The sequence below is a fragment of the Pedobacter sp. BMA genome, assembly GCF_001027745.1.
Lineage (GTDB): Bacteria > Bacteroidota > Bacteroidia > Sphingobacteriales > Sphingobacteriaceae > Pedobacter.
The window spans coordinates 1-115,343 of sequence record NZ_LECU01000009.1; the positions used below are offsets into that span (position 1 = coordinate 1).

Here is a 115,343-nt window from a genome sequence, read left to right on the forward strand (position 1 = left end):
AAAAGACGACAGGGGCGGGCCAACGAGTTTGGATTTAAATGCCTTTTTACTGATTAAAGAATTTCTTTGGGTAGGTGGATCGTACCGTACGGGTGTAAAGCTGTACGACAAGAGCTATCTCCAGGCAGACCTGACGCCACGCAACTCTGCTGTTGCAGCGATACAGATCTTCCCGTCAGAGAAAATCAGGATTGGTTATGGTTATGATTTCTCTATTGGTCCATTACAGGGCTATAGCGGAGGTACACATGAGATCTCGATTGCCTATTCATTCATCAAACCAAACATCCGACTGGCAACACCAAGGGTGTTCTAAAAATTAAATCTGTTGCAGACCAACAGAGTAAGCAAATAGTAACATAACAAACAATATAAAACAAATAACTTTTACAACATTGTCAACTATCCCTAATCCATTAAAACCTAAGAACGCCGTATCGACGTTTACTATTCTTATCGCAGATGACCACGAGATCATCCGCAGAGGTTTAAAAAGTCTGATTTCAGATTTCTGGGCCGGTGTTCAACTGCTTCAGGCATCAACTTTAGAACAGGCATTAATTGAAACCGAAAAATCTCCCAACCTCATTATTATCGATGTAAACTTACCGGGAGGGAATAATCTGAAGGTAATCGACCAGCTAAAACTGGTTCAGCCAAATGCTAAGATTCTCGTATTTTCTTCATTGAACGAAAATATATATGCCGTACCTTATTTGAAATCCGGAGCATCAGGTTATCTGACTAAAAATGCTGAGGAATCGGAAATTGTTACAGCAATAACCACCATCCTTGCGGGTAGCAGGTACTCAAGTAGAAACGTAAAAGAAAATATGTTTAACAGCATATTGGGCAATGATGGCGATAACCCTTTTACAAAACTTTCATCCAGAGAACTAGAGGTAGCAGAATTACTGACAAAGGGAATCGGGGTTTTAGAAATTTCAAATCAGCTGAGCTTGCAAATGGGAACAGTGAGTACCTATAAACTTCGCTTGTTCCAAAAGTTAAAGATTAAGAGTATCATAGAACTCGCAGAAAAGATGAGTATTTATGAGCGATAAAAAGAGAAAATAGCGCTCTCTATCGCTTCTCTTTATTTTATTTTTATCCTGGTCGTCTTCAAATCCTAAGTGCTTTTCAATTATCCTGAACTTTAGTCAAACAGTTTCTGGTACCGTAATTTTACCCTAATTAATTCTTTTATTTGGGATATATGTTTTTGCGAACCATATTTGTAAACTTAGCTAGACTTTTATGCCGTACAACTGTGCCATCGTGGATGATGAGAAACATGCAATAGATATCCTGCATGATTATATCAATGATTGTGAATTTCTAAATTTATCAAAAACGTACAACAATCCGTTGAATGCGCTTGCCGATATTACTTCTGACGATCAGATTGACTTTCTCTTTCTCGACGTTGATATGGAGGGTATGAAAGGCACAGAACTATGGCAGCATTTAAAGTCACGTGTTAAAAATGTGATTTACGCGTCCTCCAATCTTGAACAGGACATCCGCAACATTGATGGTTCATTTGAATGTTACCTCGGAAAACCCATCTCTCCGAAACGTTTCACGCAAACAGTTGTTCGCCTCATTAAACACACCGAACAATCTGTAATGAATTAATTTTGTCTTACAAAACCCATTAGCTATGTGTTTAATGCAGTAATCCATCCTGGAAATGTCATGTTTTGATTAAACGTCTGATGTTTAAATATAACATCATACCTTTGTATCAATGAATGATATCAAAGAAAGACTTGGAGATAAGGTGAGCAGGCAGATTCGCCACGATATTACTTCCGGTCGATGGAAACAAAACGACAAAATACCTTCCGAAGGAGAATTAATGGAGATGTACAGCGTTGGTCGCTCTACCATCCGTGAAGCTGTTCGCTCGCTGGTTGAAATTGGTATATTAACGGTTCAGCAAGGATCAGGAACGTTTGTAAATGAAGTTAATCTTTCTGAAACCATAGATCAGCGTTTGCGGCGAGCCGATTTCGATGAACTCAATGCGGTCCGAAAGTTACTGGAGCTTGAAATTGTAAATCTCGCTGTCATCAACCGTTCAACCGAAAACTTAGAGCTGATAAGCGAACAGCTGAAGGCCCGAAAGGATGCAATTTTTGAAGAGAACCGTCAGGATTGTATCAATGCTGACATTGCTTTTCACGCAGCCATTGCGGATGCCTCAGCCAATAAAGTTCTTGCCGATCTGTATCGTAGCTTTACTACTTTAATCCGCGACTTCTTTCTCAAGCGGGAAAAACAGGGTTTGAGCCATTTCGCCATGAGCCACCATCTTCATGAGCAGCTTTACCTTGCCATTCAACAAGGTGATGCCGCTAAAGCCCGCCAGATTACAAATGAAATTCTTGAAAATAATTATTAATTACCAGTATGACTATTCTTACCTTTTCTATTATCCTTTTATTGGGCGCCTTTTTAGCTGGCCTTGTAGGTTCTCTTACGGGTCTCGGTGGCGGTGTAGTGGTTATTCCCCTGCTAACACTTGTTTTTCACGTAGATATCCGATATGCCATTGGTGCAGCATTACTGGCTTCCATTGCTAACTCATCAGGCGCTGCAAGCGCATACGTTAAGGAAGGCATTACCAATATTCGGTTAGGTATGTTTCTCGAAATAGCCACAACAGTTGGTGCTGTAATGGGGGCAGTAATTGCCGTATACACTCCAACCAATACCATCGCAATTCTATTTGGAAGCATTTTACTGTTTTCTGCGGCAATGACTATCAGAAAAAAGAACCAGGATGCGCTTCAGCATGGCAGTCTGCTGGCAGCAAAGTTAAAATTGAATGGAAGCTATCCAACTGCCGAAGGCATTGTAAAATATGAACTAAGGAATGTCGGTGCAGGCTTTTCTATTATGACCCTCGCGGGTGTCATTTCTGGTTTACTGGGAATCGGGTCAGGTGCCTTAAAGGTACTCGCCATGGATACAGCCATGCATATTCCCTTCAAAGTGAGTACGACCACCAGTAACTTTATGATTGGCGTAACCGCTGCGGCCAGTGCGGTGGTTTATTTGCAACGCGGATACATGGATCCGGCTATCGCGTTTCCGGTAGTACTGGGTGTTCTGGGTGGTGCTTTCTTAGGTTCCAGATTGCTCTCCCGGATAAACCCAACTGTATTGCGATATCTGTTTTGTGTAGCCATTGTCTTTGTGGCTATCGAAATGATCTATAACGGTTTCCAGCATAAATTCTAATACACCAAAAGATGAAAACAGAAAAAGTTAAAAAACATACGACTGATTATGATATTGAGCAGTTGGTTGGCCGTTTATTAAGAGTAGGGGTCATTACCGCCAGTTGTATCGTATTTATCGGAGGATTAATCTACCTGATCAAAATGGGGGCAGATCCCATGCCATCCTACGCGCAGTTCAAAGGGGAAAGTGCTGGATTTACCACATTTGAAGGTATTTTCAGCGGGTTGCTCAGCGGACATGCTAAAGGAATCGTTCAATTTGGAGTATTAGTGCTTATCGCTACACCAATAATGAGAATCATATTGTCGTTAATCGGTTTTACTTTGGAAAAGGACAAGCTTTACATAGTAATCACACTTATCGTGCTTTGTGTAATGCTGGTAAGTACGTTAGGTGGTTTTGCAGGCTAGTTTGCTAATAAGTATATGGGTTGACACAGGGTGTTTTTACCTTATTTTAAACACATTAGCTATAATGATTTGTAGATGATCATGCTAAGTCTTACTTTAGTGACTTAACTAATTAACATGTACGGTGTAGACAACCTGCAGGCGCTACGTGCGGGCTTGCTCAATAAAATAAAAAATGTAGAGATTAACCGTAAGGCTTGTGAGCAACTATCGGTTGCGATTTTCATCAGGCAGAACGATTACGTAAGCACTACAACATTGATGAGGCTTTTCAGTTTATTGCCCTTTGATAAACATACCCTGTCTCCGAAAGTACTGGGTATGCTACTTAAATTTGCCGGTTTGGCTGCGCAAAGCAACATGCATGTCTATTTTCAAAATGAAATGCCCGTGCAGGTTACAGAAATCCCAAATCAATGGGTAAGCTAAATTAAGGACGGTACTTAAAAGTAATCAAAAGCTTGCTTTTCTTGTACGTTGTGGTTATCCGGGCAGAAAAAACGGCTATACCTTTGAGTGCTAATTGTTTCACTTGTCAATTTTATCTGTGTGGCCACCAAACCATCCTGCTCTAGTGTTATTTCGAAACAAACGCAGTCTGCTGCGTTAATATGTCCTGTTGCTTCGTCTATTTTAAAGCAAATGTCCTGCATATTTTCATCCTCAATATAGCCCTTTTTCAAAATTGGGTCAATGTGTGTAACGGTGCCTGTGCGCATAATTAATTTATTCGGGAATAAACGACATTAGTTTGGTATTCGTAAAAGGTTTTAGCAAATGTCGTACTCATTATACTTAATCCACCTTTTTGTTACGTTAAATGTCAGAGTTATTTTGTTTATTAGTGTATAATTTATTGAATTATCCTGAAAATTAACGCCCGGAGCGGATTTTAGTAACGAAAATTATAAGTTTAAAAAGGTCTTCTTTATTCTGTAGCTACGTAGTCACTACCAGTTTCTTATCAACTGTATATATTTATATACGACTAATCGAACGCGCCAGAATGATTTGATTGTGCTTGTATCTACTGCGCCAGCCAAACGTTATAATGCTCCGGACCGAGTGTCCGGCACAGGAAAACTAACATAATAATCAGGATCAGGGCAAGCAAGTAGTGATGCTGCTTTTTCTTTTCAGTGTAATTGCGGTTCATTAGTTCAGGCGTTTTTTACCATAACAACATTTGTCATTTTTAGTTTTTTACTAAATAATTTAAATTTTCATTTGATAAGAAAAAACAATAACCCATCATCACTGGGGTTGGACAGTGGTGATCAATTTCCCTCGGTGTAAAACCATTTCTAAAATTTGATGTTGTGGTATGGATAATGCTCAAAAAGCAGCTTCACTACGGGCGGTTATCATCAGCAGATCAACTATATATGGCTACCACAACAGATTCTAACCAACAAAAAGCTGATCCGTCAGCGCGCCAGAAAGGTAAATGGATACTCATCACGGTACTGGCTTTATTGCTATGTACAGAGGGATATTTCGGTTACCAGTTGCATGTTTTATCAGGTAAGCAGGAGCAAATCAAACAAGATTATGCTCACATTAACAACATTACTTATGGCCTTTTTTCCGTCGAGCAATGGAGAGATCGTGTAGCTGGTATTGTGAATCATCAGGTTCGTCACTTCACGATGACCAAGCAGCAAAACAAAGCACTGCATCAGGAAGTTGAACAAATTTTGCTTGCCCTCATTGATAAGGCTGAGGCCCTGGTGAATAAAAAGAAAAAAACCATTAGCGGCAAAATCCAGAAGTTTGCTATTAAAAACTTTGTCGATACTGATAAGATTAAAGCACAGGTACCGGAATTTGCCAGTCAGATTATCGCAGAAGTAAACAACCCAAAAAACAAAAAAATGCTCAGCCGCAAGGCCATGAAAAAATTCAGTGAAATTGAGCAGAACGAAAAGATCGATAGTGCGCTTACCGCTTATAAGGCTGCAGTAGATACCGTTTTCAAAAGATATCAGGTTCAGGATGCCAGTCAGCTTAACAGCAATCTCGTAAATAGACTTAACAGAATCCGCACATTTACTTATGGTTATTCCTTTGGCATGTTGGGCTGTATTGCACTGGTGCTTTTCATTTGGTGGGTTTTGCGTAAGCGTACCGACTTGCATGCTACGCTTTTTATTATGTCGCTGCTTTTTGCCTTTATTTTACTTGCCGTTGGATTAACAGCTTCAATGATCGAAGTGGATGCCCGCATCAGCTCCCTTGATTTCGTACTACTTAAAGAACACGTTACCTTCAAAGATCAGGTGCTGTTTTTCCAAAGTAAAAGTATTATGGATGTAGTTCATGTACTCATCACCCAACCCGGTATCGATTCCATTCTGGTCGGTGCACTCATCCTGGTTTTCAGTATTTTGTTTCCTGTGGTAAAATTAAGCGCCACAGGTGTTCACCTGTTATCCGGAAAAAAGATTGCCGAAAACAGCGTGGTGAAATATTTCGCCTTTCAATCAGGTAAATGGAGCATGGCCGACGTAATAGTAATTGCCATACTGATGGCCTATATTGGTCTTAACGGATTGCTCGATCGTCAGTTAGGCGCGCTTAATCTGAAAAGTGAAACATTAACGGTAATCGCTACCAACAATACTGCGCTTCAGCCAGGATACATTATTTTCATCAGCTTCGTGCTTTACGGATTAATTTTATCTACGATCCTCAAATCCATTACCCCTCACAATACCCACTAATTCGGATCATATTCACCATCATATTTGATAAAAGAATGTCAGCACAAATTCAACAGGTTTCCCGCACAACAAAAAATATCAGCACTGCGGTACTGATCACATTCCTCCTGGCTTTGCTTGCCATTATGGTATATCTGGGTATGCAGCAACGTGTGCTTTCCCGGCAACAGGAAGAAATCAAGGAAGATTACAGCCTGATCAATAACATTACCTTCGGTATATTTTCTGTAGATGAATGGGGCGAAAAGATTGGCAATGTGGTGAACCATCAGGTGGGTAATTTCAATATGAATAACGATCAGAAAGAAGTTCTCCAGAAAGAAATCGAAGCCCAGCTTAATGGTTTGATCAATAAAACAACCCGCGAGATTACCAAACCTCAGAAATCACTTGGCGGGAAGCTGAAAAAACTCGCCTTCAATACTTTTGTTGATACAGATGAACTGCATGCACAGGTGCCTTCTTTTGCACGTACTATCATCCAGAAAATCAATAGCCCGGGTAGCATGAAGCGATTGAAAGGGATTGCCACAAGTAAAATGGACGAACTGGAGAAACAAACCTTCGACAGGTCAAGCTCTGCAACCACAAAAGTGACACGGTATATCCTTCAGAAATATAAAGTAAATAATGTCGCCGGTTTTGAAAAAAGTATCAAATCAAGAATTGCAGCTATTCAGGTGCAGTTAAAAAATTATTTCTATGCCATGGCCGGCTGTGCGCTGATTGCGCTGTTGCTATGGATTCCTTTACGAAAATACAGGTGGCTTCACCCTTCGCTTTTTGTACTTTCAGCATTGATCGCCCTCGTGCTGATCTGGGTAGGGGTAAGCACCACCATCATTGAGGTCGATGCACGGATCGAACGACTCGATTTTATGCTTCTCGGTGAAAAAATTACTTTTATGAATCAGGTGCTATTTTTTCAAAGCAAAAGTATTCTCGGAATTGTTGAAACCCTAATGGCACAACCGAAACCTGATGCAGTCATTGTTGGTGTATTGATATTGCTGTTTGTAGTGGTGCTGCCTGTTATCAGACTGGTTGGCAGGGCCATTTATGTATGGGGAAGAGACCGCTATGCCGACAATAAAGTGATACGTTATATAGCGCTCGAACTGGGTAAATGGGATATGGCTGACGTAATGGTCGTTGGAATCGCGATGACCTATATTGGCTTAAACGGAATATTGAAGAGTCAGCTTTCGGGATTAAATATGGATACGGACACACTAAAAACCATCACTGCGAACAAATCTTCCTTACAGCCGGGCTATTATGTTTTCGTTACCTATGTGGTGTTCGTGATCATCCTGTCATGGATACTCAAACGCATCGATCGCGATAATAAAAAGCTGGAAACGGTTAAAAATTAGAATACGAAAAGGCAGGTAGTAGCATAATGATGATGAAACCTCAGGTTTCATCATCAATTAAACGAGAAAAGTTTAGTAGACTTTAGTCGCCATTTCCTCAACCGGTATACGAACCTTCTTTTTGCCTGAAAGGTAGTCATTTTGCTCATCCCGGTAACCTAATGAGAGAATCACTGTACTGTGTAATCCTTTTTCCTTTAGGTGCAGCAATTCATCGAATACCTGTGGATTGAATCCTTCCATTGGGGTAGCATCAACCCTTGCAGTAGCTGCGGCAATAAGTGCGGTTCCCAAAGCAATATAGGTTTGTTTTTCAGCCCACACCCTATTTTGTTCATCGGTCTTTCTTTTGAAATAACCGTCAACAGTAGATGAAAATAAATCTAAACTTTCTGGCTCAACCTCCTGAGCTATTGCTGTGCGTTGTACAAGTGCATGTACATCTTCAGTAGAAACGCTGTTAAAAGCAGCGAAAACTAACAGGTGTGATGCTTGTGCAATTTGCTTATTGAAAGAATCTGCCCCAAGCTTCGCCTGAAGTTCAGCATTATTTACAACGAATACACGGTAGGGTTGCAGGCCACACGATGATGCTGAAAGGTTAATTGCATTGAGTATAAAGTCTATTTTCTCTTCGCTCACTTTTTGATCGTTATACACTTTAACAGCATAACGCCACGTTAAATCATCAATTAAATTCATATCTATAATCTTATTTATTGAGCAAAAATATCTGATAGAAATTACTTTTGGTATCTTTGTGACAAAAAGTAATAGTGACATTTTAGTAACCATCCTATTTATGAATCAGACAGAAGGGGTTTTAAATAATAATGATTTTTGTAATTCAAATATCCGGGCAATTCATGATACGATGTATGTGATTGGCGGTAAATGGAAGATATCCATTGTCGCCTGCCTTGGATACCGCCCGATGCGTTTTTCTGAATTGCTTCGTGAAGTTGAAGGGATTGCAGGAAAAGTGCTTAGCCGGGAATTGAAAGATATGGAGACCAATCAACTCATCGTTCGAAAAGTTTTAGATACTAAACCAATATCCGTATTGTACCATTTGACGGAATATGGCAAAACTTTGGAAGAGCTTACCCTCACTATAGCTGAGTGGGGTAAAACGCATCGTAAGCAGATTATCGGAAAGTAGTGCATCCTGCACATCCCCATGATTTGAAACAACGTGCCTGCTTATCGTGTAACAGGTTAAAACTTAAATATCGTTTTCAAATGTGATTCATACTCTGCTTTAAATTTAGCTACAAGCTCCGGCGACCCATTCTTTTCTACATCGTGAAAATGAAGGCTTGGTAAGGGTTCCAAACCACAAAAGGCATTCATCCTGTGAAATGGAAACAGCACACCATCATCAACACTTCTTCCCTTGAAAAATTCTTCGTCAAGCGTGAATGCAGTTTTAGGCGCATTCCAGGTGGTGGTAGTCAGGTATTTTCTGCCCTGTAACATTCCCCCGGTTCCGTAATTTCGTTCCGGGTTAGCTGCTTTACGTCCGTCGCTGTAGTACAGGCCTTTTCGGTGTCCGGCTGTAAATACCTCGTCAATGTATTTTTTAAGGGAGTTTGGCATATACATCCACCAGATGGGGAAGTGGTAAATGATTATATCGGCCCAAACGAATTTTTCTACTTCGGTTGCTGCATCATAATCCTCCAGGTGTGGTTGGGTGATCTGTATTTCAAAACCCTTATCTGCACTGAAAAACGATTTGTCCCAACTGGTAATCTCTTCATTCAGTTGCCCTCCGGAATGGGCAAATTGCTTACCTCCGTTAATCACTAATATCTTTTGCATATACTTTTTTTTACTTGCAGCAAAAGTAGATACCTTGTTATTGTAATAAAAATAATAGTATTTTTGCATTGGTATAATTAATATTATAGATGCAGGCAAATTTAGAATGGTTCAGAACTTTTAAATCGATCTACGAAACAGGTACCTTAAGCGGTGCAGCTAAACAGCTTTATGTTTCGCAGCCCGGAGTAGGCCTGCACCTCAATGCGCTCGAAACCTATACCGGCTATACACTTTTCGAACGTACCACCCGGAAAATGGTACCTACCGAAAGGGGCCATTTGCTTTATCAGCAATTGCAGCATTCATTACATATTTTGGAAGAAATTGAAGGCCGGTTCAGACGAAAATCAGGTGCCGATCGCCCCACGGTTAGTGTTGGCATGTGCGTAGAAAGTTTTCAGCATGCGCTCGAAAAACACATTCCTTCTCTTAACTTCAATCTCATTATGCAGTTTGGTGAAAATGAAAAACTTACCGAGTTGCTGGAGAACGGTGGGATAGACCTGGTGTTGGCCACTCAAACTAAGAACAGTCCCAATCTTGAATATGAACCATTCGCATCTGAGAAGCTGATGATTGTTTGCGGCAAAAACACCGATCTTTCTGGATGGGAATCATTAGATTTAGGAAATAAGCAGGTGCTTTTACATTGGTTCCAACAGCAGATGTGGTATAACACTGCTTCTGATGCCAAGCTGCTGAATCAGTTTTGGCAGGCAAATTTCGGTTTTTTACCAGAATTTGTCCCTAATTATATTGTTCCCAATAAGTTTTCGATTATCCGCTGCTTATCAGCTGGTGAAGGACTTGCGGTTTTGCCTGATTTTATCTGCCGGGAGGCACTGGCTTCCGGAGAGTTAAAGGTACTGTGGGAGGGATATGTTGCCGTAGAAAATACCATGTTCTTCGGAAAGAGAAGAAACAGTATTAATGAAGATCAGATTAAATTTCTTCAGGAAAAACTGCATCTGGCTTTTGCATCAGCAGAAACACAGCTTCAGGAGCATCATTCGCAGCTATAACTCAAACCGAACCCATATATCCTGGTTGGTATGCGCCACTTTACCGGTGAAATTCTGGTCGAGCTCCGGCGATGCAGTTAAAAGTTTTTTTGCAATGCCGGCATACTGCTCCAGGTTGGCTTCATCCTTCAGAATGTAGATCAGTTCTCCGTTTTCACTCCAGTAAGATTCAATCACCTGTTCGTTAAATTTATCATTTAATTGCTGATGGGCGGGACTAACGTTTAGTATCTCGTGATTTTTCATTTGTGTAAGCGGGTTAGTTACAGGTATCATTCTGGTCATGCTCCGGAAGTCCTGCCAATATTAAGTTAATTTCTTTACCAATTTCATTTACAGGCAATGGTAAAGCGGAATCTTTTTGATAGACGCCAACGGAGTTAAGCTCAAGGTCATCCGTATGCACAGAGCCAAGCGGAAGTTCCTCCCAGGCACCATGTTTTTCAACTATTGCACCTATAATCTTATCGTCCGACATGATTTCATAATAGGAATCTTTTGGCAATACAGTAAATAAGTGGCATGTTCCGCTGCGTTCTACTTTAACATTAAATGGTTGCATATCTATCAGATTTAAGGTGAACTGCAGTGATAACAGATTTTTACTATAAGAGTTTTGAGAATATGCTCATCTCATCTGATGTAAATTCATCAGGAGCAACCCGCAGTTAAGCCCCGACTGATTCGCCTGGCTTACCAGATTTTCGGGCTCCGACAGTATTTTTACGCGAAGAAATATAAGTTTTAAAATACCAAAGACTATTCCTACCTTTCTACTCTTAAATCCAGTACGGAATGTCGAGTTTAACACCTTAACCATCCTTTTTAAAAAAATGTCATTTAACACGCTGAAATTGTTACAAAAACAAAAAAAGAACATCCTTGAAATCTGGATGAAAAATCAACTCTCCGATGATGGCCTCAGAGAAGATCTGATCAGTAATGAAGACCTTCGTGGTCAGTCTGAAGAGTTAATCTCTGCGCTGGTTACCAATCTTGCCGGCGATGACTTGGTTGATTTCGATGCTGATCGCTGGGATCCGGTGATCGAAATATTAGGTGGTATTGCCATCACCCGTGCCCGTCAGGGTTTTTCTCCCAGAGAAACCGGGAGGTTTGTGCATAGTTTAAAAGATGCTTTACTGGAAGTTTTACAACGTGAAATTGAGGATTCTAAGCAGCTTTTCGAAGAAAGCATGAAGATTAATAAAGTGATGGACAACCTGAGTATTGTCACTTTCGAGACTTTTATCAAAGGACGAGAAGAAGTAATATTAAGGCAAACAGACGAAATTGCAGAGATTTCTACTCCAGTAATCCGCGTGTGGGATGGCATTCTGGCTTTGCCCATTATCGGTACGCTGGATAGCTCCAGGACGCAGATCGTAATGGAAAACCTTCTTCAGGAGATTGTGGAAACAGGTTCAAGCATTGCAATTCTTGATATTTCAGGCGTTCCTGCTGTCGACTCACTGGTTGCACAGCATTTAATTAAAACGGTAAGTGCAACACGTTTAATGGGTGCAGAATGTATCATCAGTGGTATTCGCCCGGAAATCGCTCAAACAGTAGTTCATTTGGGAATTGACCTTTCTAACATTATTACTAAAGCATCACTGGCCAGTGCATTATCTTATGCGTTTAAAGTACTCAGACTGGAAGTTCGTAAAAGTAGTTCAATAGCAAAACCTAATCTCTAATAAACATGGATAAAATTCCTATTCTGAGGATGGGAAGCTTTCTGCTGGTAACCATTCAGGTTGATCTTTACGACAGGCTTGCGCTTGATTTGGAGGCCGATCTGGTACAAATGGTGAATAAAACCGGCTCGAAAGGAGTACTGATTGATATTTCGGCGGTTTCGATAGTCGACTCATTTATGGGGCGCATTATTGGAAATATTGCCAGCATGTCGAAAATTCTGGATGCCGAAACAGTGGTAGTGGGCATGCAACCTGCAGTTGCCATTACTTTAATTGAACTTGGACTGCCATTAAAAGGAGTGCATACAGCCCTTGATGTAGAAAAGGGAATGAATTTACTTAAGTCGATGATTGGGGATGATCACGGGGACGAAGACGAAACCGATGATGATGATACTTTCGCTGAGTAAGGATAACATTCAGGTTCAAAAAGAACAAGATGTAGTTCTTTTGCGCAATCGCGTGCGGGAAGTTGCCGTAAAAATCAAAATGGGCCTGGTCAATCAAACCAAGCTGATTACGGCAGCCAGCGAATTACTGAGGAATATGTTGCGTTACGGGGGCGGCGGCAGTTGCCTGATCGAGGTGGTAACACGAGGTCGGGATAATGGCGTGCGCCTTACTTTCACTGATCATGGACCAGGTATTCCGGATATCGAAGCAGCAATGCGCGACGGCTTTTCTACAGGAAAAAGTCTGGGCCTTGGACTTCCAGGAGCAAAACGCCTCTGTAATGAATTTGACTTAAAAAGTAAGCCCGGTGAGGGAACGGTAGTGATGATATTAAAATGGGCAAATGGTTGATGCAACGCATATAAGCCTTCAGGCAAACGACAGAAGTTACTTTTCTTTACTTAAAAAAGAAATACACCAGCGCCTGCTCGATGCAGGCATGGAACACACCCGGATAGCAGAGGTCGACATCATTGTTGCCGAAATGACCAGCAACCTCTTTAAATACGCAGATAATGGTGAAATCCTTTTCGGCTCTTTTCAGGAGAATGGCGTGCCTTATATTGAGTTGATCAGTATAGACCGCGGTCCTGGTATGCAAAACCCGTCCAGAATGCTGCAAGATGGCATGTCAACCAGTAATACCCTGGGCGCGGGTTTGGGCAGTATTAAAAGGCTTTCCGATACTTTCGATATTTACTCACAGGTGGGTTGGGGGACCATTCTCCTGAGCAGGATTTACATGGGCAAAAAGCCAGCGGTTAAAAAGGGTTTGCTCATCAGGCCGATAGTGGTAAGTAAGCCCGGCGAAAAGGTAAGCGGAGATGGCTTTGTGTGCCGTATCAACGGTAATAGTTTTAAACTGATGCTAGGCGATGGATTGGGTCACGGACCGGAAGCGAACCTGGCCGTAAATGAAGCGGCAAAGGTATTTAAAGTTTTTCCTGAGCAAAGCCCTACAGCAACACTCCGTTTTATTCACGGAGCCACGCGCAAAACCCGTGGCATGGTAGCCAATATTACCCATTTCGACGCAGAAAAAGGCGAATGGCTATCGGCCGGAATAGGGAATATAGCTGCAAAGTGGATTGGCCCGGTTTCTTCAAAAAATCATATGTCATATAATGGCATTGTTGGGCACAACATTCCCACCACCATGAATGATCAGGTATACAGTTCAACAGAATACAACCAGCTGGTCCTTTGCTCAGATGGTATTAAAACCAGATGGGAAGTTTCAAAGTACCCCGGCATTTTAAAACACGATCTTGTTCTGCTGGCAGCCTGCATTTATAAAGATCATGCCCGTGGAACGGATGACATGTCAGTGATAGTACTTAAAGTTCGGTAGTATGAAAGAGGTATTAGATATTTCCCTTGAGAATGAAATGGATTTGGTTTTGGCTCACCGCAGATCCATGCAGGTGGGCGAGCAGCTGGGGCTTACTGTAGCCACACGCACCACTTTTGCTACTGCGGTTTCTGAAATCGCCAGAACTGCAATCGAATACACCGACAATGGCCGTTTAACTATCATTATCTCCGGAAAATATCCACGATATTCATTATACGCGAGGGTAGTTTTTGATTCCGACCAAACCTTCAGGGCTACAGATGAAGGCTTCTTCTATGCAAAAAAGCTGCTTCCCGATTTTTCGTTTAGTTCGTCAGGAAATGCTTATGTAATTGAAATGGGACTGGGTTTACCACGTTCGTTAAAACTTGATGAACCTAAGCTTGCGCTTCTGAAAGATTTTTTTGAGCAGGTAACTCCTTTAAATGCTTATGAAGAAATTAAAAAGAAAAATAATCACTTACACAGGCTAACCGGCGAGCAGGAAGAAGAAATCAGAATACGCCGTGAGCTCGATGAGAAGAAAAGCGAATTTATTTCTGTAGCCAGCCACGAGCTTAAAACACCTATTACGGTGGTGAAAGCCTATACGCAGATGCTGAAATTGTTGAAAGACCAATATACTGATAAGGTAGCTGGCGTAATTGATAAGCTTGATATGCAAACCACCAAGCTATCCCTTCTTGCACAGCAACTCATGGACGTTTCAAAGGTAGAAAACGGGAGCTTACAATACGACCTGGTCGATGTTGACCTTAATGAATTTGTAAATGAAACGGTAACCATCTTATCAAATGTTCATTCAGGTAATCAAATTAATATCAGTTTGGGCGAACCCTGCCAAATCAAAGCCGATCCACTTCGTTTAGAGCAGGTACTCACTAACTTACTGGGTAATGCTGTAAAATATTCTGCCAGAAATTCCACCATTGACATCGCAACAGAATTGTCTGAAAACAAAGATAATGTGATTGTAAAGGTGACTGACCGCGGGCTTGGCATGTCGCCTGACGGCATCGCCAAAATATTCGATAAATTTTATCGCCTCGATGAGGTAAGCACTTCACATCCCGGCTTAGGTATGGGACTTTATATTTCTTCTAAAATCATCTCTGATCATGGTGGAAAAATCTGGGTAAAAAGTGTTTTAAATGAAGGATCCACTTTCTTCTTTACCGTGCCGGTACAGGCAGTGTAATATTAAGCCGATAACTCATATAAGTGCTGGAAGGGTGGAAGGAATGTACAACTTATCCATCTAAATCATCAATATCCTGCAATTATCCTAAACCTTTAAACCCGTAAACGAGTTGTAGGGGAATGGACAGCATCAATACCACCGATACAAACCCGCATTCGGCACTTTATGATTACCAGATCAGGGACATCGACACATTATTTACCCAATTACAAAACCCTGAATGCGATGGTCATTGCAGGGTATTATATCAATTGCCGACAGGAGGGGGGAAAACGGTAATCTTTTCGCAGATTGTATCCCGTTATCTCAAATCGTTTAAAGGTAAAGCCATTGTTCTTACCCACAGAAAAGAACTCAGCACGCAAACGGCCAGCGTACTCAAATCTGCCGGTGTAAGATGCAGGATCATCAACAGCAGTGTAAAGCGTATTCCTAAAAAAGATATCTATCCATGCTATGTGGCGATGGTAGAAACGCTCAATAACCGAATTTCCGATAACCTGCTCGATACACAGGATATCGGACTGGTGATTGTGGATGAAGCACACCATAACTCGTTCAGAAAACTGCTCGACCAGTTTCCCGCTGCATCTATCATTGGTGTTACCGCAACGCCTTTCTCCTCCGATCCAGAGCTTCCATTGAACAGCGATTACAATATGCTGGTTTCTGGCCCTACGATAGATGAACTGATTAACAGAGGCTTCTTAGCCAAACCGCGTACTTTTGATTATGAAGTGGAACTTAATACCCTCACTACAGGTACCGGAGGCGATTTCTCAGTAAGTACGTCGGATGAGCTTTACAGCAGTAAACCCATGCTCGATCTTCTTGTTAAAGCATATGAATCACACGCAAAAGGTAAACGAACCCTCATCTTCAATAACGGTATTTTCACTTCCCGGAGCGTAACTGAAACATTTATGGCCCTGGGCTATCCCATCAGGCATCTCGACAATAAAACAGAAGCCGCCGAGCGTAAGGATATCCTGAAATGGTTTAAGAAAACCAAAGGGGCGATATTAAGCTCTGTTTCCATTCTCACCACCGGTTTCGATGAACCCTCCATACAAACCGTCATCCTGAACCGCGCCACCACTTCACTTACATTATACCATCAAATGGTTGGGAGGGGTGCACGTGCCATGAAAAACAAAAAACGATTCAGTATCATTGATCTTGGCAATAACGTAGAAAGGTTTGGCCATTGGGAAGAACCGGTAGACTGGAACGATGTGTTTCACTTTCCGGAGAAATACCACCACCAACTATCTAAATCAGTACAAGATATTCATCATATCCCTTCAGAGCTCCGGGCATCTTTTCCCAATAGCCTGGAAGTTTCTTTTGATGTACTCCAGCATTATCAACTGGCCATTCAGCAAGATGAAAAGGCCATGACCGTAATAAGCCAATCCATTGAGCAACATGTGCAGATGTGTGTGGATAATGCCCTTACGGTGCAGTCTGCTTTCGATTTGAGCCTGGTACTGGATAAAGAAATCGACTGGAGAATAAAAGAATTCTGTAAATGCCTCGGCAGTGTGACCAAAAATTATCGATTATGGCTAGGCGAAGACTACAGGAAAAAGCTCAGAAAGATGATTGAAAAGAAGATGTATGCACGTCCGGTTATGCGTGAGGCAGTTTAAACGGGTTGCCAGTAAAAGCCTGCACTCAGGTGATATTAATTGAAAAAAATAAAAAATAGTTATACCGATCATAATGGAACAAAATGCGAAGGGATTTAACGCAGACCTGATAGCCGGATCAAATATGGTGATGCTCGATTACCATTTTGTAGATAGTGGCCAAATCAGGGTTTACCAGCTGGTGAGATTTGCGCCCGGTGAAGGATGGAATGTGCTGTCGAATGGTTTTCTCTTAGGTTCCATCAAGAAAATTGATGAACAGTGGACTGCCGTCAACGGCGAAGAGCTGAGTGTTGAAAGGGTTTTAAATATCGGAATATTTATTGATCAGCAGCATTTCAACCGCTTACCCGAAAAAATCAGGCAGAAGTGGGAAGATTTCATAGAGCAGGTGATCATGCAAACCGACAGCGAATACATCATTGTTACTCGCGCCGGCATCAATTTTACCGCTTTCAAACGGTTCTTTACCGAATATATCGGGAATCTGGTAGAGGATGATTGGGCTGTTGAGTTTAAGGTTTATAATGCAGATTTTGATGATGATTTTGTGGTAAGGGTATTTTAGCTTCGGCAAAATGATGCAAATGTCCAAAATAAAAAAACCGCTTCGATAAAAATCAAAGCGGTTTTTTTGTGCGGAAGAAGGGACTCGAACCCCCACGCCGTGAAGCGCCAGATCCTAAGTCTGGTGCGGCTACCAATTACGCCACTTCCGCAGTTAGGATGTTTTAAGGACTGCAAAGATAGAAACCAGATTCACTAATCAAAGGATTTTTAAATAATAATTTTCTTCCGCTTTTCTAATGTGATGATTTAAAGGGGGAAAAGATATTCTCCTATACTTTCGGCTTTAAAATGTAATTCACAATCACAAAAATCAAAAAAAACCAAACAACCATGTACCCAGCAATACACAGAAAAAAACCAGGCGGATCGAAGAATGAAAAAAGCCAGGCTGGTAGAATAACCTAATCAACAGCAAAGTAAAACATTGCAGGGGTTGAGGTGTTGAATAAGCTGTACTTTAAACTTACTGTCAAATTATGACCTCATCAGATATTTTCGGGTATACGCCCAATCCCGAATACAATAAATCGGTTGCTTATTTTTCCATGGAATTTGCCATTGATCAGTCGCTCAAGATTTACAGTGGAGGGCTGGGTTTTCTCTCAGGCTCTCATCTCCGCAGTGCTTTTGAACTTAAGCAAAACCTCATTGGTATTGGTATGCTCTGGAAGTATGGATATTATGATCAGGTTCGCGACCGTGACAACAATATGGTTCCCGCTTTCATTGAGAAGGACTATTCTTTTCTGGAAGATACCGGCATCGTTTTTTCTGTTCCTGTACATAGTGCAATGGTGAAGGTAAAAGCCTATTTATTGAAGCCGGAGACTTTTGGAACTGCACCTTTATTTTTATTGAGTACCGACCTGGATGAAAATGATGAGGTGAGCAAAAGCATCACCCACCGGCTATACGATCCGAACGAAACCACCCGTATTGCCCAATCGATGATATTGGGTATCGGTGGCGGCATGCTTCTGGATCAGCTTAATATGCAGCCAGAAATTTATCACATGAATGAGGGACACGCCGTTCCGCTTAATTTCTACCTTTATTCGAAATTTAAGAACCTCGATGAATTAAAAAAGCACGTTGTATTTACAACGCATACACCCGAACTGGCCGGGAATGAGGAGCACGCCTTTACTTTGCTCAAAGAGATGTCCTTCTTTTATCATATGCAGGAACATGAAGCGAAATTCATCCTGGGACTAGAGGGTGATCAATTCAACTATACACTTGCCGCATTGAAATTTTCCGGCAAGGCCAATGGTGTTTCCAAACTTCACGGAGAAGTTGCCAGGGAAATGTGGGGGAACTACAAAGGAATATGTGAAATCACCTCCATTACCAATGCTCAAAACCAGAAATACTGGCAGGATGCTGAACTTGCAGAAAAGCTCACCGCAAACGATGCCCCTGGCCTGGCAGCGAGAAAAAAAGAAATGAAATCCCTGCTTTTTAAAGAGGTGGCCAATCAAACGGGAAAACTCTTCGATACAGAGGTACTCACTGTTGTTTGGGCCAGGCGATTTGCCGCTTATAAAAGAGCAGACCTGTTGATGCTTGACTGGGAACGTTTTATTGCGCTATTGGCAAAAACAGATCAGCCCATTCAACTGATCTGGGCTGGAAAGCCCTATCCTGAAGATGCCGGTGCAAATCAGATCTTCAACGACATTATTCGTAAAACGAAAAGTTTTGCCAATTGCGCCGTTCTAGTTGGCTACGAATTAGGCCTCTCCGCACTGCTTAAAAAGGGTGCTGACATTTGGCTAAATAATCCGAAAATGTATCGGGAAGCCTCAGGTACAAGCGGAATGACGGCGGTAATGAATGGCGCAGTCAATCTTTCCATTCCCGACGGATGGATTCCTGAATTTGCCATCGATGGAGAAAATTGCTTTCTCATCACTCCTTCACCGGAAGATATTTCAGAAGCTGAAAGGGACGTTAGGGAAAACGCCAGTCTGATGGATCAACTTGAAAATGCTGTAATACCTGCTTATTATGAAAAGAGCGATCGTTGGTTCAATATGATACAAAAGGGAGTTGAGGGAGTGCTACCAGAATTCGAATCTGCAAGAATGGCCAAAGCGTATTACGATAAGATGTACCGTTAAATCCCAAAATTTACATGCGCCAGTTCAAGTCAAAATATTAATCTTTTCCACAATTCATGGATTGCTAACAAAATTAGCTTTATGTTTGTTGTATAATTTTATTTTACTATTTAAATTAGTATTAAAATTATGCAATAATCATGGAGGCTAAAAAAGAAATCGTTCAAAAACTGCAGCAGGATATCCTGCTCTGGCAGGGCTTTAAGCCTAAATCTGCCGGCAAAGCTGAGCGTATCGGACTTGGCGAAATCGAAGATGCTTTCCCTGGTGGCATATTTCCCAAAAAAGCCATCCATGAATTTATCACCCTTTATCCCGAACATGCAGCTGCGAGTGACGGCTTTATTGCCGGGCTGCTTTCCGTACTCATGGAGAACGGTGCCGCCTGCGTTTGGGTAAGCACTTCCCGGAATTTATTCCCTGCTTCCTTAAGCCTTTTTAACGTTGAAACCGAACGGATCATCTTTATGGATGTGCAAACAGAAAAGGATGTGCTCTGGATAACGGAAGAAGCTTTAAAATGCGAGGGCCTCGCTGCGGTGGTGGCAGAAGTCAATAATGTATCGCTCATTGAATCCCGAAGGCTCCAGCTTGCTGTAGAAAACAGCGGGGTAACAGGATTTATCCTGCGTAAGGACGGCAATAAAAAAGCCAGTACGGTTGCCACTGCGAGGTGGAAAATCAGTCCTTTGCCTTCAGATACCGAAGACGGAATGCCCGGGCTTGGTTTCCCGCGCTGGCAGGTAGAATTGTTAAAAGTGCGGAACGGCAATCCCGGAACCTTTATACTGGAATGGGCAGGAGAAAGATTTGTAGAAGTGAAGGAAGTGCAAACACCAACTATGTGGTCTGATCTGGAGGACAGGCAAATTGGATAGCCACCATGCAAAAGCGTTTTGTTTCCATATGGTTCCGCCAGCTGCTGGCTGAGTGGCAGCTTATCCGCCGTCCGGAACTTGCTGAAGTACCTTTTGTTTTTTCTGCGCCCGATCATGGGCGAATGATGATCACCGCAGTAAGTCCGTTAGCCTTTAGCTTCGGGGTTGAAGTGGGTATGCGCGCAGCCGATGCAAAGGCCATTTGTCCGGGACTGGAAATTCTTGATGATAAACCTGGCCGGGCAAAAAAACTACTTAAAGGCCTGGGTGAATGGTGCGTTCGTTATTCGCCTGTTGTGGCCATTGATGAGTTTGGAATGGATGGACTGTTGCTGGATATTTCGGGCTGCGCACACCTTTGGGGCGGCGAGCGGGAATACCTGAAAGAAATTGTTTCCCGGTTAAAAAGCAAAGGATATACCGTCCGCTTAGCCATTGCCGATACGCCTGGTGCTGCCTGGGCAGTATCGCATTATGGCAAGCTTACCCCATTAATTCCCACCGGAGCACATGTTGATGCATTGCTTGCGCTTGAGCCTGACGCCCTGCGACTGGAGGCCTCAACCCTGACGAAACTGCGTAAACTGGGCTTTTATCAGATTAAAAGTTTTATCGGCATGCCCCGCTCTATTTTACGCAGGCGCTTTGGCGAAGATTTCCTGTTGCGGCTTGCCCAGGCCATCGGTACCGAAACTGAAGTACTTGTGCCACTACAAGTACCTGTTCCTTTCAGTGAAAGGCTGGCCTGCCTGGAGCCCATTAAAACTAAAGTGGGAATAGAAATTGCCGTTACCAAAATGCTGGAAAGCCTGTGTAAACGCATGCAGGCAGAAGGCCAGGGGCTGCGTACCGGAATACTGACTGGTTACCGGATTGATGGTAAAATCGTGCAGGTTTCCATCGGTACCAGCGCTGCCACCCATAGCATCAGCCATCTTTTCAAGCTTTTTGAGTTGAAGATCGATCAGATCCGGCCGGGATTGGGGATTGAGCTTTTCGTGCTCGATGCGCCCAAAGTAGATGATGTGCAAATCGCTCAGGAAGAGATGTGGACTTCCACACCCGGACTGGATGATCAGAGTGTGATCCGCCTTTTGGACCGTGTAGCAGGAAAGGTTGGTCCGCAGGCCATACAAAGATATTTACCGGCGACCAGGTTCTGGCCCGAGCGGTCAGTTTTCCGCGCGGCATCCATCACCGAAAAATCCGTATCCAGCTGGCGCGTGGATAAGCCGCGGCCTACGGAGTTACTGAAGAATCCTGCACCCATCGAAGTGATGGCGTTGATTCCCGATCACCCGCCCAAGTTTTTTATCTACAATGGTGTTCGCCATCTGATCACCAAAGCCGATGGCCCTGAGCGGATTGAGCGGGAGTGGTGGTTAGATCAGGGGGAGCACCGGGATTATTATCAGGTAGAAGATGAGCAGGGTAGCCGTTACTGGCTATTCCGTTCCGGGCACTACGGCGGTGATGAAAAGTATCAATGGTTTATTCATGGATTTTTTGCTTAAAGAAATGGGTTATGACATATAGCGAATTACAGATTACTTCAAATTTTAGCTTTCTGCGCGGGGCATCCCATGCCCATGAACTGGTGCAACAGGCCGAATCGTTTGGTTATCATAAGATCGCCATTACCGACCGGAATACCCTTGCCGGAATCGTGCGTGCCCATGCGGCCTGCAGGGAAACCAATGTTAAGCTGATTCCTGCCTGCAGACTGGATCTGTTAGATGGGCCAGCTTTGCTGGCTTACCCCACAGATAAAGAAGCTTATGGTCGGCTCTCGGCACTATTAACCCTGGGGAATATGCGGGCCGAAAAAGGTTCCTGCCATATCTCACGGGATGATGTGTATGCGCACAGCAAAGGCATCATTTTTATTGTAGTGATGCCGGGAGTGCTCAACCGCCGCTTTCAATATGAACCGGATTTCATCAACGCCGTGGCCGAATACAAGCAGGCATTTGGAAACCAGTTATACCTGAGCGCAACCCGCTCTTATATGGGTAATGATGATAAACTCATCTTTAGGACTTCACAGCTTTCAGAATTTTATAACATCCCGGTTGTAGCCACCGGTGATATCCATTATCATGATCCCTCACGCAGGGAATTGCAGGATGTGCTGACCTGTGTACGTGAAAAATGTACCATTCAGGAAGCTGGCTTCCGTTTGCATCAAAATGCCGAACGGTACATGAAAGAGGTAGCAGAGATGGAACGTCTGTTCAGAAGATACCCCAGCGCCATCCATAATACCATGGTAATTGCCGAAGCCTGTAATTTTTCACTTGATGAGCTTAGATACGTGTATCCCGAAGAGATTAACCAAAGCGGGCGAAGCCCCATGGAAGAACTTGAATACCTGACCTGGAAAGGTGCACACGGATACTATGGGGAGGAGATTCCGGAGAAGGTGGTTAATATGATTAACCGTGAAATGGAATATGTCAGGCAGATGGATTATGCCAACTATTTTCTTTTTGTAGAAGATATCGTGCGTGAGGCTAGGTCGCGGGGAATCCTGTGCCAGGGGAGGGGATCGGCCGCCAATTCAGCCATCTGCTTTGTACTGGGCATCACTTCGGTCAACCCCATGAAGTTCGATTTGCTGTTCGAACGTTTCATTTCACCGGCCAGAAATGAACCACCTGATATTGATGTCGATTTTGAACATGAGCGGAGAGAAGAGATCATACAGTATATCTACGATAAATACGGCCGCGACCGGGCAGCCATTGTGGCTACCGTAACCCAGCAACATCAAAAAGGGGCTATCCGGGATGTGGGTAAAGCCATGGGACTTTCCGTAGATACCATTAACCGTTTGTCCAGTTCCATCTGGGAATTTACCGATGAATGGTTCGAGGGTAAACGTGTAACGGAACAAGGTCTCAACCCGAATGATCCCCACCTGAAGAAGACCCTGGAACTCACCTCTCAAATGATGGGTTTCCCCCGCCAGCTCGGGCAGCATACTGGTGGGTTTGTGGTAACGCAGGGCAAGCTGACTGATCTCTGCCCGATCCTGAATGCCCGGATGGCCGACCGGACCAATATCGAATGGAATAAAGATGATATTGATGCGCTGGGTTTTTTAAAGGTAGATGTCCTGGCGCTGGGCATGCTCACCTGTATCCGTAAAGCATTTGATTTGTGCCGGGATCATTACGGCGCACAATATACGCTGGCCAATATTCCCGAAGATGATCCTGATGTTTATGATATGATCTGTGTAGCAGATACTTTAGGGGTATTCCAGATCGAGAGCCGCGCCCAGATGTCGATGCTGCCCAGATTAAAACCCAGAGAATTTTATGATCTGGTGATTGAGGTGGCCATTGTCAGGCCAGGCCCGATACAGGGCGATATGGTACACCCTTATCTGCGCAGGCGGAATAATGAAGAAGACCCGGTTTATCCTTCGGAAGAACTGGAGGCTATACTTCACAGAACTTTAGGCGTTCCACTATTCCAGGAACAAGCCATGAAAATCGCCATTGTAGCTGCTGGATTTACCCCTGCAGAAGCCGATGGACTGCGCAGGAGCATGGCTACTTTTAAACTAAAGGGAATGGTGAACCAATATGAGCAGAAGCTGATCGATGGGATGATAAATAAAGGCTATTCTGAAGAATTTGCCAAACGGATATTCCGGCAATTAGAAGGTTTCGGAAGCTACGGATTTCCTGAAAGTCACGCCGCTAGTTTTGCCCTTCTGGTATATGTATCCTGCTGGTTGAAACATTATTATCCTGATGTATTTGCTACTGCATTATTGAACAGTATGCCTATGGGCTTTTATCAGCCCGCCCAAATCGTAATCGATGCTCAGAAACATACGGTCCAGGTCCGCGAAGTAGATATCAACCATTCCACCTGGGATAACAGGCTTGAAGAAAAATCGGGTAAATATTTTGCCATCCGTTTAGGATTCCGGCAAATCAGTGGGGTGAGGGCAGAAGAAATGGAAACGCTTGTGAATGCGCGGGGCGAGGGTTACAAAAGCATTACCGCCCTGCGTGATGCAGGAATTTCAATTGCCAGCCTGGAGCGGCTAGCCGATGCAGATGCCTTTCGCTCACTGGGGATGGATCGCCGGAAAGCATTATGGGAAGTCTCCGCCTTACAGGATATGCCGGTTGAGCTTTTCAAAGGTCAGGCTTCCGAGAGTGTACTGGAAACACAGGTGGAATTACCATTGATGGGCAAAGGCGAGCACGTGGTACAGGATTATGCAACTGTTGGACTATCCCTCAAAGCACATCCGGTGAGCTTCGTACGTTCGCAACTGGATATGCTTAATATCCGTACCTGTCAACATATCAACCATGAATCTACCGATGGGCAATTGGTTAAAGTTGCCGGGCTGGTTCTCGTACGTCAGCGCCCGGGAACAGCCGGAGGGGTTTGTTTTATCACCATTGAAGATGAAACGGGCTATTCTAATCTGGTGGTGTTTGAAAAATTATTTGAAACTTACCGTAAAGAAATTCTGCATTCCCGCTTGCTGATGGTAGAGGGACGGTTGCAGCGCGAGGGCCAGGTGGTGCATGTTATTGTAAGCAAATGTTTTGATTTTACCAAAATGCTGGGTAAACTCGTGCAGCGGGAGGTGGATAATTTGCCGGTATTAACATTGGCCAGAGGCGATGAGAAAACGGCACCTTATCCCGCGCAAAACAAAAGATCGCAGGTAAGGGAAGAAGCAACAAAAGATGCCTTTCACGGGGGAAGGAATTTTAAATAATTTTATCTTATTCTCAATCATAAGTGCCTCAAAGTTGATGAGTACAAACCGGATATCTTCCTCTTATATTTCGGGCTGTCTTATCATGTTTATAGATAGGAACTAAAGTGCTCACTTTTTTCTGAAATTCAAATGTGTATATTAGGTTTTTAATACATGATAATGAGTCAGTTCAGTATAGATCAGCAAAGGGTATTTCTTGTCTCAATAAAAAACAGGTAACGCCGCTATAAATCTTATCGTTTCAAGATAAGCTTTAGCACGTTATTCAATACCGGATGATGATCATTGACTCTCCAGTTCAGGAACAAATCGGTTTGATACGGCAAAGCAATAAATCTAATGCCGGGCGTTTCATGCCACATGTAAGAGGTGGGTAACACCGCTATACCTAAACCCTTTTTTACCAATGAAATAATTGCCGAACCGAATTCTGAATGTAAATAAGCATTAGGGACAACGTTATAAGCACGGAACAACTGCTGGATAAGGTCGCTGTAGCTGCTTCCCTCGTCTTTTATGGGCAGAATAAATTTCTGGCTGTCAAGAGTTTCTTTGGTAAGATCCTCAACGCTTTGAAAAGGATGGCTATCGGGCACCACGATAGACAAATAATCGGTAGCAATCTGCTCAGAACTGATATCATCGGTTTTATTGATATCCCTCGTAATAACCAGGTCTACTTTATAGTTCCTTAAAAATTCCTGCTGATCTTCGTACCTTACCTGTACCAGCTCGATATTAAGTTTAGGATAGGCGGAAGCAATGCTACTCAGCATGTCGGGCATAAGGGAGGCAGATATTGAATCGGGGTGCGCTATAATGATGGTACCGCTTTCACCTAACTGTATCTGGCGGGCGTGCTCATGGAAAAACTCCAGCTCGTTTATTTGTACTTCCCACTTTTCTTTCAAAAACTGCCCTGCTGAGGTAAGTTTAACATTTCTCTTGTCACGCTCGAATAGCTGAACGCCTAGTTCCCTTTCCAATGCCTGAATCTGGCGACTAAGGGCAGATTGGGTGATATGTGTCCTTTCTGCTGTTTTCCAGAAGTGGAGTTCCTGCGCCAGGATTAGAAAATATTTGATCTGTTGAATATTCATTAATGTAATATAAACATTAGTTCATGCGAAAATAGCATTTTTAGGCATTACCATAACATGTAGTTTTGTTACTTCTACCAAAGTACTGGTGCTATAAGAAAAATCAGGTGATGTTTACGTTACCGCTATAAATCATAAAAAATGAACTGGATATTTTTAATCATTGGTGGCCTTTGCGAAGTTGCATTCGCCTTCTGTCTTGGTAAGGCTAAGGATACCGCCGGAAATGAAATGTATGGCTGGTATGCCGGGTTTCTGGTGATGCTCACTTTAAGTATGGCACTCCTGATCAAAGCTACACAAACCTTACCTATTGGAACGGCGTACGCGGTGTGGACGGGCATAGGTGCGGTGGGTACCGTCATGGTTGGCATACTTGTATTTAAAGAACCCGCAACATTTTTAAGGCTGCTCTTCCTTGTCACACTCATTGGCTCTATTATCGGATTAAAGGCTGTATCGCATTAGCAGAACATTACCATTATTTAATACAACATAAAATGGATCACGTAGAAATTAAGAAAGTAACCCTGAATGATATCGAAGCTTTGGCACAAACCGGCAGGCAAACCTTTGAAGAAACCTTTTCCGATACTAACAGTGCCGATAACATGGCGAAGTATCTGGAAGAAGGTTTTTCCATTGCTAAACTGACTGAAGAAGTCAGTAATATTGCCTCTCAGTTTTACTTTGCCACATTAAATCGGCAAGTGATTGGTTACCTGAAACTGAATACCGGGAATGCACAAACTGAAATACTGGAGCAGGGTGCCCTTGAGATTGAGCGTATATATGTCCTTGCTGCCTATCATGGGCAGAAAGTTGGCCAAATTCTTTATCATAAAGCCCTGCAGGTAGCCGAAGAATTAAAAGCACCTTTCATTTGGTTGGGCGTATGGGAAAACAACCTCAGGGCCATCCGCTTTTACGAGAAGAATGGATTTGTTGCGTTCGGCAAACATGTTTTTAAACTGGGTAATGACGAACAGACCGATATCATGATGAAAAAGATCCTGTAATGGCAAAAAAGAATGTCTTATTACTTTTACTCATATTGGGTACCGCCTTTTGGGGCATATCGTTTTCGGTAAGCAAATTGGCTATTGGAGAATATTCTCCATCAACTTTTTTGTTTTACCGGTTTCTTGCCGCAACGATTGTGCTGTCGCTAATCTTTGCGCGATATGTTAAAAAAACGGATTGGCATTCCGTTAAAACAGGTGTGGCTTTGGCCATTTCACTATCTTTCGGCATTTATTTGCAAACATTAGGCATCAAACATTCATCAGCTTCCCAATGTACTTTTGTGGCAGGAAGCTGCGTAATTATTATCCCTGTTCTCAAAGTAGTTTTTTATCGTGTAGCCGTTCGCCTAAAAATATGGATTGCAGCATTGGTAGCAGTGAGTGGCCTGTTCATCATATCTGTTAAGGATGATTTTACTATCGGGATCGGAGATCTGTACACACTTGCAGGCGCACTAGGCTTTGCATTTTACCTGCTGCAGGTGGAAAAGAATTCGAAACGGGCCAACCTGATTTACACGATCGTTCCGATGTTTGCCACCTGTACGGCAATAACCTTGCTAATTGCCGTATTAGATGCAAAGGCGGAATGGCATCCGCAAAGTCATCTTTACTGGCAGGGGGTTATTTTCTGCGCGCTTTTTTCCACCGCTTATATGTATACCATCTCCAACATCTCCCAGCGTTATATTAGTGCCGAACGGGTAGCCATCATTTATCTTTTTGAACCAATCTTCGGTGCCATCGTTGCATTTTATATTCTTGGAGAAGTGCTCACCTGGCGAATTTTATCCGGAGGATCACTTATTTTCATTGCTACCATCATCGCAGAGTTCAACTTTAGTTTTTTCAAATTCAAGGAGAGTTCAGGATCAGGTAATAGCTGATCAAGAACTACGAAACCAGATTTATTTCAAATAGTCTTCCTATATTATGATCAAAAAGTATTAAAAGCACAACTATGGACCTGCAACCTATTTTAGAGAACGATCAGTTCAAATTATCCCCGTTAAAGGAGAACGACTTTAGTGTGATATATGATGTAGCGGCTGATCCGGAGATCTGGGCACAGCATCCTAATCAGGACCGATGGCAGCGGGAGGTATTTCAGACCTTTTTTGAAGGAGCTTTGCAAAGCCGTGGAGCGTTTCGCATTGTTGATAAGTCTACCGGTACTACCATTGGTAGTACCCGTTTCTATGACCTGGATGAAGCTAAAAGCCAAATCTTCATAGGGTATACATTCTATGCCACCGCCTATTGGGGCACAGGTGTCAATCGGGTAATCAAGGGAATGATGCTGGATTACGCCTTTCAATTCGTTAATCATGTTCAGTTTCACATCGGCTCAGCCAATATACGATCACAGATTGCCATAGCCCGGCTGGGCGCAGTGAAGGTAGGCGAACAGGAGGTAACCTACTTTGGCGAAACGCCAAAGCTTAATTACGTTTACGAAATCAGCAAAACCGACTGGCAACACCGCCAGCAAGGTTAGTTAAGCGATTCATCTTTTCATTCTTAATACATGTTATTTTAATAAGATAAGGAGAGGCAGGGAACGCAGGTTGACGAAACGTTATTCCGTTAAATAATATACAACTAGGGTATAAGATTGTAATAAAGCTTTAACTAAACCGGCTTCATAACAATGATCAACAACAATAGGTAGTGCTAATATAAATACAGCCTCATATATCCTTAACCTAAAAATAAGTATGTATATTGAGACACTAAATTATTCTCATATATATGAAAAACATACTTATTGTATTTCTCTTAACTTTTTTCTCACAAGTAGTATTTGCTCAAAATAACGTCAATGTAGCGCTTTCGGTGCAACAGATTTTTGAACAGTCAGAAAAAAAATATGCCAGCCTGAAAAATTATCTTGATTCCGGAAAAGTGATAACCGAATTTTATAACAGGGAAGTACCAAGCAAATCATCAATTAAATTCAAGACTGCTTATTCCAAAACTGAAGGTTTCAATTTTGAGTACTACATCCCGAATAAATCCAATTCGCTTTACATCATTAATAAAACCGGTAATGTGGTTAAATCATGGTGGGGCATTAGAAATAAAGTGGAATCTCCAGTTTCATTATCCGCGGCACTTTCTGCAGCGGCAGGTGTTTCTTCTTCCACATCATACATAGTACCCGCAGTCTTGTTTCCTGAAGAATGGAAAGAAAAGAATATTTTTAAAAATGTGAAAGCTGTTGTTTCTGGAAGTGAAAATGTAAACGGAGAAGAGTGTTATGTGATTGAGGGTAAAAGATCTGAACATGAAGCTATCAAACTATGGATTAGCAAGACGGACTTTATGATCAGAAAGATAAATACTGATTCACAATTGGATGTAAAAGCCACCAGATTAAAATCAGACTCTTTATTAAACAATAATATTAATTCACTAAATCAAAGGATTGCTTTAGCAAAAGATTCAGGCACAAAGTCTGGTTTAATTAATCAAGTAAATGCTGCAAAAAAGGTCCGGAGCAGTTTACCTGTATTAGAACAAGGGCTTTTACCTTCTGTTCTTAAAGTTAGAAAGACTTACTATTATTACCCATATACGTTAAAGACTTTCAAAACTGACCTTTTTACTTTTCACCCTAATCGTGAAGTTGAATTGTAGCGCATTGCATGGTATTACGGGTTAACTCATTAAATAAAGCTTAGATGCGGATAGTTTATAGTTTGTGGCTTTTTAACATAAAGTTCGTTTTTCTCTCAGGGATAATTTCTACGGTGCTGCCTCTAATTTTTATTTCGTATGTCAATTTGAACGTTGGTGCAGGGATTGCATTTTTATTTCTGACCCCGACTTTTCATTATTTAGTTTATGAACTTCGAAACCCGGGCGAATACTATTTTTATTACAATTTAGGTTTAAGTAAATTTTATTTATGGTTAAATACTACCTTGATTAGTATTATCATAGGCGTACTACTAATTTCATTATGAGTGAATTAACTTCCGATAGCATTCGCAAGCACTTTAACAACCGGCAAATTTTAAATGACATATTTCTATCATGTAAACCGGGAGAAATTGTCGGTCTATTTGGTCGAAATGGATCGGGAAAATCAACCTTGCTGAAAATAATATTCGGCTCTATTAAAGCGGAGGGTAAATATGTCGCTATTGATAACGTGAAAGTGGATTCCTTGTATGAGCATCGAGAAATGATAAAATATCTCCCACAAGACAACTTTCTTCCAAACCACGTGAGTATTTCGCAAATTATTAGCTGTTTTTGTGCTAAAGAAAATATAGAAATGTTGAAAAAAGATCCGCTAGTTAAACCATTTCTAAATAAAAAAATTAAACAATTATCAGGTGGCGAAAAAAGAATTTTAGAAATATTGATTTTGATTCATTCGAAAGCAACGTATTTTCTTCTTGACGAACCTTTTAACGGTGTAGCGCCTTTAAACGTTGAGATCATCAAAAGTCTGATTAAAAAGCATTCAAAGAATAAAGGATTTATAATAACTGATCACGATTATATGAATGTTCTGGATATTTCCTCACGATTTGTTCTAATAGATGATGGTAATACAAGACAAATCGGAGGAATCGATGATTTAATCGAATATGGATATTTACCAACGTCGTCACGAAAAAACGACTAAACTATAATCTTAATTTTTGTTCCAAAAAATAAACTATTTTAGTGAACCTTTCGCAGACAAAAGTATGGAAGATGTTTGGGAAAAATGTCTAAGGTGTATTACTTATGCACTTCCAATTAACCAGAATAATAATACACCAGACTCCGAGTCAATATGACTGCGTGTCGATGCCAGATAAAGTTGCTTAGTTTATTTGATTCCTGATTTAATAACTTTAAATGATAAAATTATTACTTTTAATCAAATATGACACTTTCAAATCTCGATTATAAAACTCGGCTACTGCGGTTACTGGCTACAATATATACCGTATTGGTTGGAATAGGTTTAATTATTTTTATCTTATTTGCGTCGGAAAAATTTCACTATCCGCTGTGGTTGAAATGCATGTTGATTATTGCACCATTTTCTATAGCTTAATTAAAAAATATGAACTTAATTTCTAAAAATGTTTTATTGCTGATGGTTAGCGTTATTTACTCTATCAATGCCTACTCACAGAATTTGAAAGATTGTTCTTTTGAAAACCTTTCCAAAACTAAGTTTTATCCCGACTCAATGTTGCAATTTAATTCATATAACACTTTTAGATACGATATAATTGCAAATATTAAGAATAGCAAATACCCTATCGAGTTGCGATATTACTGTCCTAAAGGGAACTATTCCAAAACAACAAATGCCTATATATTGCGAGGCACAAAAGATAGTTTAATTGCAACTAAATTAGAGACATATGTGCTTATCGGGTCAGTGCCGGGCTTCACAGTGGTTGGGAAGGATCACAACGAGAGTATAAATTTAAAGAGGACGCAGATTTGTTTAAAGGGTAACTACTGTGATCTTTATGATGTTTTAAGTAAAAACAACTTCTTTACTATTCGCGGTAGTACTCAGTTGAAGGAATTTAATAAAAAGAAAAATGTGGAGCATTACAATGATTCCGGCTCTCAAGCTTATTTTGAAATCAAGCTGTGGGGTAAGGTGAGAAATTTTATTTACGATTATGATCCGGGATGGACTGATAGTGACATTAAAAGAGGAGAGAACATCCATCAAATTATTGAGTATCTAATAACCAACATTAAAGATAATGTAAAGTAAATTGCCATCATCTTTGAGGATTGTTCCTTGGAAAAACGCTTTACATCAGAATCCTCTTCAGTAGAAGCGGATGAAGTCTAATCCAGTAGTGGCCAAATGCCCTCATGTAGACTACCTTAATTAATTTTCTAAATTGCATGAGCATACTTTTACTTAGCTAAAAAAAAACGGGAAAATGGAACTTTCGCCAATTGTCACACATCATAAGAAAACAATTCGCTTCGTGAAGGATCACTTTGGATGTGAAAGCCTTAGATGAAGTAGAGAGAGTTTTTCATCCTATGGGCGCAATTAAATTCAATAAAGGGTTAAAAGATAAGGAAATAAAGTATACAATATTCGGAAAAGCAATTGATCTGCTTTTTGCTTTCTACGATGAGAAAGAAAGTGATAAGTACGCGATTTATATCATCCTGGGTATTCCAAGAAAAGAAATTAAAATGTTTTCGCAAATATGGGGGCATCCTGGCAATGTTCCGTCTGAAGATTTTGCATCCGGAGATTTTACTTCACAGATTTGGAATATAAATGGGGCTGATATAATTGTTGGAAGGTCTTTTGTTTATAAATTTAGCGCTCAAAGTCAGTTGATACAGATTAGCAATATCAAATTACAGATTTTGTATGGTATAGAATAGTATCATATAGAAACATGATAATAAATAGTTAGTAAAAGTCTAAACCCCCTCCCAAAGGAACAATTTGGATTGGAGTCAGATTAGACTAATCAAAAACTTTCCTCTAAATAACTTGACCCTACCCGGCATTAGGGCTTTGAATTTAGCTGAACGCTCTATTTGCTAATTATTGTTGCTTATATTTAAGGAATAATAAAAAATGAAAAATGATTGAGATTCCGGTAGAAAAAAACGAGGAGGAGGAACTTCCGATACCGCAAGTTTGGAGACCAATTTTTAAAAATATAGTTCGGGCATTTGTGGATAAGGACTACAAATTAAGTTTAGGAGTAGATAATGTAAATCCTATTTCTGACGAAACTGCGGAACAAATGCAAGAATACATCGAGGAGTATGGAGAGGAACTCATTGATTTGCCAGAAGAAACCTGGGACACTTCTGTTTACATTTATTATGGTGATTATTGGAACGTGCTCATTGACCTCTTTTCTAAAGATGAGGGTTTAAGTGACTTAGTACTTAACGCGGAAGTAAGGGAAAAAGACAATAATTATGTAGTAGACATCAAGTTGATTTACGTACCCTAAAGGATTGTTAGCAAGTATTATAATGCGACAATACCTCTACATCATAATTTTGGCGCAAGCAAATTTTTAAGTATGACTATGAAAATGCTACTAAACAACATCTTAATGCATTATTTAGCTATTGCTCTAGTTAGTGTTTTGATGGTTAGCGTATCTGGCTGCAGCAAAACAACGGATAAAGCTATGGAAGGCGAATTCTATTTTGTAAATAATACGGCACATCACATTAGTTTTAGTTCCGGTTTTGAAAAATATAACCTTGCACCGAACTCAATCAGCCCTGCATTTATCGTATCAGATATATCTGATAAATCCATTACAGAACCTTCTTTCTATGCTCCATTTTTAAAAGAAAATGCATATAAACTACCAGCAGAACCAATCATTATGAGGTTTGAAAATAGTAAATGTGTGGTGATACGCAACATGCTGGGAAACCGTAACCCTTTAAACATTAACAGTTATTCCAGCGAAAGGTTAACAGAACGAAAATTTAAGTTTACCTACACATTTACTGAATCAGATTATATCGAAGCGCCTGCATGTCAATAACATAAATTAAAATATTTTACCCTTAACCTTCGGCTAATATGCTAGAATTTGATGCATCGTACTGATCTAAAAAGATATCAAAATAGTTTAGAGAAAAAAAGTCCAACCCTTTCCATATGGAATAATTTGGACTGGAGGCAGATCAGACTGCTTAATTTTACGCATTGTTTATTTCAATACATATTAACATTCTTTATGTTGCCTTCTCATAGCGCTTTATCATGATTAGATTAGTTTTTATCGCATTATTGATTTTTATTTCTGGAAATTTATACTGCCAGAAAGCACCAGTATTGCCCGTGTTGAAATCTGTAAGTGATACTTTAGATATTCGATATGATGACTATTTGAATGAACAATCATTGGTTTTATCATCAAAGAAAAAGGTTGATCCCTTACGCATCGAAATTGAAAAGCATTCCATTAAAGCGGGTTAAACCTTGGGATGACTGCGAACAGAAATATAACATACTACGTGATTTTTTCTCCAAGCAGGGGATAAGCTATGGCGTTGATTCACGATTAACCATAGATACTCAGTAAAATCAACCAGGCAACGAAGCCAACCGGTGCCAGCACCCCTGCACTTATAAAAAATGATTTCATAAATTCTTTCCTGCCCAAAACCAGAAAAACAACTCCGGAAATCAGGTTTAGCACCACATGTAAAAAAATACACAAACCCATACCAATGGCTATGCTAAACCCTCTATCCGCAACGGCACTCGTACGGACAATAAATAAAGCATATACCGCAAATACCAATAAGTTTATACCTATAATTTTGAACATCACTTAAATTTATCGCCCATTAATACCTCAAGTTAACGTATTTAAGGCTAACCATCAAGCAATGAGAAATTTATTTCGCGAGTACCACCAGATTCATAGGCGCAATCGTTACCGACTTAACCGTTTTATTTGAAAAGACCTCTTTATACTGGCTACCTTGTAATTTTGCACCTTTATACTGTATAGGCTGATCAGAACGGTTTACAAGCACCAGTACTTCCTCGTTATTGTATTTCCGGCTGAAAACATAGAATCTTTGGGCATCATTCTTTTCAATTGTGGTAAAGTCTCCGAGTTGCAGCGATTTATATTTTTTGCGCAATCCCATAAACTTCTGGTACCATTCAAAAAGATCCCTATTAAAGGCTACGTTATCGGCCTCATGTTTGGTCTGGTCCGGGTTGTGGGTTTCGGGATCGTATTTTTTGCCCTCCCAAATCATCGGCTTGCGGCAGTCAGGGTCATTGCCACCCCAAATACCTGCCTCATCTCCATAAAAAATCATCGGCGAGCCTAAATAGAGCATCTGAAAAGCAGCAATCAGTTTTTGTTTCTGTATCTGACTGGCCGTAGGCTTACGGGCATTATAAGTCTTGTTATTGCTCTTCTGGCTCCAGTTAAAATAATTCCCCCAATCGCCAAATTTCAACCCGTCAGGATTAGCAACAGCACTTGCCAGGCGGGTGGCGTCGTGACTGTTCATCAGGTTCTGCATGTTTAGCGCCACATCATTTCCAAAGGCCTCACGCAGTTCTTTCAAACGGGCGTCGAATGCTGTTACCGAAGACCCGGTTTTGTCCTGGATGAAAAAATCGTGCATAATGAACGCAAAATTGTAATTCATCGTCGCATCAAACTCATCACCCTGCAGGTAAGGTTTTGTCTGATCTATAGGATAAACCAACTCTGCAGTCATGTAAGCGGTTGGGTTAATGCTGCGCACCCATTTTCTCCAGTCTTTCCAAAATGGATGACCCACATCATATGCCACATCCAGGCGCCAACCATCAATCCCATCTTTTGTGCCCTTATCCATAGGGTTCATCCAGCGTTTAGTGGCGTTAAAAATATATTGTTTCGGGCCATCCACAATACCATGCTCATCTTCCTTAAATTCTGGCAATGTCTTTACGCCAAACCATCCGTTATAATCAAAAGTGGTACCCTTGGAGGCGTCGTTCCAGCTCTTCACCATAAACCAATTTGAGTATGGAGAAGCCTGCTGGTTTTTCTCCACATCGCGGAAGGCAAAACTTTTCACACCCATGTGGTTAAATACACCGTCAAAAATGATGCGCATATTGCGGGCATGAACCTCTTTAATCAGCCTTAAGGCTAAAAGATCGGCCTTCGTCCATACCCAGGTTTTTACGTCCAGCGGATTTTCCGTTTCCATCAAAGCGATATCTCCATTAGGGTCGGGGCCAAAGGTGGGATCAACGTGGTGGTAACAAAGGGCGTCATATTTGTGAGAGGAGGGAGACCAGAAAATAGGCGTCATGTAAATGGCATCAACCCCTAAAGATTTAATGTAATCCAGTTTATCGATAACGCCCTTTAAATCACCACCATACCGGCGACGTTGCAGGTTGTAGTAAATGTCCTTGCCGTTTTGCTGCTCGTAAGGCTGCAATTCATACCAGTCGCTCGTCCATGGATGGATCTGAAAAGGTGAGGTGGTATTAAACGGGTAAGCCCCGTCCTGATCTTCTGCTTTTGGATCATTGGAAGGATCGCCATTGTTAAAACGTTCCGGAAAAATCTGGTACCATACAATCCCCTTGCTCCATTCAGGCGTAAAACTTTTTTGGGCGAAAGAAGTAACAGATATTAATATTAGTCCGCCCAATAAGGCTGATCTGAGTATATGTTTCATAAAAAATTGATGTATAGAATCATTTACCTGACCTCAGGTAATTTCATCTACGGCGCAATGATAAGCAAAAACATTTGTACAAGTTGTTCATGAACTATTATGGTTACACTAAAAAAAATAGCAGAATTGTGCTATGAGACTTATGAGCGGTAAAAATCAGCAAAGTGTTTTTGATAAAAAAACAGGCACGTTTACGATTTATCATCCTCCGGTCGAAACCATACTGCAGTCCATCTCCAATGGTTCTTGCTCGAAAATGTGGTCGTGATTATCAAGCATACCGAAATACAGGTTGTGCTGACAGAGTGTGATGTTAATCTTTTCGATCGCCGATTCGTCTAAACCCTGGATGTTGCGCAAGGTTTCCATGTTGCTGTTTAATAAATCGATAATGGTATCAATTCCTTCCATTTCCAAAGGTCTATAAATCCGCCGGGAGGGAAACAACACATACAGGTGCCAGGAGCAAATGGTGCGAACGATGTTTTTATCATCTGCAGATAAATCAGGTGCTATTTCCAATGCTGTATGCAGCTGCGTTAAACAATTGCGCAACAAGTACAAATGATTAAAAAGGTTCGTTACCGTTCGTGGAATGGTACTTATTTGATTATAGCTGGATCGAAAGCCGATGAGCTTGGCATTATATTCGGTATAACTTTGTTCTATTATCATATTCATCCTTTAGCATACAAAAACCATAGCCCCCTGTTAGCTCAAAAGCCCTAGGATAGCTATGGTGTTACGCACATATGGGATGTCTAAAAGGTGTAATCGGGATGAGAAGCTTAACGCTTACGTTTTAAACTTAGAAAATATTTTGATTATATCCAATTGAAAAATGTTTATACCTCCGGTATTTTTTCTGATCCTCAAACATTGTTCTCATCAATACGGGTACTTTGCCTTCTTTTTTATGCCGGGATAGATACGACACCGTAAACAATGTTACAATCAATTTAATGAGTGAAGCTGAATGTTTCCATGGTACTGAATATCTTAGAATTGAGATGCAATAATATATTGTATACTTTGTGTATATAAAATGTTTTGTATATATTTACTTTATAAGATATTACGGAATGAAAAAGAACATTGATATTGATGAAAGTCTTTTAACTAAATTAAAAATATTGTCTGTTTTTGAAGAGGTGAGCGTTAAATCAGTTATGGAAAAGGCTGTTTCTTTTTATGTAGAATATAAAGAAAAAGAGCGGTTGAAGACATTGTCTGAAGAAGATAAAGAGGATTTGGGTTTATTATTACTTATGCAACAAGCAGATAGAAGTGATGTAGTAAGCCGTGAGGAATTAATTAAGGCTTTGGACTAATGGACATTATTTTTTTACGAAGTTTTTTAAATGATATCCAGAAACTCAACGATAAAAAATTGAAATCTAAAATCAAAGAATTCATTTTAGAGATTGAAAATGCTGAAAGCTTAGAAGAACTTGCAAATATTAAAATAATGAGAGGTTTTTCTACAGCTTATCGCTGGAGGGTAGGGGATTATCGATTGGGATTCTATAAGAATGAAAACACTGTTGAGTTAGCCCGTTTTGTAAAAAGAAACGACATATACAAGATATTTCCCTAATTGCACCAGTGATAGCAACTGTAAAAATTGATGTATGCGATAAGCACAAAAGTAAATTGTAAATGATATCTACCGCCTTATTTGCTAGTCTTCAGCTTGATCAAATCAAAAGATAAAGCATCAATACTATCATTAACATCAAACACATTTGATAAGATAACGACTGCCCTTTTTTCTTTAACATTCATTACAAACGAAGATGAATATCCGCCTGTTCCGCCGTTGTGCCAACATAATTCGTCGCCATTTGTAGATTCCACTTTGTGCCAACCTAAACCAATTTTGGTATCGCCTTTAATTACAAAGGTTGTTGTTCTCGTCATTTCAAGTTCTTTATTGTCAGGATTGAATTGTGCCTTTGCAAACTTTGCTAAATCTTCTGTTGTAGATAATATCCCGCCGGCAGCAAACAATACGTCAAAATCCCAATTCGATACGATCTCACCATTCTTACTAAGTCCCTTCACCAATCTATTCCCCAAATTTTTCGAACTTGTAAATGAATTTGTCATTTTATATTTATCGAAAACTTTCTTTTGTAACAGGTTCTGGAAGCTTGTTTTCTGAGATAAGCCTAGCGTATAGCCCAGCAGCCCGGCGCCGACGTTTGAATATGAATAGCTCGTGGATGGTTTATTTTCAAGTTTCACTACACTTTTAAGATACGCTTCAATTTTATTTTTATCATAAGTCTTATATGGATTTTGATCATTTGATGAATCCAAATTCTCAGGCAATCGGGGTAATCCAGATGTATGATTAGCTAAGCTTTCAAAAGTCAATTTGATACTGTCTTTGAAAGGAAATGGATAATATGAATTAATTTCATCCGTTAATTTAAACTTCTTACTTTCAACAAGTGAGGCTAACACTGTTGAAGTAAAAACCTTTGTTATTGAGCCAATTTCAAACAAATTACTCTGATTTACGGCAGGCTTTATAGTGTCATTTATTTTGATGATTCCATAGTAACTGGTTATTCCATTCTGGATGATGGCAATAGAAAGTTGCGCCTTATTAGGTAAATCTTTGGATTTTGCAAGAACGATATCGCCAATTTCCTTCGGATAACTGCCCAATGAATTTATAGTCTTATTTTCACGTACCTGGAGGTTTTTGTAAGGTTTTATAAAAAAACCGTTAATTTGGTTTTGATCATTAAGCGAAATGTTTACCGCCATAACAGATTTTTCAAATTTAGTTTTATACAGTGCATAAGTTTCCTGTTGAAAGCTGACGAACTCCATACTATCTATATTACCTGCCTGGTTTTTCACGTTGATTAGAAACTCTTTTGTTTTCTCAAGAGGCAATGCTTTTTTCATTTCTTGTGAGAAATGATTGAAAATCTCATCGTATTTATTCGCATTGTAGTTCCGCTGAAAATCGTCACCCGCAGCCTTATAATTCCCGTTCTGACCGAAAGCAAGGCTGGTAATAAAAATCGCTATTAGGGTGGCAAGGAGTCTTCTCATGGATTTGTTGTATTATAATACCACTAACTTATGCATAAATCTTAAACAATTACATTTTACATCATATAGCCATGCTATTTATTTCTATACATTTGTTATGCTTAATAAGCTAGCTAACAACATCCCGGTACCATATGGCTTTACGCAGTGAATATAACCGGACTTGACCGTCTTGAGGAGGGCTCATTTTGCTCTTCATTGTAGCCTAGTTTATTTTTTTGAAGATGCCTGGCATTGTTTGCGTATCAACATCTGTCATATCAACCAGCTTTAAAGATTTTACCATTTTCATAGTGGTGGTTTTATATTGCTGAAAATGTGGAGTTTTTAAATGTGACTGGTAAGCTTCTTTGTTGGCATAGATTTCGACAATTCTAACCTGAACCGGATTTTCTTTTTGATACATCGCGAACAGCGCTATAACCCCTGGTTCAATTTTCACTGATACAGCTGATTCTTCTTTAAGGATCGATTTGTATTCTTCCAGAAAATCAGGTAGTACCTCAATTTCGGAAATGCGAACCATCATGTCGGCTGCTATAACCGGGAGTTCAGGTTTATTTATTAATTTATATAAAACGTTTGCCTGAGTTTTGCTTACTAATTTTGCGATCATGTTTGCAACCTCTACGAGTTGTTCATTCGTGATGCCGGTATTGATTCCCATTTTGATGTGGGCTTGAAGCTGTGGTTCAACACCCGGCATCGCAGCCAATGCTGATATTGTGACTAATTCTCTTTGCTGATAGGTAAGCACATCACTTTCAAAAATATCGCCGAACAAATGCTCCTTCAAAAATGCATCAACCCTGGGTGCGAACTCACCAAAACCTGGCGCAGGCTTAGCCTGTGGCGTTCCTGTTAGCTGTTCCAGGACTTTCCTGCCCTGTTCGTATTTATCAGCTGTGTCACTTCTATTAGTTGTTGCCGGGCCTTGTTTATCAATAATTCCTTTCAATTTTCTCTCCTCCAATACTCCCATAAAAGTATTGATTGCGTTAAGGCTCCGGGGGAAACCACAATACGCGTACAGCTGAACGAGGACTTCTTTCGTTTCATTGACCGTAAGGCCCTCATCCAGTGCGATATGAAGTTGAATGTTGAGATTTTCCAAATCTCCCTTTGCAGTAAGAGCGGAAATCGTTACCAGACTTCTCTGTCCTGGATTAAGATCCGAAGTTTTAGATATTGTTTGTGCGTTCATGATTGTCCTTCCAACTATGATTAAAATGAAACAAAGCATCCATTTGAAAAACTTGATTTTACTCATGGTTTTTGTAATTAATTATTTATTTACTGCGTCAAATTCTTCGTCGCTCACTGGTTTAAGCCAGGTAACATTCTCCTCTCCTTTGTAATTGCTTATGGCAATATGTACCATCCGGGTATTCGCCGTTGCTCCGTGCCAGTGCGTTATATTCTCTGGAATATTAACCACATCACCTTTTTTTATTGATTGAGCAGATTTACCTTTTTCCTGGTAAAAGCCTTCTCCCTCAGTCACAATCAGTACCTGACCCTTAGGATGCGTATGCCAATTGGTTCTTGCTCCCGGTTCAAAAGTTACACTCCCCAGTGCAAATTTGTTGTTCCTGTCTTTTGCGAGTAAAGGCTTTAAGAATGCATCACCTGAAAAATATCTGTTTTCCAATTTGTCGCCTTTTGGAAAAAGCGAGTTCTCTGTTTGTGTTTCCATAGTTTTATTTTTTATATTTTGATAACAAGCTGTGGTTAGCGTAATCATAACTAACAGCATTATTAAATTTTTGATGTTTATTTTCATTTTATTTTCCAGTTCTATTTTTACTGCGAAGGTACCACTGACTTTAAGTGCCTCAATTCCCCCTTGCGCCATGTATTTTCCTGCTAATTTCCTTGCTACTAGCATGTAACTGAAGGCGAACAATATATGTAGCATCTATGGCAATCTCGCATCTTTGTAGATTTGATTGTTAAATTTTCTTAATATATCTAGCAGGTACACCTCCGACAACGGTATTTGTTGCTACGTCTTTTGAAACAACGGCTCCGGCGGCAACTACAGCATTTTCTCCGACGGTAATCCCCGGAAGTATGGTTGCTCCTGCACCAATCCACGCATTTCGTTTGATCACAATTGGCTTTGTAAGCAAAGCGCTTCTATCTGCCGGATCCAATGGATGATTTTCGGTCACAAGGTTAACCCTCGGCCCGATCAGAACATCATCTTCGATGGTGATACCGCCCATATCGAGAAATGAGCATGCATGGTTGATGAAGACGTTCTTGCCTATAGTGATAAACTTTCCGAAGTTGGTATAAAAGGGAGCAAAAATTGTCGTGCTTTCATCAATTCTGGTACTAATGATCTCGCTAAGTAGATCACGTATGGAATTGATGTCAGTCGCATTATTCAGCTGCCCGGAAAGCTTGATGGTTCTTCCCACCACTTCATTTATTTGATAATATTCAGGGTCGTTTAAACGAATGAGTTCACCTGATCTTAACCTTTCTAAAATATTTACTTGTTCATCTGCTGCATTCATTATCATCGAATTTGATTTGAAATACTGCTCCTGGTGAGCTTGCCTTTCTAAAATTTGTAATGCAAATATCGGCAGCAGTGCTGGCTTCGGTGTTATACAGAATACTGTTTTGTTTACCACTTTTACGGATTCTCCATTACACGTGAACTACGAAGGTTCATTTTTGCTAAATTTGATCTATAAACCAATGATATGGCAGAGGTAAAAAGATTGGACACTGTCCGCCAGTATAATGATTATGTCGGGGTAGATACACTGCATCCCTTAGTTAGTGTGGTTAATTTCAATGAAATTCCAACCATTATCCACTATCGACATTACATGGGTATCTATGCCATATTTTTCAAGAATATCAAATGTGGCAACATGACTTATGGTTGCCAAACCTATGATTATGAGGATGGAACCATGGTGTTTGTTCAACCAGGACAGGTCTACGGAATAGACAGCAATGGCAAAGCAGTGATTCCGTCAGGATATGGATTGGTATTTCATCCTGATCTGCTAAAGGGTACGCATCTCGGGAAAACCATAGGGGAGTATACCTTCTTTTCATATGAAGTTAATGAGGCACTTCACCTCTCTAAAAAGGAGAAAGAGACGATAATGGATTCCCTGAAAAAGATTTCTGCAGAAATAGAGCAGAACATCGACAAGCACAGCAAGACGCTGATCGTTTCCAACATCGAACTCTTCCTGAACTATTGTATGCGCTTCTACGATCGCCAGTTTATCACCCGTAGCCATGCAAATAAGGATATCCTGGTCCGCTTTGAAACCCTTTTGATCGATTATTTCCAGTCTGGCAAGGCATCAGCGCTAGGTCTTCCAAGCGTGGCCTATTGTGCAGATCAGTTGCACCTCTCATCGAACTATTTTGGCGACCTGATCAAGAAGGAAACCGGCAGTACCGCACTGGATTACATCCAAACCAAAATGATAGACCAGGCAAAAACCTATATTTTTGATCGCTCAAAAACCGTCAATGAAATTGCAAGCAGTCTCGGCTTTAAATATCAGCAGCATTTTACCAGGATTTTTAAGCAAAAAACCGGCATGACGCCGAATGAGTACAGAAATCTAAATTGACGTGATACCAAAAACGATAATGCCAATTAACGAAAAGATATATAACATTATTAAATTTCTGGTAGCGCATTTCTAACAGGAAAACCGGGGATGGCGATGTCGATCCTCCTATGCAACATTATCTATAACGTGTATCCAATATTGCTTCAGCAATACAATAAAACTAGAATCAATCAACTATTACGAGGCGAATGAAAGCACTCTTCGATATTTTCCTTTAATTCATTAGTGGAGTATGGATACAAAACTATGGTTTAAGAACTATTTTTTACCAGCTCTGCCAATTGCCTCAAGTTCCGCCATAAAAGTATTTGCGTCTTTGCTATTCCGGATTACCTTGGTTAAATTATCAGCGTTATGCTGATTAACCGTTTTAATATGCACAGATTGACTTCTTGCCATTTCAGTATATAGTTGCAGTTTTTGTTCAATTTGCTGATTTATAAGCAAATATAATTATTTAATTATTAGGTTTCATTGCCAACTTCATAATCGCCCTGAAAGGATGTGAACTCTGCACAACTATCATACACTGTCTTCAATGCTATACCTGACCGTCTTTAATATTGATAAGTCAGTATCATCTTTTTAAAGCCTTAAACATCTTCCAATGGTCGCTGTCTTTGATCAGAACGTAATCATAGATCGAAAATTTCTGATATTGATGAAGACCTGTTGTAACGAATGCGGTATCTTTTTTGATTACAAACTTCCCGATAGCTACGCGATTTTTTTTATCATTGAATGAAACCGGGCTTAGGTCTATGTGATCTTCATCTTTGGTAGAAGCAATATATTCTATTTTGAAACCTGAAATTTGTGTAGGCCAACTATGATGTTCTTTTTGCGGTTGGATTATAAATATCGTGTCAGATACAACATTGAGTATTTCCTTAGTGGCGATTTCATTTAATACCTCAGACATTATTTGTGTGGTATCATTAGTCTGTGCTTCCCGAACGTTAGATTTACACGCTATGAATGACAAAGCTATTAGCATGAGGTTAAGTTTCTTCATTGACTCATTCATTAGGTAATTATTTTTGACTAATTTTTTTCGAAAGTGTATCCTTTTCGTCTTCTAGAATACAATATTTATAATAATTGGTTCTGTAGGTATTATGTAAGGGTCATTTTTATGTTCGGTTCTAATTGGTGCCAACAAGTAGCCGTCATTAGTAAAAATATGAAGTTAATCCACTGAGTAACCACATCGGTTTTATTTATGCATCACGATTTTGAACTGTGTTAAAAATTTAGCTCCGTGCAATTGACTTGTCATACTGATCTACCGCCAAATGTATGGTTATTGCAATGATGCAACTTTAAGAAATCGTTTTGATGATGTATGATATATTTTCCCAGTAAGGATAGCTCCAGATATTGAAAAAAGAGCCCACCAAACAAATATTGATCATAACAATCACCTCACATAACAAAATTTTTTTCAATACAGCAATGTGTCCTTTTAATATAAAATAGTTATACGGCAGTAAAATAAACAACAGAAAAAGTGGGGCGATCCCAAAAAATAAATAAGGTGCGTATGCTTTTTCGTATTCCAGAAATGTGCCACCAAACATTTTTGAGCCATATCTCTCCAATTTAATATAATCAAACAAGATTTTTATACCCGGAAGGGCTATAAAAGCCAGGGCTAGGTTGGTAAATATTCTACGTTTCATATTTTGCACCACTTTTTTTAAAACTCAATGAAATAATCAAGATAGTCATCAGATCCTAGTTGCGTTTCAAGTTTTTTTTCGATGTATAACCACTGTTCAAAACAACCAAGCGAAAAGTCGCGTTTTATTGTTAAACTGACGTGGAAGGGGAGGGTTATAGATTTAATCAACAATTGTATAGGTCAAAATATCAGTACCTCTACAACCATAAATTGAGTTCTTCACATCATTTTTAATGATTACATCTTTGCTGTTATAGTAACGGGAGTAGGCTATGTACTCTCCTGAAACTGTTTTCTTGTCAATCACATACATGTGCCAGAAATTATTTCCCGATGGCAAAGAGACAATTACCTTTCTACCGGCGGCCAATTCAGCATCTATCCTACTAAACAAGCGATCAAATGGGAATCCATCTCCTCTGGTTAAGTTGAACTGGTGCTTAAATTTTAGACATGATAAGGTCTTACCGTCGAAGTTTCCGAAAGTGCCATCAGCTTTGTTTTTCCAGTCGTTTTGAAGTTTATAGTAGTTAGCGGCAACACGATTGTTGTACTTCAATACCATTTCAACTGACATTGGGATACATGACATACCGTAGAGCTGTTTGTGCTTTGAAGCAATCGACGCAAGTGATTGTTTTTCCTTTTTATTTTTGGAAGGGTCATTTTGTACATTAAGCACCAGAGCACTTCCAAAAATAAGTATTGAAAGAGACGTTATTAGAAGTGTTTTCATTAATTATATAATTAATACACTAATCTAGTGATTATTTTGGTTTAGAAAAATGATAAAGCTGATGACAACAATCCAGCTCAATCCAGATTGTATACCTTCCAATGTCCGCAGTTTTTAACAAGAACGTCAAAAAGCTCACAAATGACAAATGTCAGTTTAGCATCTGGTGACAAAAAAGTGTTTTGCTTATAAAAAATGGAGTTAGTGGCTCATCGACATAGCAATTGCGAAGGTTGCATTATGATAAAAAATGGGTGCGGTTTTTTAAAAGGGTTTACCATCTTTTTCAGTTAAAAGACTGTCTGAATTCCTTTGGCGAAAGATTTGTTTTTACCTTAAAAAGTTTGCTAAATGACTGAATATGCTCAAATCCCAATGAGTAGGAGATTTCACTAATTGTCAATTGTGATGTAGATAATTTTTCCTTTGCTTTCTCAATCAGTTTATCATGTATAAGTTGCTGCGTAGTTTGTCCCGTTAGCATTTGAAATAAACTGGAAAGATATTTCGGGGAAACATTCAACTGTTGTGCAATGTGTTGAACGGTTGGCAAACCTACATCAATTAAATTTTCCCGGTTAAAATAATCGTTTATTAAAACCTCAAAATCTTTCAATATCTGATGGTTACTTTTTTCTCTGGTAATAAACTGACGGCTGTAAAACCTATCAGCGTAATTCAAAAGAGTTTCAATCTGAGAGATGATAATGTGTTTGGTGAATTTGTCAATGTTGGATTGGGTTTCCTTTTTAATATTTTGAATAATATGGTTGATGGTTTCCTCTTCTTTTTCAGAAAGAAAAAGCGCTTCGTTTAGCGTATAACCCCAAAAATCATAATTATTGATCGTTTTTGCCAAAGATGTATTCCAGATAAAATCAGGATGGATATAAATAGCCCATCCTGATTTTTTCACTTCTTTATCTTTGTTGTCAGCAGTCATGCTAAACACTTGTTTGGGCGACATAAAAGACATCACACCTTCATTAAAATCAAACGGTTGCTGTCCGTATTTTACTTTGACATTGTGCATTCTTTTCACAGCGATCGAATAAAAATCCAATATCAAATGTTCTGAATTGCCACCGTGCGAATCCGGATGTGCATCTGCAACATTTATGACGCTAATGAGCGGATGGTCTGGTTGTGGCAGATTCGTATATTCGTGGAATTCACTGATGGTTTTAATATGCTTCATTAGTCTGTTCTCTTACCTGCAATATTACTTTCCCGTTAACAGATTTACTTTCCATTAACTGGTGAGCTTCAACAGCATCACGCAGTGCGAAGATTTTACCTTGTGGAACTTTTACCTGTCCTGACTCTATAAGTTTTGCGATTTCTTCCAAAGATTCTTTTTTTGCCTGGTTCGCGGAAAGTTCACCCTTACAATTCTTTTTGTTAAGTGCATGAATTACTTCATCATTAAAGGCAAAATCGGTATTTACGCTCACAAAAATACCACTCTGCTTTAACACTTGTACAGATTTTATCCGTTCATTGTTATCGCGAACCGATGAAACTTCTAACACAATATCGACTTCCTGTACTAAATCTTCAAATTTTTGTGTTCTGTAGTCGATCAATTCATCTGCGCCGATTTGTTCAAGGTAATCAAAGTTATTTGCAGATGCAGTTCCTATAACATAAGCTCCTATTGATTTTGCAAACTGCACAGCAAAACCACCTACACTGCCTGATGCACCTTGAATTAAAATCCGTTGACCCATTTTTAATTTTCCAAATTCAAACATGGCAGTCCACGCTGTAAGTGCCGCCAATGGAATTCCTGCTGCATCATTAAAACAAATATTCTTTGGTTTAATTGCAAATTGTGATGCCTTTGCAACGACATATTCTGCATAACTCCCGTCGCCGGGGAAATTCGGCACCCCGTAAACGGCATCTCCTTTTTGAAATCCGGTTACTTCATCGCCCAATTCTTCTATAGTTCCTGCTGTGTCCCAACCAGGCGTCATCGGCAAGCTGAGAAGGGAGCTTAGTGCAGCATTACTGCCGGCACGTACCACAAGATCTACAGGATTTATGCCGCTTGCATATACTTTCACCAAAATTTCATCCGGTTTAGGTACAGGCCTGTCTATTTCTTTTAATTCCATTACTTTCGGTAGTCCGAATTCGCTAATTCTAATTGCTTTCATAAACCTTATTTTTCTCGTGAATAAATTGCTTATCAGGATTCTAATTGAGAGGAGTTTGTTCTTTTATATATTCTTCATCTGTTGTTTTTGTAATAACCACACAGCGTTTCTATTTTCCTACTTGTGAATAGCAGCGTAAGTAAGTGTTTGATTATTCGTTGTGCCATTTCTGGTGCTTCGATGGTAGGAGGGCTTCCTGCTTGGTTAATCTTAACTTTTTCAATTTTGCTAAATTTCATTTTCTTTGTGATACAAAGGTTAGAAATGATTGAAAGACGGAGTTAGCCAAAACACCTTTTGTTTAAGTCAAAAAACCAGTTAAAATTTGAATTTATTTGTAATGCTTTTTTTCGCTTTTTTCAGTATTATTACCAACTACTGCCCGAAATAGTAATAGGTCATCGTGATTTATCAAAATGCAAGTGTTTACAGATTTAATCAATAGCTAAATTCTGAAAGATGAAATACCTCACAACATTACTGCTCTTTTTCACTGTAACCCTCAGCTTTGCTCAACAGGAATACCAAGTTAATGTGAAAGAGGACAGTTTGATTAAGATTGCTGATGCTCAATATTCAGATCCTCAGTTAAGGGAAAAGGAAAGAAAGAAAGTCAGGCGTACCATTTTCTTAGCGGAAAAGGACAGCACATTAAACCTTATCAGGGAAAATATTGATTCGAAGGTATCACTTCAAAAATTTATTATTTATGCCATGGTTCCCTTCCGGCCTGTAGCGGAATTAAGAGATGTGTTCAGCGGATTTTCTAACGAGGTGAAGAGGAGTAAAAAAGGTCTATATGTCGATAGCCTGTTAAGTGTACAAGAAAATATGTCGAAAGATGGAATAGAGGTTGGCGAGCTTATGCCGGTTTTTTCTCTACCTAATACAAGAGGGACTTTGCTAAATAGTACGGATTTATTTAACAAATACACATTAATCGATTTCTGGGCCAGTTGGTGTACTCCCTGCAGGGCTGAAACTCCAAATCTTATTTCTGCATACAAAAAATTTCATAAAAAAGGTTTCAATATAGTGGCTGTTTCAATTGACAAGGAAAAAGACAAGGCCAAATGGCTGGCCGCGATCGAAAAAGATAAGGCCGATGTTTGGGAAAACCTGTTTAATCCTGTGGGAACGGATAACATAGCCAAAAAACTTGGTATAAACGCCATCCCGGCCAATTACCTAGTAGATACTAATGGAAAAATTATTGCTAAAAACCTGAGAGGTGGCGAGCTCGGGAAATTACTAGAAAAGCTATTGCCATAATACAAAGCAATTCTTTGAATTTTATCAATCTTCAATTGTTCAACAACCTTTTGGATAATTAGTTTTTTGTTGCCTGTAGCCATTCAGCCACGATGTCTGCTAATTCTACTTTTCCGTTTTCAATGTCAAGTAAACTTTTGAAAGTTATAACTGCCCGGTCATTTTCTTTCCAAACCAACATTTTGCTTTTATTTAATATTAATTTTTCTTTGGGCTGTATCTGCTTTTTAACTCCTCTGTGAAAAATAAGGGAGACTTGTTTTATTGGAGGTTGAATTTTCATCGTAATTCTGTCCTCATTATTAAAGGAATAATTTGGTCCGTTCCATTTTATATTTTCTTTCAAAGCTGCGTTTGAAGATAGTATACAGATCCTTAATTGTTCAATTTCATTTCTAAACGGATGGTTTTGCACATCCAGGAAGTCAGTTACTTCACCATTCATATTGCTTTCCTCTGCCATTTTTATTTTCTTATGTTTTTTGTTGGTTCAATCTATATAAATAACTCCTCTGTGCATGGGCAAGATCTTTCTGCCTAAAATTTTGTCCTATTTTCCTTTATTCCCTAATTGCTCTCTTGACTGGAACAACCAATGTATTTGACCCTGCATCGCCGAATTCATAAACGTAAGATATTTAACGAGTTGAACCAAATTTTAGTTCCCTCACTGCCTAATTCTTATTTAGCCTTTTCTATTTGATACACCAATTGTTTTTTGGAGATTCCTTTAACTTCAATATCCGCAATGGGTGAAAAGGCAAACTGATTTTTTTGCAGCGTATTTTGATATATACTTTCAGAAATAACCAGATCCGCATTATATTCCGTGCAAATCGTTTGCATCCTTGAACATAGATGAAGCACCCCACCGTGATAGGCAATTTCAGTGAATCAAATTGTTTCTAATGGACAGGATACCAACCCTATATTTTCATTTTGTTTATTAGCATTAGTAAGCGCTATAAATTGTTTATAAACTATTTTGTTTTTACTAAAAAAGTTAGCAAACTTTGTTTTATGAAAATTGTGAACGGTACAAATCAGCAAAGCGATTTTGATAAACAAGTAGGCGTGTTTACCAGTATGGCGATAGTGGGTGAAGCAAAAAGGGCTAACTGCTGGCTCTACAATAAATTAAACAATACCTGGTACACTCCTGAAGAATTTTACGAAAAGTATTCAAACCACAGGGATACCAACTTCAACCTCAGAACCTTACTCGAAAACATTTCAATCATCGATCCCAATAAAGGCATCAAAGCCTATCACAAAGCATTAGCCGATAAGTTAGCAAAGTTCGAGGCTGAAACAAAAGAGCTTCGTGAGCGGGGAGAGGTCTTTTCACAACGCGTTATCAATTACTACCAGGCAAAATCAAAAGATAAATACAAATAATGAATATTAAAGCAGCAACCGAAAAAAGAGAAATTAAAATAGGGTCCGACCTGATCAGTATTGAACCAGTAAAAGGCGATAAAACGCTTTTTAGAATCAGCATCCACCAAACGTTTAAAGGGTACATCATCAAGCAAGACGGTCAGTATTCAAAAACAGCCGGCAGTGATATTCACGATTTAATCTTTGCCAGAGTATGTCACATCTTATCTCAATAAAGTTTGTCGGACCTTTCCTGATGGAGATAAAGTTGTTGAAGGATCTGCACCGAACGGAGGTGGAGGTAGTTGTCATTTAACTCGTTTAAATCCCGGCTTATGGCATTTACATCATTTGATGACAGATCATATCTCATTATTTCTAATTAGTTTTGGATCATGAACTGGATCACCCGAGAAAGACCAAAGATTGACAGAATAGCCTGCCCCTGGCTGATCAGGAATTTTATTGATCCTGATGCTGTTTTTTATTACGTGCCTTTCGATACGGTTATAGAGAAAGCCAGTGAATTAAACGCTACCCCATTTGACGTACTGGGAGTGGAGCTGACACATAAAAACGGTCTTTGTACTTTTGATGTTCTGCTTCACAAATATAAGCTGGATGATGCTGCTTTGCAGGTCATGGCGCCCATCGTAAGGGGAGCAGATACCGATCAGCATGGTCTTGCAAGTCAGGCTTCCGGACTATGGGCAATTGCCGCGGGCATGGCATATAATATCAAGGATGACCAGGAATTGCTAAAAGCAGGCATGATCATTTATGATGCATTGTACACATGGGCCAAACACCTTCAGGATGTGAGGCACACCGAAAGCCCAGTGGAGCAACTTCTGGTGGATGTCTATCAAAAATTTTTAAAGCAGGGCAAGGGTAGCAAGATTCCCGCGTGGGCTAAAGAATTGAAAACCATTATACAGGATCAGATCGATACCAACCTGGCATTGACCCTGACCGGAATCTCCAGTGAGCTCAACATAAACCCGGCCTACGTATCAAGGGAATTTTCCAAATATTTTGATAATCTTTCCTTCGGTGAATACATCCGTAAAATACGAATTGAGAAAGCTATTAAGTACATCCAGACCTCAGATTATGCCTTATCTGAGATCGCCTATCTGACCGGATTTTCTGACCAGAGCCACTTTACACGTATTTTCAAGCTGGAAACCGGACGTACTCCTTCAGAATTTAAGAAAAACAGGAGCAAAAGGTAAGTTACATACCAAGAGTAAATCCTGTTCTATTTTAGCACCGGAGAATCCCATAATCTTGTGGTATGCAAACACAAGTAAACAAAATTCTTATCTGTTTAGTCCTGATTATGATAAACGCTTGCATCAGTTCAGGGCAAACAACGCAAACCTATCCCAAATTGGCCGGCTATATCGGGATCGTGCATCCTATCGTCACATTTAGTTCGCAAGGCACGCACAGCAACTTTAAAGATAGCTATACGGTAGGTATGCCCATTGGAATCAATATCTGGAAAAGTGCCAAAATCGGTTTCTCCACTGAAATTGTCCCAACAATAAAGGCCACAAATAGTAGCAGCAAAGTCAGTAATGTGCTTTTTCATCCGGGTATACTCGTGGCTCTGGGCAGTGGCTTTACTTTTGCAGGACGCGCCGCTTTTGAAACTTCAGGGCGTTATGGGCTAACCCCGGTTATCAATAAAACGGTGAAGAAGAATAAAGGCAGCAGCTATTTTGTCGCTGTTCCGCTTCCAGTAAGATTTGGAAATGATCAGCCTTCATCTTTTGGTATTGGCTTTCAATTTGGCATTGCTTTTTAGTTTATGGAAAAATTACCTGCACGATACAGCCTAATCGATCTGGTCCTGTATTTTCTAAAATTGGGTACATGGGGTTTTGGAGGTCCGGTTGCCCTTGTCGGATACATGTACAGGGATCTTCCTTTTTTGCACAGCGGTGCGGTAGATCAATATCACTGGTTGAATGAACAGGAGTTTGTCGATGCGGTAGCGGTAGCCATGATTACACCAGGCCCTGTTGTGATTACGGTTGCATTTATCGGCTATCTGGTGGCAGGCTTTCCGGGTGCATGTGTAGCAGCGTTTGCTACCTTTCTTCCTTGTTACCTGTTCACGGTGGCTTTAGCCCCGTCCTTTAAAAAGATCGCCAGGAACGCGAGCATTAAAGAGTTTGTGAATGGGATAACGGCAGTGGTAGTCGGCGCTTTGGTCGGTGCGGTGATCATTATTGCCAGTAGGGCAATTGTCGATATTCCAACTGTAATAATAGCTGTGGTTGCCGCCATAATATTGATCTTCAGCAAGAAAATCAAAGAACCGCACATCATATTGCTGGCTGCCATAACCGGCTTAATGATCAAGGGCCTCTGATTAATGAACCTGCACTTACCCGTTGGTGGTTTATCCAAATTTTTGTAGATTAGGGTTATGTGTTACAGAGCCACCCAAAAAAGCAAAACCTACATTCTTGTCGGGAAAGGAATTACCCTAATTGATTTTGATGATATGTAAGTGCAGCGAATGGCATAAGTCCCTGGTAAAGTTGTTGTTTTCGCTAACCTAACTCACAACACTCAAGTTTAATCCATAAGGAAGTTCTCAGGTATTTTTGTTCGTCTATACTATTTCCTAACCAGGAATTTCCTTTGTAAAAATGATTGAGTCGCGTTTGGAGTCTTGTCGTTTCCCATTTCAATTCGTCTAACGTTGATACCTTCGGCATGTATCTGATTACAAACATTAAATAACCTTTCCTTACATCAATGAGAATTTCAGAGGTATATTCATCGCGGTTTAACTGAGCCCTGGTCAGCATTTTTGATACCAGGCTTACATAAATTAAAGAAATAATTTTATATCTGTGAGGGTTTACTTTACATATGATTCTAATATTACTATTACCCTTGTTTAAGAATTCATAAAATCTGATCAGATTAGTTACCTGTTTGATTTCCAGTTCTAATAACACCACATTTTTATTGTGAATAAGGCTAGCATATCTGGTCATCGCATGAAAACTTTCTACCGCCTCTGCAAGTTCTTCATTTGATTCATCCTGCTCAACTTTGAAAAATTTAAGCGCGGCATAAATCAGGCTAAAATTCATATCCCTTCGAAGTCTTGTTTTCGCATCATCAGTAATTTTTTTCCTGAGCGCTCTATTTTCTGCCATTAACATTTCATCTGCCGTTTCCAACTCACGATTTTGATTCAGTCCTTGTTGCCATAGTTCGTGCTGCTGTTCTTGTTGCCGAATCCGGTCCTTCAGCATATCACATTCAACCTGCAGTTTCCCGATTTCGTTACTTAATTCCCCATTTTCAATACCTTCCTGCGCGGTATAGTAATCACTAATCATGTAAAAGAACGCAGTAGCCATTAATATATGAAATAAGCCTGCTAAAATCATATATCCTAAAGAAATGCTGCCGGGGGTGCCTGCTTTATATGCCCAGTTCGCCCCGGTGGTGTAAACTATTACCGAAAAGAATCCGAAATAAGACAACAGTTCAACCGTAACCATCAATAAACCTAAAATCAACGCCTCATTTCTGTTGCGTTTTATACAGCTCATTGTGGTCAGAAAGTGGTGATAGAAGAGCAGAATATTCGGAATGAGCAAGAGGTAGTAGGTGATGGACGGCTCCATGGAAAATACATAGCCACTTAGCCGATGAAAGCCAAAAATGATTAATAATAATAACGCCTGAGGCCCATATCGCTTTACAGCCATATCCGCAGGTGATTCCGGGTCTGGTGAATGTTGTTTGCTCATGATGAAGAAAGTTAATTAAACCGCCATCATGAAAATGAACAACAACAATAGGTAAGGCTAATATAAATATTCAGGGAATTTAAAACAACAATTTATTGGGGCGGATATCTTGCCAACATAGAATTCCTCTGGTACTCGCATTTCCGCCAAGAAAACAATTGAAGGAAAGCGCTCCATCATGCTTGTACCTCAAAGCGCTCCCGAACTGGAAAACCTATTTTAAAGCACCCATTTCACCAAGAATAATATTCGAAATTTCAATACGAGCATTATTGAAATCAGGATTCTTTTCTGTTGTTTGAATGCAATTTGAAAAATAAAAAACATTGTCTTTAGTAGTTACATAACCAACATACCACCCAATATATTTACCATCTTGCTTTCCAGATCCAGTTTTGGCACGCAAAACGTAGTTTGGGTTATTATCAACAACCATAATATCTTTTAAGATATCCATTGACGATTTAGAAAAAGGTAGTTTGCCACTTTGCAACTTTCTCAAAAAATCGATCTGTTGATTTGGTGTTACCCGGAGACTACCTGTTAACCAGAAAGCATCAATACCTCCGCTAATATCCTTGTTACCATAATGCGCCCGTTCTATTGATTCTTTCATTCTTGTTTCTCCGACTCTTCTTGCCATCTCCTGATAGAACCAGACAGTTGAATTTTTAAAAGCCTGTCTCATATTGGTGTCATGGTTCCAGGCCGGATTTTGACGTTCTTTACCATCCCATTTGATGATTGCATTTTCATCACTGATAACTTTGCTATCAAGTGAGATTAAAGTATTACAAATTTTAAAGGTCGATGCAGGAGTAAAGAATTGAGAAATTTGTTCCTTATTATAATAAGTGTATTCATCTTTATTTTGGTTATAAATCACAAAAGACCCCTGTACATTATATTTATCATAAAATTTCTTAAAATCGTCCCTAATTACCTCATTTGGCAGATTATTAAAGGAACTTGTTGCTATCAGAATTAATAGAAGTACAAAGATTGCTACAGGCTTTTGTTTCAAATTTAGTATCATAGGGAACATAGATAAATAGTAAAATCTAAAGTACAAATTTTAGTTTATGCTTAATGTAGTTACTTCACTTACAAGTATGGAAAAAAACACAATCTGGTATTGCTGGTTCACAAAATTGGCGATATGATCATGCATTGTGATTGGTAGAATTGTTTTTGGATATAGTTGTTGTTTGAATAATCGCAAAGGGGGGGGGGACATTAAGTAAATTTTAAAAAACATTTTCTTTAATAAATTAAATCGTAATATTGCAATATATAATTATGGGACTTACCAGAACAGAAATTTTCAGCACCGAACAAAACCAACTGGCTACTTTATTTAAAGCATTAGCCCACCCTGCCCGTATTGCTATTTTGCAAAGGATCCTTAGTTCTAATACATGCATTTGTGGTGATCTGGTAGATGAACTTGGTCTTGCCCAGGCAACAATTTCACAGCATCTAAAAGAACTCAAAAATGCTGAAATCATCCAGGGTACAATTGAAGGAGTGAGTGTTTGTTACTGTATTAATCCGGTAACGTGGAAATCAATAGAAACTCAAATGAGTGCATTTCTAGGTGCTTATAAACAAGAGGCTAGCTGCTGTTAGCTTTTTTTAATCAAATCAATCGTTAAATTGCAATATTAAAATATCGTTATGAAACTATCAGAAATTAAAGAAATCCTGGCTAAAAAAGAAAGTGTTAATTTTCAGTTAGAGAATGGTCAGGTTGTGCCTGAACACTTTCATATTACAGAAGTGGGCGTGATCACTAAAGACTTTATAGACTGCGGTGGTACTGTGCGTCATGAAAAAGTCGCAAATTTCCAGCTTTGGGATGCCAATGATTTTGAGCACCGTTTAAAAGCAGGGAAATTATTGAACATCATTTCCCTATCAGAGCGGGTAATTGGCATGGAAGACCTTGATATAGAAGTAGAATACCAATCTGAGACCATTGGAAAATATGACCTTGCGTTTGATGGGGATAACTTTATTTTAATCTCTAAAACGACTGCTTGCCTGGCAATTGACAAATGCGGCATTCCTGAAAAGAAAGAAAAACTTGAAATGGTAAACCTAACAGGTGCTGCAAATGCATGCACTCCAGGTGGTGGCTGTTGCTAAATAAATGATCATGGGGATTAGGATTTTAGTTTCTTCGGTCAAACTTTAATTTAAAGAAAATTGAAAAACATATTAGTCCTGTGTACAGGAAATAGCTGCAGAAGCCAGCTTGCTGAAGGTTACCTGCGTCATTATGCAGAAGGTAAAGCCAATATTTATAGTGCAGGAATAGAAACCCATGGCGTAAATCCAAAAGCGGTTCAGGTAATGGCAGAAGACCACATTGATATTTCATCTCATACTTCCAATCATGTGGATGATTACCTGTCTATTCCTTTTGATGCAGTGATTACCGTGTGTGACAATGCAAATCAGGCTTGTCCCTATTTTCCCGGAAAGGTAGAGCGCTTTCACCAGAACTTTCCGGATCCTGCAAAAGCAAAAGGAACGCCAGAAGAAATCATGGACGAATTCAGAAGGGTTAGAAACCTGATTAAAGTTTATTCTGCTGATTTTATAAGCAAATATATTACGGGGTAATTATATGAGTGCAAATAATTGTGCCCCGGTGTCCGAAAGAAAAAAGCTTGGTTTCCTTGACCGGTATCTGACATTATGGATATTTATCTCCATGGTTCTTGGAGTGAGCATTGGTTATTTTGTGCCTTCATCATCTGATTTTATCAATTCCTTTTCCAGCGGCACCACCAACATTCCTTTAGCTACCGGACTGATTCTGATGATGTACCCTCCGCTTGTAAAGGTGAATTATGAAAAAATGGGTGAAGTATTCAAAGACATTAAAGTATTAAGCGTCTCGCTGGTACTAAACTGGGTAGTTGGGCCATTGTTGATGTTTTTCCTAGCCATCATCTTTTTAAAGGATTATCCTGAATATATGGTTGGACTAATTCTGATTGGACTTGCCAGGTGTATTGCCATGGTAGTGGTCTGGAATGAACTTGCCGAAGGAAACAGGGAATATGCAGCAGGACTAATTGCCTTGAACAGCATTTTCCAGGTCTTGCTATACAGTGTATTTGCCTATATTTTTATTACGGTACTGCCCCCTTATTTTGGATTAAAAGGATTAGAAATAAACATTACAATTGGCGAGATCGCCAAAAGTGTTGCGATTTATTTAGGTCTGCCTTTTGCGCTTGGAATTCTATCAAGATATGCAATAATTAGTCTAAAGGGAAAAGAATGGTTTAATGATGTTTTTGTACCCATGATTTCGCCCATTACCCTTATTTCTTTACTTTTCACTATTGTCATCATGTTCAGTTTAAAAGGAGAATTAATCGTTCACATACCCATAGATGTGGTTAGAATTGCTATTCCATTGGTCATTTACTTTTCCATCATGTTTGTCATGAGCTTCTTTGCAGGACGTTATTTTGGCGCAGACTATTCCAAGAGTGCTTCTATTGCATTTACCGCAACTGGAAATAATTTTGAATTGGCGATTGCAGTAGCTATTGGCGTTTTTGGAATTAATTCAGGTCAGGCATTTGCCGGAGTGATCGGCCCTTTGGTGGAAGTTCCGGCATTAATTGCCCTGGTGAATCTTGCTTTTTACTTCCGAAAGAAATATTATCCTTCCAAAACCATAGAAACAATACAATAATTAAAAATGCGCTTTTTCCGGATGTACATGCCAACCTTTCAGCTTTTAAGGCTATGCTGGAAGATCTGTACTAGCAGACGCCCGATGCTGTATACTTTCTTGGCGATCTGGTTGGTTACAACGTGTGGCCAAATGAAGTCATAGCTGAAATTCGCAGGCGAGGTATTGGTACCCTTGCCGGAAACCATGATTTAAAAGTAGAAAACCTGATCACTACGCATCGATAAGCACTGTAGATTGTTCATAAACTATTTTGCTTTTACTAAAAAAGTTAGCATACTTTGTGCTGTTAATTTAAAAGTATGTCATATCTTATCTCAATAAAGTTTATCGGTGCTTTTCCTGATGGAGATAAAGTTGTTGAAATATCTGCACCGAACGGAGGTGGTGGTAATTATCATTTAATGATAAACAACTTTTACTATGGCAGCATCATTAAGTACACTACAGGCTGGAAGGTGGTTTTTCAAAATTACAATCCCGATTACTGTGCGGGCGACCTGCAACCCCTCATTGATATCATCACAGAGTACGATACACAAATTGAAAAAAGGATAGTTAAAATGAATAAATAGATAGCAGTTTTATTTAACCAGGGTAGGGGATGGAATCATCAGCCAATTATATTTTAATGGAGATCTATAACTTCGATACGATAGTTTAGAAATCGGCGTTACTGCCGAAAGAGAAAACGAATATCACGTTAGCATTGATGGAAAATATATCGGCATCATGTACACCAGCTTTTTAAACGATTCACCTTTTATTCAGTGGCATACCGGCGACCTCATTTGTGATGAGCTGGTTCACAAAATTGGAGATATGATCATGTATTGTGACCGGTAAACTTCTTTTTGGTTTGTACTTTATTGGTGATTCCTAAGAAGGCTGTGTTACGAAATTGCCTTTAGGCTATCAATACTACTTAGATCGAGGCTATTATCCAAATATCTTATTGAACAAATTCCACTTCTTCTTAGCCCGTATAAACATCGTTTTAGCACCTTCGAATTCCATGATTAATCTATTATGATTTTCAACTTTAAATTTGGACTTTTCTTCCTTCGGATGTGAAGGTTGGTCAGAAATGATAATATCATCTTCTATTTTATAGACTAAGTTCATCCTTTTCAATCTATTGGCATTGATGATATCATAAATCAGTTTCCCATTTCCGTAAATGTCATTTTTACGTTGCCAATGCTATTTTTTGTAGGTTCGTCACTTTAGTCGCTGTTCCATACAACGATAAGTTCGTTATTCATATCATTTGATTTTATTTTTGAATATAGATATTGTGTTAATGTTTGCGAAAGGGGGGCATTAATCTGGAAACCAAGTTGGCTAATATTTGATGACCACCCTCACTCCAAAAACTTTCTATAACTTCTCACTTATTTAGAGGTACAGATTATTATTAACATCAAGTAGGGCTTTGTAATAATAATGTATTTCTGCTACCGCTTAGGATTTTGAAATATATTGTGCGTTAAGCTTTTGGGTAAGGATTAGGCAAATCGTAAAAAGGTATAAACACTTCTATAAACGGTAAAACGAAATTTCCAACAATAAAATAATAAAAACATATTAATCAGATAGTTACCACATGAACGTAAAAAACGAAAATTCCGAAAAAAATATTTTAGTGCAATTAAAGTGCGGTGTTGAGTGGTTTAAGCAGATTTTAATAGCGGATAAGGATAATTGGGTGCACACATGGGCGCCCTGGATAGAAAGGATAAGGACCTCGTTTTTAAGTAATTATTAAAAATAAGTGGAAATTTGGTTTTGAATTACTGGAAATTTCGTTTTGCCGTTTATATATTCAATATTAATCCCAATAAACAGAACCTTAATCGACTGTCTTAACGTAGCTAGCCAATTTATAGAGTGTTTTGTACATGTTCTGGATCGTAAAAAAATGGTCGGTTTATGCGGAAGGATTGAGCGCACCTGGAAGAACCCCCAACTGGTATTGCCATTCCATAGATGCAAAACCAAAAAAATGAATGGAGGTCTAAAGTTATTTTGAAATTAATATTGTTTTAATCTTTATTGATTTTCTTTGAAAAAAAATGCTCCAATATGAAAATCTTAAAATGGGAATTCAAAAGAAATCCCAACCGAGGCGCTTATCTAAGCCTATGTCTAATCGTTTGTGTATTATCGTTAGTAATTTATTCCTGTAAAAAGCAATTTGGCGATGATCAATTGTCAGAAAATGTTGAATCCAGGAAATTGTTAGCAGTTGCAAAAAAGTTGTATGCAACCAGAGAGGCATCTGTAAGTCCAACAAGTAAATTCCATTTGGATTGGGAAAATTATTTTGTAGAAGGCGACAGTATTTTGGTCGTTCAATCAAGGGGAATCAATAGCCTTGATCCCGATAAAATTAACAAGGACCATGCAGCTATGATCTCCGGAACAGTTTTTAGGTTTCGGGATGAGAATGTGGTGAACGTTCGAGTTTTGGAATTTTATGGTGAGTCCTCACTTGTAAAAAACAAGGGGCTGCATATCCTGGCAGGTTATGGTTCAGAAAGGGCAGATCAGTCGGATGTAAATGGTACTGTTTTTCAATATAGCCCCCGTCATCACCGAAGCATGGGTGGATATGTTATAAAAAATGGCAATATAGATCTGAACAATCGGGTGTATCAAAGAAAGTTAATCTCAAAATCTCTTGAAGGCGAGCGTACGGTGTTAGCCAAAACCTCCTCTTCGTGCGACCCCGTATACTTGATTGTCTATATCAAGCAAACAGGACAGATCATCTCTCAAACTTTTCTGTATAATTCCTGTGATGAAGAAGGTGATTCAAAAGATTCTGATATTGTTGTGTCTGTCGATCAGGATAATTCGAATGCTTGTTCTGAAGTTGGAGATGTCCTCAAAACTGAAAATGCAGGGGAAGCGAATTCAATTACCATAGAAGCTGAGAGTCCTACTAAACGGAAAGTCATTTTAAATTGGACTGTGATCAGAAACCCGGTGGGGTTTTGGGAATTCACGAGTACTGAAATTGGCCATCATGTAAAGGTTAACGGTGAGTGGAAATGGGATCAGGATGCTGGGATAGAGCATCTAAAGACCGGTCTTCAAGGAGTTACACCGGGCGCTGACATAAGCTTTGAACAATTTGTAATTGTGCCTGTAATGGGAATTTACTACTCCGGCGTTCAGGCTTTTTTTAATTATAAATCCGTTATACTTTGCGACGATAAATTAAATCCAATAAAAGGAGTAAATATGCCTCTAAAAATAAATTCGCCAGCATGGCATGTAAATGATGGATACTAAAAAATTGTCCAGAATACTTCGATCATTATTGGTATTCCTCGTTTTTATGTCTGCTTGTACACTTGTTAAGACGCAAAAAATAGATCACTTAACTGTTGTATTGAATATCGATATGTTAGATGCTACTACAAGAAAAATGTTCTACATGCATGATGATACAAGTATGATTTGCCGAATAAATAATACTGTTGTTTACCGACAGTCTGTGGAATTTACCCAGTACAATCAGAATGCATTGAAAAACGGAAGGATGGAATTTTCTGATGATAAAAGTAGTATTGATGAAAGAACAAATATTCACCGTTTCTTTATTTATAAGCTCGGAAGTGAGTTTGGTTTAGTATTTGAACCTCAGTCTCCACAATCAAAAGGAACACGGTTTAAGGTGGACTCATTATTAAAAGAAAACCCCGTTTTTGCTGGTGGGACGACTGAGCAGGATGATCGCAATAAACTGCTTTCAAAAAAAGTTACTAAAAACGGAAAGGTTATTGAAAAGTATGTCAATCCGGGAGTAGCAGACATCAACTTTCCTGATACTACTACATTTGAATTTGATAAACACTGGAAAAGTGAAATCGATTATAGCCTTTCAAAAACTTTGGATAAAAGTAGCGGTCAAAAGCTAACAAGGGTTAACCTGAGCTTCAAACCTGTACTTCAACAAACATTAACTGGAGGGCCATCTTTACCCAAACGCTCAATTGACATGAGGATTTTAAATAAAGCGATAAGCAAATCTGACCTGGATGAAATAATGAGTGTATTATCAAGGTTTAAAAAAAATGAAGGAAGCTTAAATCAGTGATAATTTCTTGTTTCGAAAACATCAACAATGGCCACTTTCTGCAAGTGGCCATTTTGTTTAATATGAATCAGAACAAAATCAGTACACACTCACTTTGAAGGCCTCGTTGAAATCAGCACTGTGTACCTTGAGGGCTATCGGCTATTGTTCTTTGAGAAAATTACTCCTGAAATTTATAAACAGCTTATATATAAACTGCAAAATGAAATTTCCAACACTAAAATAATAAAAACATATTAATCAGATAGTTACCACATTAACGTAAAAAACGAAAAGTCCGAAAAATACATTTTAGTACCATTTAAAGTGCCGTCTTGAGTGGTTTAAGCAGATTTTAATAGTGGATAATGATAAATGGGTGTACACATGGGCGCCCTGAATAGAATGGATAAGAACCTCGTTTTTAATTAATTATTAAAGATAAGTGGAATTTCGTTTTGCCGTTTATACTTCATCTATCTTATTTATAATAAGATATTATTTCCTATGCTAAAGGTTGCATCTAACTTTATTAATTTTATCTTTAACCGCCACCTTCGCCAAGCTGCAAACCCTTGATCACAATTATTTGGAACGATATGAATATTGACGATTTTTCCTTTCACGATTCACAGATAATAGAAGTTAGAGAAACTTCGGGGCAGACAATTGATTTTTTAATTCACTTCTGTACCGAGTGGAAGAATAATGTTTTCGAAAAAAGAATTTTAAGATTTAAAGACGTTATTTATTACAATATTGATGAAATCCCAGTTAGTGGACAACCTACAATTTTGGAAATAGTTAATTTTGGCCAGCTAACAAAAATATTTGGAACTGGTACAAATCAAATTGAAGTAGTGAGAAATAAAGTTGAAATGCAAACCACTTCTGGTATTAGAACGATTGAGTATTCTGAATGCGACTTAGTAATACCGCCCAACAACCAGTAAAGAATAAATCATAGCGACGGATTAAAATATCCTAAATGAAGAACGAACTTGTTATCTATTCCTTTCTCATCTTTACTCAAACAGAAAAATAATAATTGTGCATCTGCGACTCCTTTATTTTTCTATTTTCAAAAAATCAATATATTTGAGTAGTCCTTATTGCCTGTAGGGCAATCACATCCTATGTTTTATTACGCGTGAATCGTGCTGGTATGAAATATCATTTCATGATGGAGATAAAGTTGGTGAAGTGTGTGCACCTAATGGAGGTGGAGGTAATTATCATTTAACGATAAATAACTTTTACTATGGCAGCATCATTAAGTACAATACAGGCTGGAAGGTGGTTTTTCAAAATTACAATCCCGATTATTCTGCGGGCGACCTTCAACCGCTCATTGATATCTTAACAGAGTTCGACCCAGTTGAAAAAAAAAGGCTTGACATAAACAAATAGGTAGCCATGCTTAATTACCGGGTAGGGGCTGAACTCATATGCCAATTATTGAATTAGCCACGTTCAATCGGCCAATGAATATGTACTCAAGTCAGTAACCCATTGCTGGTTTATCCAAATATTTGTAATTTAGGTTTATGTGTTACAGAGCCACCCAAAAAAGCAAAACCTACGAGTACGCCGATTACTATAAGGCGCCGGTAATTGATGAGAAAGATTTACAAGATCAAATCTATTACCATGCCAATGGATTTTCGCATCCAAACCTTGTCGCCATAGCGGCCAAAGACGGCGCACGGCAAACCGAACGTATGCAGTGGGGCCTAATGCCGAACTGGAAAAAGCCACTGCCTGATATGGTGAAACTTTCAAACAATACGCTGAATGCGAAGAGCGAAACCGTATTTGAACTGGCTTCGTTCAAAGGTTCCATCATGACTAAAAGGTGTATTGTGCCCGTTGATGGCTTCTTTGAGTACAAGGACGTTAATAAAGATAAATTACCATACTTTATCCATCCCAAGGCACACCCTTATTTCAACCTGGCCTGCATCTATGCTTTTTATCAGAACCCTGAAGATAAAGAATGGATTAAATCATTTTCGATCCTGACCGCACCAGCAAATGAATTTATGGCCGATATCCATAACATCAAGTTAAGGCAGCCTGTAATCATTTCAAATGAGCAGATAGATTCCTGGCTAAACCCAACAACCAGTAAAGAGGAAATTATCCATTTAATGCAGCCATGTGATGATTCGAATTTTGCCGCCTATAGGGTAGATGTAGATTTAATTAAAACCGGAAATAAGCCAGAAGCTTTAGATCATGTAGATAATACCCCGGGAAGTAAAAGGGCTCCTCTTTTATTCTAATTAATGGAGATCTATAATTTCGATATCGATGGGTTAGAAATCGGGGTTACTGCCGAAAAGGAAAACGAATATCACGTTAGCATTGATGGAAAATATATTGGCATCATGTATACCAGCTTTTTAAACGATCCGCCTTTTATTCAGTGGTATACCGGCGATCTTATTTGTGATGATCTGGTTTATAGAATTGGCGAGGAGATCATGTATTGTGACCGGTAAAATCCCTATCTTCATACATTATCCCGGGATCCATTGGCCGGAAGTCGTGTAAAAACAACTAAAATTAAATATCAGCATAGACAATGGGCCTCCTTGAGAAAATATTCGGACGGAAAATGAACTGTAACAATGAAGACGAAAGTTTGCCTGCATTTTGGGATGACGATTATTGTCAAATTGAAATTGTTCCAAGACAAAATGTTGAACACATTGAAAACTCAATAAAGCAAATTGACGAATTCACAGCGAGCACAAGAACCGAATATGGGTTTACAGACATGTTTGTGAGAGAAGGTTTGCCATTCCCGACCATAAATAAAGAATTACGAACTGATAACTTTGAAAAATTACTTACTGAAAAAGGTTTTGAAAAAGCTACGAAGATTCGTTACAACGGATATACGATAATCCACTGCACAAAAACTACGTCAAACGCATATAGTTTACCTTGCTTCAGTTTCTTTTATGACTGCGATGACGATTTTATAAATAATATTTGGATTTCAATTTCTCATATTACTTCAAATGACCATTTTAATAGAATATTAGGAGCACTTTACGAATTAGGCGAAAGTTGCGAATTTGTTTTAATAGATTGGAATAGTTCAGCACTAGTTGATTTAGCTAATAAAAATCAAATCAATGCATATTTGGTGAGTTAACGGAAATCATAGAATATGTGACAAGCAATCGAGACAAATAAATTAGTCTTAATCAAATGTCCATTTATGATTACATTCTTTGCATTTTCCAAATTGAACTTTTATGTAAAAATATTTAAATGCAAATGCTAACCAAGATATCAATGCCAAGATTCCGGTAAGCGCCCAAAGACCAACCAATTCCGTTGTGCTTGCTAATATAATTGAAGTAATGAATAATATACCTGATATAATTAAACCCTTATATCTATAATTTTGGGTATCTGAAACAGTATAATAACTTCTGCAATTAGGACATTGCTTTTCTGGTTGCATATTGAGGATAATTTAGAATTCAAATATAGTAACTTTTATTTCAGCTGGCTCAAAAAGAATAGTTGATTATAAATCAATCACCACTCTCACCTCGAAAAACCGACCATCAGTCCAGGTCTCCATACTCGCTGTATCTCCATAGGTATAGGCTAGCCTTTGTTTCAAATTATCTAGTCCGCTACCGAACCCAGTGCTTACTTTCAGCACCTCAATCAAATTGTGTGTGGAGATAATGATTTTGTAATTTTTTAGTTCAACCTTTATAATGCCAGGATAGGAGGCATTGGACAAGTCACCGTGCTTAAACATGTTTTCAGCCAATGTCAATATCGAGAAAGGAATAACAGTCAAGTCAGCCGATACATCCGGATAGCTAAACTTAACATTCAGGTTTCTTTCTTCAAGTTGATTTAAACCGATAAAGCGTTCTACCTGTTTAATTTCCATTTGTAACGATACATTGATGTTTCGAGATAAAGCACCAAAGCTGTACTGCAGTAATTTACTCAGCGACAATATACGTTGAGCCACTTTAGGGGCCACGAGGTAGGTATCACGGTGCATGGCAGCAAAATTGTTGAAGACAAAGTGTGGCGTAATCTGTGAAACTAAGTTCCGGTTTCTCTCCTTAAGCAACTCATTCTCCATTCTGAGCTGATCCACTTCCTGTTGTAAAACCCTTTCTTTCAGTGTACTGCTTATGCGCTCTTCAGTTAACACCTGTTTATGGTTAGCATATGTAAAGCCATAGATAAGAAATAAGATGCATCGGTAAGCATTCTTAAGAAGAAACTGCACGATGTCTTCTTGAGGATGCGATAAAAGTTTTACCCAAACACCATAGCTGATGATCAGATACAAACACAGTATTTGTACTCCGATCCTAATGCTAGTCAGGTGTCTTCCAATTGCGTTACCTCGAAACCCCCATCGCTTCAGTAATTTATAATACAGATAGAACGTGATCAGATTTTCCAGGTAGTAGAAAATCAACTGATTTATAGATGGTACTTCCGTTTTGGCACCTAACGCCAGTATCATTAGCTCATAGGCTATATATGCGCTCCAGTAAAAAACATGAGTACTAAATCTTTTTAAATATTTTTTAACCACGGAAAACACAGTGTTCACCACGTTCATAAGCAGAATAAATTTTAATTATTGAAGTTGGATGAATGAAAAATAAAACATCTCCAAAACTCCAAAAAAGAGTCATTTTTACGTTCAAAAGTAAGGTGACTAAAGGATCTGAAACATCAGATCCGACCAGTTCAACCATTTTAACCATAACCACATCAGTGGTAACCAGAATTTAGATTCTGGTGGTTCTGAATGTACAGCTATCAATCATATCCATAATCTCTGTTTGATAGCAATCGCCAATGAGCGCGGTAAATTGGCCCATTCTTAACGTGTGCCCCTGGATGGAGGTGATGGAGTTAGCATTTACGATATAAGATTTGTGTGTTTGAATGAATTGGGGAAAGCGGCTCAAGCAAATCATCATTTCTTTTAAAGTATAATACGCTTTGAACTTTAGCTTCGTCGTTTGTATTTCTACATTATTGTTAGCGCCTTTAATAGAAATAATATCTTTAATACTAACTCTGTACCTTTCCGGGACTTTGGAATCTGTAACTTTCAAATAGAGATATTCATCAGTTTCTGCCGTAACTGTTTTTGAAGCCAAGTTGGCCTTCGCCCTATCTAATGCTAATGAAATATCCTCTAATTCAATGGGTTTACACAGGTAATTGTTTGCATGAACACTAAAGGCCTCCAGTGCATATCTGGGATGTGCAGTAGTGAAAATAATATAGTGATTCCTATGTATTACTTTCTCTGCTACTTGCAATCCTGATAAACCGGACATTTCGATATCAAGCAAAACGATCTGTTTGTCCGGACCATGAAGCAAATAATTTAGTCCCATGATTGCATTTGTAAAGCAGTTGTCTGCTTGTATTCCCGGTATTTCATTACATCGGCTTTTTAAGTAACTGACTTCAGCTATATTATCATCGATAATGGTGAGGTTTAAATTCGTTTCCATAAGAAGTTAATTGATAAGCCCCACACTCGTTTTACCAGTTTCGTATACCTCTCTTAAAGCCTGTGTTAGTTTTCCGCCTGTAATCGGTTTGTTCAAAAAAGCAACTGCGCCAGCGTCTCTGGCGGCATCAACATGGCATCGCTCCGTCTCTCCGGTTAAAATCACCACTTTACTTTCCGGCCAACGCTTCATGAGCTCGGCAGTGGCATGAATGCCATCCAGTTTGGGCATACACAAATCAGTCAAATAGATATCAGGTCTTTTCGGGCATTGCTTTGCCACGCGGAGCAGTTGATCACCATCGCGGACAGCGAAATCAACAACAAATCCGTTTTCTTCAAGTATTTCAACGATACTTTTTAATTGCCAATACTCATCTTCTGCATAGCCGATGGTAATCGGATGCATAGATTCGGTAGAAGGTTCTTTACTCATGATTAATAGATTTAACAGTTACTAAAAGCTGCTTAAATCATGGGATGAACTACAACAAAGGAGATAATGCTAATTTAATAAATATAATAATTTCAATCAAAAAAACTTGGGTAAAATGGAGCAAGATATAGAAGGCAGGGGTATATTATTTTTGTCGATGATTTTAAACGTCTTTCTTATCATTGTCAATGATTTTTAGATCAGGCGATTTTGCTTTATAAATATTTACCTTCAGTCCTTTTATTATTTTAGTTCCTGCAACTTCGAAAAGGTCCTTGTTTCTAGCGATTCCTGTAGAGATATATTTACTTTGAAATGCCCATCCCTTTTCTAAGAATGCCTGTTTCATCTCACCTGTAGTTAGTCCAACTTTCTCAAAAACAGAATTTCCCGCTAAACCAAATCTAAGTGCATGCGTAATGGATGGCCTTAACTCTAGCACCGCGGCATAATTATAATTTTTGCTGTGAATCGAAGCTAGTATTTCACGATATTCACTTTCTATTTCTATTGGGCCTTCATTTAATTCATTTATGGTTACTAAGAAAAATGCAGCCGCTTTATTTATTTCGTCGATTCCGAATTCTGCCTTTCCGTTTCTGATTAATCTTAATTGCTTATCAGAAATTTCGATAATATAAACAAAGGCAAGATCGGTCAGGCCTGAGTGTTCCAATAAATCGAATATGTTAGCGGTGATTATTCTGAGATTTAGATTCTGCATCGCGCTAATCTCAAATCGCTATCGACCTCAAAAACGGTAATTAATTTCTTTTTTTGAAGTTTTGTTATTATATTCGTTTATTGTAACTAATTAACGGTTAGAATAGTAACAGGTAGAGCATAAATCATCCGCGCATCCCAGCGAACAACCTATTACTCATAAGTTCATCCCAAAAAATCGCCAGTGTAATTGGCATTTAAATGAATGTCATTTAAGTCACTTTATGCTTTCGTATGGAAGTTTAAAATGCTTGAAAGGCACTGTAGAAATATGCTGAATAGGACGGTTAATAGCCTTTCTTACAACAAACGCACTCGCGTGTAGGAACCTATTTAGTTTTAACGATTTGAAAAAAGAACTAAACCAAACTAACTATATTATGAGAATTCGTGTATTTTTCCATTTCAACAGGCTCTACGCAATGAAGCCCCGTCAGCCCGAATAACTGCATTGCAAGGCAGGCAGATCATGTTATGTAATTCTATCTTCGGGTCATACTGACCTGCCTTGTTTTTTCTTTTTCGATCCTAAACTTTTTTAAATACAACCAAATGCGAAAAAATATACTTTTCAGCGCAGTGGCATCGCTATGCCTAAATTTTTTGCTCATACATCAGCTTCACGCTCAGAGTCTTGAACATAATAAATCGGTCGAATCCTATCATGTAGGTGATAAATTGCCGGAATCCTTTTGGAAACAGCAGCATCAGTTCTACCAAAATGGGATAGCCACAACGGAAAAATTGGAAGCTTATAGAGGGAAATTCCTCTTGCTCGATTTCTGGGCTAGCTGGTGTTCTACCTGCCTGCAAAAATGGCCTGCTTTGGATAGCGCTCAAAGCGAATTTCCTGGCCAACTTCGAACTATACTGGTAAACGAAAAACGAAATGGTGATGATCTCAGCAAAGTGAAGTCAAAACTTGATGTATTTATGGTCGCCGGAAAGCCTAATTCCCTGATTACAATATACGCTGACAGTTTGTTAGGAGAACAGTTTCCTCACCGACTAATACCGCATTACATCTGGATTTCGGCAAATGGAGAGGTACTCGCTATTACAGGAACCGATTTTGCTAACAAACAGTTCATTCAGCAAATACTTCAGAGTCAAACAATTCGAACCAAAAAACAAAAGCATACAAAATGAAAAATATATTATTAGCGCTTTGCCTTTTTTTCATCATTCAATATTCGAACGCACAATTGGTAACAGGCCGAGTTGTAGATTCAATAGATAAGAAGCCATTGGGTGGGGTAAACATTCGGCTAGGTGATAGAAATACGGTTACCGATATTTTAGGTAATTTTTCACTAAAGGCTTCAAAAAGCATGAATGTTATCACGGCAAGCCTGCTGGGATACAAATTTTATAGTCAATCCATCAAAACATCCGGTACACCGCCAATAATCATCGAAATGGTTATCGATAGCAGGCAACTCGAAGAGGTTACGATCGTGAACACAGGATACCAACAGTTAAGCAAAGAAAAATTAACAGGCAGTTTTACAACAGTAGATAACCGAACATTTAACCTTCAAACCGGGCCGAATATCATTGAGCGGTTGGAAGGAGTAACATCATCATTAAGTGTGGATAGAACAACTAATGGGGCTAGTCTGCTGGTGAGGGGGCTTAGCAGTTTACAAAGTGACCGGAGCCCGCTAATTGTGCTTGATAATTTTCCTTACGAAGGAAGCCTAGAAAACCTGAATCCTGGTGATGTAGAAAATATCACTGTATTAAAAGATGCTGCGGCTACCTCAATTTGGGGTGCCAGGGCAGGGAATGGGGTAATTGTAATTACGACTAAAAAAGGGAAATATAACGATGCCCTGGCAGCTACTGTCCAGGTAAATTACAGCCTTTTTTCTAAACCCACACTTGCTTATAAGCGACTGATGGATAGCCGCGATTTCATTGCTGTCGAACGTATGCTTTTTACGCAGGGATACTACAGCAGCCAGGAATCATCTTCTGAAAAGCTTCCTTTTTCTGAAGCAGTAGAATTGCTTATTGCACAGCGTGATAATAAAATTACTTCAGCGGCGATGGAATCTGGCCTGAGCCGCCTTGGAAACCAATCTATGGCAGAAAATTACATCAACAGCTTTTATACGCAGGCGGTCAACCGGCAGTACAATTTTTCGCTTGCCAAAGGTAATCAGGAAAGCAGGTGGCAGGCCTTTGGCGGGTTTGATGATAATGTTGATGCACTTGGTGCTACAGGCAAAAGAATTAATATGAAAGTGGAAAATGGTTTGAAGATTGGTAAATCTCTTGAACTTACTTTAGGTATACAACTAACACACTCCATTGACAACAGCGGACGAACCGCTTTTAATAGCCTTATTTCTGGATCAGGTTATTTGCCACCTTACACACAATTTGCAGATGCACAGGGTAATGCTCTGGCTGTGATTCATGATTACCGGGCGTCGGCCATCAGCGCTTTGAACGCGCCTCTTCTGGATTGGAATTACTATCCGTTAACAGATGGCGACTATTCTTTTAGCCGCACAAAGCTGAATGACATTCTTGGTAATGCCAGATTAGTTTATCAGCTTCCTTTTGGGTTTAAACTTTCTGCAAGTTATCAGTATCAAAATCAGCACACTGGTTCTCAGGTCACTAATCAGCAGTCGAGCTATTTTATCAGGAATTTATTAAACCAAACCAGTTCGGTAAATAATGGGGTGGTAACTCAGAATTTGCCCAAAGGAGCCGTTATTGATGACCAGGATCAGGTTTTGGAAGTAAATAATCTGCGCAGCCAGATGGACTATAACAAGTATTTCGATAAGCTGTCGGTAACGGCAATTGCCGGATTTGAAATGAGACAGGCTGCAACACAGGGGCATAGCAATAGGGCATATGGAGTTAATGAAAGCAGTATGCTTACCACTGGTGTAGATTATAATACTTATTACACCAATCCTCTAACTGGTAATTTTATGACTATTCCTTACCTTAATGAGTTTACTGGTCTTAACAATCGTTACCTTTCCTTTTATGGAAATGGAGCACTAGGTTGGAATGAGCGCTATTACCTTACTGGAAGCCTGAGACGCGACGCCTCCAATCTTTTCGGGGTGAGTACCAATAATAAATGGAACCCGCTTTGGTCGATTGGGGGAGCATGGCTGATTACCCAGGAAGAATGGATGAAGAGCGATTTAATCAATTTTGCCAAATTGCGTTTAAGTTACGGAAAGACCGGAAATGCTAATGCCAGATTATCGGCTGTAACTACGATCGTTGCTAGCGGTATTAACCCGTATACCCAAACCACATACTCGGGTTTTTCGAACTATGCCAATCCGGATTTGCGTTGGGAAAAAGTAGCCACGTTGAATATGGGTGCAGATCTGAAATTGTTTAATAACAGGCTTGGTATAAACCTGGATTACTATATTAAAAAATCTACCGACCTGATCAGTTCCGAACTGATTGATTATTCGGCAGGAGTGGGCGCGAGAATTACGCGAAATACAGCAGCTATCAGTAGTAGGGGCCTGGACGTTGAGATCACGAGCACAAACGTTAATGGGAAATTGCAATGGCAAAGTTCGGCCTATCTGAACTACTACAGTGATCGGGTAGATAAATATTACCTCTCGAGTACTAATGCGTCAAATTATGTAAACGGAAATCTCTCCATCTCAGGGATTGTAGGGATGCCGGTTTATGCTATCTACGCGTATAAGTGGGCGGGATTAAATCCATCCAATGGTAATCCGGTTGGTTATTTGAACGGCCAGCTAAGTGAGAATTATGGTACGATTATGGGATCATCAGCTACGATCAATGATTTACAGTATGTCGGCCCTGCTTTCCCGGTATTTAATATGGCATTTGGCAACACTTTCAACTTTAAGCATGTTGAACTTGATTTCAGGATTACCGGCAAGTTTGGCTATTACACCCGCCGGCCTTCATTAAGTTATACCAATTTATATAGTGCAAGGGCAGGTGATTCAGAATACAACAATCGTTGGCAAAAGCCTGGCGATGAAGCACACACAGTTGTGCCATCACAGGTTTACCCTTCATCATCCGCGAGAGATGCGTTCTACGGCTCATCTGAAGCCACCGTAATCAGCGGCGATCATATCCGGTTGCAATACATTGCGTTGGGTTACCGCTTTGCCCGGCAAACAAGCTCGTGGCTGCCTTTTAAAGAAGCTAATGTTCGGCTGATTGCATCTAACATCGGTATTTTGTGGCGAGGTAATAGTTTCCGTGTCGACCCTGATTATCCTACTGAACCACCATTAAAAACTTATTCTGTAAATCTCAAACTCAACTTTTAAGATGAAAAACCATAGCTATTTATTAGGATTGCTATTGCTTTTGCAAGCAATGTCGTGTAAGAAATATTTAGAAGAAAAGCCAAGTATAAAACTTGGGGTGCCCACTAGCGTTGAAGATTACCAATCGCTACTTGATCAGTATAATGTAATGAGCGATCGTGATGCATCATCTGGTGAAGCCAGTGCGGGTGAATTTTACCTCACCGATGCTGATTATAATGCACGGGATGAAGAAGACCGTCGAATGTACACCTGGCAAAATAGCAGGGTTTACAAAGCAGGTGGAAATGAATGGGGGTATACATATTCTTCAATTTATAGTGCTAATTCAGTTATCGAGGCATGGGAAGCTCTACCAGATACAGATAAACAGAGTTTGAAATGGAGAGACGTAGCAGGACAGGCATTCCTCATCAGGGCGAAATGTTATTTAACATTAGCTACTATCTGGTGTAAAGCATACGATCCAAATACATCAGCAAATTTACCCGGCATCCCGCTTCGTTTAAACACTAATTTCAGCGAAGTTTCAATAAGAGCAAGCCTTGAGGCGAGTTACAGTCAGGTAATCACTGACTTGAAAAAGTCAGTCACTTTGCTGCCTATCACGCCACTGCATGTGGTGAGGGCCTCAAAACCTGCTGCATATGGTTTACTTGCGAGGACATACCTATGGATGCGACAATACGAAAATTGTAGGCTGTATGCAGACTCTTGCCTGATGCTGAAAAAGGATCTTATTAATTTTAATACCCTTACTGCGAGTGCAACATATCCGGTGAGTCAGTTCAATACTGAAGTGATTATGGCAAATAAGATGGGGGTTATAGTTCCCATATTGAGTCCTTCAAGAGCTAGGGTAAATCCAGAAGTTTATGCGCTTTATGACAATAATGACCTACGTAAAACTATTTTCTTCAAGATAGCTAGTGGCATAACCACATTCAAAGGCAGCTATGCGGGTTCGGGTGCGTTATTCTGTGGAGTAGCTACTGACGAAGTGTATCTCATGCGGGCAGAAAGCCGATGTCGGTCGGGTAATATTAATGGTGCCTTAGCAGATTTAAATTTACTGCTTTCCAATCGCTATAAAACCGGAACATTCACGATATACAATTCGACGGATCAAGCACAATTGCTTAACATAATTGTCAAAGAGAGGCGGAAGGAGTTATTTGGTAGGGGCTTGCGATGGCCGGATATGAAAAGATTAAATGAGGAGGGAGCAGGTATTTCACTGAGCCGAATAATTGCAGGAACAATTTACAGTCTCCCTGCAAAAAGTTCACGGTTTGCCATGCCGATACCAGAAGATATACTTCAGCTATCCGGTATTTTTCAAAACAGCTATTAAAACAAGCGGCCGTATCCTGGATACGGCCGCATGATGCAGGTTTACTGTTCTGCTTTGTGGCTAATCACTTTACCCGAATCATCCATGTCACTGGCTGTTGGGTTAGCGGTTAGATAAGCACTCAAGTTCGCATACTCACTACTATCAAACTGAAGTAAACAAGGAATGTCATCGCCGCCACAACCCGATGGGTTGCTCACGTTAGACACATCTGTCCAGTTTGATGGATTATTAATCCCGGTTTCTGTATTTAAGTTATACCGGAATTTAAGCGTAGTGAATTTTTCACTTGGAGTAAACGCATTCAAAGTAACCACCAGGCCGAATCCAATGAGGATTGCTAAGCCTGCTTTTAAATTGAAGCTTTTCATCGCTATAATAATTGATGTTAAACAATACCTGTAAGGTATACAGGCTATTATTTATGGTTCCTTGGCAACCAGCCATAAACAATATTACTTATCGCATTAAAGGTGAAAGTGGTTGTTGGCTTTCGTTTAATCGGGACTATGCCGAAACCTCCTTTCGCTTAAAGCTTAGCCAAGTTCTAAAGGAAGGAGGAACTGGGCAAGCCAGATAAAACAATAGATGGCTAGGCCATCCGATTGATTGCAATACACTCCTGCGTAAGCGGAGTTTTTTGGTGTGATCATGTAATGGGATAAATGAATGATATACAATGAATAACAATAGGATCAAAATAGAAGATAGCACGCCGAACTTCCTGCTGCTTCCGGATCTGAAAAAAGCAGCAGTAAAAAGTTCGACACCATAAAGCATAAAGTTAAGTAGTTCGGCCGCTCTCTTACCGAATACCTGTTTATGCATTTGGTTTTTAAATCCATGAAAATCTGACAGTTTCGATATGGCCATATCATCCCTGAGCCAAACCAGTACGGCGCTGATTAGCTGGGTTGATAGGTCATATGTTAATCTTTTTTTCATGATTTAGAACGATTGGTTATGATCGTTGATGTAAAGGTAGTATGAAATGGAAGGGCAATAAAGTTGCTGAAGGAGCAACCTTCAGCAACCGATGCCTTTAAAGACCCTGGAACATGGAAAATAATTCAAAAAAAAATTATGCAATTTTAAATTTGCCTATAAAGGAACTTGCGTTTAGCGAAAACTTTAAATTAAGATCGAAGTTAATGGGCTTCTTTTGCCTGAATGATATCTTGAGTTGTGATCTCAGGAAATTGCATGAGAGGGAGGATTATTCTGAACGCTTTTATTACGAATTCATCAGGTTTCTTACTGACAATGATTTAAGCCATGCATTACCAATGGGTGAGTAGTTAAGATTGCCCTGGATTTATTTTAACTTTTTATCTATAAAGCCCAGGATCTCTCTGAATATATCAGCCAGGCTCTCAAATACGTTATCAAATACTTCATAGAAACGGTTATGAACACTGTGTTCAGATATTTTTTTTCCATCACTCGTTCTGAAATTTTTTACAATAAATAAATGTACCGCCCGGGGACTTTCTGGGGTAATTATTTTCATGTCAATTAGAAGTTTAGCCAGTACTGCCAATTGCTGAACCGTCAGGATTGTTTTGAAAGCTCCAAAATCTAAACTGTTAAAATCGCCTTCAATAATGCCCGTGGTATCATTAATGTGTTGCACTTCGGCTTCTATCCAACGAAGTATTACGGAAAATAAATCTTCCATGGAAGGAAAGAAGGCCTTGTTATCATTTGCCTGGTGCTGCTGGATATCTCTTCGGAAGCTATAAAGTAAATAGAGCTGATCAACCCTGGAAGTTTCGGAATAAGTTTCACTCTTTATGAAGTCGCATATTAATTGATAAATGAAAGGGTGATTGAAGTTGATGCTGATCAGGTAGTTACGTATTTCAAACTCGTGGGGTTTTGTTCCCAGCTGCACGATACAATCAATTAAATTTCGGGTTTGCGATTCCAGAGCCTGCCCGCGCTGTAAACTAATTGGTTGGGGATAATCCATCATGTTTTCAATCGCTCTTTGATAAGCGTCGTAGAAATGATCGCTGTATCCCCGGTCTACTAAGGCCTGTTTCAGGGCATCCAAGGTTCCCTCACTAATTACGATTGAATTACTTTGGCCAAAGTCTGGCTCATCAGCATTGTTTTGTTGAGCAGATAACATATTAAGTTTTTTCACCAATTTAAATCAAACCAAACACTACTTCGCCACGCCCGTGATGAAACTGCTAAAATGCGTGGTGAAATTTCCGTTTGTTATTCGCTAGCTGCAGGACTGATTGTCTGAATAGCAGGGTTGCAACTACAGTAACCTTCAGCAACTTGATTTATGATTCGGCTAATGTTTTATTTGTATCGTCATCAGGCATGTATTGCCTCATGATATCCCTACTGCCTCTCAGGCGATTTTATTTAACATTTAAATTTTACGCTATGCAAAAAAGATTTTACTGGCGCCAGAGAGCGCCTTAGGTTTCCTAGTAGATTGGTAGTACCGTCGCACTTAACTTGCTTGGGTTTTCCTTGCACATTGTATGCATATTCCTTGCGTATTGTTTGGGTAAATGCAGCGAAAACGGGGTCAAAGTGCTCAAAAACCCCCTTTTTGCTTAGAAAATCCCCTTAAACCTACCACCAAGGCACTTTTTTTAATTCAAATTTCAATTAATCATTAACAAACTTTAATCATTACAATTATGGCAAAACTTAAAAAAGGAATCATGGGACCATTGTCTGGAAAAATTGGCCCTGTAGTAGGGTCAAGCTGGAGGGGTGTGGATTACATCCGGTCGGCTCCTATCATTAAAGATCCTATGTATGGCAAATCTGAAAAACAGATTGCACATCAACAGAAATTCAAGTTCATGACAAGGTTTCTCGAACCTTTTCATCCGTATGTGGCTATTGGTTTTTATAAACCTAACTTGCAAAACATTGAACTTAACGTTGCCTTCAGCTATAACTTTGAAGAGGCGCTTTTGGGCATCAATCCAGATTTCGAGATTGATTATAGTAAGTTTTCCATTAGCAGGGGCATTCAGTCGGGCTTAACTGATCTGGAATTTTCTTGGGTTTCAGCAAGTGAAGTTTTGTTGACATGGAAGAATGAGTCTGGTTACCATGCCCGGTACGATGATCAGGTGATGCTGGCAATTTATGCACCAGCAATTCACGCCGTTACCGGTTCTGTAATTGCCGCGCAGAGGCGGGACGGAAGGATTAGTTATACCTTACCCGATAAATTTGTGGACAAGGTATTGGAGGTATATGTGGGGGTGGTTACATCCATCCGTAAGAAAAGCAGTAACAGCCAGTATCTCGGCAGAAAGGAGTTTCTATGAGAGCAATTTTATCTAAATTAAAGGCTTTCGTGAAAGAGGTTCGTTCGGGCGCGGAGCCAGCAACCAGCAATTCGGAAACTATTTTTGATGGATTCACCATTCAGCTTCAGGCACATGAACTTGCATTTTATGACGAAGTGGATGGACTAATTTGCAGCAAGCAAAGGGGGGAGAGAGTTCAACGTAAAATGCTACAATATCAGCAGCATTGCACGATGTTTATGGATCAATTGTTTTATAAAATAAAGGATGATGGTCAAACAACTGAGCGCAATGATGTCATGAAAAGTTTGAGCAGGATGATTGATTATCTGAAAAACAATTATCCTCATTACTTCTCAATGGATGGGTTAGTTCCTTTGATCGAACTGGAGGATAGATTGATCAATCTTAAAAGTCAACATCAGGTTTTGTTTGCCGGCCTGCGCAAGCGAAAGGTAAATGAAGAAATTGAAAAGATATTCAGCACTTTTTATAACGGGCAGTTTTCAAGGAAAAAAGTGAGTTACCGTGAACTGGATTATCTGGAAAAGATGCAAGCTTCGCTGATCAAATTCCTTCATCAGGTAAGCAATTCGCCTTTGGAGCGTTTGCTGGTGGGGCACCTCATTTACCTCAATTTTAACCATCGCAGCTTCACTGCCTGTGTGGCCGAATTGATGCAGAATGAAGCCAGTCAAAAGCAGAACGAAAAAGAACAATACCGTTTCTGGTGTGCACTTGAACGTGATCTGAACAGCTTTGAAGATGTGAATTTGATGGGTTTCTACCCAGGCAGCCTAAGCGCGCGGATGCAGTTATTAAATTTTGTAAATGCCGAGATTGTTTACTTTCATCGAAAGGCGGATGCCACGCCTACAAAGGCAGCATTGCCTGGTGTTGTCGAAAGCAGTTTCCGTGTGAAAATTGCTTTATCTACGGCAGGGCTGGCTTACCTGATTAGGTTATTCATTGAAACAGCTGTTGTAGAAGCTAATCCGAGGTCAGCGCTATTGCGGTTTATTTGCAGGCATGTTGAAACAGCTGGGATAGGGGACGAGTTGATTTCTGCCAATAGTTTGGGCACGAAGTATAAGCAGGTGGTGCAGAGTACGGCGTTGGTGGTGTATCGGTTGCTGAAGCGGATGGTGCGGGCGGTTGAGGTGCAGTTTCCAGGGGTGGTGGGGTAGGGATTTTCCACCTAAGACCTGAGGTGGGTTGAGAGTTTTTTTTCGGGCGGCGAAGGCCGCCCGAAAAAAAAATTAACGTATCTATATTATGTGATTAGCTATTGGGATTTCTATAAGGTTCGAGCTCGTCAGTCACTCCTGATCGACAAAAGGATCGATAATTTTTATTCATTTTTCTCTGGAATTTTTATTTATCAAATTGTTAACCACTATATCAGTTGGACTGCCGCTATCTAGATCGCTCAGGGGGTCATTAACTTGAGTGAATGGGGAGAGCTTATTAATCAAAGGAGTAGTTTTTTGCAATAAGGATGTGTACATGCACTTCATCAACAGATTACTATTGCGTAATCGCAAGCCTGGCAGGCTGTAATGGGAAGTTAGATAGTGATGAGTTTTTTTTGCATCACTCAGATTTATCAAGCAATTTCCCTAAATTTACAATCCAAACGCCTCAACAATGAAATACAGCAATTTTTCATTCCAGTATCACGAAAAAGAAGTCAGCAAGTCAAGAAATATATTTTTTCTTCTAGTTATATTTTTTTTTATTTGCATCACTGGACCTTATCTTTATACAATCTTCGATCAATACGTCGTTACAAAAATAATCGGGAAAATATATCAGTCTCACCTCAACAGACTTCAGATCTGTCTTTCTGTGGGTATTTTTATTTCGGCCATAATTGCAATGATTTATTGCTGGGTATTCACCCGCTATGTGACAAAGGCCTCTTATATTTTTTTACTGTTTTTTCCTTCAGCACTTTATCTTTATGAACGGACCAGTAATTTGCACTACAATTTTACCAAACTATTCCGGCCAAGTCCAATATTCGATATCAATCTTCTTGACATCCCGTTAGTTCTTTACATTTTTGGCGCAGCAATCTTGCTTTGTAACCGCTATTGTAAGGAGATTGTGGCAAGTAAAGAGAATGACTTACTTTTCGATGTCCCACTGGAAGATGTTCGTCTAGATAGGTTCGAAAGGGAACAAGTTTACCAGACCTTGATTAATCAGATAAGTGCTATTCAGTCCAGCGTAGACAAAAGTTTCAATATTGGTATTGTCAATAAATGGGGAGAGGGTAAAACTTCATTTCTGCGTTTTCTGGAAAAACAACTCGATAATGATCGGGAGAATACGATCATTATCAAATTTAATGCATGGTCGACCCCCAGATCAGCCAACATGACAAGTGATTTCTTTAAAACTATGGATGAGGGGCTCTCCAAATATTTAAATACAGGATCTTTACTCCGTGAGTATGCGAACGGAATTAAAGAGGTAGATAGTGTGATGAATCCAATTAAGTATTTACCGAAAAAGTGGATTGAAGAACCTTCCACAATAGAATACTTTAACCAGATCGGAGCCCTTTTAGAAAAACTGAAAAAACGTGTATTCATCTTTATTGACGATATCGACAGGCTAGACACCGAAGAGGTATTTGAAGTGCTCCGTCTCATCCGCAACTCAGCGAATTTTCCTTACATTATTTTTGTGGTGCCCTTCGATAAGGAATATGTGCTGCACGCACTTACGCAAACACACATTTACACACCTAAAGAATACATTAAAAAGATTTTTGATCTGGAGATTTCGCTGACTCCAATATTTGACACTTATCTTCAGCCACTTTTCATCGAGATCATGGAAAATTTTATCGAAGAAAAACTAATCAGGGCGAATCGAGAAGATAGAAATCACTTAATCAATCAGATCAAATCTATTTTTCAGAATATTGGATTTTCTAATCAACGGGGTAGTAAATATAGTTCAATAAGGGAAAACCTATTTAAGATTCTGCGTAACAAACGGGATATCATCCGCTTTACCAATAGTGTAAAACTTTCACTTAAAGAAAACTTTAATAAGCTTTATCTTCCAGATTTATTAATCATAGAATTGATTAAATATGAGGATTTGCCTGTTTACCGCAAGCTTTTTGAAAGCAGGCGTTATTTTTATACCAAAAGTGATGGGACTAGGAAAGTCTTGGAACTCTATACGGGAGATAAAGAACAGGCTACGCCATTACTGAATTTTTTGGGGTTTGACAATGAAATGGAAATCCTAATTCGTGAAAATGACCCTGAAAATGATCTACAACGCGAGAAAAAAAAGGAAAAATTTACAGCTGAGCCCGTTATTGAGCCTACGCTTATCAGTCTGATCAAAGCGCTTTTCAGCCCACCGGAAAAAAGTGATTATCATGAAAATCTATCTATTTATTACGAAATCAATTTTTTAAATTACATCCAATTTGGTGATGGCAACATTGCTTATGAGGATCTCGAAAACTTACTCAATGGATAAGGAAACAGTTATACGCTACATTGAAAACGGATTAGAAACCGAGTTGCTCGACAAGCTCGACTCATTTGCCGTATCCGCCCTTGATAAACGCTTCTGGAATTTGGTAGGTATATTGGTGATCCTTCAGGAAAAGGCAAAGATCGACTGGTATCAGCCCAATCAGGCACTTGTTAAACTTGTGGTCAATGCGCTTCCAGAATTATTAGAGGATGATCAAGAAAAGCTGACCACACTATTTGATACGTTGAGGAAAAATGCAGTTACTCCATATGTGCACCTCAGTTACTTCTGTCGTCAGTTTATTATTGGTATCGGGGACAAAGATCCCCAAATCGTCAACAGTGATCTAACGGCAGAATCTTATCAAATTTTCATCACCAAATTACAGAGTCTAAATCTCAGTTTGTTGAAAAGCTCCATAGCAGACGCGGATTCCGAGCATAATGACATTACCGGAATATTTTACCATAATGTGGATCGGTTAGTTGAGCATCGCCGGACGATCATTACGGATGGGGCGCTGGAGGTTTATCGGGAGTATATTAGCCAAAATCCGTATGCCTACCTGGAAAATTACATTAGGCCATACTGGACCGGGACCTCTGTTGGTTACGTGGATCATTATTATCACGTTCCGGAACCTTTCCAGGCACAGATCTTTAACGATAAATTTCCTTGGGAAGATTTTACTGAACTGGCAAGAATCAAAGACGTTTCCGTCGATCTGATCGAGGATTTGATTGCATTTCAAAAAGCTTATAACGATAGGCCAGTTGATACCAATGAAAGGACTGTTATTCTATTCAGCAATGAGATGAGTAATCTCAGCTACGGCATGCCTAGATCAATGGTTAAATTGCAGTCTACAGAGCATAAAGCTGTCCGTAAAGAATGTTTGCCTCCAGAATACAGTTGCTAAGCGTTTGGTTTTTGGTGCTAACTTCATTAAGACGTACGAGAATTGTTTCAGGCATATTTTTTCCCGATCTTTAGAAATGGTGTCAGTGAACTTTAGCGTGAAATTTAAAATTGTTCTTATTTTCAGTTTTTGTTTCCGAATCACTAAATAACTTGGCGACAGTAATCCAAGATAAGCGATGCCATCTACTCAGAAATTTATATATTTAAAAAATATATCTAATATAAATTAATGGCTCAAACTTCAACTGCACAGGACGCAATCCGCCTTCTGTATATTTTCGTTCACGGAAGTGATCCTGTAGATAACGATTCACAAGATTTTGCAGGTTGTTTTGAAGGTAAAACAAAACTTCATGCACTGGACTTTTGGGTACGGTATCCCGACTATCTAGCTTACCAATTGCTTAATATTTACGAGGAAACCTTTGAGGAGGAGTACTTGAAAAGCGCCAAAGAAATCCTGCGAACTGATGAACCGGACATTCGCTCGATTCCAATGATTCGGTACCGGTTTGGTGCTTATGATGACATCAGCGAAGCACTTTCCATTTTATTGTCCAAAGGACTTGTGTTAACCGGTGGCGAAAAGGCAAATGGAAAAATTACCTCTTATGAGTTTTACGTAACCGAGCAGGCAAAAAAACTCGTCGAGTCAATTGCCATAGATTTCCCAATATTGAAGTGGTATGATGACCGGACTAAACTGGTCAAAAAGATATCTGGAAATTTAAGCGGAAACGCGCTAAAAGCAATGCAGTACCAACACATGTCCTATGCAAAAACCAATCTGGGAACACTGATCCCTTCAATCAAAGATGAAGTTCAGTCTCGTCTGACTAAAATTATATTTAACCATGACTAAGGAGATTAAAGCGAAACCACAACTCGGTTGGCTGGAGGCGATAGCCGAGCGAACCAAATACACTCGTAAAGATATACAGAACTTTGTTAAAAAATATAAGATTCCTCAAACCCCCTCTATAGGAAACCCGAAAAGAATCCACCTCACTGGCATCGTTTTTAGCGGTAAAAAAGAAGGTGTACATACTAATGATTTCGAATTTAAGTTTGAAAACCTTGGCCCTGGTATCTGGGGGATATTTTCAGACCGAAACGGCAAAGGCAAATCCACCATATTGGAGGTAATTAAGTGGTTATTTAAAGGCAGGCCAGCTGATGGACTTCAATCTGGTGTGAAAAGCTGGATTAGATATGCTGGATTAAGCTTTAAGGTCGACTCGATGGATTATCGGATTGAGGTTAATCAGAAAGGGGAGGAATTTACCGGCGGGTTGCTACGCGCGCCCGCAAACATGGAACTCCGTGAATTTAAGACATTTAATTCGGAAGAAGAGATGGCAACAGTCATGTCCGACTTTATGCTAGATCAGTTGGAACTGGGGCAGTTTTCATCCTATAAAAGAGGTGATCACGAATTTGATAGCGGGTCAGAAATCACACATGGATGGCCTGCTCTAGCCGCAGCGATGTTCATCGGGACCAGCTACAGCGCAATTTTTGGAGATACAGCGATGTCGGGACTACCCAACCGCATTCTAAATATGTACATGGGGTTACCTTGGATCCCAACGCAAGCAGCATTAAAAGCGCTAGAAGGTCAATTGAAAGGGGCGGCTACAGTGGAAAATTTTTATATTGACCGGACTAAGGAAGACCGAAGAAATCGTCTAAGTGGAATACGCGCTGAACTGGAGGCTAAGTCTAAGCAATTGGAAGCGCTTCCACAGCCACAAAAATCGAAACAGGATTACAACAAACAAATTGAAGAATTCAATAGGGCCTACGAGTTGACCAATGAAGCAAGAAGGCGGGTCATGGAGGCAAAAGTCGAATTTGACACGATTGACGCAAGTTACAAAGCCGACAAAATTTCCTTACAGCATTTCAAAGAAGACCGCGCGGCCAATAAAATATTCAAGCAGCTTAATCCAACTTGTTGCCCACACTGTGAGCAGAAAATTACACAAGCCCAAATTGAAAAGGAGAAAACAGATCATACCTGTGCGATCTGCGACCGGACCATGCTGGATGGAGAAGATTCCGAAGCAATTTTAACCGAATTAACTCATAAGGCAGAGGCGACCGCAAAAGCTCAGATGGCAGGCCGAGAACTTTGCAAACAGCGGCAAAAAGCTTTGGAAAACTCCGAACAATGGATGACTGAACTTCAGCAAACAGCACTAGCTTACAAATCGGAACTGGATGCCGAACAGAAAAGCAGTACTACTTTCAACGCCCTAAAAGAAGAAATAGCAAGATTAAAAATCCTTGAGCAGGAATATGCAGAGGATTTACCCGAGCCTCTTGTAAGTTTACCTCTTACCGGCAACGAATCTGCCAGCGAATCGGACATTGACGAGAACAAAATCCTTGCAGCGGCCATTAAGGAGACAGAATCTCGTTTCAAGGGACTTCAAGAAGATTTGCTTCAGGGCGTTAATGAAAAGATGATTGAATATTGCAGCAAAGTTGGACTAAGTCAGTATACCGAACTTAAACTGAATGGTCAGCCCTCCCTTAAGATTACCAAGGATGGTGGCGACACTACTTTTTCAAAAGTGTCAAAGGGCGAACAACTGCGATTGAAAGTTCTGGCAACAATAGCTTTAATTTCAGTAGCAGAAGAGCGGAAACTCGGTAGACACCCAGGGTTTTTAATCATTGACTCGCCAGCTGCTCAAGAGGTTAACCAAGAAGATTTGAATAATCTGATCGCCGGACTGGAGGATTTAAGAAGTTCATTGCCGTCCCTTCAGATTATAATTGCCTCCGTAGCAAATGAGACACTGCTTGATCATGTCGATGAACATCACCGCAAATACGCACACGATCACGAATTCCTTTGGTAAGATGACCATCAAACTACATCCCATTGAATCTTATTTCATCTCAAAAATCGAAGCAGGACTAACGCCAAACTTAGATGAGATCGGAGGCCTATCAGCCGTTTCCAAGCAGTGCGAAGCTATCGCTGGCTCACCAATCTTGGATGAAATTTTAAGTGCAGTTGTCCAGGTTGCGGTACACTCTGACAGCAGTAATAAACAATTAGCCATAGGAATCTTCAATCAAGCTTTTTTAACAAATAATGACCCTATTGTCATTAGAGAAGCATTACATTTACTCTCACAAAATGCCGATTTATTTGGGGACTGCTTCAAAACATTACTCAAACTTGCTGACGATGTTAATCGCCCTGGGATTTTAAGGCGCTATTATTTGGCGGGCGCATTCGAAATCGCTTTGAACAGTCCAGCTAAAAAGCATGCCCTAATTGGCTATCTGTTGGATACTGATGGAAGAGAAGACGTTAGCTATATTTCTCACCTTATAAAAATTATAGGTTTGTCCTTTACTTTTTTTGATGAAAAGGACCTCTTTAAAAAACTCGAAAGCCTTGTCGGCTGCGCAGACTACGAGCGTTTTTTCGAACTGGGGATGGGCTCGCTACATAAGGCGTTAAATACAGTCACACACGACGAAAGCAAAATGCTGTTCGATCACGCCTTGGAATATTTCAAACATGCCGAAGCGCTTGGTCGTGATGATGCTTTAAGTTATCGCATTGCACTGGAAATTCTGCATAATTTCAGCAACGGAGAAAAATTGGATGAAATTAAAATGCTTAAAAGCCGTTTGACAAATAATATTGCCGCAACCTTGGCGTGGAACCCTCAGGATATGTTTCTTAGCTGGTCAGGGCTACGCCACACCGAACTGATGCATTGGAATTTGCTTTCCGAGAAAGTAGGTCAGCTCATAGAACATTTGGAAGAACCTGGATGGTTTGAGCCCAGCCGAGTTATCGAAGACCATCTGCTAAAAATTTATTCTAGTAGCCGCGCAATTCTGAATAAAAATATCGGTAGTGGGACAGATCAGATTATTCAGCCATTTATAAAGCGTAGAATAGCTGACCAAAAAGTTCAGGTTTTCTTACTCGATCAGTGGCTGAAAAGCAATATCCAGCATGAATTGTGGCCAGTAGCGACCCAACTAAAGGAACAAATTGATAATTACAAGGCGCAGCAGTTACTGGAAAATGACCTGGGGACAGCAGCACTTTCGTCTGCTGTCCCCGCCTATTGGAAAATTCCGCTCAGAGAACAGAAACAATTCGAGCAATTTGCGTCCACATTTAGGGAGGTACATTCCAACTCAACGCCTACGGTCATCGTTTCCATATTTGAATCGCTTTGCGAGCAGCTCAAACCAGTGCCAACTTATGACAATCCAGCGATAAGATTTAGTTTTCAAACCATTTTATACCATTCTCTTTACTTTCTCAAGTTGAGAATGGATAATTCAAAATCGAATTATCCAACCATGCGCTATCTTTTTAAAAGTAGTAAAAAGCCTCTGGAAAGCCAGTTGCAGCAAGACTATTACAATTTTATGGTCACCCAACAATCTATTGGTGATGTTAGGATAGAGATTTCTGATGTGGCGAGCGGAAGGGCAGATGTTTTCTTCAACTTTCTTTCCTATCATATCTGCACCGAAGTGAAGCGCGAGTCTCAAGACTGTAGTTTCGAATACCTTTCGGCACAGTATCTGGGGCAGAGTATGGAGTACAGCAATACATCTGCTAAGCTGGGCATATTGTTGGTTCTTGATTTAACTGAGAAGCCGCATGGTATGGGATCGTTTGAAAGCAGAGTGAAACTTGAAATTGCTTCAACATCGGGAAATCAGGATAAACGCGGTATAATTATCATAACTGTTCCTGGCAATAGGATTACCCCAAGTAAAGTAAAGAAAAGTAAACAGCAGAATTGATACGTGTACGGGAAAATGCATCTTGCACACGACACAGCAGAGGATGCCTATTACCTTGTAGCGTACTGTAACCGCTTGATTTACGGGTATATGCAATATAGAAAGTAGCACCATCCAGATTACAAGAACGTGGTGTGCAGTAAGACTTTGTAGGGGAGTGGGCGGTTTGGCTGTGTTGGCTGACACAATGAATAGTCGAATTTAGTAGAAGCAATGCTATCATGCAATAGAAATGCTCACTGTGAATTTGAGTAGCTTAGCCGAACGCCACAGATGTACTAAACCGAAAAAACATCTAAGTAAAAGTAACCTCATCAATTATAAATCATAACAATAGTTTAACCCGCTATCAATCCCCATTCCGATACATCATCTAAGAATAATCAGCACCTTTGAGTTTAAACATGGTCCGTTACTCTATTGGTTGAATAATGCTTGATCTCTAAAGCTTATCAACCAATAGAGTTAGCTAAAACCTAAAGCGATATTCATAAAATTGAACAATTATTTCGAAAGCAGGACACCAGCCTCTACCAAGGCCCTCAAAATCAAATGTCTGGCCTCAGTTCTCGCAACAATCAGGTCTTTCATTCCATTCGCTTGCATCCAAATGGTAAACAGATTATATTGCGTTTTAGTCGCTTCAGGTGTGGCACATTTACTTAAAAATACCATCTGAATATTTAGGGTCCGCTCCCATACGTATATTCCGAAATCATCTTTCATCGCCACAATATCCGGATTGCCCAATAACTTTCTGACCTGTGATTCGGTCACCGAGCCATATACGCCAACGAAGTGTAACGGACCTTTGGTTAACGTGGAAAAACTCCCTTTTTGTATTGTTTCCTGATCCGTTAGAAACACACGTCCGGCAAAGCTCAATGCCTCTGGCGTGGACATGCTATCGGGCACAGCCATTACCGTAGTGATGATATCGGTGTAGTCATGGTCAACCATCGGCTTGAGCATTTTGATGATTTCTCGGTTCCTTACCTCATAGCTCATTGCTTTCCATTCCAACATCTTTTGGCCACCGCCATTTGCACGATATGCAATTCCGGCAAACTCAATTCGTTTTTCAATCGACTTACGGATGATATCTTTGATGTTCGCCAAGAGCTGTACTTTAAAGTTGCCCTCAGTCCAATCGCCTTTCAGTTTGAAGTCGTGATTGAACCTATTCCGCTCCATCACGTATTTCTCGAAGTTTTCATCCCGTTTTTTTTGTTTGGTATCAGGATCTGTGTAATTGATAAAGTCCTTTAAATTTAAAATGCTGAGCTGCTTTTGCGAAAGTTCAATTGCCCTAGCCATTTCTGCATGGCAAATACCGATATCCACTGCAGGTGGCGCCCATCCGGCACTTCCGCTCAGCAGTACAATGGTATGGTCTGCCTCTTCAATTTCTTTCAAACATTGGTTGTAACTGTCATTTGTTGCATCGGTTGCAAATTTTTCGTTGATTGAGATCTCCAAAAAATCCTTTCCAAAAAAAAATTCTTTCTCGAGTTCTTCTTTTAGATAGAGCCTCAAAGCTGTAAGGTTTGATTTGGGATCTGTGTCAAATTTAAGTGTATCGTTATTTCTGCTGGAAATAAATACTTTGTAAGTCATGCGAGTCTGCGTTTGTTTAGTCGCCAATATAGCAAATGTTTTCCTTGCAATCATCGCCCGTCAAAACATAAGGATCAAAATCACCCATGAACTTAATGCCTTTCAAAAACATTGGGTGAAAGAAATTGAAGATTGCTTTTCTATCTCTCTAGCGCATTGCTGGAAGCTGGCTCTGTACGGCAAATTATTCGTGTTAAGCCATATAAAAAATACTAATAAGTTTATTGAAACTGAGGTCAGCTCTAAGTCATACGTTCGATCTCCAATTTTGAAAACCAGCCAAATTCGAGTGCATTGTGCTCCAATGCACTTGGTTCGTGAGTGTAGGCGATAATCGCCAAGCTTTCTTTGGCTCGTGAACAGGCAACATAGAATAATCGTCTGGTCCTGTCCATTACCGTTTCCTTTTTCTCCTTGATGTTTTTTCGGTCCGTGTCACTCAATCCCGAGATGCCGAAAAGCGTGTCGTATTTAAACATGAAACCACGGGACTCCTCATCATCGATTATCACCATTACGTGGGAATACTCCAGCCCCTTCACGCCCTGATGGGTACCAAACTGCGACTTTTCACTCAAGTACCTGTCATAGTTGACGATTTGCGAAAAAGGAACAGACAATGCAGACGCCAGCGCTCTAACCTGTTCCGCCTCAGCGCCTTTCTCTATCTCCTCATCCACAAGTTCCCTTTCAGAAACTTCCATAAGTAAAGGGCGTAGCACATCTGGGACCGTAAATAGGCGAGAGGTCGACAAACTCTTTAATATGTCCAGTCCAGATGGTTCAGCCCCATCTTTCCAAAGCTTAATTAATGCCTCTACCGCCTTATCAGCCAATGCCAGCTGCGCTAATTGTTCGGTGGCGAGCGCAAGATTGTCCTTAGATATCAGCGGGGAATGTTGCTTCACCAAGCGACCTATCGCGAATTTGTCCCCAATAAGGTGTGCATGGTAAAGTGGGATGATCATCCTCGTGAAGATACCAATACTGGAAAGCGATCCTTCGAGCAGCCCTGTCTTGAGTCGATCGTTCTCGTATAGCGGTTGGAAGAAATCCAGAAATCCCATTCTCCGGGCGGCCATATGGTGCTCTAAAATGAGCGTCTTGACCTCCAGTCGATTTTCTCGCCACTTAGGATCACCCGTTAGTTCCGCCATGCGCTCAGAAACATAAGCCTCGGCTTTATCCTTGTCTGCCGATGAATCCGCAATAAAAAGACGGACGAGTCCACCCTGGTTTTCCGCTCTTGGCAGCTGCAGTTGTTTATCAACAGTACCCCTAATCGTGTTGACTAAGTCAATGATACGTTTTTGTGAACGGTGATTCATCTGTTTTACCGGCGTCAGCCAATCCTTTGGCAAGGCATTTCCCAAATTTTCCTTACCGTCCGAATAAATCCTCTGCATCGTGTCCCCAAGCAGACCAAGGGAAACTCTTTTTGGAAGCGTAGCCTGTAGGTGAAAAAATGCATCTATCAATTCTTTCTTTGTATCCTGGCTTTCATCTATAAGTATGATTGGGAATCTGTCTACAATGATTTCCTGCATAAGCGATTTCTCCCGCATAAAATATGCTGTCAAGGCAATTACCTCTGCATGATTAAGTGAATCCCTGGAAATGTTGTCCCCGTTTGGGTTATAGGTAAACTTGCTTATCCCATCAAGACTTTCCAGCCTTTTGGTTTTCGAAGTCATCCGTACAGCCCTCTCTAGAGATGATTTATTACCCAAATCCCTGCTCTTCGCCTGAGCTGCACTAAGATCGGACAGCTCACCTCTCAGGTTTATCTTTAGCCACTCTCTGATATCTGCGGTCAGTCCCTGAATCAAATCCCAGCAAAAGCTGTGGATTGTCGACACCTGGAAAAGGACATTCTGCTCCAGACGGTGCATGATCTCATCAGCCGCCGCATTGGTATAGGTAATGACCGCAATCCGCTGGTGGCGCAATAAAAAATGCCGCCCATGTTTTTCCCTAATCCTGCGTAATACCGTTACCAGTGTCTTAGTCTTACCTGATCCCGCCCCAGCGAAAAGAAAAAAGCTTTTTGGATCCTGGGGATTCAGTCCATCGAAGATTTCCTCATCTACATGAGCATCCGTATTGTTTATGTCTGTCGCTGCCATCTTATTTTCCTTTTGTAGGTTTCTTCAAGATCGATAATTTACCTTCCAACCACGAAAGACCACTGGCGATATAGGCCGGGATTTCCAGTGCCTTAGGATCTTCCATGAACAAAAGTTCCAGTGCGAATTCAGCTTTCTTTGCAGTTTCATCGGTAATCACTTCATAAAGTTCTTTGGCGCATAAAGCTGTATTTTTTTGCTTTGCGGCAGTACACATCTTCAAAAGAAGACCCTTGCCAGCATGCATTTCTGAAAAAAGTTTTTTGTTTGTCAATACAAGCGAATCCTCAAAGGTGTAAGGATAGGCCGGAACGTCTTTCTTTCCTTCCTTGAAGCTAATTTTCGTCTGATAAACGACCCTAATCTGCCCGTTCTTGGAAATCCAGTCAGCCTCTTTCATGGCCAAAAGCTTATCCAATGAATTTTCACCGGGAAGCCAAGTCTTAAGGGTACTGTTGCCACTGTTATATCCCTTGCCGAGATCAGGTTGTACCTTTGATCTTCCCTGAACAGCATCTAGGTCAGTAATGACCAAACACAAAATTCCTAAGTCCTCAATCAAGGGGCGCAAGGTATGTGCATGACTTCCGCCGATTTCCAGAATCGAGAGATAACAATTGCAAAGATCTTCATACCGCCTTACAAAACTGGGCACAAGCATTCGCTCCGCTGGACCTTCGACCATGATAACCGCATCTGCAAAAAAAAGATCGCAATGGGTCGTTTTAAGGTAACGCTTGGCAAATTTGGTAGTGGCGGTATCTTCGCCGAAAGTTTCGGAAAGATTGACCACAGTTGTCGTCTGGCTCATTCCCAGCTTAGGTTGGGACCGCTTAAAGTATCGCAATGCCGTGAAATCTGCTTCATGTGCGATGTGGCTGGAGTGTGTGCTGATTATCAACTGTGTTGTGAACAGCGAACCCTCTAATAAATCATCATGCTTCCGGAGCACTTGATAGGCTTTATTGATAAAAACCTGCTGAACTTGCGCATGCAGATGCGCCTCAGGCTCCTCTATGAGTACCAGGTGAAGAGGTTCAAAACCCACTACCTCCGTAGTTCCAGAACTATCGAAACCCTTACCTACCTGCATCCATTCATCACGGAATCGGATAAGCTTAAATATAATAGAAATCAGGTTTTGATAGCCAAGTCCATTGTATTTCTCAGGAAGGGACAGGCCCTCTTCAAGCGCATATTGCACCGCAGATTCATGTGTGAGGCTATCGAGCGAGTTAAATTTGCTTGATAGGGTAATTGAAGGGTTGCCAAAACCTGGATAGTTCAATATTTCCAACTCTTTCAATGAATCCTTGAAAGCTGTTTTGAGACTTTCATCAAATATTTCCTTCGCACTACTGATCGCCTTGAGGGCCGCAATGTCATCAGCCGTCGGATTCACTGACGGGTTGAGGTGCTTATCATAGTAGCTTCGCAACTGGCTGCCCAGGTTTTTTATATTTTCCGAGCGTTCCTGGCTCTCACTGTTCGAATCAGAAAAACCCCGCTGTGCATTGATGATATCAATTTTGATCAGACCGCTGAAAACATCACCCTCTAGGGCATCTGCGAGTGGATCCATTTCCTGTGGCTTGTCATGTAGAGCAGGGTCAAGCAAAAAGGTCTGTACTTTGAAAAAACGCGAAAGGTTGCCTTTCTCATCTAGAAACTCCCAAAGTGTGGAAGGCCACATTTTGAATTTCTTCCCTTTCTCGGGTTTTCCAGTCAACTCTGTTGCCTGTTTTTGAGCAGCCGTAAATTCCTGGTAGAACAATTCGATGTCTACTGGTTGAAGCCGTAATCTTACCCCCAACAGACCGCCTTTCCAGCTTAGCGTTGGAATAAGCCTATGTACATGTTGCAGTTCGGTGTGTTCCACTTTAAGCCAGACATCCAGTGTCGGTAAGAGGCCAGCCCATTTATCAATACTGAATTCCTCCGGGTCATATGCAGTTAAACTGCACCATTTTTCGCCAAGTTTATTGATGTCTTTCCAATTGGAAAGCGTAAAGTCCCGGGTAGTAAATTTGCTCTTCTGTTTCAAAAAAAGCATTAGGGCATCCATAGCAGTTGTCTTGCCGCTATTGTTGGCACCTACAAAAAGTGTTTGTTGCTGGGCAAATTCAATCCGACAGTCTTTCAGTTTCCTGAAATTCTGTAGGTGTACAAAATCGATTTTCATTTTTGAGCATCATTAATAAGATAGCTAAAACTAAAAAAAGATTTTCAACTTAGAGAAGTGTCTGCAAAGATTTATAAATAGATTTATCAACAGTCTTGTCCTGCCTGGAATAACTCAGATTTATTCTTGCAAAGCTTTTTTTGCACAATAACCTTCGAAGAGATAACCTCTATAAATTTATCACTTACGGGAAAACACAAACGAGCACATCGTCAAGTTGTGGGAGGAATTGTGGTTAAAGGCTTGGTGAATTAGCTTTAGCAGCTAAAGACAAATCAAATTACAATGCCCACCATACGCTGAAGCATTAGCTCTTAACCTTTTTTCCAAATAGTAACGGAATTAATGTTGGTAGCCTTTAAGAAGCTGGCGGACAAACGTTTAGAGCGGGATTTCGTTTATTTTTAATCCAATAAGAGGGCATTGTTGCTTAAAATCAAATAGAATTTTATACTTTAGCACAAACAACGTTTCTCAAAATGATTGACATTCTCGAACTCAATGAAGCGGTTTTTAGGGCTCTCGATCGTACGGATTTGACCTACACCTATCGCAAAAGTAACACTGCTAGCCGCTTAGAACAAGGCTATTGGTTTTACGGTAACGAAAACTATTTCGCCATCTCTTTCTGGTCAGGAATGGACTGGAAAAACCGAACGCCCAATATCATATTTGTCGTCACATACAATGGTTTTGTATATTTGGAAATCAACGTTTCGGATTCAGATCGTAAACGCGAATTTGTTATTACCCATCTACAAGACCAGCTTGGGCTTGAAATCGAAGGCCGCCGGTTCAAAAAATATTATGCCTCCGATTGTGATCTTCAATTGGCATTACACTTGTTAGACGATTTTATTCGTGAAGATAAAGCCCATATCGACCATATTCTTAAAAATCAGGCCGATAATTTTTTCGTTCCCGGAGAAGAAGGGTTCGGCTATATCGACCACAAGGAATTTCGCCAACGCCGAAACAACGTCTATAAATATCATGACCGAAAGGAGCGTGATAATGAGATTGTTGAACGTGACGATTCATTTAATACGGAAAAGCCTTCCAAGATCAGATCATTCTCTGTTCAGGATTCAGGTCCGATCCAATTTGCCGAGATGCAGGATATCCCTACACGGACCCAATGGATTTTTATCACCGGTGAAAATGGTTCGGGCAAGTCCAGTTTCTTAAAAGCTATAGGTACGGCCCTGGGACATCGCGCATTGAGCCGCAACGAGATGAATGCTAATCCGGGCTTCCGAATAGAGGCACAGTTGGGCAGCGAATTCCGAAGCAGTGCTCAAGACTTCCATCGTGAGAAAAATGAGGGCACCAAATTCAGAAGACCAAGGGTCATTGGCCTTTGCATGTACGGTCCGTTTAGGATTTACAATTCAAGAAAGCTATCGCAGGCCAAATTCTTGCAGCTCTATAACAAAAATGGGGGCTTTGCATCCTTGTTTTCCGACAATGCACCGCTATTAGATATCGATAAACAGCTCGACATTTGGAAAAAAGACCGCAAGGCACAAAGTATGCTTGAAAAGAGACAATACCACATTAAAAATGTGTTGACCAGTGTTGTACCAAATCTATATAACATTGAATTCCACCTTGGAGAGGATAGAAGACCAGTGGAATACTATACTCGAAAGGATAATTTCTCTGAGGTACTCCCAACACAATGGGAACACCTTTCCTCTGGTACAAAAAGCGTATTTTGTTTAATTGTGGATATTTTGCTCCGGCTTTATGACCAACAGCCTCAAATTGCAGATCCGGGTGAACTCAGGGGTATGGTCCTCATCGATGAAATTGATCTTCACTTGCATCCAAAAGGGCAAAAAGACCTCGTTTCCAACTTGACCTATGTATTTCCACACGTTCAATTTATCGTGACCACCCATAGCCCCATACCGCTATTAGGTGCACCTCGGGATTCTAGGATTTATGTAATGCGCAACAGAGATGGAGAAATCTCCATGGAACGCATGGACGACAAGGTCATGTTTTCTAAAATATTACCCAATGCAATTTTCTCTTCACCAATATTTGGTTTCGAAGATCTGATCTCCGATTCAAAAAGACGAGATGAAGTTCCGTTCTTTGAAGATGATTTTCGAGAGATCAAAAAAACCGAGCAACTCAATCAGGAAATCAATGATTTTCTCAGTAATGCGAAACAGAAAGAATTGTACGACCTCTTTAACTTGGGCGCCTGATGAGAAACGTAACCAGAAGCTACCAGCTCATTGACGCACCAGCAATTTTGCAAAAGGCAAGTACCATCACTGCCTGCACAACCATCGCAAGATCGGGAAGCGCATCAGGCATCAGTTCCACCATTTATAACAATGCCTATGATGCCGGCGACCAACAGGGAAGGGAATCGCGGGTGATCGAAAAATTAAATCAATGGTATCATGGAAAATGTGCCTATTGTGAGCGATATTACAAACTCGATGTCGAACATTATCGACCTAAAGGGGCCATAAGCGACGAATACAATAATTCCTTAAGAAAAATTGGCTATTATTGGCTTGGATATGAGTGGTCAAATTTACTTCCGTCATGCATCTCCTGTAACCGAGATGGTGGAAAGGGGATCAAGTTTCCCTACCTGAATGGAAGTATTCAGGTTACTGCACCAAAATTTGATCTAGCGAATAACCTCGACAGAACATTTTGCTTGATCGATCACCAAGATTTAGTGGCTGAGCGACCGGCTTTACTACATCCGGAAATGGACCTCAATATTGAACAGTATTTTGAATTCGAGATCGAGCCTCAGCTCCAAGGTATATCCATAAAAGGTATCGATGCAGATCGAAGGGGAGAAATAACGGCAATTATCTGTAAACTGAACCGTTCAGAAATTAGAATAGATCGGTTACAGCAGGTGGTCATGGAGCTGGTCAAAAATGTACATAATTCCGTAGCCAAACTTAACCGAATCGGAGACAATGTCGCTTTTACTAATGAACTTGAACTCTATTTCGAGAAAATACGAATGGATTGTAAGGATGAAAAAGTAGCCCACACCATGCTTCGAAAGTACATCATCGCCTCGGCTGAGAACTTTGATAAAATTGTCATTCCTTTTGTGGTGGTTAACTTTCAGGCAATCTTGTCGCATGCATTCAGGCAATACTTGATTAAATCAGCAGTAAAAGCTGCAGTGGCACCCATAAATAATTCCCAAGCCGTTGTAATCCCTTCTGTAGCTTAATATAAGAGAGGATCACTTTAATTCTGACCGACTCCCTATTTTCACGAACCTATATATGTTTTAGACAATAGGCTTAATGATGCTACATACCTAAAAACGCTCATGACCATCCTACCAAACATATTTAAAATTGATCTGGATAACTACAAGTTAACCGGACTTAGCAGTACGCTGTCGAAAATAAATGCAATCGTCCGCACCGCCAAAGAGAAATCCAGTTTACCTGGTACGAGTGAGGATTTTCATGTAAATAGCTTCACCAAGGATCAGATCAACTATTACATGTATCTTTTTGATGATGAAGATAAGACATCTGATTGGGCAGGTTTTTTGCCTAGAGAATTGTCTGAGGGAAAAAACTTCGTTCAGAAGAAAGTCTCCCTGATTTTATTCTTTGAGACGTACAACGAGCTTTTTGCCATCGTTGGAGGAAATGCCTATCCCGCAATAGTGGGTTTTATTGATCAATCTTTCGGACTGAATACCTATGATAAAATTGTTTCACGAGAAGATGATGAAATGACAGGTATCAAATATTGGGGCATAACCGGTCAAAAAATAAAAGTGAATGAACATTTCAGGGATGATTACCGGATCATCAATTATCTCAAATTCGGGAAGGTTCCAGAGGAGATGAGTGTTAAGCTGGCCCACAAGACTACTGACGAATACTTCGGTTTTTTGCTGGAAAAGCCTGCCGAAAGGCTTCAACTTACGGTAGGCAGATCACTTAAAATCAAAAAAGAAATCGATTTTGATACCCTACACAAAATTGCTTTGGAACTCAGCCATATCGTAGGTGTGGACTCCAAAAATTTTTTAAGTTCCTATATTGAAGTGAAGGACCAGGGTAGGATCACCCGATACAAAGACGCTTTAATCGACAAAATTTTTAACCATATCGCTTTTTTACAGGGCTACGATAAAAGTGAATCCAATAAATTCGAGTTTGATTTTTGTAACCCCAAAAAGGTCGAGGCCTTTTATGAAGCCAACAGATTCCAACTGAAAGAAAAAAGCGACGATGGTACTAACTTATTTGCTACTGTTACAGATCGTTCTTTAATCTATAGAACGGTACTGGATAGGGCATTACAAGTGAATGGCTATAGCCGCTTCGAGATTATGGTCTTTCTTCAGGGCGTCAGAATACTCAGTTTTCTGGATAATAAAAAAACAGCCGAATCGATGTTCCTTTATCACATAAGTGCTGAGCTGAGTGTTGATGGTGAATCTGTGTTTTATCTGGATAATAAATGGTATAACATAAAAGATTCATTCGTAGATGATTTAAAAAGCCAGACCGAAAGGATATTCAGAACCTTTAGACTCGATCCAAATGTTCTTAATGAGCCATGGCCAAAAAAAGAAGATTCCATTTTAATGCTGGATGAGAATGAATATAATATGAAGTATGACCTACAGAGCGGTTACATCGTTGGGGATGAGCTCATTACCGACGGTGTTGAAGTTTTCGATATTTTGCACTACACAGCAAAGGAATTTTATTTAATCCACGTCAAGCACGGATTCACGGCAAGAGTCAGGGAATTGACCAACCAAATCCTGATATCCGCCCGCAGGGTTAGTGAAGCAAAGTCATCGGGTAATAAGAGATTTTTTGGAAAACTCTATGATCAGTTACAGGCTGCAGGTAGGAGTGTTGATGGATTAACAAAAACAGAGTTTGTGGATTTATTTTTAAAACGTGAACCCATATATGTTTTCGCGACATGCTCGCAGCTGGACCATGATTTGCCGATTGAGGACAACATAAACCGATATCGGTCCAACATCGCAAGATTTTCTTTGGTTACCTGCTCGAGCGAAGTGCGCAACAGTTATTTCGAAATGCTGACTTACCAGATTCCTAAGGGATAATTGCAGCTAAATTGATGTTTGCTAAAAAATTACAGATGCTTGCCACCTAAAACGGATGATTTGCTTATCATGATTGTGTCTATGAACAGGAATTAATTTTTTTAATTCAAATAAACGTCTCTGAATCAACGGATAAAGAGTGAGGTAGAACTTGAGCAACTCCACCAAACCATTAAATAATTTTTTTTAGAATTTCAACCGTACTGATGAAACACAGGTCAGCTTTAGACTTATCGAGCATTTCTTTTAATTCTTTTCCAGGATGCACGAAATTTCGGTAAATTCTTGACAAATTACTCAAATGAATGACATCGGACCCAAACAATTTGTTTTGTTCAACATAACTTATTAGATCGATCAGCACACAATCATAAATCTTTTTCGTCTTTTGCTTGCCATTTACATCCTGGAAAGTAATTGAATTCAGTTTTTTCCTTTCGCAAAAATAGATTAACGCAAGTTCCACCAAAGATCCCGAGAGGATAACACTCGATTTAAAATGGCCAAGAAGATAATTGTGAATGAGTTCGTTGAAGTCGCGCTCAAAGAAAGTGCGGAACTTCTTCGTAACTTTTGCTATTCGTTCGGTCATGTCGAAATAGCCATTTTGTTCTAAAGAATCGATAGATATGCTTATAAAACCATCTATCCATTGCTGGGGTATTTTACGTTTTACAATCCGTTTCAACTCCTGTTCGATGAATGGATTTATCTGATAGACCGATACACTGAAAGCTGCCCTTTCCGTTGTTAGTTTCAGGTAGCCTTTGTCTATCCATTGATTTACCAACGATTCCGCACGCTGCTTATCAACGCCTGCAAATTTTTGAAACTTGTACTTTGGTACGGCGACCTTCCAGTTTTTAAAGCTTTCATCTTTTTTAATCTGCTCTAAAAACTGCGTTAGCTTTTCAATGACGTAATCATTTTCAAACGCTAAAGACTTTATTGCCGACCGATATTCGAGTTGTTGGCTTTTATCTTCAGCCTCCAGACGCTCGTTTTTCGCCTTCTCCTTAAGTGTATTTTCCAAATTTCGTTTCAGTGTCTCATCCTTCGGATTAACTACAAGTCCTCGTCTATAGAGCGCTATGGCATCATCATACTTTTTTTGGTTTTTAAATATGTTACCCAAATTATTTAATACAGCAGAATTATCACCTTCATGATCAAGATATTTTTGATAGATAATTTGGGCATTTTTTTCATCCTTCAGCTCTGCATACGAGTAGGCAAGCTCGAAAAGACTATCTTCTTCAGCTATTTGCTCGAGCGTGAAGTATCCGGACAGATCAATCACCTTTTGCCAGGCTTTCGCTTCAAAAAATAACTCGAATAACTTCTGGATATGATGGGCCAAGTGATTGCGGAGGGCATAGTCCTCCTCCAAGTCTGTCATCAGCATCTGATATGTCTTATCTAAATCACTTATCACCTCCTCATCCTCATAAAAATAATTCGTTAAAGTATCGGCAAAAAAACCTGTTATGAAATCATAGTGAAATCTATTAAGAAGCTGAGATGCATTTTTAATTGCTTTATATTGATCATTTATTTTTGACAACTCTTTAGCCAAAAAATACCGTAACAACCAAATTTTTCCATTAAAGATATCATCGTCTCTTTTATCAAGTTTTAGCTTTGTCAGATTGCGGTAAATGCTCAGCATATTATCCATCTGAATATCGTCGTCCACGTGGATGGCCAGCTTCAGGGGGCCGCCTGTTAGCCTTCCGCCATCCGCGATAAGATCTTTGTGGATATTTAAATTTAAAACCAATTCCTTTATGCTGGATTTATCGCCGATCGTTAGCAGTACGTTCAGTAGACCAAAAAAACCAAAAAGGGAATCATGCGTATTGATGGATTCCTCATAAGTGTTTTTAAAAGCTTGAATAGCCTTTTCAGTAGATCCGGATTCTTCGAATGATCTTCCCAGCATGTATCCTGGACCAAAATTATCTTTCGGAAACTCCTTGTTCTTAACTAATGTTTCCTGGAAATAGAGCTGGGCACTTGCAAAATCCTTTTTTGCATAAAAATGCTTCCCCAAATTATAGGACAGTGACGCTGAACTAAGCCCTTTGTCTAGAGCCGTTTTTAGACTGTTTAATTCTCTCTGCGCCATGCCATGGCTTTTGTAGTGTTGAGCGAGTAAAATATAGAATATAGTCTCGTCAGGAAACTTAGCGACGCCCTCCTCAAGAAGTTCAATTTTTTTCTGCCCTTTGAGCTTATATTTTTGACGCAGTAATGTTTGGATCGGGTAGGTTTTCGCTTTCCTTGCCTGGTTGTAATAATAGTCGGCCTTTTCAGGGTCGTTAATGTATGCAACACCTTCATTCCCAAAAAAAGATGAGGCGCTGTAGATCTCACCAAGCCAGTAATATGCCCAGCCACTGTTAATTCTTTCATTATCATTCGCATCTGAAATCAGTATTTCGTCCGCCGCTTCCTGATATTTTTTCTGAGAAAGATAGACGTGTCCCAGCAGGTAGTGAGGGTAGACCTTTTCGGGATATTCCAAGATTAATTTTTCACAAATTTCTTTCGCTGAATCCAAATTATCAGCATAAAAATCTTCCCAAGCTTTATCTATTGCAACTTTGTAATAGCTTTCTTCTGTTTCTTGTAATTGTTCCATGCTTCTAGAATTTGACCATTTTCATTTCTTTCGAATTCAGTTGATATTTCGTCTAATATATCAAATGTTTTAAAATCAAATTCCAAAGAAAACACCCAACCACGCAATGTATCTGCGTAGGTGTTGTTTTTTGATCTTTGAAAACGTCGCTGTCAAAATAAATACGCATAATCCTGAATGGCTTATTCAAAGATAACCTTCTGGAAAAAAAATCAATTTTTTGTTTCACGAATTGAGCGCAACTAAATTTTCAGCTTTACCCATAATAATCGTATTTTGCCCTTTTAACCTTAAGCATTTGCCAAGGCCTTATTTTCATCAACGCTCCACATGATTGAACTTGACCCCAATACCCCTAATGAACTAAAGGGGCCTATCAAACAACTCTACAAAACCCTCTTCGACCCGTCAAAACGCCTCGGTGCGCTCCCTGGCCTGAGAAAAATCCAGGACCAGGGCCTGCAACGCCCGGATAACTTCCGAAAGCTGGCACTACAATACAAAGACCAGACCCACAACCTGGAAATCTTCCATTACGTCCGCGAAAACGGCAACTGCCTGGCCATCTCCAACCCTGGAGCCGGCAACCTCATCCAGCTCGTTCTAGAAAGATTCTCAAGGGCAGACAGAGGCACCCTGGAACTCTTCCACGATGGCAGCATCACCGGAACCCAAGGATCCAACCGCCGAAAAAATCTTTCCGACATCCGGCAGGCCCAGAGCAGGCTCGACATCGCCGAGGACTGCAAAGAGATCAATCTGGGCACATTGCCCAAAACGTACACCTTCGAAGACGAGGCCTTTACCCGCTTCCTCTCCAACTTCATCATCTACGCCCTCGAGCGTAAAACCATCAAAAATATGCTCAACGACCAATACCCCGAAAAAACAGGAGACAAAACACTTTCCCCATTCAAAAACTTCATCGAAAGGCTTATCCCGCATGTCGAACAGTCCAGGCCACAACAATATTTCTTCAACCGTGAGGTCTACACCGACCACCACATCTGGGTATCGGACTACGGAAAATCACTCAACGAAGAACCCGCGCATTATGAAATCATCCTGCGCGATGTCGATGTTCCCTTAAAGGAAACAGACAGGCCGCAGATCTGCATCGACATCCATTTTGAAAAGCGCAAAAAAGACAGCAGGTCTCTGATCGAATCCCTTTCACCGCTACCGGAGAAAATAAAAGAAATACCTTGGCACCACGGCAATAGCCTGAGCTATACCGAATCATACGGCCTGGACGACCCGGATCTATTGGAGAAAGTCACCGCTGCCCTGGACTATTTCCGCCGGCACATCCAGCATCCCCTCATCGATGCGGTCAACATCCTTTACCAAAAATTCCTGGTCAACAAACTCCTGGTCAACCTCACCTGGAACAGCAACGACTGGAAATCACCGAGCGAGGATAAAAGCAACCATGACTGGGTAAAAAACGGCGGGACGCCCATGGAAAGCTGGAACTTCGACAAGCAGGCCGAATGGAACACACCCGCACTCATTTTTGGCAACGCCACTTTCACCAAACGCCCCAAGCTATCGGGACGGGCGGTTCTGGTCTTCCATTCCCAAAACAAAATCGTAGGCTTTTACGGCGATGCCGCGCTCATCGATAAAAAAATAGGCGAAAACGAAAAAAACCTGCAGGGCAGCAAAGCCCTGTCCTTTGTGCTGGAAAACAAAATCCCGGCGGCAAAAGAATCGGGATACCTGGAGGATAAACAGCGCATCGGCCAGATCGGCTTCAACTACATCCAGCACGACCAGACCCTTATCGACATATTGGACAAAGCGCTTGAACTCAACACCGCACAATCCGGCGAAATCCTGGATTTAAAAAACTGGTTCCAAAAAAACATCACACCTGCCAAGAGCGGGCCCACAATTATGAAACACCCCAAAAACCAGATCCTTTTCGGTCCTCCGGGAACCGGAAAGACTTACCGGACCATCAACAGATCGCTCAAGATCATCGGTGGCAAAGAAGTGCGGGAGCTAAACTGGAACGACCGGGCCGCGGTCAAAAAACTCTATGATGCCAAGGTGAAGTCCGGACAGATCGTCTTCACCACTTTCCACCAGAGCATGGGCTATGAGGATTTCATCGAAGGCATCAAACCCCAGGAACCGGCCAGTGAAGGCGGTCCGGTGACCTACTCCGTAGAACCCGGGATATTCAAGGCCATCTGCCAAAAAGCAGCAAAGCCGCTGGAGCTGCAAGGGGCCGGTCCGATCGACTTCCAAAAAGCCGCGTTCTTCAAGATGTCGCTCGGCGGCAAGGACCGCCCTGACATCCACGAGTACTGCCTGTCGCATGACCTTATCGCACTGGGCCATGGGAGTGATGAGGATTTTACGGCGCTCAGTAAGATAAAGGACTGGAAAACCTTCCGTGACGCTTTCAAAGAAAACCATGGCGGCCTGGCCGGAAAAAGCAAATACAACATCCAGGCCGTATTTATTTTCCAGCGCATGAAAATCGGCGACATCGTCATCATCAGCAAGGGCAACCATTTGATCGATGCGGTCGGCAGGATCACAGGGGAATATTTTTATGAGGAACAGAGCCAGATCGGCTACCACCAGTTCCGAAACGTGCAGTGGCTGGCCAAAAACATCAATCAGACGCCGGAAGATTTCTTTGGTAAAAAAATCAGCCAGCAGTCTATTTATGAACTCGAGGACGGAGAAGTCCGCCCCGGAATAAAAGCTTTTTTCGATCAGGAACCGCAAGAGCAGATGAATTACGTCATCATCATCGATGAGATCAATAGGGGCAACGTCTCGGCCATCTTCGGCGAACTCATCACCTGCATCGAGGACAGCAAACGCCTGGGCCAGACCGAAGCGCTAAAAGTTACGCTTCCCTACAGCAAAGAAGAGTTCGGCGTTCCGGGCAACGTCTACCTCATCGGTACCATGAACACCGCGGATAGGAGCGTGGAAGCACTCGATACCGCCTTGCGCAGGCGTTTCAGCTTCAGCGAAATGCTGCCTGTTGATGACCATGAACTGATCAACAGCGTAGCAGGCATCGATTTGAAAGCCATGCTCAGACGCATCAACCTGAGACTGGAAAAACTTGTTTCCCGCGACCACACCATCGGCCATGCATTCTTTTTAAACCTGGAAGGCCCGGAAGCGCTATATGCTACCTTCTACGATAAAGTCATCCCGTTATTGCAGGAATATTTCTTTGGGGATTACGGCAAGATCGGACTCGTGCTGGGTTCGGATTTCATCCAGGAGGAAAAAGCGGGCAGCGAAGGAGAAGCGCTTTTCGCAGCATTTGAGTACGAAGACAAAGACCTTTTGATGCAAAAAAAGGTCTACCGGATCAATAAGTTCGAAAAAGATATGGAAAACTTCCTAAACGCGGTGCGCAAGATCTAGATATGCCGAGCTTAAAAGTATTTGAATACCAGACCGTCCGCGCAGGCGATGAGCTGATGTTTTACCACAACGGTAAGGGCGAAAAAGGCATATTGGAAGAAAAATACATCACCGCCCTTTGGAAGATGTACGATGAACAGGCACGTCCCTTTTTTACCCCCACGCGCGGGGGCATCCGCTTCTGCGAATGGGTAGGAGTGATCAGGGTGCTGGACCTGACCCTGGAAATCCTGCCCAAAGCCGACAACAACGAGAATTACCTCGAGGAGGCCGAGCAGAGCAAATGGCAGAGCATCCTGATCGATATGCTGCGCATCTGCCGCGCGCTGGATACCCCGACCGCTTCGGATGCCCCGCTCAGGCTCAAGAGCAACAGCATCCTGGACCTATATATCGAGCGCTTCATCCAGGAAGTGAACTTCCTGCTGCATACCGGCCTGATCAAACGCTATAAAAAAATAGAGGGCAACAGCACCGCGCTAAAAGGAAAGCTTTTGCTGCAAAAGCATTTCACCAAGAACCTGGTTCACCAGGAAAGATTTTATGTGGAAAAGACCAGCTATGATCAAAACCACCTCATCCACCAGATCCTCTACAAGGCCATCAAAACCCTGCCCAGGATCTGCAACAACCAATACCTGGTTTCCCGGTGCTACCAGCTGCTGCTGAATTTTCCCGAGGTCAGCGAGATCAAGATAGACGCCACGCTGTTCGATAAACTGGGCCTGGACCGCAAGTCCGCCCATTACCGCTCGGCCGTGGCGATCGCCAAACTCATTCTGCTCAACCTGCGCCCGGACATCAGCAGCGGGGCCGGCAGCTCCATTGCCATCCTCTTTGATATGAACAAGCTTTGGGAAGAGTACATCTACCGCATGCTGCAGAAAGCCAACGATGGGACTCTGAAAATCTATGGCCAGCGCTCGACCGGCTTCTGGAAACACCTGCACACCAGCCGCTCCCTTAAACCTGACATCATCATCGAAAAAACCGGTCCGGACGGGTCAAAAGGATACACCGTGCTGGATACCAAATGGAAGAACCTCCATGGGCAGCTCAAAAACGTGGGTATGGATGACCTTCGCCAGATGTTCGCCTACCATCATTACTTTGATGCGGTGAAATGTTACCTCCTCTATCCAGGGGAAGACTATATCCAAGATGGAAACTTCCACCGCCAAAGCCATTTCGATAAGCGGGACCTGGGCAGCAAAAGCTGTGGGGTGATCATCTCCAAGGCCTGGAAGGCGGAAACAGCAAAAAGCTACCTCAATAAAGAGATCGGAAAACAGATCCTCAGTGCACTCAGGCTGGATGTATGCAGCCAAGCCGATACTGCTGTCCATCAAGACTCAGAGGCGCATCAAAATTTTCAAATATGACCATGCCAACCGCTAAACAAATGACCGACGACAACTTTTTCAAACTTATTGCCATTATCCCATTGGCTAAATGCGATACCCTATACACCAAAACCCTTCAGCCCGGAAAACCCTACCGCCTGCACAGCGAATATCATATTGCAATGAACGGTGAGGGTTCCATGGTCGAATTGGTAACGGTTGATCCAAAGAAAGCGGCACCGGAAAAGCTCTACCGGCTTTCCAACGGCATCGGACTGAGCTTTTCGGCGGTCGTGGGAAAGAACGGGACCGGAAAAAGTACGCTCATGGAACTGTTCTACCGGGCGATCTATTTCACGGGCGTCAAAAATAAATTCGGCACCAAATACCTGTTAAGTTCCAGCGTCGAAAAACTGGACGGCCACATCAGGTGGCTGAAAGGTGAACTGTACCATCTTTTGACCGCTGCAAGCTTATCTTACAGTGAATACCCCGTCCCACAAGAAGCGCTAAAGGACTTTATAGCCCCGAAAGACTTTTCTCTTTATTTACTGGATCTGGTTGTGCGCCATAGGCTCAGAATAGGACTCAAAGCGGAACAAACCTTCACCGATCTTCCCGAGTGGATCGCCAAAAAGCTGATGGAGCACATCGAAATAGGCCAAACCGAACTGGACGAGGAACAAAAACGTGAGGATCAAATGACTGAAGGCTTCCGTGTCTCGGTTTTATACCAGATCGGAACGCAGGTCCGGGAGCTGCTGTGCAATGATGGAAAGGTGTCCCAATCCCAGTTTCTCCCTGATGGCGAGCGCGATGCCGGCTGGAAAGAGGATTTCGATCTGGAGGCATTTTTCTACACCATCAGTTTGAATTATTCCCATCATGGCCTAAACGCAAAACATACGGGCCGGTGGATCAACAAACTCTTCCATAAAAACGATGCCTATATTACCCCCTTGGTCCTCAACCCCATGCGGGAAGACGGCAACGTCGACATCAACAAAGAACTGCAGCTTTCCAAGGAAAGGCTGGCCACGACGATCCTATATGAGCTTATCCACAAGGGCAAAAGCCTTCAGCTGGATAAATATAAAATTTCCGGTTTTCGCTTCGCCCGCAAAGCGAACGCCAAAGCAGATCCCGACCGAAAGGCGGCAAAAGTGCAGCATGGGGAACTGATCAAAGAAAAATATGGCGTAAAGGAAAGTATGGCAAACAATAGGCCTAACGGAGTGGCCGCTTTAGAATACCTATCGGCTAAAATCTCCAAAGTATCCTCCGGATATAACTTTTTGATCGACGAGCTGAAAGGGGAGAAAGACCTCTCGGGATTCTTGGAAAAAGACAAAAGCCACGTCACCCGAAAAATAAGACAGACGGCCAATTACCTTAAAGCGAAGCCCAAATTACTCAATACGATCTGGAAAACCGAAAGTAGCTATGATCCAGATTACCTGGAACTCAATACGGAGCAGGTTATGGAATATATGCGCGGTTTTATAAAAGATCTAAAGTCCATCGAGGCCTCGCAGCTTATCGAATATGCCTTTCCCGCCATTTTTGATGTCGATTTTGAGTTTACCTATCAAGGTAAGCCCATTATGCTCAGTGAGATGAGCTCCGGGGAACAGCAGCTGATCTTCAACAGCAATGCCATTCTATACCACCTTTACAACATCCAGTCCGTTGCCCATAGCGGGCAAAGCAAGAACAAGGCAGAACGCAAACGGCCAGAATATGGGTACGTGAATATCATACTCGATGAGATGGAACTCTACTACCATCCCGAGATGCAGCGGCGTTACGTGGATGATATGGTCCGGGACCTGAACAAGCTCCCGGCAATGTCGGCCATAAAGGGCCTGCACGTCTGTATCCTGACCCATTCTCCCTTTGTCCTTTCGGATATTCCTTCCAATTCCACCCTGCACCTGCTAGGGGGGGCGGACGAAGAAAGCCGTTATGGTCATAAAAGCTTTGGCGCCAACATCCACGAACTGCTGAGAAAAGACTTCTTTTTGAGCGATGGCTTTATGGGCGAACATGCCAAAAAACAGATCGGGATACTCATCGATTCCCTCAAGGCCCACCAGTATATCCCTCGGGAATTGATCAGCGGCGATACCCAGCCGGTTATCGATGAGCGGATCAGTTTTGCAGATAAACTCGGACTTCCCGAGGCCTTTTTAAAGGAGGGCATACTCACCCGGCCGCAGTGCGAGGCGCTCCTTGCGGTCATCGGCGAACCGGTACTCTACCAAAGCCTGATGGAGCTCTATAGCCTTGCGTTCCCTAAATCCTCACAAGGGTTTATCCAATCGCAGATCGACTTTTTGAACCGATTAAAAGCCCAATCATGATAGCAGTAAACATTAAAATGGTGCAGGCCGTACAGGACGCTTTTGCCGAGCAGATCGAGGAGCAATATAAACAGGCCCTGGAAAACTTAGAGACAATCGATCAAAATACGATCAAGTATGCCCCGCACAGAACTTATTTAAACAATTTGATCCAGGTATTTCAGGCAAATGAAAACATCATAGTTGCCGGGCCGACAGCGTTGGAAGAGTTGATGAAGGATTTTGGGAAGCTCCCATCTGTCACTAAAAAGGATCCCCAATCCGCAGTGGAAGCCCGTAAAGCTTTTCTCAACAAGATCCATACGGCCTTAAACTACAAGGGCCTGCGTACGACATTCTATCCAGCTTATTTTGCCAAGATCGGGATCAAGGCCTGCGTATACTGCAATTCCCAGCTGGCCATTGCCATGGAAAAAGAGCAGGGCGCCTACTCGGCAAGATTTGATGTGGACCACCATATCGGAAAAAACCAGTATCCCGGTCTTGCCATTTCACTGTTTAACCTTTATCCTTCCTGTGCACCTTGCAACAGGCGAAAAAGCGAGGGGTCTGTCCGCTTTAAATTATACAGCAACGATGAAGCAGACCTGTTGCGCTCATCCTTCGTATTCAAGCTCGATGCCCATGCCAAAGCCAAATACCTGTTGTCGCCCAAGACGGCGCAGCTCGGTATCAACCTGATCAACCGCAAGGATGCGAAAGATTCGGCGCATGAGAAATTTTTCGGCATCGATTCCATTTACCGCACCCAAGCGGATGTTGCGCAGGAACTGCTCATCAAAAGCCAGGCCTATGACCAGGCATATAAGCAGATCCTTTTTGAGAAATTCAGTGGCCTGGGGATAACCAGAATCGATATCGAACGCCTGTTGATCGGCAACTATTCAAGTGAACACGAGATCCACAAGCGGCCTTTGAGCAAATTCGTGCAGGACCTTGCGAGGGAACTGGGTATCCTCGAACTTTAATCTGCCCGGGCAGTTATGACTGGTCCGAAAGCATCACCGTCCCCAATGGGCACCTTATTGCGGCTGCAGATACTGTTATAGGCATGTTGGCAGCTATCCACCAAGCCCTCGACAGGTAAATGCCGGTTGCCGATTTCCAGGATAACCGGCAGGGATTTCAGGCTCCCATGGCAGGCCAGGAATTCTATGGCCCTGCGCAGCTGCGCATATTGCCCACCTTCATCAGATTCCAGCTGTCCCAAAATGCCAAGTAGCCAATCTTCATCCTCGGGCCGACCGATTTTGACCATTGCCCGCACCAGACGCTCCAAACGATGCAGCGGATACTTGTCCGATTGTCCGATCAAAAGCAAGATCCTTGCTGTAATCTCTTTGAGCTTTTCCCGCATCCAAAGCCCTCCGATCCCTTCGGCAGTTTCGACAAAAACTTCTAGTTCGTACGCATCTGCATGGATCTCATCCAGGTAGGTCCGGTAATAACAGCCAACCAGGGCTTCTGCCAGTTCAGGCTCAAAGAACTTTGCCTTTCTCATCAGATTGCTGTGCAGATGATCTTCTTTTTGAAGAAAAACATTTCCGTCAAAATACCAAGAGATGATTTCTCGTTGCCGGTCAGCAGATCCAAGTAGATAAAACGTTCCGGCAAGTTCAAATGCAAGAGGAGATTCATAGACATAGCGTTCCTCATCGGCCAGGGCCGTCTGTACTTTGACCAAAAGGGGAAGGGCTTCGATCAGGTGGAACTTTCGCACCCCTTTTAAAAGGGTATGGGCGGTCGGGGTATAAAATGGGCTGGGGAATTTTTTCTCCCGGATCAGTTCGATAAACTTCCCGTTGTTTACCAACAGCTCGAGCGCCCGCTGCTGCATCTGCGGCTGATCGGCATACAGGTGTCTATAGATTTCTTCACGCACCGATTCAAATGGATAGTTTCCCAGACGCTCCAAAGCGGAGGTAGCAATCGGGACATTTGTGCTCGAGGTCATCTCTAAATAAAACGCCTGGGGCAAAACAGCAGCACTTTCCCTCAATGCTTTTGCGAGGCAATCTGTCAGATAGCGATCGTTTCCTTCCCTTAACAGAACCGTCTTGATCTCCTCGGCGAGCCTGGGAGCGGTAGCGCTTTTCAAGATGGTCGACACACTCCTGAGTTTGGAAAACTCGATCTTGTTTTTCGAAGCATAATCCAGTACGCCAATGGCAAAATCTGCATCATCGACCATCGAGAGCACTTCTGCAATGGCCTCGACTTTCTCCCCATACTTGTGCCCTGCCGAAAGTTCCTTCATGTAAAGCGCCTGCAATTCCGTTTTTAAGGCTAAAGAGGCCTCATGTGCGGCAAAATAACGTAAAAAAAGCTTTTTGCAGGTGTAATTGAAGGGCGCGTGGCTGAACTTGCCCCAATTTCCAGCGATCTGCAGGTAGCCTTCCTCGCCATAGTAGGAGAGTGCCTCTGTCACATAAGACTGGCTGCTCCGCCATTGGAAGAAATCAGATTCGTCCCAATCTATATGGGCATCGATAATCTTTCGTGCCCGGAGCGGAGCCGTTCTGGCAATTGCCGGAAGCGCCATCATTGTTACGTCGTCATATCGTACAGTGTTAAAAAGCCCCAACAAGATTTCCGCACACTTGGGATCTGCGATGCTCTGTAGATAGCTTACCGCACGCTTACGGACCCCAGATACCGGTGAGCCGGTTTTTTCGGCCAATGCCGCGATCACCTGGTCTTTTAATCCCTGACTGCAGACAGGATTCTCGCTCAGACAATAGGCGGCCAACCAGAGCCTTTTCTTAAGCATCGCGATCACGGCACTGATCTCGGGGAGCGCGGAGCACATCGAAATGATCGGCACTTCCCAGCGTTCTTCCATCACCAGGTTTTCCAGGCTGCTGTTTTCCTTGCAGAACCTGGTGGTAAGGGCCAGACCCGCAAAATGGTTCAAGAACAACCGGTGCCAGAAGTAAAGGTGGTCATTATTGGCAATCAGCAGTCCGGTTTCTTCCAGGGCAATAAGCATGGTGTCTACCGTTGTGCCCACTGCCAACATCCGGCGCTGCTCTTGCTCAATGATAAAACCACTCAACAGCTCCGCTGCCCGCCCGTGGGACAGGGAAGATGAGTCTGTGGCGCAGATCTCATAGGCGATTTCGCCCAGGCACCCACTCAAGACCCTCCAGGATATGCTGTTTTTTTTGCCAAGCTTATCATCGTTCCATTTCGCGGCACGCGCGGTAATGGCCGAAATGATTTTGGAAACACTCTGCGGCATCCTACCGTTCTGCTTATAAAGGGCCAGCAAGAACAAAAGCAGCAAAATATTCCTAGATTCATTGATGAGCCCATTGACTTCGAGCTGGTGCTGGAAATCATAATATTGATCGGTGAGATAAAATTTTGAAATTTCTTCGACCTGGGCGTCCCTTAATGCTGATATATTGAAACGGGCACTTCCCCCGATCCTGGGGATGACATTGGGTCTGGTGGTCAGATAACATTCGTGGTGGACACATAAGTTGCTGATGGCCTGGCAGACTTCTATCCTGAACTGTTGGGCAAGCTCGTCGAAAGCATCAAAAAAAAACACAAACTGATGATCCTGGACAAGTGCTTCAAATGAATCGCCACGGTAGCCATATCGGCGTAAAGCGGCCATGATCAACTGCTCGAGGGTATAACCAAATCCGATTTCCTTTAAGGCAACATATACCGGGATCTTGGTGTCCAATAAGGCCGATGCGCACTCGGCCGATCGTAAAGCCAAAAATTTGAGCAAAGAAGTCTTACCGGTGCCGGTCTCGCCCACAATCACGCGCGCGCTGAGACCGCCCATGTTTTCGATTTGAGCGAACTTCAGCTCCGTTTCGCTGTCCAGCACCTCTTCGGTCTCGCTCTGGCTGCGAAAGCTCAACAGTGCAGTGGGATCGAAGCCCTTGATATCCAGGTTGTCGATTGCCCGAAAATGGACCGAGGGCAGGTGCCAATCCTGATAGGCCGAGCTGATGCCCTTGAAATAAGCCGCAAAATCGGAAAGCTGGATCCTGCGCCGCCTGATGAGGTCATCTATCTTGGTTTTCTCAGATATGCTGACCGATTTTTCCAGATCCAATGTCTGGAGGATCTCGATGGCAGACTTGGCATTTTGATTTTTTCGGCCAAGCAGCTTGATGAGCTCATCGAGCTTCAGCTGGAGATCTTCCATGTCCTTGCTGTGGAAGATCAGATTGTTCACGTCAAAAATCTGTAGCGCCTTGCCGTTGGTGATCATGATGAAATTACGGCCCACACTGTTCGCATATGACCGCAATTGTCCCAAGTGGCTATCGAGCGACTCAGCAGGACCTTTACTGTCGATAATGAAACGCGCATTTTGAAGATCCCCGTCCATACAGACCACAAAGTCCGGCCGGTGGTTCAATCCTTTTGAACCGCCCGCAGAAAAATTGACGCCAGAATACAGGTCCTTTGCCGGAAAGATCCGTTCAGGTATGATTTCCGCTAGGCGATAGCCCAAATAGCCTGTGAGCAAAGGCAGAATGAATTTCTGGCTCACTTCGGCTTCGTTAGAAAAAGTGCAATCTTTGAATTGATCGAATAATTGTCCCATCGAGGCTAAATATCCAAAAAAAATAAGGATTGTGGAAACGTGGCTCCCGGAGCTTCAGTACCCGGGTCAACCCATTGCCCCAAAAGATGGCCTTCATTTTATTGAAAAGAAAACGCAAAGCGCGGTCATCCTTGACCTCAACCCGCCAAGGCTTTTAAAAAAAAGCAATTTGCCATCGACACTGCTTTTGTTTTACTAAATTAGCCCTGGACTATCTTAATTTAGGCCCTTGAAAACGACTTCAGGTATTCCAATTGTCCTACCGGACAGGCGGAGCCGAAAGACCAAGAAAATATATGACGCACATCATCAATCCCGATAGCGCGCCAGGCGAGGACATCCTGGGCAGAAAGGCTTTTGCCGCCCAGATCGTAGAGGGCCTGGGCCTGTTTTTCGGCGACCGGAAAGAAAGCCTGGTGGTCGGCATCAGTGGCAAGTGGGGCTCAGGCAAGTCGACGCTACTGGACTACATCCAAGAAGACCTCGAGGACCGCTACAAAAGCTCAGAGCGTCCCTTTAAGGTCATCAAGTTCAACAGCTGGGGACATACCGCAGAGGCTGACCTGGAAAGAAGTTTTTTGGAAAAGGTACTCGAAACGGTCTCTAAGCTCAACTGGAAAGAAAAAACTTCGGCAGCCAACGACAAGTTCAAGAAATACCTGGGCTATCTGGACTATGTGAAATTTGCCGGGCACTTCCACCCGGTCATCAAAAACATGCTGGAGGGAGCTGAAGAATACCGGAAAAAAGTCAACGTAGTCTCGCTCGAAGAGATCAAAGAGACCGCCAATGGCAGGCTGGAGGAGAGCGGCACCAGGCTTTATATTTTGATCGATGACCTGGACCGCCTCGCGCCCGCAGAGATCACCGCACTCTTCCGGATCTTAAAAGTCAACCTCAATCTCTCCAACACCATATTTATCCTTGCCTATGACAAACAGGTCATCATCCAGGCACTGGAAAAGGAATATGGACTCGACGGCGAACAGTACCTGGAAAAAATCATCCAGGTCGATTTCCACATTCCCCAGATTTCCGAGGCGCAGATGGAACTGCTTTTCTTTGAACGCCTAGCCGACTTCCTCAAGAAAGTAAATGTCAAATTTGATGCAGGAGCTTTCCGTACCGTCTGGAGGATACACGGGCTCAACGAATACTTCAGGTCCATCCGGGACCTCAACCGGTATTTCAACAACCTGGTCTTCAGCTTGCCCCATGTAGCGGGAAAGGTCAACCTGTTCGATTTTTTGGTCCTGGATGCCATCAAGACCTTCGATGCGCAAACCTACCACCGGCTTTATGACCACATTACCGAAGTGTATCGCAAAGGCATCTGGCAGCGGATCGCCATCGATGAGCCCTTTATCGCCCGATACGAAAAAGAAACGACAAAAGCCCTACTCGGTTATCTGTTCGTCCGGCAGCACAGCGATGATGGCAACGGCAACCAAAAAAGGTTCAGGGACCGCGAGTATTTTGAGCGCTACTTTGCTTTGGGCGTACCCTCAAAAGTGAGCAGCTTTGATCTGTTGGAGAATTTTTTCCTGAAAGAAAGTTCTGCCCAGGTCGTGTTGGCCGCTGCCCTGGCATCCGGGAAATTGCCCGAACTGCTGGGGCGACTCGGTGAGGAAAGCCTTTCGGGATCACATAAACTGGAAAGCCTGAATGTCTTCAGCGACTTTATCGAATTCTTCAGTTCCAGGAGCGAACCTGCAGACCTTGAGGAAGCCATACTGCGCATGAAGGCCTATTTCAACCTCGTGCGGCTGTTCGACGATCAGCACCGGGCAACGCTCGCTGCCCTGGCGAAATTGAAGCTGGAAAAGGACCGGACGGACAGGACGGCATTTTTGTTCCTGCATGTACTGGTGCGGTATGTTGCCCTGCTCAACCTGCCAAAAGAAGTAGACAGCTATATCCGGCTCAATGCCGATAAATTAAACGAAAATTTGTTGGTCTACCTGCACGGGCACAGCATCCATCAATTCCATACCCTTTCCACCGGCTCCCCAAATTGGGTCGACAATTTATTTTTGATCGGCCTGATCGAAGACGATCCCGAGAAATACCTGGCAGAATTCACCGAACGGATGTCCCCGAAACTGATCTGGTTTATTGTCTTCCACAATCTTTTTGTTTTCAAAGAGGGAAAACCGGACGGGGTGATCAAATCCTATCTAGACCTGTTTTTTCCCACAGCGGTGTTGTCCATGGTCCTGCGGATGATCCGAGAAACCCAGGCAGGACAGATGCGGGAAGAGCAGCGTCAGGATTTGGGCTATTTCGAGAACTGTATCCGACAGCAGCGCTACAGCGAACCGGACCAGGATCAAAAAAAATAACAAACAGGTCCGTCTGCTGATCGAGAAGCTGTAGTCAATGAAAAGCAAGATAAGCCCTGTGGAAAAAAAGGATTTTGTATCTTCACCGGAGATTTTGCTAAGAATGATCAAATCATTTCGGAATTTAAGATCACCATATTTCAGAGTAAACTGACCACCTCAATAATATGACTACTAGTATGTTATATGTGTGCTGTTGATTTTCTTGGACTGGTCAATCCACTATAGAATGTCATGTCAGTAACTCCGAAATCTCCAGTCAATCAAATTGATTTATTCGAAATTGGATAATTCTCTATTGAAACATTAGGTCAATGAAGCTGTAATATGCTAAATGATATAAGTTTACAGTTTAATTCTTCGGAAATATTAATTATCCATTTTTTCGGTGTCACTTTCCTCGCTTTTCTTGATGCTCTAATTTTTCCTTTTTGTCAACGACGTTAGAGATTAACTTTTCACTTCCTTTACGTAATTTAATCAAACTACCAAGCTCATTGAATTTTGTCATTTTAATGTCTTCTTCTGCCATTCTCTTCAAATCATCAACAAGTTATTGCATATCCGAACCATCAACTACCCGCAACGTAACGAGGACTTTTCAATGATTTTCATCCCAGTT

109 protein-coding genes, 1 tRNA gene and 1 pseudogene are annotated in these 115,343 nt (G+C 41.0%); 74 read left to right on the forward strand and 37 right to left on the reverse strand.

Features of this window, described 5'->3' with window-relative positions; all coding sequences use genetic code 11:
* From AB669_RS19040 to AB669_RS19070, 7 genes are all read left to right on the forward strand, one after another.
* The coding region (locus AB669_RS19040) for a type IX secretion system membrane protein PorP/SprF (protein ID WP_047800955.1) at positions 1-316 on the forward strand (316 nt) is incomplete at its 5' end.
* A gap of 79 nt (positions 317-395) precedes the next feature.
* Positions 396-1,064, forward strand: a complete 669-nt coding sequence (locus AB669_RS19045) for a response regulator transcription factor (RefSeq protein WP_053058482.1) — start codon at positions 396-398, stop codon at positions 1,062-1,064.
* Positions 1,065-1,257: 193 nt separating this feature from the next.
* Positions 1,258-1,638 carry a LytTR family DNA-binding domain-containing protein gene (locus AB669_RS19050; protein ID WP_053058483.1) on the forward strand — a complete coding sequence of 127 codons (381 nt, stop codon included), beginning with the start codon at positions 1,258-1,260 and terminating at the stop codon, positions 1,636-1,638.
* Between the two features lie 112 nt (positions 1,639-1,750).
* Positions 1,751-2,407 carry a FadR/GntR family transcriptional regulator gene (locus AB669_RS19055; RefSeq protein WP_047800956.1) on the forward strand — a complete coding sequence of 219 codons (657 nt, stop codon included), beginning with the start codon at positions 1,751-1,753 and terminating at the stop codon, positions 2,405-2,407.
* A gap of 8 nt (positions 2,408-2,415) precedes the next feature.
* The gene (locus AB669_RS19060; RefSeq protein ID WP_047800957.1) at positions 2,416-3,249 is read left to right on the forward strand and encodes a sulfite exporter TauE/SafE family protein; all 834 of its coding nucleotides are present in this window, start codon (positions 2,416-2,418) and stop codon (positions 3,247-3,249) included.
* A gap of 11 nt (positions 3,250-3,260) precedes the next feature.
* A complete protein-coding gene (locus AB669_RS19065) occupies positions 3,261-3,662 on the forward strand; it encodes a DUF1634 domain-containing protein (RefSeq protein WP_047800958.1) in 402 nt (133 codons plus the stop codon).
* Between the two features lie 117 nt (positions 3,663-3,779).
* On the forward strand, positions 3,780-4,091 hold the full coding sequence (locus tag AB669_RS19070) for a hypothetical protein (RefSeq protein WP_047800959.1): 312 nt from the start codon (positions 3,780-3,782) through the stop codon (positions 4,089-4,091).
* A gap of 14 nt (positions 4,092-4,105) precedes the next feature.
* Here AB669_RS19070 and AB669_RS19075 read toward each other — a convergent pair whose 3' ends face one another.
* On the reverse strand, positions 4,106-4,381 hold the full coding sequence (locus AB669_RS19075; protein WP_047800960.1) for a hypothetical protein: 276 nt from the start codon (positions 4,379-4,381) through the stop codon (positions 4,106-4,108).
* Between the two features lie 308 nt (positions 4,382-4,689).
* The gene (locus AB669_RS22495; RefSeq protein ID WP_255352168.1) at positions 4,690-4,818 is read right to left on the reverse strand and encodes a hypothetical protein; all 129 of its coding nucleotides are present in this window, start codon (positions 4,816-4,818) and stop codon (positions 4,690-4,692) included.
* Positions 4,819-5,047: 229 nt separating this feature from the next.
* Here AB669_RS22495 and AB669_RS19080 point away from each other — a divergent pair, with 229 nt between their 5' ends.
* Positions 5,048-6,385, forward strand: coding sequence for a paraquat-inducible protein A (locus AB669_RS19080; protein ID WP_053058500.1), 1,338 nt, complete (start codon positions 5,048-5,050; stop codon positions 6,383-6,385).
* A gap of 35 nt (positions 6,386-6,420) precedes the next feature.
* Positions 6,421-7,761, forward strand: coding sequence for a paraquat-inducible protein A (locus AB669_RS19085; protein WP_047800961.1), 1,341 nt, complete (start codon positions 6,421-6,423; stop codon positions 7,759-7,761).
* A 72-nt stretch (positions 7,762-7,833) separates the two neighbouring features.
* Here AB669_RS19085 and AB669_RS19090 read toward each other — a convergent pair whose 3' ends face one another.
* Positions 7,834-8,463 (reverse strand): NAD(P)H-dependent oxidoreductase, encoded by a 630-nt coding sequence (locus tag AB669_RS19090; protein WP_047800962.1) that lies wholly within the window; start codon positions 8,461-8,463, stop codon positions 7,834-7,836.
* 100 nt (positions 8,464-8,563) lie between these two features.
* On the opposite strand from AB669_RS19090, the gene AB669_RS19095 reads away from it, so the two are divergent.
* On the forward strand, positions 8,564-8,923 hold the full coding sequence (locus AB669_RS19095; protein WP_047800963.1) for a helix-turn-helix domain-containing protein: 360 nt from the start codon (positions 8,564-8,566) through the stop codon (positions 8,921-8,923).
* A 56-nt stretch (positions 8,924-8,979) separates the two neighbouring features.
* Here the strand turns inward: AB669_RS19095 and AB669_RS19100 are convergent, their stop codons facing one another.
* On the reverse strand, positions 8,980-9,585 hold the full coding sequence (locus tag AB669_RS19100) for an NAD(P)H-dependent oxidoreductase (RefSeq protein ID WP_047801102.1): 606 nt from the start codon (positions 9,583-9,585) through the stop codon (positions 8,980-8,982).
* 89 nt (positions 9,586-9,674) lie between these two features.
* Between AB669_RS19100 and AB669_RS19105 the strand changes: the two genes are divergently transcribed.
* Complete coding sequence (locus AB669_RS19105) at positions 9,675-10,610, forward strand: LysR family transcriptional regulator (protein ID WP_047800964.1); 936 nt, start codon at positions 9,675-9,677, stop codon at positions 10,608-10,610.
* Here the strand turns inward: AB669_RS19105 and AB669_RS19110 are convergent.
* Complete coding sequence (locus AB669_RS19110; RefSeq protein ID WP_156166794.1) at positions 10,605-10,856, reverse strand: hypothetical protein; 252 nt, start codon at positions 10,854-10,856, stop codon at positions 10,605-10,607. The genes AB669_RS19105 and AB669_RS19110 overlap by 6 nt on opposite strands.
* Positions 10,857-10,869: 13 nt before the next feature.
* The gene (locus AB669_RS19115; RefSeq protein WP_047800966.1) at positions 10,870-11,172 is read right to left on the reverse strand and encodes a hypothetical protein; all 303 of its coding nucleotides are present in this window, start codon (positions 11,170-11,172) and stop codon (positions 10,870-10,872) included.
* 271 nt (positions 11,173-11,443) lie between these two features.
* On the opposite strand from AB669_RS19115, the gene AB669_RS19125 reads away from it, so the two are divergent.
* From AB669_RS19125 to AB669_RS19155, 7 genes are all read left to right on the forward strand, one after another.
* Positions 11,444-12,310 carry an STAS domain-containing protein gene (locus tag AB669_RS19125; RefSeq protein WP_047800968.1) on the forward strand — a complete coding sequence of 289 codons (867 nt, stop codon included), beginning with the start codon at positions 11,444-11,446 and terminating at the stop codon, positions 12,308-12,310.
* Positions 12,311-12,315: 5 nt separating this feature from the next.
* Entirely contained in the window at positions 12,316-12,723 is a 408-nt protein-coding gene (locus tag AB669_RS19130) for an STAS domain-containing protein (protein ID WP_047800969.1), read from the forward strand.
* A complete protein-coding gene (locus AB669_RS19135) occupies positions 12,698-13,117 on the forward strand; it encodes an anti-sigma regulatory factor (protein ID WP_231582718.1) in 420 nt (139 codons plus the stop codon). The genes AB669_RS19130 and AB669_RS19135 overlap by 26 nt, the downstream gene beginning before the upstream one ends.
* A complete protein-coding gene (locus tag AB669_RS19140) occupies positions 13,110-14,117 on the forward strand; it encodes a serine/threonine protein kinase (protein WP_047800970.1) in 1,008 nt (335 codons plus the stop codon). The genes AB669_RS19135 and AB669_RS19140 overlap by 8 nt, the downstream gene beginning before the upstream one ends.
* A 1-nt stretch (position 14,118) precedes the next feature.
* Positions 14,119-15,318, forward strand: a complete 1,200-nt coding sequence (locus AB669_RS19145; RefSeq protein WP_047800971.1) for a sensor histidine kinase — start codon at positions 14,119-14,121, stop codon at positions 15,316-15,318.
* A gap of 122 nt (positions 15,319-15,440) precedes the next feature.
* The gene (locus AB669_RS19150; protein ID WP_047800972.1) at positions 15,441-16,973 is read left to right on the forward strand and encodes a DEAD/DEAH box helicase; all 1,533 of its coding nucleotides are present in this window, start codon (positions 15,441-15,443) and stop codon (positions 16,971-16,973) included.
* Between the two features lie 73 nt (positions 16,974-17,046).
* Positions 17,047-17,541: a hypothetical protein gene (locus AB669_RS19155; protein ID WP_047800973.1), complete on the forward strand. Its 495-nt coding sequence runs from the start codon at positions 17,047-17,049 to the stop codon at positions 17,539-17,541.
* A gap of 69 nt (positions 17,542-17,610) precedes the next feature.
* Here AB669_RS19155 and AB669_RS19160 read toward each other — a convergent pair.
* Positions 17,611-17,692: transfer RNA gene (locus AB669_RS19160), tRNA-Leu, on the reverse strand.
* A 327-nt stretch (positions 17,693-18,019) separates the two neighbouring features.
* Between AB669_RS19160 and glgP the strand changes: the two genes are divergently transcribed.
* The 4 genes from glgP to AB669_RS19180 all read left to right on the forward strand — a co-directional run bounded on the left by glgP (position 18,020) and on the right by AB669_RS19180 (position 25,300).
* Positions 18,020-19,666, forward strand: coding sequence for an alpha-glucan family phosphorylase (glgP, locus tag AB669_RS19165; protein WP_047800974.1), 1,647 nt, complete (start codon positions 18,020-18,022; stop codon positions 19,664-19,666).
* A 140-nt stretch (positions 19,667-19,806) separates the two neighbouring features.
* Positions 19,807-20,544 carry an ImuA family protein gene (locus tag AB669_RS19170; protein WP_047800975.1) on the forward strand — a complete coding sequence of 246 codons (738 nt, stop codon included), beginning with the start codon at positions 19,807-19,809 and terminating at the stop codon, positions 20,542-20,544.
* Between the two features lie 5 nt (positions 20,545-20,549).
* The gene (locus tag AB669_RS19175) at positions 20,550-22,058 is read left to right on the forward strand and encodes a DNA polymerase Y family protein (protein WP_047800976.1); all 1,509 of its coding nucleotides are present in this window, start codon (positions 20,550-20,552) and stop codon (positions 22,056-22,058) included.
* A gap of 11 nt (positions 22,059-22,069) precedes the next feature.
* Positions 22,070-25,300, forward strand: a complete 3,231-nt coding sequence (locus tag AB669_RS19180) for an error-prone DNA polymerase (RefSeq protein ID WP_047800977.1) — start codon at positions 22,070-22,072, stop codon at positions 25,298-25,300.
* Between the two features lie 236 nt (positions 25,301-25,536).
* On the opposite strand, the gene AB669_RS19185 is transcribed toward AB669_RS19180, so the two are convergent.
* A complete protein-coding gene (locus AB669_RS19185) occupies positions 25,537-26,403 on the reverse strand; it encodes a LysR family transcriptional regulator (RefSeq protein ID WP_047800978.1) in 867 nt (288 codons plus the stop codon).
* Positions 26,404-26,544: 141 nt separating this feature from the next.
* Between AB669_RS19185 and AB669_RS19190 the strand changes: the two genes are divergently transcribed.
* From AB669_RS19190 to AB669_RS19240, 11 genes are all read left to right on the forward strand, one after another.
* A complete protein-coding gene (locus AB669_RS19190; RefSeq protein ID WP_047800979.1) occupies positions 26,545-26,871 on the forward strand; it encodes a multidrug efflux SMR transporter in 327 nt (108 codons plus the stop codon).
* A 32-nt stretch (positions 26,872-26,903) separates the two neighbouring features.
* Complete coding sequence (locus AB669_RS19195; RefSeq protein ID WP_047800980.1) at positions 26,904-27,422, forward strand: GNAT family N-acetyltransferase; 519 nt, start codon at positions 26,904-26,906, stop codon at positions 27,420-27,422.
* Positions 27,422-28,315, forward strand: coding sequence for a DMT family transporter (locus AB669_RS19200; RefSeq protein WP_047800981.1), 894 nt, complete (start codon positions 27,422-27,424; stop codon positions 28,313-28,315). Before AB669_RS19195 ends, AB669_RS19200 begins: the two co-directional genes overlap by 1 nt.
* A 74-nt stretch (positions 28,316-28,389) precedes the next feature.
* Positions 28,390-28,926 carry a GNAT family N-acetyltransferase gene (locus AB669_RS19205; protein WP_047800982.1) on the forward strand — a complete coding sequence of 179 codons (537 nt, stop codon included), beginning with the start codon at positions 28,390-28,392 and terminating at the stop codon, positions 28,924-28,926.
* Positions 28,927-29,180: 254 nt separating this feature from the next.
* A complete protein-coding gene (locus AB669_RS19210) occupies positions 29,181-30,068 on the forward strand; it encodes a hypothetical protein (protein ID WP_047800983.1) in 888 nt (295 codons plus the stop codon).
* Positions 30,069-30,393: 325 nt separating this feature from the next.
* Positions 30,394-31,068 carry an ATP-binding cassette domain-containing protein gene (locus tag AB669_RS19215; protein WP_053058484.1) on the forward strand — a complete coding sequence of 225 codons (675 nt, stop codon included), beginning with the start codon at positions 30,394-30,396 and terminating at the stop codon, positions 31,066-31,068.
* 429 nt (positions 31,069-31,497) lie between these two features.
* Positions 31,498-32,172 (forward strand): hypothetical protein, encoded by a 675-nt coding sequence (locus AB669_RS19220; protein WP_047800985.1) that lies wholly within the window; start codon positions 31,498-31,500, stop codon positions 32,170-32,172.
* Positions 32,173-32,414: 242 nt separating this feature from the next.
* Positions 32,415-32,810, forward strand: coding sequence for a hypothetical protein (locus AB669_RS19225; protein ID WP_156166795.1), 396 nt, complete (start codon positions 32,415-32,417; stop codon positions 32,808-32,810).
* Between the two features lie 299 nt (positions 32,811-33,109).
* On the forward strand, positions 33,110-33,397 hold the full coding sequence (locus AB669_RS19230; protein WP_197082443.1) for a hypothetical protein: 288 nt from the start codon (positions 33,110-33,112) through the stop codon (positions 33,395-33,397).
* Between the two features lie 78 nt (positions 33,398-33,475).
* Positions 33,476-33,949: a hypothetical protein gene (locus AB669_RS19235; protein WP_156166796.1), complete on the forward strand. Its 474-nt coding sequence runs from the start codon at positions 33,476-33,478 to the stop codon at positions 33,947-33,949.
* A 221-nt stretch (positions 33,950-34,170) separates the two neighbouring features.
* Positions 34,171-34,386 carry a hypothetical protein gene (locus tag AB669_RS19240; RefSeq protein ID WP_047800989.1) on the forward strand — a complete coding sequence of 72 codons (216 nt, stop codon included), beginning with the start codon at positions 34,171-34,173 and terminating at the stop codon, positions 34,384-34,386.
* 85 nt (positions 34,387-34,471) lie between these two features.
* Here AB669_RS19240 and AB669_RS19245 read toward each other — a convergent pair whose 3' ends face one another.
* The 3 genes from AB669_RS19245 to AB669_RS19255 all read right to left on the reverse strand — a co-directional run bounded on the left by AB669_RS19245 (position 34,472) and on the right by AB669_RS19255 (position 37,292).
* Complete coding sequence (locus tag AB669_RS19245; protein WP_047800990.1) at positions 34,472-34,741, reverse strand: hypothetical protein; 270 nt, start codon at positions 34,739-34,741, stop codon at positions 34,472-34,474.
* Positions 34,742-34,811: 70 nt separating this feature from the next.
* Positions 34,812-36,617, reverse strand: a complete 1,806-nt coding sequence (locus AB669_RS19250; protein WP_047800991.1) for a glycoside hydrolase family 13 protein — start codon at positions 36,615-36,617, stop codon at positions 34,812-34,814.
* A gap of 201 nt (positions 36,618-36,818) precedes the next feature.
* Complete coding sequence (locus tag AB669_RS19255; RefSeq protein WP_156166797.1) at positions 36,819-37,292, reverse strand: hypothetical protein; 474 nt, start codon at positions 37,290-37,292, stop codon at positions 36,819-36,821.
* A 407-nt stretch (positions 37,293-37,699) separates the two neighbouring features.
* Between AB669_RS19255 and AB669_RS19260 the strand changes: the two genes are divergently transcribed.
* The gene (locus tag AB669_RS19260) at positions 37,700-37,948 is read left to right on the forward strand and encodes a hypothetical protein (protein WP_047800993.1); all 249 of its coding nucleotides are present in this window, start codon (positions 37,700-37,702) and stop codon (positions 37,946-37,948) included.
* Positions 37,948-38,214 carry a type II toxin-antitoxin system RelE/ParE family toxin gene (locus tag AB669_RS19265; RefSeq protein ID WP_047800994.1) on the forward strand — a complete coding sequence of 89 codons (267 nt, stop codon included), beginning with the start codon at positions 37,948-37,950 and terminating at the stop codon, positions 38,212-38,214. Before AB669_RS19260 ends, AB669_RS19265 begins: the two co-directional genes overlap by 1 nt.
* Before the next feature lie 77 nt (positions 38,215-38,291).
* Here the strand turns inward: AB669_RS19265 and AB669_RS19270 are convergent, their stop codons facing one another.
* From AB669_RS19270 to AB669_RS19285, 4 genes are all read right to left on the reverse strand, one after another.
* Positions 38,292-39,689, reverse strand: a complete 1,398-nt coding sequence (locus AB669_RS19270) for a serine hydrolase (RefSeq protein WP_053058485.1) — start codon at positions 39,687-39,689, stop codon at positions 38,292-38,294.
* Positions 39,690-39,894: 205 nt separating this feature from the next.
* Positions 39,895-40,959: a carboxymuconolactone decarboxylase family protein gene (locus tag AB669_RS21660; protein ID WP_053058486.1), complete on the reverse strand. Its 1,065-nt coding sequence runs from the start codon at positions 40,957-40,959 to the stop codon at positions 39,895-39,897.
* A gap of 15 nt (positions 40,960-40,974) precedes the next feature.
* Positions 40,975-41,385, reverse strand: a complete 411-nt coding sequence (locus AB669_RS19280; RefSeq protein ID WP_047801106.1) for a cupin domain-containing protein — start codon at positions 41,383-41,385, stop codon at positions 40,975-40,977.
* 256 nt (positions 41,386-41,641) lie between these two features.
* Positions 41,642-42,214 (reverse strand): DapH/DapD/GlmU-related protein, encoded by a 573-nt coding sequence (locus AB669_RS19285; protein ID WP_047801107.1) that lies wholly within the window; start codon positions 42,212-42,214, stop codon positions 41,642-41,644.
* A 192-nt stretch (positions 42,215-42,406) separates the two neighbouring features.
* On the opposite strand from AB669_RS19285, the gene AB669_RS19290 reads away from it, so the two are divergent.
* Together AB669_RS19290 and AB669_RS22600 are read left to right on the forward strand one after the other, a co-directional pair.
* The gene (locus tag AB669_RS19290) at positions 42,407-43,303 is read left to right on the forward strand and encodes an AraC family transcriptional regulator (RefSeq protein ID WP_047800995.1); all 897 of its coding nucleotides are present in this window, start codon (positions 42,407-42,409) and stop codon (positions 43,301-43,303) included.
* Positions 43,304-43,357: 54 nt separating this feature from the next.
* A complete protein-coding gene (locus AB669_RS22600) occupies positions 43,358-43,498 on the forward strand; it encodes a hypothetical protein (protein ID WP_369799789.1) in 141 nt (46 codons plus the stop codon).
* Between the two features lie 66 nt (positions 43,499-43,564).
* Here AB669_RS22600 and AB669_RS19295 read toward each other — a convergent pair whose 3' ends face one another.
* The 6 genes from AB669_RS19295 to AB669_RS19320 form a co-directional block, all read right to left on the reverse strand.
* Entirely contained in the window at positions 43,565-43,705 is a 141-nt protein-coding gene (locus AB669_RS19295) for a hypothetical protein (protein ID WP_156166798.1), read from the reverse strand.
* A gap of 178 nt (positions 43,706-43,883) precedes the next feature.
* Positions 43,884-44,321 (reverse strand): hypothetical protein, encoded by a 438-nt coding sequence (locus tag AB669_RS19300; RefSeq protein ID WP_156166799.1) that lies wholly within the window; start codon positions 44,319-44,321, stop codon positions 43,884-43,886.
* A 307-nt stretch (positions 44,322-44,628) separates the two neighbouring features.
* Positions 44,629-44,988, reverse strand: a complete 360-nt coding sequence (locus AB669_RS19305; protein ID WP_047800998.1) for a hypothetical protein — start codon at positions 44,986-44,988, stop codon at positions 44,629-44,631.
* 162 nt (positions 44,989-45,150) lie between these two features.
* Positions 45,151-45,726, reverse strand: a complete 576-nt coding sequence (locus AB669_RS19310; protein ID WP_047800999.1) for a hypothetical protein — start codon at positions 45,724-45,726, stop codon at positions 45,151-45,153.
* A 286-nt stretch (positions 45,727-46,012) separates the two neighbouring features.
* On the reverse strand, positions 46,013-46,924 hold the full coding sequence (locus AB669_RS19315) for an AraC family transcriptional regulator (RefSeq protein ID WP_047801000.1): 912 nt from the start codon (positions 46,922-46,924) through the stop codon (positions 46,013-46,015).
* Positions 46,911-47,888, reverse strand: coding sequence for an NADP-dependent oxidoreductase (locus AB669_RS19320; protein WP_047801001.1), 978 nt, complete (start codon positions 47,886-47,888; stop codon positions 46,911-46,913). The genes AB669_RS19315 and AB669_RS19320 overlap by 14 nt, the downstream gene beginning before the upstream one ends.
* A 459-nt stretch (positions 47,889-48,347) precedes the next feature.
* Between AB669_RS19320 and AB669_RS19325 the strand changes: the two genes are divergently transcribed.
* On the forward strand, positions 48,348-49,160 hold the full coding sequence (locus tag AB669_RS19325; protein WP_053058487.1) for a TlpA disulfide reductase family protein: 813 nt from the start codon (positions 48,348-48,350) through the stop codon (positions 49,158-49,160).
* 58 nt (positions 49,161-49,218) lie between these two features.
* Here the strand turns inward: AB669_RS19325 and AB669_RS19330 are convergent, their stop codons facing one another.
* Positions 49,219-49,623, reverse strand: coding sequence for a DUF1801 domain-containing protein (locus tag AB669_RS19330; RefSeq protein ID WP_047801002.1), 405 nt, complete (start codon positions 49,621-49,623; stop codon positions 49,219-49,221).
* 557 nt (positions 49,624-50,180) lie between these two features.
* Between AB669_RS19330 and AB669_RS19335 the strand changes: the two genes are divergently transcribed.
* The 5 genes from AB669_RS19335 to AB669_RS19355 all read left to right on the forward strand — a co-directional run bounded on the left by AB669_RS19335 (position 50,181) and on the right by AB669_RS19355 (position 52,923).
* On the forward strand, positions 50,181-50,558 hold the full coding sequence (locus AB669_RS19335) for a hypothetical protein (RefSeq protein WP_047801003.1): 378 nt from the start codon (positions 50,181-50,183) through the stop codon (positions 50,556-50,558).
* On the forward strand, positions 50,558-50,776 hold the full coding sequence (locus tag AB669_RS19340) for a hypothetical protein (protein ID WP_047801004.1): 219 nt from the start codon (positions 50,558-50,560) through the stop codon (positions 50,774-50,776). Before AB669_RS19335 ends, AB669_RS19340 begins: the two co-directional genes overlap by 1 nt.
* Before the next feature lie 159 nt (positions 50,777-50,935).
* Entirely contained in the window at positions 50,936-51,775 is an 840-nt protein-coding gene (locus AB669_RS19345; protein WP_047801005.1) for a chromate resistance protein ChrB domain-containing protein, read from the forward strand.
* A 107-nt stretch (positions 51,776-51,882) separates the two neighbouring features.
* On the forward strand, positions 51,883-52,353 hold the full coding sequence (locus tag AB669_RS19350) for a hypothetical protein (protein WP_156166801.1): 471 nt from the start codon (positions 51,883-51,885) through the stop codon (positions 52,351-52,353).
* A 3-nt stretch (positions 52,354-52,356) separates the two neighbouring features.
* A complete protein-coding gene (locus AB669_RS19355; RefSeq protein WP_053058488.1) occupies positions 52,357-52,923 on the forward strand; it encodes a chromate transporter in 567 nt (188 codons plus the stop codon).
* Between the two features lie 184 nt (positions 52,924-53,107).
* Here AB669_RS19355 and AB669_RS19360 read toward each other — a convergent pair whose 3' ends face one another.
* Positions 53,108-54,328, reverse strand: coding sequence for a hypothetical protein (locus AB669_RS19360; RefSeq protein ID WP_047801007.1), 1,221 nt, complete (start codon positions 54,326-54,328; stop codon positions 53,108-53,110).
* Positions 54,329-54,542: 214 nt separating this feature from the next.
* On the reverse strand, positions 54,543-55,352 hold the full coding sequence (gene blaOXA / locus AB669_RS19365) for a class D beta-lactamase (RefSeq protein ID WP_197082444.1): 810 nt from the start codon (positions 55,350-55,352) through the stop codon (positions 54,543-54,545).
* A 275-nt stretch (positions 55,353-55,627) separates the two neighbouring features.
* Here blaOXA and AB669_RS19370 point away from each other — a divergent pair, with 275 nt between their 5' ends.
* From AB669_RS19370 to AB669_RS19430, 12 genes and pseudogenes are all read left to right on the forward strand, one after another.
* Positions 55,628-55,957, forward strand: coding sequence for a helix-turn-helix transcriptional regulator (locus AB669_RS19370; RefSeq protein WP_047801009.1), 330 nt, complete (start codon positions 55,628-55,630; stop codon positions 55,955-55,957).
* Positions 55,958-56,005: 48 nt separating this feature from the next.
* Entirely contained in the window at positions 56,006-56,476 is a 471-nt protein-coding gene (locus AB669_RS19375) for a DUF6428 family protein (protein ID WP_047801010.1), read from the forward strand.
* A gap of 60 nt (positions 56,477-56,536) precedes the next feature.
* A complete protein-coding gene (locus tag AB669_RS19380; RefSeq protein WP_047801011.1) occupies positions 56,537-56,956 on the forward strand; it encodes an arsenate reductase ArsC in 420 nt (139 codons plus the stop codon).
* A 4-nt stretch (positions 56,957-56,960) separates the two neighbouring features.
* On the forward strand, positions 56,961-58,046 hold the full coding sequence (gene arsB, locus AB669_RS19385) for an ACR3 family arsenite efflux transporter (RefSeq protein ID WP_047801012.1): 1,086 nt from the start codon (positions 56,961-56,963) through the stop codon (positions 58,044-58,046).
* 89 nt (positions 58,047-58,135) lie between these two features.
* Positions 58,136-58,273, forward strand: a pseudogene (locus AB669_RS22605) (YfcE family phosphodiesterase); the annotation flags it as partial.
* A gap of 75 nt (positions 58,274-58,348) precedes the next feature.
* Entirely contained in the window at positions 58,349-58,621 is a 273-nt protein-coding gene (locus AB669_RS19390; RefSeq protein ID WP_047801013.1) for a hypothetical protein, read from the forward strand.
* 1,510 nt (positions 58,622-60,131) lie between these two features.
* Entirely contained in the window at positions 60,132-61,346 is a 1,215-nt protein-coding gene (locus AB669_RS19400; RefSeq protein WP_047801015.1) for a hypothetical protein, read from the forward strand.
* 46 nt (positions 61,347-61,392) lie between these two features.
* Entirely contained in the window at positions 61,393-62,154 is a 762-nt protein-coding gene (locus AB669_RS19405; protein WP_047801016.1) for a hypothetical protein, read from the forward strand.
* A 578-nt stretch (positions 62,155-62,732) separates the two neighbouring features.
* Positions 62,733-63,086 carry a hypothetical protein gene (locus AB669_RS19410; protein WP_047801017.1) on the forward strand — a complete coding sequence of 118 codons (354 nt, stop codon included), beginning with the start codon at positions 62,733-62,735 and terminating at the stop codon, positions 63,084-63,086.
* 594 nt (positions 63,087-63,680) lie between these two features.
* Complete coding sequence (locus AB669_RS19420; protein ID WP_047801019.1) at positions 63,681-64,418, forward strand: SOS response-associated peptidase; 738 nt, start codon at positions 63,681-63,683, stop codon at positions 64,416-64,418.
* Positions 64,419-64,421: 3 nt separating this feature from the next.
* Positions 64,422-64,637 (forward strand): hypothetical protein, encoded by a 216-nt coding sequence (locus AB669_RS19425; protein ID WP_047801020.1) that lies wholly within the window; start codon positions 64,422-64,424, stop codon positions 64,635-64,637.
* A gap of 116 nt (positions 64,638-64,753) precedes the next feature.
* Positions 64,754-65,299 (forward strand): hypothetical protein, encoded by a 546-nt coding sequence (locus AB669_RS19430; RefSeq protein WP_053058502.1) that lies wholly within the window; start codon positions 64,754-64,756, stop codon positions 65,297-65,299.
* A 381-nt stretch (positions 65,300-65,680) separates the two neighbouring features.
* Here the strand turns inward: AB669_RS19430 and AB669_RS19440 are convergent, their stop codons facing one another.
* The 4 genes from AB669_RS19440 to AB669_RS19455 form a co-directional block, all read right to left on the reverse strand.
* Positions 65,681-66,655 carry a histidine kinase gene (locus tag AB669_RS19440; protein ID WP_197082445.1) on the reverse strand — a complete coding sequence of 325 codons (975 nt, stop codon included), beginning with the start codon at positions 66,653-66,655 and terminating at the stop codon, positions 65,681-65,683.
* A gap of 271 nt (positions 66,656-66,926) precedes the next feature.
* A complete protein-coding gene (locus tag AB669_RS19445) occupies positions 66,927-67,667 on the reverse strand; it encodes a LytTR family DNA-binding domain-containing protein (RefSeq protein ID WP_047801024.1) in 741 nt (246 codons plus the stop codon).
* Between the two features lie 6 nt (positions 67,668-67,673).
* On the reverse strand, positions 67,674-68,102 hold the full coding sequence (locus tag AB669_RS19450; protein ID WP_053058489.1) for a response regulator: 429 nt from the start codon (positions 68,100-68,102) through the stop codon (positions 67,674-67,676).
* Between the two features lie 163 nt (positions 68,103-68,265).
* Entirely contained in the window at positions 68,266-68,826 is a 561-nt protein-coding gene (locus AB669_RS19455) for a hypothetical protein (protein ID WP_047801025.1), read from the reverse strand.
* 551 nt (positions 68,827-69,377) lie between these two features.
* Between AB669_RS19455 and AB669_RS19460 the strand changes: the two genes are divergently transcribed.
* The 3 genes from AB669_RS19460 to AB669_RS19470 are packed head-to-tail and all read left to right on the forward strand — an operon-like array spanning position 69,378 to position 74,492.
* Entirely contained in the window at positions 69,378-69,974 is a 597-nt protein-coding gene (locus tag AB669_RS19460) for a TlpA disulfide reductase family protein (protein WP_047801026.1), read from the forward strand.
* Entirely contained in the window at positions 69,971-73,138 is a 3,168-nt protein-coding gene (locus AB669_RS19465) for a SusC/RagA family TonB-linked outer membrane protein (protein WP_047801027.1), read from the forward strand. Before AB669_RS19460 ends, AB669_RS19465 begins: the two co-directional genes overlap by 4 nt.
* A 1-nt stretch (position 73,139) precedes the next feature.
* On the forward strand, positions 73,140-74,492 hold the full coding sequence (locus AB669_RS19470) for a RagB/SusD family nutrient uptake outer membrane protein (RefSeq protein WP_047801028.1): 1,353 nt from the start codon (positions 73,140-73,142) through the stop codon (positions 74,490-74,492).
* A 41-nt stretch (positions 74,493-74,533) separates the two neighbouring features.
* Here the strand turns inward: AB669_RS19470 and AB669_RS19475 are convergent, their stop codons facing one another.
* Both AB669_RS19475 and AB669_RS19480 read right to left on the reverse strand, forming a co-directional pair.
* Positions 74,534-74,863, reverse strand: coding sequence for a hypothetical protein (locus AB669_RS19475; protein WP_047801029.1), 330 nt, complete (start codon positions 74,861-74,863; stop codon positions 74,534-74,536).
* A gap of 136 nt (positions 74,864-74,999) precedes the next feature.
* Positions 75,000-75,437: a MauE/DoxX family redox-associated membrane protein gene (locus AB669_RS19480; protein ID WP_047801030.1), complete on the reverse strand. Its 438-nt coding sequence runs from the start codon at positions 75,435-75,437 to the stop codon at positions 75,000-75,002.
* Positions 75,438-75,550: 113 nt separating this feature from the next.
* On the opposite strand from AB669_RS19480, the gene AB669_RS19485 reads away from it, so the two are divergent.
* Positions 75,551-75,790, forward strand: a complete 240-nt coding sequence (locus tag AB669_RS19485; RefSeq protein ID WP_047801031.1) for a hypothetical protein — start codon at positions 75,551-75,553, stop codon at positions 75,788-75,790.
* Positions 75,791-75,807: 17 nt separating this feature from the next.
* Here the strand turns inward: AB669_RS19485 and AB669_RS19490 are convergent, their stop codons facing one another.
* Positions 75,808-76,641: a hypothetical protein gene (locus tag AB669_RS19490; protein ID WP_156166802.1), complete on the reverse strand. Its 834-nt coding sequence runs from the start codon at positions 76,639-76,641 to the stop codon at positions 75,808-75,810.
* A gap of 517 nt (positions 76,642-77,158) precedes the next feature.
* Between AB669_RS19490 and AB669_RS19495 the strand changes: the two genes are divergently transcribed.
* The 7 genes from AB669_RS19495 (at position 77,159) to AB669_RS19525 (ending at position 87,016) form a co-directional block, all read left to right on the forward strand.
* Positions 77,159-77,803 (forward strand): DUF6266 family protein, encoded by a 645-nt coding sequence (locus tag AB669_RS19495; RefSeq protein WP_047801033.1) that lies wholly within the window; start codon positions 77,159-77,161, stop codon positions 77,801-77,803.
* Entirely contained in the window at positions 77,800-78,972 is a 1,173-nt protein-coding gene (locus AB669_RS19500) for a hypothetical protein (RefSeq protein WP_047801034.1), read from the forward strand. The genes AB669_RS19495 and AB669_RS19500 overlap by 4 nt, the downstream gene beginning before the upstream one ends.
* Before the next feature lie 691 nt (positions 78,973-79,663).
* A complete protein-coding gene (locus AB669_RS19505) occupies positions 79,664-81,295 on the forward strand; it encodes a P-loop NTPase fold protein (RefSeq protein WP_197082446.1) in 1,632 nt (543 codons plus the stop codon).
* Positions 81,264-82,214 (forward strand): hypothetical protein, encoded by a 951-nt coding sequence (locus tag AB669_RS19510; protein WP_197082447.1) that lies wholly within the window; start codon positions 81,264-81,266, stop codon positions 82,212-82,214. Before AB669_RS19505 ends, AB669_RS19510 begins: the two co-directional genes overlap by 32 nt.
* A gap of 231 nt (positions 82,215-82,445) precedes the next feature.
* Positions 82,446-83,078 (forward strand): hypothetical protein, encoded by a 633-nt coding sequence (locus tag AB669_RS19515; protein WP_047801037.1) that lies wholly within the window; start codon positions 82,446-82,448, stop codon positions 83,076-83,078.
* Positions 83,071-85,086, forward strand: coding sequence for a hypothetical protein (locus tag AB669_RS19520; protein WP_047801038.1), 2,016 nt, complete (start codon positions 83,071-83,073; stop codon positions 85,084-85,086). The genes AB669_RS19515 and AB669_RS19520 overlap by 8 nt, the downstream gene beginning before the upstream one ends.
* Position 85,087: 1 nt before the next feature.
* Positions 85,088-87,016 carry a hypothetical protein gene (locus AB669_RS19525; RefSeq protein WP_047801039.1) on the forward strand — a complete coding sequence of 643 codons (1,929 nt, stop codon included), beginning with the start codon at positions 85,088-85,090 and terminating at the stop codon, positions 87,014-87,016.
* Between the two features lie 504 nt (positions 87,017-87,520).
* Here the strand turns inward: AB669_RS19525 and AB669_RS19530 are convergent.
* The 3 genes from AB669_RS19530 to AB669_RS19540 all read right to left on the reverse strand — a co-directional run bounded on the left by AB669_RS19530 (position 87,521) and on the right by AB669_RS19540 (position 92,941).
* A complete protein-coding gene (locus tag AB669_RS19530; protein WP_047801040.1) occupies positions 87,521-88,633 on the reverse strand; it encodes a hypothetical protein in 1,113 nt (370 codons plus the stop codon).
* A gap of 242 nt (positions 88,634-88,875) precedes the next feature.
* The gene (locus tag AB669_RS19535; protein ID WP_047801041.1) at positions 88,876-90,759 is read right to left on the reverse strand and encodes a UvrD-helicase domain-containing protein; all 1,884 of its coding nucleotides are present in this window, start codon (positions 90,757-90,759) and stop codon (positions 88,876-88,878) included.
* Position 90,760: 1 nt separating this feature from the next.
* Positions 90,761-92,941 (reverse strand): ATP-dependent endonuclease, encoded by a 2,181-nt coding sequence (locus tag AB669_RS19540; RefSeq protein ID WP_047801042.1) that lies wholly within the window; start codon positions 92,939-92,941, stop codon positions 90,761-90,763.
* A 479-nt stretch (positions 92,942-93,420) separates the two neighbouring features.
* Here AB669_RS19540 and AB669_RS19545 point away from each other — a divergent pair, with 479 nt between their 5' ends.
* From AB669_RS19545 to AB669_RS19555, 3 genes are all read left to right on the forward strand, one after another.
* Entirely contained in the window at positions 93,421-95,160 is a 1,740-nt protein-coding gene (locus AB669_RS19545) for an AAA family ATPase (RefSeq protein ID WP_047801043.1), read from the forward strand.
* Positions 95,160-96,167, forward strand: a complete 1,008-nt coding sequence (locus AB669_RS19550; protein WP_053058490.1) for a hypothetical protein — start codon at positions 95,160-95,162, stop codon at positions 96,165-96,167. The genes AB669_RS19545 and AB669_RS19550 overlap by 1 nt, the downstream gene beginning before the upstream one ends.
* A 102-nt stretch (positions 96,168-96,269) precedes the next feature.
* Positions 96,270-98,048: a DUF6119 family protein gene (locus AB669_RS19555; protein ID WP_047801044.1), complete on the forward strand. Its 1,779-nt coding sequence runs from the start codon at positions 96,270-96,272 to the stop codon at positions 98,046-98,048.
* Positions 98,049-98,220: 172 nt separating this feature from the next.
* Here the strand turns inward: AB669_RS19555 and AB669_RS19560 are convergent, their stop codons facing one another.
* Positions 98,221-100,692 carry a lipopolysaccharide assembly protein LapB gene (locus tag AB669_RS19560; protein ID WP_047801045.1) on the reverse strand — a complete coding sequence of 824 codons (2,472 nt, stop codon included), beginning with the start codon at positions 100,690-100,692 and terminating at the stop codon, positions 98,221-98,223.
* Between the two features lie 330 nt (positions 100,693-101,022).
* Between AB669_RS19560 and AB669_RS22375 the strand changes: the two genes are divergently transcribed.
* Genes AB669_RS22375 through AB669_RS19580 form a run of 4 tightly spaced genes read left to right on the forward strand, consistent with a single transcriptional unit; the run spans position 101,023 to position 108,771 of the window.
* Positions 101,023-104,097, forward strand: a complete 3,075-nt coding sequence (locus AB669_RS22375; RefSeq protein ID WP_053058491.1) for an AAA family ATPase — start codon at positions 101,023-101,025, stop codon at positions 104,095-104,097.
* Positions 104,098-104,099: 2 nt separating this feature from the next.
* Entirely contained in the window at positions 104,100-105,479 is a 1,380-nt protein-coding gene (locus AB669_RS19570) for an McrC family protein (RefSeq protein ID WP_053058492.1), read from the forward strand.
* Positions 105,476-107,803, forward strand: a complete 2,328-nt coding sequence (locus tag AB669_RS19575) for an AAA family ATPase (protein WP_047801046.1) — start codon at positions 105,476-105,478, stop codon at positions 107,801-107,803. Before AB669_RS19570 ends, AB669_RS19575 begins: the two co-directional genes overlap by 4 nt.
* A complete protein-coding gene (locus tag AB669_RS19580; RefSeq protein WP_047801047.1) occupies positions 107,800-108,771 on the forward strand; it encodes a hypothetical protein in 972 nt (323 codons plus the stop codon). The genes AB669_RS19575 and AB669_RS19580 overlap by 4 nt, the downstream gene beginning before the upstream one ends.
* On the opposite strand, the gene AB669_RS19585 is transcribed toward AB669_RS19580, so the two are convergent.
* A complete protein-coding gene (locus AB669_RS19585) occupies positions 108,768-112,379 on the reverse strand; it encodes a type I restriction enzyme HsdR N-terminal domain-containing protein (RefSeq protein WP_047801048.1) in 3,612 nt (1,203 codons plus the stop codon). The two genes, AB669_RS19580 and AB669_RS19585, sit on opposite strands and share 4 nt — an antisense overlap.
* Positions 112,380-112,675: 296 nt before the next feature.
* On the opposite strand from AB669_RS19585, the gene AB669_RS19590 reads away from it, so the two are divergent.
* Positions 112,676-114,721 (forward strand): P-loop NTPase fold protein, encoded by a 2,046-nt coding sequence (locus AB669_RS19590; protein ID WP_156166805.1) that lies wholly within the window; start codon positions 112,676-112,678, stop codon positions 114,719-114,721.
* Positions 114,722-115,112: 391 nt separating this feature from the next.
* On the opposite strand, the gene AB669_RS22245 is transcribed toward AB669_RS19590, so the two are convergent.
* A complete protein-coding gene (locus tag AB669_RS22245) occupies positions 115,113-115,253 on the reverse strand; it encodes a hypothetical protein (protein ID WP_156166806.1) in 141 nt (46 codons plus the stop codon).
* Positions 115,254-115,343: the final 90 nt, after the last annotated feature.

What these genes read in the sequence shown, in the direction of transcription:
- AB669_RS19050 (WP_053058483.1), top strand. Translation starts at nt 1,258, where the DNA reads ATGCCGTACAACTGTGCCATCGTGGATGATGAGAAACATGCAATAGAT.
- AB669_RS19055 (WP_047800956.1), top strand. Translation starts at nt 1,751, where the DNA reads ATGAATGATATCAAAGAAAGACTTGGAGATAAGGTGAGCAGGCAGATT.
- AB669_RS19060 (WP_047800957.1), top strand. Translation starts at nt 2,416, where the DNA reads ATGACTATTCTTACCTTTTCTATTATCCTTTTATTGGGCGCCTTTTTA.
- AB669_RS19065 (WP_047800958.1), top strand. Translation starts at nt 3,261, where the DNA reads ATGAAAACAGAAAAAGTTAAAAAACATACGACTGATTATGATATTGAG.
- AB669_RS19070 (WP_047800959.1), top strand. Translation starts at nt 3,780, where the DNA reads ATGTACGGTGTAGACAACCTGCAGGCGCTACGTGCGGGCTTGCTCAAT.
- AB669_RS19075 (WP_047800960.1), bottom strand. Translation starts at nt 4,381, where the DNA reads ATGCGCACAGGCACCGTTACACACATTGACCCAATTTTGAAAAAGGGC.
- AB669_RS22495 (WP_255352168.1), bottom strand. Translation starts at nt 4,818, where the DNA reads ATGAACCGCAATTACACTGAAAAGAAAAAGCAGCATCACTACTTGCTT.
- AB669_RS19080 (WP_053058500.1), top strand. Translation starts at nt 5,048, where the DNA reads ATGGCTACCACAACAGATTCTAACCAACAAAAAGCTGATCCGTCAGCG.
- AB669_RS19085 (WP_047800961.1), top strand. Translation starts at nt 6,421, where the DNA reads ATGTCAGCACAAATTCAACAGGTTTCCCGCACAACAAAAAATATCAGC.
- AB669_RS19090 (WP_047800962.1), bottom strand. Translation starts at nt 8,463, where the DNA reads ATGAATTTAATTGATGATTTAACGTGGCGTTATGCTGTTAAAGTGTAT.
- AB669_RS19095 (WP_047800963.1), top strand. Translation starts at nt 8,564, where the DNA reads ATGAATCAGACAGAAGGGGTTTTAAATAATAATGATTTTTGTAATTCA.
- AB669_RS19100 (WP_047801102.1), bottom strand. Translation starts at nt 9,585, where the DNA reads ATGCAAAAGATATTAGTGATTAACGGAGGTAAGCAATTTGCCCATTCC.
- AB669_RS19105 (WP_047800964.1), top strand. Translation starts at nt 9,675, where the DNA reads ATGCAGGCAAATTTAGAATGGTTCAGAACTTTTAAATCGATCTACGAA.
- AB669_RS19110 (WP_156166794.1), bottom strand. Translation starts at nt 10,856, where the DNA reads ATGAAAAATCACGAGATACTAAACGTTAGTCCCGCCCATCAGCAATTA.
- AB669_RS19115 (WP_047800966.1), bottom strand. Translation starts at nt 11,172, where the DNA reads ATGCAACCATTTAATGTTAAAGTAGAACGCAGCGGAACATGCCACTTA.
- AB669_RS19125 (WP_047800968.1), top strand. Translation starts at nt 11,444, where the DNA reads ATGTCATTTAACACGCTGAAATTGTTACAAAAACAAAAAAAGAACATC.
- AB669_RS19130 (WP_047800969.1), top strand. Translation starts at nt 12,316, where the DNA reads ATGGATAAAATTCCTATTCTGAGGATGGGAAGCTTTCTGCTGGTAACC.
- AB669_RS19135 (WP_231582718.1), top strand. Translation starts at nt 12,698, where the DNA reads ATGATGATGATACTTTCGCTGAGTAAGGATAACATTCAGGTTCAAAAA.
- AB669_RS19140 (WP_047800970.1), top strand. Translation starts at nt 13,110, where the DNA reads ATGGTTGATGCAACGCATATAAGCCTTCAGGCAAACGACAGAAGTTAC.
- AB669_RS19145 (WP_047800971.1), top strand. Translation starts at nt 14,119, where the DNA reads ATGAAAGAGGTATTAGATATTTCCCTTGAGAATGAAATGGATTTGGTT.
- AB669_RS19150 (WP_047800972.1), top strand. Translation starts at nt 15,441, where the DNA reads ATGGACAGCATCAATACCACCGATACAAACCCGCATTCGGCACTTTAT.
- AB669_RS19155 (WP_047800973.1), top strand. Translation starts at nt 17,047, where the DNA reads ATGGAACAAAATGCGAAGGGATTTAACGCAGACCTGATAGCCGGATCA.
- glgP (WP_047800974.1), top strand. Translation starts at nt 18,020, where the DNA reads ATGACCTCATCAGATATTTTCGGGTATACGCCCAATCCCGAATACAAT.
- AB669_RS19170 (WP_047800975.1), top strand. Translation starts at nt 19,807, where the DNA reads ATGGAGGCTAAAAAAGAAATCGTTCAAAAACTGCAGCAGGATATCCTG.
- AB669_RS19175 (WP_047800976.1), top strand. Translation starts at nt 20,550, where the DNA reads ATGCAAAAGCGTTTTGTTTCCATATGGTTCCGCCAGCTGCTGGCTGAG.
- AB669_RS19180 (WP_047800977.1), top strand. Translation starts at nt 22,070, where the DNA reads ATGACATATAGCGAATTACAGATTACTTCAAATTTTAGCTTTCTGCGC.
- AB669_RS19185 (WP_047800978.1), bottom strand. Translation starts at nt 26,403, where the DNA reads ATGAATATTCAACAGATCAAATATTTTCTAATCCTGGCGCAGGAACTC.
- AB669_RS19190 (WP_047800979.1), top strand. Translation starts at nt 26,545, where the DNA reads ATGAACTGGATATTTTTAATCATTGGTGGCCTTTGCGAAGTTGCATTC.
- AB669_RS19195 (WP_047800980.1), top strand. Translation starts at nt 26,904, where the DNA reads ATGGATCACGTAGAAATTAAGAAAGTAACCCTGAATGATATCGAAGCT.
- AB669_RS19200 (WP_047800981.1), top strand. Translation starts at nt 27,422, where the DNA reads ATGGCAAAAAAGAATGTCTTATTACTTTTACTCATATTGGGTACCGCC.
- AB669_RS19205 (WP_047800982.1), top strand. Translation starts at nt 28,390, where the DNA reads ATGGACCTGCAACCTATTTTAGAGAACGATCAGTTCAAATTATCCCCG.
- AB669_RS19210 (WP_047800983.1), top strand. Translation starts at nt 29,181, where the DNA reads ATGAAAAACATACTTATTGTATTTCTCTTAACTTTTTTCTCACAAGTA.
- AB669_RS19215 (WP_053058484.1), top strand. Translation starts at nt 30,394, where the DNA reads ATGAGTGAATTAACTTCCGATAGCATTCGCAAGCACTTTAACAACCGG.
- AB669_RS19220 (WP_047800985.1), top strand. Translation starts at nt 31,498, where the DNA reads ATGAACTTAATTTCTAAAAATGTTTTATTGCTGATGGTTAGCGTTATT.
- AB669_RS19235 (WP_156166796.1), top strand. Translation starts at nt 33,476, where the DNA reads ATGAAAATGCTACTAAACAACATCTTAATGCATTATTTAGCTATTGCT.
- AB669_RS19240 (WP_047800989.1), top strand. Translation starts at nt 34,171, where the DNA reads ATGATTAGATTAGTTTTTATCGCATTATTGATTTTTATTTCTGGAAAT.
- AB669_RS19245 (WP_047800990.1), bottom strand. Translation starts at nt 34,741, where the DNA reads ATGTTCAAAATTATAGGTATAAACTTATTGGTATTTGCGGTATATGCT.
- AB669_RS19250 (WP_047800991.1), bottom strand. Translation starts at nt 36,617, where the DNA reads ATGAAACATATACTCAGATCAGCCTTATTGGGCGGACTAATATTAATA.
- AB669_RS19255 (WP_156166797.1), bottom strand. Translation starts at nt 37,292, where the DNA reads ATGATAATAGAACAAAGTTATACCGAATATAATGCCAAGCTCATCGGC.
- AB669_RS19260 (WP_047800993.1), top strand. Translation starts at nt 37,700, where the DNA reads ATGAAAAAGAACATTGATATTGATGAAAGTCTTTTAACTAAATTAAAA.
- AB669_RS19265 (WP_047800994.1), top strand. Translation starts at nt 37,948, where the DNA reads ATGGACATTATTTTTTTACGAAGTTTTTTAAATGATATCCAGAAACTC.
- AB669_RS19270 (WP_053058485.1), bottom strand. Translation starts at nt 39,689, where the DNA reads ATGAGAAGACTCCTTGCCACCCTAATAGCGATTTTTATTACCAGCCTT.
- AB669_RS21660 (WP_053058486.1), bottom strand. Translation starts at nt 40,959, where the DNA reads ATGAGTAAAATCAAGTTTTTCAAATGGATGCTTTGTTTCATTTTAATC.
- AB669_RS19280 (WP_047801106.1), bottom strand. Translation starts at nt 41,385, where the DNA reads ATGGAAACACAAACAGAGAACTCGCTTTTTCCAAAAGGCGACAAATTG.
- AB669_RS19285 (WP_047801107.1), bottom strand. Translation starts at nt 42,214, where the DNA reads ATGAATGCAGCAGATGAACAAGTAAATATTTTAGAAAGGTTAAGATCA.
- AB669_RS19290 (WP_047800995.1), top strand. Translation starts at nt 42,407, where the DNA reads ATGGCAGAGGTAAAAAGATTGGACACTGTCCGCCAGTATAATGATTAT.
- AB669_RS19295 (WP_156166798.1), bottom strand. Translation starts at nt 43,705, where the DNA reads ATGGCAAGAAGTCAATCTGTGCATATTAAAACGGTTAATCAGCATAAC.
- AB669_RS19300 (WP_156166799.1), bottom strand. Translation starts at nt 44,321, where the DNA reads ATGAAGAAACTTAACCTCATGCTAATAGCTTTGTCATTCATAGCGTGT.
- AB669_RS19305 (WP_047800998.1), bottom strand. Translation starts at nt 44,988, where the DNA reads ATGAAACGTAGAATATTTACCAACCTAGCCCTGGCTTTTATAGCCCTT.
- AB669_RS19310 (WP_047800999.1), bottom strand. Translation starts at nt 45,726, where the DNA reads ATGAAAACACTTCTAATAACGTCTCTTTCAATACTTATTTTTGGAAGT.
- AB669_RS19315 (WP_047801000.1), bottom strand. Translation starts at nt 46,924, where the DNA reads ATGAAGCATATTAAAACCATCAGTGAATTCCACGAATATACGAATCTG.
- AB669_RS19320 (WP_047801001.1), bottom strand. Translation starts at nt 47,888, where the DNA reads ATGAAAGCAATTAGAATTAGCGAATTCGGACTACCGAAAGTAATGGAA.
- AB669_RS19325 (WP_053058487.1), top strand. Translation starts at nt 48,348, where the DNA reads ATGAAATACCTCACAACATTACTGCTCTTTTTCACTGTAACCCTCAGC.
- AB669_RS19330 (WP_047801002.1), bottom strand. Translation starts at nt 49,623, where the DNA reads ATGGCAGAGGAAAGCAATATGAATGGTGAAGTAACTGACTTCCTGGAT.
- AB669_RS19335 (WP_047801003.1), top strand. Translation starts at nt 50,181, where the DNA reads ATGAAAATTGTGAACGGTACAAATCAGCAAAGCGATTTTGATAAACAA.
- AB669_RS19340 (WP_047801004.1), top strand. Translation starts at nt 50,558, where the DNA reads ATGAATATTAAAGCAGCAACCGAAAAAAGAGAAATTAAAATAGGGTCC.
- AB669_RS19345 (WP_047801005.1), top strand. Translation starts at nt 50,936, where the DNA reads ATGAACTGGATCACCCGAGAAAGACCAAAGATTGACAGAATAGCCTGC.
- AB669_RS19350 (WP_156166801.1), top strand. Translation starts at nt 51,883, where the DNA reads ATGATAAACGCTTGCATCAGTTCAGGGCAAACAACGCAAACCTATCCC.
- AB669_RS19355 (WP_053058488.1), top strand. Translation starts at nt 52,357, where the DNA reads ATGGAAAAATTACCTGCACGATACAGCCTAATCGATCTGGTCCTGTAT.
- AB669_RS19360 (WP_047801007.1), bottom strand. Translation starts at nt 54,328, where the DNA reads ATGAGCAAACAACATTCACCAGACCCGGAATCACCTGCGGATATGGCT.
- AB669_RS19370 (WP_047801009.1), top strand. Translation starts at nt 55,628, where the DNA reads ATGGGACTTACCAGAACAGAAATTTTCAGCACCGAACAAAACCAACTG.
- AB669_RS19375 (WP_047801010.1), top strand. Translation starts at nt 56,006, where the DNA reads ATGAAACTATCAGAAATTAAAGAAATCCTGGCTAAAAAAGAAAGTGTT.
- arsB (WP_047801012.1), top strand. Translation starts at nt 56,961, where the DNA reads ATGAGTGCAAATAATTGTGCCCCGGTGTCCGAAAGAAAAAAGCTTGGT.
- AB669_RS19390 (WP_047801013.1), top strand. Translation starts at nt 58,349, where the DNA reads ATGTCATATCTTATCTCAATAAAGTTTATCGGTGCTTTTCCTGATGGA.
- AB669_RS19400 (WP_047801015.1), top strand. Translation starts at nt 60,132, where the DNA reads ATGAAAATCTTAAAATGGGAATTCAAAAGAAATCCCAACCGAGGCGCT.
- AB669_RS19405 (WP_047801016.1), top strand. Translation starts at nt 61,393, where the DNA reads ATGTCTGCTTGTACACTTGTTAAGACGCAAAAAATAGATCACTTAACT.
- AB669_RS19410 (WP_047801017.1), top strand. Translation starts at nt 62,733, where the DNA reads ATGAATATTGACGATTTTTCCTTTCACGATTCACAGATAATAGAAGTT.
- AB669_RS19420 (WP_047801019.1), top strand. Translation starts at nt 63,681, where the DNA reads ATGTGTTACAGAGCCACCCAAAAAAGCAAAACCTACGAGTACGCCGAT.
- AB669_RS19425 (WP_047801020.1), top strand. Translation starts at nt 64,422, where the DNA reads ATGGAGATCTATAATTTCGATATCGATGGGTTAGAAATCGGGGTTACT.
- AB669_RS19430 (WP_053058502.1), top strand. Translation starts at nt 64,754, where the DNA reads ATGAACTGTAACAATGAAGACGAAAGTTTGCCTGCATTTTGGGATGAC.
- AB669_RS19440 (WP_197082445.1), bottom strand. Translation starts at nt 66,655, where the DNA reads ATGATACTGGCGTTAGGTGCCAAAACGGAAGTACCATCTATAAATCAG.
- AB669_RS19445 (WP_047801024.1), bottom strand. Translation starts at nt 67,667, where the DNA reads ATGGAAACGAATTTAAACCTCACCATTATCGATGATAATATAGCTGAA.
- AB669_RS19450 (WP_053058489.1), bottom strand. Translation starts at nt 68,102, where the DNA reads ATGAGTAAAGAACCTTCTACCGAATCTATGCATCCGATTACCATCGGC.
- AB669_RS19455 (WP_047801025.1), bottom strand. Translation starts at nt 68,826, where the DNA reads ATGCAGAATCTAAATCTCAGAATAATCACCGCTAACATATTCGATTTA.
- AB669_RS19460 (WP_047801026.1), top strand. Translation starts at nt 69,378, where the DNA reads ATGCGAAAAAATATACTTTTCAGCGCAGTGGCATCGCTATGCCTAAAT.
- AB669_RS19465 (WP_047801027.1), top strand. Translation starts at nt 69,971, where the DNA reads ATGAAAAATATATTATTAGCGCTTTGCCTTTTTTTCATCATTCAATAT.
- AB669_RS19470 (WP_047801028.1), top strand. Translation starts at nt 73,140, where the DNA reads ATGAAAAACCATAGCTATTTATTAGGATTGCTATTGCTTTTGCAAGCA.
- AB669_RS19475 (WP_047801029.1), bottom strand. Translation starts at nt 74,863, where the DNA reads ATGAAAAGCTTCAATTTAAAAGCAGGCTTAGCAATCCTCATTGGATTC.
- AB669_RS19480 (WP_047801030.1), bottom strand. Translation starts at nt 75,437, where the DNA reads ATGAAAAAAAGATTAACATATGACCTATCAACCCAGCTAATCAGCGCC.
- AB669_RS19485 (WP_047801031.1), top strand. Translation starts at nt 75,551, where the DNA reads ATGGAAAATAATTCAAAAAAAAATTATGCAATTTTAAATTTGCCTATA.
- AB669_RS19495 (WP_047801033.1), top strand. Translation starts at nt 77,159, where the DNA reads ATGGCAAAACTTAAAAAAGGAATCATGGGACCATTGTCTGGAAAAATT.
- AB669_RS19500 (WP_047801034.1), top strand. Translation starts at nt 77,800, where the DNA reads ATGAGAGCAATTTTATCTAAATTAAAGGCTTTCGTGAAAGAGGTTCGT.
- AB669_RS19505 (WP_197082446.1), top strand. Translation starts at nt 79,664, where the DNA reads ATGATTTATTGCTGGGTATTCACCCGCTATGTGACAAAGGCCTCTTAT.
- AB669_RS19510 (WP_197082447.1), top strand. Translation starts at nt 81,264, where the DNA reads ATGAGGATCTCGAAAACTTACTCAATGGATAAGGAAACAGTTATACGC.
- AB669_RS19515 (WP_047801037.1), top strand. Translation starts at nt 82,446, where the DNA reads ATGGCTCAAACTTCAACTGCACAGGACGCAATCCGCCTTCTGTATATT.
- AB669_RS19520 (WP_047801038.1), top strand. Translation starts at nt 83,071, where the DNA reads ATGACTAAGGAGATTAAAGCGAAACCACAACTCGGTTGGCTGGAGGCG.
- AB669_RS19525 (WP_047801039.1), top strand. Translation starts at nt 85,088, where the DNA reads ATGACCATCAAACTACATCCCATTGAATCTTATTTCATCTCAAAAATC.
- AB669_RS19530 (WP_047801040.1), bottom strand. Translation starts at nt 88,633, where the DNA reads ATGACTTACAAAGTATTTATTTCCAGCAGAAATAACGATACACTTAAA.
- AB669_RS19535 (WP_047801041.1), bottom strand. Translation starts at nt 90,759, where the DNA reads ATGGCAGCGACAGACATAAACAATACGGATGCTCATGTAGATGAGGAA.
- AB669_RS19540 (WP_047801042.1), bottom strand. Translation starts at nt 92,941, where the DNA reads ATGAAAATCGATTTTGTACACCTACAGAATTTCAGGAAACTGAAAGAC.
- AB669_RS19545 (WP_047801043.1), top strand. Translation starts at nt 93,421, where the DNA reads ATGATTGACATTCTCGAACTCAATGAAGCGGTTTTTAGGGCTCTCGAT.
- AB669_RS19550 (WP_053058490.1), top strand. Translation starts at nt 95,160, where the DNA reads ATGAGAAACGTAACCAGAAGCTACCAGCTCATTGACGCACCAGCAATT.
- AB669_RS19555 (WP_047801044.1), top strand. Translation starts at nt 96,270, where the DNA reads ATGACCATCCTACCAAACATATTTAAAATTGATCTGGATAACTACAAG.
- AB669_RS19560 (WP_047801045.1), bottom strand. Translation starts at nt 100,692, where the DNA reads ATGGAACAATTACAAGAAACAGAAGAAAGCTATTACAAAGTTGCAATA.
- AB669_RS22375 (WP_053058491.1), top strand. Translation starts at nt 101,023, where the DNA reads ATGATTGAACTTGACCCCAATACCCCTAATGAACTAAAGGGGCCTATC.
- AB669_RS19570 (WP_053058492.1), top strand. Translation starts at nt 104,100, where the DNA reads ATGCCGAGCTTAAAAGTATTTGAATACCAGACCGTCCGCGCAGGCGAT.
- AB669_RS19575 (WP_047801046.1), top strand. Translation starts at nt 105,476, where the DNA reads ATGACCATGCCAACCGCTAAACAAATGACCGACGACAACTTTTTCAAA.
- AB669_RS19580 (WP_047801047.1), top strand. Translation starts at nt 107,800, where the DNA reads ATGATAGCAGTAAACATTAAAATGGTGCAGGCCGTACAGGACGCTTTT.
- AB669_RS19585 (WP_047801048.1), bottom strand. Translation starts at nt 112,379, where the DNA reads ATGGGACAATTATTCGATCAATTCAAAGATTGCACTTTTTCTAACGAA.
- AB669_RS19590 (WP_156166805.1), top strand. Translation starts at nt 112,676, where the DNA reads ATGACGCACATCATCAATCCCGATAGCGCGCCAGGCGAGGACATCCTG.
- AB669_RS22245 (WP_156166806.1), bottom strand. Translation starts at nt 115,253, where the DNA reads ATGGCAGAAGAAGACATTAAAATGACAAAATTCAATGAGCTTGGTAGT.